At 50.7% G+C, this 92,688-nt stretch carries 74 protein-coding genes (1 of these 74 cut by a window edge); 42 read left to right on the top strand and 32 right to left on the bottom strand.

The window, feature by feature from the left end:
• The coding region (locus BUB27_RS17290) for a transposase domain-containing protein (RefSeq protein ID WP_200797159.1) at positions 1-258 on the top strand (258 nt) is incomplete at its 5' end.
• 194 nt (positions 259-452) lie between these two features.
• Here the strand turns inward: BUB27_RS17290 and BUB27_RS17285 are convergent.
• Together BUB27_RS17285 and BUB27_RS17280 are read right to left on the bottom strand one after the other, a co-directional pair.
• On the bottom strand, positions 453-908 hold the full coding sequence (locus BUB27_RS17285; RefSeq protein ID WP_143185142.1) for a hypothetical protein: 456 nt from the start codon (positions 906-908) through the stop codon (positions 453-455).
• A gap of 472 nt (positions 909-1,380) precedes the next feature.
• On the bottom strand, positions 1,381-1,911 hold the full coding sequence (locus BUB27_RS17280; RefSeq protein ID WP_143185141.1) for a hypothetical protein: 531 nt from the start codon (positions 1,909-1,911) through the stop codon (positions 1,381-1,383).
• Between the two features lie 479 nt (positions 1,912-2,390).
• On the opposite strand from BUB27_RS17280, the gene BUB27_RS17275 reads away from it, so the two are divergent.
• Entirely contained in the window at positions 2,391-2,777 is a 387-nt protein-coding gene (locus BUB27_RS17275) for a hypothetical protein (RefSeq protein ID WP_143185140.1), read from the top strand.
• A 364-nt stretch (positions 2,778-3,141) separates the two neighbouring features.
• Here BUB27_RS17275 and BUB27_RS18980 read toward each other — a convergent pair whose 3' ends face one another.
• On the bottom strand, positions 3,142-3,501 hold the full coding sequence (locus tag BUB27_RS18980) for a hypothetical protein (RefSeq protein ID WP_159435053.1): 360 nt from the start codon (positions 3,499-3,501) through the stop codon (positions 3,142-3,144).
• On the opposite strand from BUB27_RS18980, the gene BUB27_RS19310 reads away from it, so the two are divergent.
• From BUB27_RS19310 to BUB27_RS17260, 3 genes are all read left to right on the top strand, one after another.
• Positions 3,481-3,837 (top strand): RES family NAD+ phosphorylase, encoded by a 357-nt coding sequence (locus BUB27_RS19310; RefSeq protein ID WP_159435052.1) that lies wholly within the window; start codon positions 3,481-3,483, stop codon positions 3,835-3,837. The genes BUB27_RS18980 and BUB27_RS19310 overlap by 21 nt on opposite strands.
• Positions 3,838-3,843: 6 nt before the next feature.
• Positions 3,844-4,128, top strand: coding sequence for a hypothetical protein (locus BUB27_RS17265; protein WP_143185139.1), 285 nt, complete (start codon positions 3,844-3,846; stop codon positions 4,126-4,128).
• A gap of 222 nt (positions 4,129-4,350) precedes the next feature.
• Positions 4,351-4,845 carry a hypothetical protein gene (locus BUB27_RS17260; protein WP_143185138.1) on the top strand — a complete coding sequence of 165 codons (495 nt, stop codon included), beginning with the start codon at positions 4,351-4,353 and terminating at the stop codon, positions 4,843-4,845.
• Between the two features lie 565 nt (positions 4,846-5,410).
• On the opposite strand, the gene BUB27_RS17255 is transcribed toward BUB27_RS17260, so the two are convergent.
• Complete coding sequence (locus BUB27_RS17255) at positions 5,411-6,370, bottom strand: Fic family protein (RefSeq protein ID WP_143185137.1); 960 nt, start codon at positions 6,368-6,370, stop codon at positions 5,411-5,413.
• A 156-nt stretch (positions 6,371-6,526) separates the two neighbouring features.
• Here BUB27_RS17255 and BUB27_RS17250 point away from each other — a divergent pair, with 156 nt between their 5' ends.
• The 3 genes from BUB27_RS17250 to BUB27_RS17240 all read left to right on the top strand — a co-directional run bounded on the left by BUB27_RS17250 (position 6,527) and on the right by BUB27_RS17240 (position 8,243).
• Complete coding sequence (locus BUB27_RS17250) at positions 6,527-6,781, top strand: antitoxin (RefSeq protein WP_143185136.1); 255 nt, start codon at positions 6,527-6,529, stop codon at positions 6,779-6,781.
• Positions 6,782-7,099, top strand: coding sequence for a type II toxin-antitoxin system RelE/ParE family toxin (locus BUB27_RS17245; protein ID WP_143185135.1), 318 nt, complete (start codon positions 6,782-6,784; stop codon positions 7,097-7,099).
• 178 nt (positions 7,100-7,277) lie between these two features.
• Positions 7,278-8,243 carry a bile acid:sodium symporter family protein gene (locus BUB27_RS17240; RefSeq protein WP_143185134.1) on the top strand — a complete coding sequence of 322 codons (966 nt, stop codon included), beginning with the start codon at positions 7,278-7,280 and terminating at the stop codon, positions 8,241-8,243.
• On the opposite strand, the gene BUB27_RS17235 is transcribed toward BUB27_RS17240, so the two are convergent.
• Positions 8,240-8,593: a rhodanese-like domain-containing protein gene (locus BUB27_RS17235; protein WP_143185133.1), complete on the bottom strand. Its 354-nt coding sequence runs from the start codon at positions 8,591-8,593 to the stop codon at positions 8,240-8,242. The two genes, BUB27_RS17240 and BUB27_RS17235, sit on opposite strands and share 4 nt — an antisense overlap.
• A 3-nt stretch (positions 8,594-8,596) precedes the next feature.
• Complete coding sequence (locus tag BUB27_RS17230) at positions 8,597-9,220, bottom strand: L,D-transpeptidase family protein (RefSeq protein WP_200797158.1); 624 nt, start codon at positions 9,218-9,220, stop codon at positions 8,597-8,599.
• 400 nt (positions 9,221-9,620) lie between these two features.
• Between BUB27_RS17230 and BUB27_RS17225 the strand changes: the two genes are divergently transcribed.
• From BUB27_RS17225 to thpR, 5 genes are all read left to right on the top strand, one after another.
• Complete coding sequence (locus BUB27_RS17225) at positions 9,621-10,451, top strand: polysaccharide deacetylase family protein (RefSeq protein ID WP_143185132.1); 831 nt, start codon at positions 9,621-9,623, stop codon at positions 10,449-10,451.
• A gap of 13 nt (positions 10,452-10,464) precedes the next feature.
• Entirely contained in the window at positions 10,465-12,171 is a 1,707-nt protein-coding gene (locus tag BUB27_RS17220) for a P-loop NTPase family protein (RefSeq protein ID WP_143185131.1), read from the top strand.
• Positions 12,172-12,329: 158 nt separating this feature from the next.
• Positions 12,330-12,995, top strand: coding sequence for a response regulator transcription factor (locus BUB27_RS17215; RefSeq protein ID WP_143185130.1), 666 nt, complete (start codon positions 12,330-12,332; stop codon positions 12,993-12,995).
• A 6-nt stretch (positions 12,996-13,001) separates the two neighbouring features.
• Positions 13,002-14,819 carry a sensor histidine kinase gene (locus tag BUB27_RS17210; protein ID WP_143185129.1) on the top strand — a complete coding sequence of 606 codons (1,818 nt, stop codon included), beginning with the start codon at positions 13,002-13,004 and terminating at the stop codon, positions 14,817-14,819.
• 39 nt (positions 14,820-14,858) lie between these two features.
• Positions 14,859-15,413, top strand: a complete 555-nt coding sequence (gene thpR / locus BUB27_RS17205; RefSeq protein ID WP_143185128.1) for an RNA 2',3'-cyclic phosphodiesterase — start codon at positions 14,859-14,861, stop codon at positions 15,411-15,413.
• 11 nt (positions 15,414-15,424) lie between these two features.
• On the opposite strand, the gene BUB27_RS17200 is transcribed toward thpR, so the two are convergent.
• Entirely contained in the window at positions 15,425-17,149 is a 1,725-nt protein-coding gene (locus tag BUB27_RS17200) for an MbnP family protein (protein ID WP_143185127.1), read from the bottom strand.
• Positions 17,150-17,379: 230 nt separating this feature from the next.
• Positions 17,380-22,371, bottom strand: a complete 4,992-nt coding sequence (locus tag BUB27_RS17195) for a YHYH protein (protein ID WP_143185126.1) — start codon at positions 22,369-22,371, stop codon at positions 17,380-17,382.
• 275 nt (positions 22,372-22,646) lie between these two features.
• On the opposite strand from BUB27_RS17195, the gene BUB27_RS17190 reads away from it, so the two are divergent.
• Positions 22,647-23,276, top strand: a complete 630-nt coding sequence (locus BUB27_RS17190) for a hypothetical protein (RefSeq protein ID WP_143185125.1) — start codon at positions 22,647-22,649, stop codon at positions 23,274-23,276.
• Between the two features lie 16 nt (positions 23,277-23,292).
• Here the strand turns inward: BUB27_RS17190 and BUB27_RS17185 are convergent, their stop codons facing one another.
• Positions 23,293-26,946: a sulfatase-like hydrolase/transferase gene (locus tag BUB27_RS17185; RefSeq protein WP_143185124.1), complete on the bottom strand. Its 3,654-nt coding sequence runs from the start codon at positions 26,944-26,946 to the stop codon at positions 23,293-23,295.
• A 220-nt stretch (positions 26,947-27,166) separates the two neighbouring features.
• On the opposite strand from BUB27_RS17185, the gene BUB27_RS17180 reads away from it, so the two are divergent.
• Positions 27,167-28,162 (top strand): YHYH protein, encoded by a 996-nt coding sequence (locus BUB27_RS17180; RefSeq protein WP_143185123.1) that lies wholly within the window; start codon positions 27,167-27,169, stop codon positions 28,160-28,162.
• A 121-nt stretch (positions 28,163-28,283) separates the two neighbouring features.
• Entirely contained in the window at positions 28,284-30,476 is a 2,193-nt protein-coding gene (locus BUB27_RS17175) for a sulfatase/phosphatase domain-containing protein (protein WP_143185122.1), read from the top strand.
• Positions 30,477-30,554: 78 nt separating this feature from the next.
• Here the strand turns inward: BUB27_RS17175 and BUB27_RS17170 are convergent, their stop codons facing one another.
• Complete coding sequence (locus tag BUB27_RS17170; protein WP_234991782.1) at positions 30,555-31,856, bottom strand: bifunctional UDP-3-O-[3-hydroxymyristoyl] N-acetylglucosamine deacetylase/3-hydroxyacyl-ACP dehydratase; 1,302 nt, start codon at positions 31,854-31,856, stop codon at positions 30,555-30,557.
• Positions 31,857-31,953: 97 nt separating this feature from the next.
• On the opposite strand from BUB27_RS17170, the gene nadC reads away from it, so the two are divergent.
• From nadC to BUB27_RS17140, 6 genes are all read left to right on the top strand, one after another.
• Positions 31,954-32,802, top strand: coding sequence for a carboxylating nicotinate-nucleotide diphosphorylase (nadC, locus tag BUB27_RS17165; RefSeq protein WP_143185120.1), 849 nt, complete (start codon positions 31,954-31,956; stop codon positions 32,800-32,802).
• Between the two features lie 96 nt (positions 32,803-32,898).
• Complete coding sequence (locus tag BUB27_RS17160; protein ID WP_143185119.1) at positions 32,899-33,594, top strand: MotA/TolQ/ExbB proton channel family protein; 696 nt, start codon at positions 32,899-32,901, stop codon at positions 33,592-33,594.
• A complete protein-coding gene (locus BUB27_RS17155; protein ID WP_143185118.1) occupies positions 33,591-34,013 on the top strand; it encodes an ExbD/TolR family protein in 423 nt (140 codons plus the stop codon). Before BUB27_RS17160 ends, BUB27_RS17155 begins: the two co-directional genes overlap by 4 nt.
• Before the next feature lie 5 nt (positions 34,014-34,018).
• Complete coding sequence (locus tag BUB27_RS17150; RefSeq protein ID WP_143185117.1) at positions 34,019-34,795, top strand: hypothetical protein; 777 nt, start codon at positions 34,019-34,021, stop codon at positions 34,793-34,795.
• Positions 34,796-35,082: 287 nt separating this feature from the next.
• Positions 35,083-36,330, top strand: a complete 1,248-nt coding sequence (fabF, locus tag BUB27_RS17145; RefSeq protein ID WP_143185116.1) for a beta-ketoacyl-ACP synthase II — start codon at positions 35,083-35,085, stop codon at positions 36,328-36,330.
• A 97-nt stretch (positions 36,331-36,427) separates the two neighbouring features.
• Entirely contained in the window at positions 36,428-36,853 is a 426-nt protein-coding gene (locus BUB27_RS17140) for an acyl-CoA thioesterase (RefSeq protein WP_143185115.1), read from the top strand.
• Positions 36,854-37,004: 151 nt separating this feature from the next.
• On the opposite strand, the gene BUB27_RS17135 is transcribed toward BUB27_RS17140, so the two are convergent.
• Positions 37,005-39,257 carry an FdhF/YdeP family oxidoreductase gene (locus BUB27_RS17135; protein ID WP_234991781.1) on the bottom strand — a complete coding sequence of 751 codons (2,253 nt, stop codon included), beginning with the start codon at positions 39,255-39,257 and terminating at the stop codon, positions 37,005-37,007.
• Positions 39,258-39,431: 174 nt separating this feature from the next.
• Here BUB27_RS17135 and BUB27_RS17130 point away from each other — a divergent pair, with 174 nt between their 5' ends.
• The 3 genes from BUB27_RS17130 to BUB27_RS17120 all read left to right on the top strand — a co-directional run bounded on the left by BUB27_RS17130 (position 39,432) and on the right by BUB27_RS17120 (position 45,767).
• Positions 39,432-41,102, top strand: coding sequence for a formate--tetrahydrofolate ligase (locus BUB27_RS17130; protein ID WP_143185113.1), 1,671 nt, complete (start codon positions 39,432-39,434; stop codon positions 41,100-41,102).
• Between the two features lie 51 nt (positions 41,103-41,153).
• Positions 41,154-42,005: a fumarylacetoacetate hydrolase family protein gene (locus BUB27_RS17125; protein ID WP_143185112.1), complete on the top strand. Its 852-nt coding sequence runs from the start codon at positions 41,154-41,156 to the stop codon at positions 42,003-42,005.
• Between the two features lie 264 nt (positions 42,006-42,269).
• Complete coding sequence (locus BUB27_RS17120; RefSeq protein WP_143185145.1) at positions 42,270-45,767, top strand: DEAD/DEAH box helicase; 3,498 nt, start codon at positions 42,270-42,272, stop codon at positions 45,765-45,767.
• A gap of 202 nt (positions 45,768-45,969) precedes the next feature.
• On the opposite strand, the gene BUB27_RS17115 is transcribed toward BUB27_RS17120, so the two are convergent.
• The 4 genes from BUB27_RS17115 to BUB27_RS17100 form a co-directional block, all read right to left on the bottom strand.
• The gene (locus BUB27_RS17115) at positions 45,970-46,074 is read right to left on the bottom strand and encodes an AURKAIP1/COX24 domain-containing protein (RefSeq protein ID WP_018969326.1); all 105 of its coding nucleotides are present in this window, start codon (positions 46,072-46,074) and stop codon (positions 45,970-45,972) included.
• Between the two features lie 29 nt (positions 46,075-46,103).
• Positions 46,104-46,979: an ATP phosphoribosyltransferase gene (gene hisG / locus BUB27_RS17110; RefSeq protein ID WP_143185111.1), complete on the bottom strand. Its 876-nt coding sequence runs from the start codon at positions 46,977-46,979 to the stop codon at positions 46,104-46,106.
• Between the two features lie 164 nt (positions 46,980-47,143).
• Complete coding sequence (locus BUB27_RS17105) at positions 47,144-48,607, bottom strand: PDZ domain-containing protein (RefSeq protein WP_143185110.1); 1,464 nt, start codon at positions 48,605-48,607, stop codon at positions 47,144-47,146.
• Between the two features lie 42 nt (positions 48,608-48,649).
• The gene (locus BUB27_RS17100) at positions 48,650-50,155 is read right to left on the bottom strand and encodes a S1C family serine protease (protein ID WP_143185109.1); all 1,506 of its coding nucleotides are present in this window, start codon (positions 50,153-50,155) and stop codon (positions 48,650-48,652) included.
• A 111-nt stretch (positions 50,156-50,266) separates the two neighbouring features.
• On the opposite strand from BUB27_RS17100, the gene BUB27_RS17095 reads away from it, so the two are divergent.
• On the top strand, positions 50,267-52,252 hold the full coding sequence (locus BUB27_RS17095) for a DUF455 family protein (RefSeq protein ID WP_159435051.1): 1,986 nt from the start codon (positions 50,267-50,269) through the stop codon (positions 52,250-52,252).
• Here the strand turns inward: BUB27_RS17095 and BUB27_RS17090 are convergent.
• The 3 genes from BUB27_RS17090 to hemW all read right to left on the bottom strand — a co-directional run bounded on the left by BUB27_RS17090 (position 52,249) and on the right by hemW (position 55,019).
• Complete coding sequence (locus BUB27_RS17090; RefSeq protein ID WP_143185107.1) at positions 52,249-52,797, bottom strand: hypothetical protein; 549 nt, start codon at positions 52,795-52,797, stop codon at positions 52,249-52,251. The two genes, BUB27_RS17095 and BUB27_RS17090, sit on opposite strands and share 4 nt — an antisense overlap.
• Positions 52,798-52,900: 103 nt before the next feature.
• Positions 52,901-53,797: an ornithine carbamoyltransferase gene (gene argF, locus BUB27_RS17085; RefSeq protein WP_143185106.1), complete on the bottom strand. Its 897-nt coding sequence runs from the start codon at positions 53,795-53,797 to the stop codon at positions 52,901-52,903.
• A gap of 121 nt (positions 53,798-53,918) precedes the next feature.
• Positions 53,919-55,019 carry a radical SAM family heme chaperone HemW gene (gene hemW / locus BUB27_RS17080; RefSeq protein WP_234991780.1) on the bottom strand — a complete coding sequence of 367 codons (1,101 nt, stop codon included), beginning with the start codon at positions 55,017-55,019 and terminating at the stop codon, positions 53,919-53,921.
• 46 nt (positions 55,020-55,065) lie between these two features.
• On the opposite strand from hemW, the gene BUB27_RS17075 reads away from it, so the two are divergent.
• A complete protein-coding gene (locus BUB27_RS17075) occupies positions 55,066-55,983 on the top strand; it encodes a squalene/phytoene synthase family protein (RefSeq protein WP_143185104.1) in 918 nt (305 codons plus the stop codon).
• Positions 55,984-56,562: 579 nt separating this feature from the next.
• Here BUB27_RS17075 and BUB27_RS17070 read toward each other — a convergent pair.
• Positions 56,563-57,636, bottom strand: coding sequence for an alpha/beta hydrolase (locus BUB27_RS17070; RefSeq protein ID WP_143185103.1), 1,074 nt, complete (start codon positions 57,634-57,636; stop codon positions 56,563-56,565).
• Positions 57,637-57,797: 161 nt separating this feature from the next.
• Here BUB27_RS17070 and trpB point away from each other — a divergent pair, with 161 nt between their 5' ends.
• Positions 57,798-58,994, top strand: a complete 1,197-nt coding sequence (gene trpB, locus BUB27_RS17065; protein WP_143185102.1) for a tryptophan synthase subunit beta — start codon at positions 57,798-57,800, stop codon at positions 58,992-58,994.
• A 92-nt stretch (positions 58,995-59,086) separates the two neighbouring features.
• Here the strand turns inward: trpB and BUB27_RS17060 are convergent, their stop codons facing one another.
• The 4 genes from BUB27_RS17060 to ruvB form a co-directional block, all read right to left on the bottom strand.
• Positions 59,087-60,688, bottom strand: a complete 1,602-nt coding sequence (locus BUB27_RS17060; protein WP_143185101.1) for a sialidase family protein — start codon at positions 60,686-60,688, stop codon at positions 59,087-59,089.
• A gap of 150 nt (positions 60,689-60,838) precedes the next feature.
• Complete coding sequence (locus BUB27_RS17055) at positions 60,839-64,294, bottom strand: mechanosensitive ion channel domain-containing protein (protein ID WP_143185100.1); 3,456 nt, start codon at positions 64,292-64,294, stop codon at positions 60,839-60,841.
• Between the two features lie 131 nt (positions 64,295-64,425).
• Entirely contained in the window at positions 64,426-64,689 is a 264-nt protein-coding gene (gene rpmB / locus BUB27_RS17050; RefSeq protein WP_143185099.1) for a 50S ribosomal protein L28, read from the bottom strand.
• Between the two features lie 177 nt (positions 64,690-64,866).
• The gene (gene ruvB / locus BUB27_RS17045; protein ID WP_143185098.1) at positions 64,867-65,883 is read right to left on the bottom strand and encodes a Holliday junction branch migration DNA helicase RuvB; all 1,017 of its coding nucleotides are present in this window, start codon (positions 65,881-65,883) and stop codon (positions 64,867-64,869) included.
• 106 nt (positions 65,884-65,989) lie between these two features.
• On the opposite strand from ruvB, the gene BUB27_RS17040 reads away from it, so the two are divergent.
• The 8 genes from BUB27_RS17040 to BUB27_RS17005 all read left to right on the top strand — a co-directional run bounded on the left by BUB27_RS17040 (position 65,990) and on the right by BUB27_RS17005 (position 76,413).
• Positions 65,990-66,502: a UvrB/UvrC motif-containing protein gene (locus tag BUB27_RS17040; RefSeq protein WP_143185097.1), complete on the top strand. Its 513-nt coding sequence runs from the start codon at positions 65,990-65,992 to the stop codon at positions 66,500-66,502.
• Positions 66,503-66,527: 25 nt separating this feature from the next.
• Positions 66,528-67,634 carry a protein arginine kinase gene (locus BUB27_RS17035; RefSeq protein WP_234991779.1) on the top strand — a complete coding sequence of 369 codons (1,107 nt, stop codon included), beginning with the start codon at positions 66,528-66,530 and terminating at the stop codon, positions 67,632-67,634.
• Positions 67,631-70,153, top strand: coding sequence for an ATP-dependent Clp protease ATP-binding subunit (locus BUB27_RS17030; RefSeq protein ID WP_143185095.1), 2,523 nt, complete (start codon positions 67,631-67,633; stop codon positions 70,151-70,153). The genes BUB27_RS17035 and BUB27_RS17030 overlap by 4 nt, the downstream gene beginning before the upstream one ends.
• Before the next feature lie 560 nt (positions 70,154-70,713).
• Entirely contained in the window at positions 70,714-71,604 is an 891-nt protein-coding gene (locus BUB27_RS17025) for a hypothetical protein (RefSeq protein ID WP_143185094.1), read from the top strand.
• Between the two features lie 75 nt (positions 71,605-71,679).
• Positions 71,680-72,156 (top strand): hypothetical protein, encoded by a 477-nt coding sequence (locus BUB27_RS17020; protein WP_143185093.1) that lies wholly within the window; start codon positions 71,680-71,682, stop codon positions 72,154-72,156.
• A gap of 15 nt (positions 72,157-72,171) precedes the next feature.
• On the top strand, positions 72,172-73,515 hold the full coding sequence (locus BUB27_RS17015; RefSeq protein WP_143185092.1) for a hypothetical protein: 1,344 nt from the start codon (positions 72,172-72,174) through the stop codon (positions 73,513-73,515).
• Between the two features lie 346 nt (positions 73,516-73,861).
• Positions 73,862-74,713 (top strand): hypothetical protein, encoded by an 852-nt coding sequence (locus BUB27_RS17010; protein WP_143185091.1) that lies wholly within the window; start codon positions 73,862-73,864, stop codon positions 74,711-74,713.
• A 356-nt stretch (positions 74,714-75,069) separates the two neighbouring features.
• Positions 75,070-76,413, top strand: a complete 1,344-nt coding sequence (locus tag BUB27_RS17005) for a hypothetical protein (RefSeq protein ID WP_143185090.1) — start codon at positions 75,070-75,072, stop codon at positions 76,411-76,413.
• A gap of 98 nt (positions 76,414-76,511) precedes the next feature.
• On the opposite strand, the gene BUB27_RS17000 is transcribed toward BUB27_RS17005, so the two are convergent.
• The 3 genes from BUB27_RS17000 to BUB27_RS16990 are packed head-to-tail and all read right to left on the bottom strand — an operon-like array spanning position 76,512 to position 79,770.
• Complete coding sequence (locus BUB27_RS17000; protein ID WP_143185144.1) at positions 76,512-77,423, bottom strand: sugar phosphate isomerase/epimerase family protein; 912 nt, start codon at positions 77,421-77,423, stop codon at positions 76,512-76,514.
• Between the two features lie 54 nt (positions 77,424-77,477).
• Positions 77,478-78,962: a carboxypeptidase M32 gene (locus tag BUB27_RS16995; RefSeq protein WP_143185089.1), complete on the bottom strand. Its 1,485-nt coding sequence runs from the start codon at positions 78,960-78,962 to the stop codon at positions 77,478-77,480.
• A gap of 13 nt (positions 78,963-78,975) precedes the next feature.
• Positions 78,976-79,770, bottom strand: a complete 795-nt coding sequence (locus BUB27_RS16990; protein WP_143185088.1) for a hypothetical protein — start codon at positions 79,768-79,770, stop codon at positions 78,976-78,978.
• A 94-nt stretch (positions 79,771-79,864) separates the two neighbouring features.
• On the opposite strand from BUB27_RS16990, the gene BUB27_RS16985 reads away from it, so the two are divergent.
• From BUB27_RS16985 to BUB27_RS16965, 5 genes are all read left to right on the top strand, one after another.
• A complete protein-coding gene (locus BUB27_RS16985; protein ID WP_143185087.1) occupies positions 79,865-81,211 on the top strand; it encodes a mechanosensitive ion channel family protein in 1,347 nt (448 codons plus the stop codon).
• A gap of 61 nt (positions 81,212-81,272) precedes the next feature.
• Positions 81,273-82,682 carry a cysteine--tRNA ligase gene (cysS, locus tag BUB27_RS16980; protein ID WP_143185086.1) on the top strand — a complete coding sequence of 470 codons (1,410 nt, stop codon included), beginning with the start codon at positions 81,273-81,275 and terminating at the stop codon, positions 82,680-82,682.
• Between the two features lie 23 nt (positions 82,683-82,705).
• Positions 82,706-83,671, top strand: a complete 966-nt coding sequence (gene hemB, locus BUB27_RS16975) for a porphobilinogen synthase (RefSeq protein ID WP_143185085.1) — start codon at positions 82,706-82,708, stop codon at positions 83,669-83,671.
• A 105-nt stretch (positions 83,672-83,776) separates the two neighbouring features.
• Entirely contained in the window at positions 83,777-84,685 is a 909-nt protein-coding gene (locus tag BUB27_RS16970; RefSeq protein WP_159435050.1) for a phosphatidate cytidylyltransferase, read from the top strand.
• A 9-nt stretch (positions 84,686-84,694) separates the two neighbouring features.
• Positions 84,695-85,849, top strand: a complete 1,155-nt coding sequence (locus BUB27_RS16965) for a 1-deoxy-D-xylulose-5-phosphate reductoisomerase (protein WP_143185083.1) — start codon at positions 84,695-84,697, stop codon at positions 85,847-85,849.
• Between the two features lie 82 nt (positions 85,850-85,931).
• On the opposite strand, the gene BUB27_RS16960 is transcribed toward BUB27_RS16965, so the two are convergent.
• From BUB27_RS16960 to aroC, 6 genes are all read right to left on the bottom strand, one after another.
• A complete protein-coding gene (locus BUB27_RS16960; RefSeq protein ID WP_143185082.1) occupies positions 85,932-86,933 on the bottom strand; it encodes a hypothetical protein in 1,002 nt (333 codons plus the stop codon).
• Positions 86,934-87,208: 275 nt separating this feature from the next.
• On the bottom strand, positions 87,209-88,672 hold the full coding sequence (gene gatB, locus BUB27_RS16955; RefSeq protein WP_143185081.1) for an Asp-tRNA(Asn)/Glu-tRNA(Gln) amidotransferase subunit GatB: 1,464 nt from the start codon (positions 88,670-88,672) through the stop codon (positions 87,209-87,211).
• Between the two features lie 36 nt (positions 88,673-88,708).
• Complete coding sequence (locus BUB27_RS16950) at positions 88,709-89,524, bottom strand: hypothetical protein (RefSeq protein WP_143185080.1); 816 nt, start codon at positions 89,522-89,524, stop codon at positions 88,709-88,711.
• Complete coding sequence (locus BUB27_RS16945) at positions 89,524-90,066, bottom strand: hypothetical protein (protein ID WP_143185079.1); 543 nt, start codon at positions 90,064-90,066, stop codon at positions 89,524-89,526. Before BUB27_RS16945 ends, BUB27_RS16950 begins: the two co-directional genes overlap by 1 nt.
• Positions 90,066-90,647, bottom strand: a complete 582-nt coding sequence (locus BUB27_RS16940; RefSeq protein WP_143185078.1) for a DUF2207 domain-containing protein — start codon at positions 90,645-90,647, stop codon at positions 90,066-90,068. Before BUB27_RS16940 ends, BUB27_RS16945 begins: the two co-directional genes overlap by 1 nt.
• A 15-nt stretch (positions 90,648-90,662) precedes the next feature.
• Positions 90,663-91,748 (bottom strand): chorismate synthase, encoded by a 1,086-nt coding sequence (gene aroC, locus BUB27_RS16935; protein WP_143185077.1) that lies wholly within the window; start codon positions 91,746-91,748, stop codon positions 90,663-90,665.
• Between the two features lie 354 nt (positions 91,749-92,102).
• On the opposite strand from aroC, the gene BUB27_RS16930 reads away from it, so the two are divergent.
• Positions 92,103-92,688, top strand: the 5' portion of a protein-coding gene (locus BUB27_RS16930; protein WP_159435049.1) for a vWA domain-containing protein. Its footprint extends 380 nt past the window's final position; only the first 586 of its 966 coding nucleotides appear in the window; it begins with the start codon at positions 92,103-92,105; its stop codon lies beyond the right edge, outside the window.

Raw genomic sequence — 92,688 nt, 5'->3', positions numbered from 1 at the left:
GTGCGCCCGCTCAAACTCGGAGCCAAAAACTGGTTGTTCGTAGGCAACGAAGACACGGGCTGGCGCAGTGCGGTCATCTTCACGCTGATCGAAAACATCCGCCGCGCAGGCCACGATGCCTACGCCTACCTCAAATGGGTCTTCGAAAAAATTCCCCACATGACCAATCAGGACAACCTGCGTGAGCTGCTACCCAAAGTCTGGATCAGACTCCAGCAAGACAAACAGCAGACGAGCAGACAAGAGACCGCCGCCTGATCATAGACGTCATATACGACGCTCTATGACGTCTACGAAATCGATGTTGCAACGTCAGCCGCAAGTGAAATCCAAGGGCCGATGATTTAGCGCTTACCCCTCAGAACTCCTCATGATCTAACCGTGGGGAGTCTGACTGCCCGATGTGGTGGAGGAGCGGGGGATGGGGGAGTAGGTAACGAAGATAGGGGGGACTATCCTAGTAGATCCTTCGCGGCTACGGTACAGATTCGGTAGGGATAATCTGGGTGGGTATACAGATCGAAGGGGAGTAATGCTCTGATGCCTTCGTAGTCCAGTTCCTCAAGAAGATCGATGATCTTGGGGACAAGCTTCACAAGTTGTTCTGCTTCGTTGGCAGCTACGATGATTTTGACTTCGGTGGATCTGTGTTTCTTGGTGACACCCCATTCCTTCTGAATTGTCTTCGGTAGACTTTGCTCATGGTCTACGTTGAAGTAGAAGACGACAGCCTCTGGTGATTTGTGGCTGTATCGATCTACGGAAATACTATGGAACGAAGACCTATCGCAGCACAGAATGTGTGGGTTAGTACGCTGGGTGAAGTGAACGATTCTACCAGCTGTCAGTAGCTCTTCGGCTGCGAGAGTTTCAAGCTTGTGGTAGAAGGTTTTGGTGACCGTTGGCATTTGGGTTGAATCTAGAATGTTCGTTGAGGGAGGGGAAGGGGAAAATAGATTCGTAGCTATATCCTCATGGGGGTCATCTATGCCGACCTCATCAGCTTCTCTATGTGTTTAGAAATACCTCTGTTGTTTTCCAGCGAAGAGAGATTATTGAACATACTATTGAGCTGAGAGCACGATTAAACCTGTCATCGAAAAATTGAACAAGAGGATCGACTAGCGGACTCTTGAGTGCTCGGAGGTTGTCAATCTGTGCTTCGAAAATCGCAGACAGGATGAGGTAGAACACCAATGCAAGAACGAGTGTGGTGATAAGGTACTTTGGTGTACAAAATACCAAGATTCGGAGTTTCAACTTATCAAATGTACTGAGCATGAACTTATCGTCTTGTTGCTTGAGTTTTATCCAACGTATTACCCTTAGAAGCTGTAATGCTTGTCCTCATCGACAGTATCCAGCTAGTCATTCAGATGCTTATAGAAAAAGTTGCTCGGAAGCTCTATAGCCCGCACGAGTAATCTTGTAGGTGTTCCTGCCTGAATTAGTTATCCAGTTGTACGAGAGAAGGAGCTTAATGTCATCTTCTAAAAAGCGAGGTTCAGGGCTATTTAAAAAACCTGAAAACCATGGGGCAATGGCTAACTGTTCTCCGTTCAGGAAGAGAATACCATTTTCGCGATCTTTAACTTCTTTTAAAATGTAAAGAGCTTGTTCAGTCAGGCCACTCTCTTCAGTTACGATCTGACTAAAGCCGTCTAACTTGGAAGTAACGGATGTCAAAGTATCGGTTATGACCTTAAGCTGGTCTTGAATTTGTGTAAATTCCGATTTTAACAGCAACTCTATTCCTTTTTGTGCTTGTTCGTTGTTCTCAAGAAATTCAATCACTTCACAGAAGTTTTTTTCAATCAAGTAGTCCTTCAGTCCTTGTAAGGATCGATCCTTGGTTGATTGTCTTTCTTGTAAGAATGTGACAATCATCATTATGAGTGTTGCGTATTCCATTTCAGTTAGATATTCTAATGATCTTTTGAAGCCTGTAAACGAGCAAAAGTTTAACTTTGAATTTAGAGTCCATACTTGGTTCCTATAGCTTTTTTCTTCCTTGCCCCTCTGAGAGACTCTCCGTATCTTGCCCGTGCATCGGCAATAGTCGGTGTGGGGCGTGAGAACCTCATTGCAGAGCGGCTTCAGTGACATGAGGATACCTCAACCTTTAATGACGACTTCTGTTCAGGCACTCGGTATAGCTCTTCATACTGATGCCTTGCTGATCGTGAACGGTGTTGTCATGTGGTGATAGTATCATATGATACTATCATGGAAAGTATCGCGATATGGATAGATCTTTAAGGATTTATAAAGAAGTGGCTGGGCAGAGAGGTGTGAAAGCTCAAGCTTACTTTAGCAGTGATACCCCTGATGTTGTAATTTACAGGGCAATTAGTATTCTTGGAGCAGATAATGTATTCACTTTTTAAGTTATGGAGACACAAATAGTTAAAATAGAAACGGGTTCTACAACTTTAAGGTTTGTTATCTCGTGGCTGGAGAGTATTGGGTGTGCTCTTAAAAATCCTACTAGTAAAGAAATTTCTGGTTACCTATCGGGCAAAGGAAAAATCGTATATACGGAAGAGGAATTTAATCTTTGTATGCAGGAGCAAAATACAGGGACAGTTCAGCTATGGTATGCTGAGAGTAGTGATATATTTTTGAGTTGGGATAAAAATGAAGTGGTTTTATACTTTGATGGAGTTGAATTTGAGATGAGGAGAAAGGTGCTCATGTGCCTAGTGGATAAATTTACAATCCCATATGAAAGCGGATCCATGTTAGATTGGAAAATGACAACGGAGTATTATCAATAGTAAATGAACCCACGCGCCAACCAATAGCGTTGGTCGTGCCAACCTATTTCAAAGAACGAAGTCCAGATAGCTTTTATCCTCTCTCCGCTCGGGTCATGCGGTAAGTAGATTGCCTCCTCCGGTAATCTAAGGGAGAATGGCATTCGGCGATGAACCTAGTGATTTTCTAGCCGCCGCCCCAGTGAGACATTCCAGACAACCAACCCGCGAACGTGACTTCACGCTACCTGTCTCCTTTGCCGCCTGTTGCTTCGCACATGCCTGATATCTCTCTGCACTGGAAAGTTCGCCTACTTCTGACTGAACACCGAAACAGCTAGCCCTCCTCGTGCTGCTTGTCCCCGTCAACCAAATGAATAATGAACTAGGTATCGATGCGACTAGTCCGAACGATGTGGCTACCAAGCCTAGTTTGGATGTTAGAAGGGATCAACTGATATGAGTTGATCACGTCTTCGACAAACTCTACCGCCTCAAGCAGGAGAGTATCGCTGGCTCGCTGGACGGGCGTAATGGCTCCATCGACTACGTGCTGGATACAGTGGGTAACCGTACCACCCGTACGGCATCCACCACCAGCCTGCTGGAGCTTCGGCCTGACCAGAGCTTCAGCTACACGAACAACGACCTGCTGAGCCACCACAGCTATGATGCGAACGGCTCCACCACCTCCTCTCCACAGGCGGACTACCCAGGTAGAGAGGTGACAACATGGCAAAAGCATGATGGGAATGTTGCGGCTGATCACCGATACAGCGGTCCTGGAACAGGTTCTGTTTATGCGGGCACATCTCAACAAACTGCTTTAGCCGAGATTTCTCATTATCCAGGAGCTCTTGAAGGTCGTGTAGTTGTAACGGCTAGAATAAGATTGAATAATGCCTTAGACCTTACAAACCCTTCAGTACGTAGTCGGTTAGGTGTTAGTAACTCTGATATAACAGGTGATTCCTATATAAAGACACAGGAAATTGGAAACTGGGCAAGAGCGAGTGGATATGATGGAATCAGAGCACCTTCAGCAAGAGATCAAGGCGGAACAAATGTTATCGTATTTTAATATAAAATGGAAAATGGTTTAGAGCGATACTATGGTGGCGATGAAAACTGGCTTCGATATGTAGAAGCTGTCTCAGTAAACTGGTCTGCTTATGGGCAGAAGACTGAGCTTTTGGATGCCTTAAATGGACAAGAGGATATAGCTAAAGTATGTGTGGAAAAATTTCCATATAATATTTTCAAGGTAATTACTGAACAGACAAACTCGTTAGGCGGGCTGTGTATTTCCCAGTGCTGTAGTGATGAGAAGCTCATTAAAAGAGTTCGGACAATGTTGATGCGAATGCCGTAGTATCATAGATTAACTGTGTGTTACAGAACCCAGCTTCAGGTAAGCTGTATAATAAATAGATAGAGATATAATATGACAGTACGTTATGTAGTTAAAGAACGGCTGTGTGATAACACATATGCCGAGATACAGGTGACGTTATCAAGGCTGGAAAACATTTCGTCCTCAAAATGGATTATATGGATATTTGACTAGTTTATTTGTTAAGTAGAGACTTTAAAGATGTTAAAGGGGCTTGGGTATTGGAGTGGGTATGGTGCACCAGCTGGTTATATCAATCCTAAGTATTTGCGAGGTGAGTACACTCAAAATGAAAAAGAACAGATTGCTAAATATTTACTAAAAGGCAATAAGGTGAATTTTCAATTAGGCTATGCGATTAACAGGATTAATCCCGCACAAGGTGGAGCTTTTATGGGGTGTGCTGAAATCACGGATGGTACATACATCTGGCCCGAAGGGTTGTGGATTTATGTATACTATTATGATGTAAGATTACCTGCTTATTTTCTGAATCATATCAACGAATCAAATGCTCTAGATAAAACAACCTGTGGTGATCTGAGTACGGTTAATTGGGATTATTCTCAATGGATAGGATGGTGTAAGAAAAATAGGCCGAACTTGTTAGGAGTGATTTGTTGTAGCTTCTCTAAGGACTCTCAGATTTTAAATGAGAAAGAAGTGTTGGAGGTTAGGTTAAAGTTGCTAAACTAGAAATGAACCCACGCGCCAACCAATAGCGTTGGGCGTGCCAACCTATTTCAGACAACGAAGTTCAGGTAGCTTTTATCCTCGCTCCGCTTGGGTCATGCGGTTAGCACGACTCAACCATAGCGAGCCTAACAAGAAGCATGCCAAGTTTGTGAATGATGCAGGAAGACCTTCTTGTTCGATGGATGCATACGTTTAAGCTGGGGGCTTGCATGGTGAGTCAGGATCCTTTCTCCGTCTTTGATCGTGCACCCTGATCCTGATCTGCCCATGAACTCCCCGAGCTTCTTAGCGCTTGGCGATATTTCCCATGCTGACTATCTCCCGACCAGGCAACACAAGGCCACCACCTCATTCACCATGTGCTGTCCCGGCACAACCAGATCCTCTATCCCAAGCATCTTTCAGCCAAGCGGACCTCAAAGACCAGTAAGCCTAGCGAGTCATCCGAGCTATGTGGAAGCTATCAGTGCTCTATGACTGAAGCCATTGTCTCTAACTCAAGTGTGCCGACTCAGTCACCATTCTATGTTGGTCACCGGGTGGGTGCAGGGAGCAGGCTAAAACATTAGGAATTGAACTGATAGAGCGTGAGAGCCTTGTCACCGCTCTTAGCCAGCAATTCCATGTCCACACCCGCCTTCAAGTCTCTGCTCGCTGTAGCGGGGGATATGGTCTTGTGAAGAGTCATGTAGTCTTTTCTCGAAAACGATGCTTCACCGAAGTGTTTTCTGGCAGTTTCCAGTCTGTCTTCTGGGGTGGCATGCTTCGGTCTGAATACCTCCATGAAATCCTCCAGTGACTCCATGATCATCTCCAGTGCGAACTCGATGAAGAGGGTGGATTCCCCAGCGTGGTCGCATTGCTCCAGAACCTTGTAGTAACGCTTCTGGTGTTTCTTGATGATGGATTCCAGCGGAATGTATTCGAAGACCTCGTGGTAGTGATACAGAAGTAGTGTGTGCCAGAATCTACCCAGTCTCCCGTTACCGTCTTGGAAGGGGTGGATAAACTCGAACTCGTAGTGGAACACACAGCCCTTGATGAGCGGGTGGGTATCCGACTTCAAGAACTTGAACAGATCCTCTATCAGGTGGGGAACCCTGTCGGCTGGAGGAGCCATATGGGAGACTACGTTGCCTTTCATCACTCCCACGTTACCCGTCCTCCATTTGCCAGCTTCAGGGATGAGACCTTTCATCATGATCCCGTGGGATTTTAGGAGATGTCTCTGGTTAGTCGGACTGTAGCTGGTCAGGTTCTCATAGTCCGTATTGGCATTGAGAACCTCTCGGATGTCGTTCTTGGGAGCGATGACCCGCTTTCCGTCGAGGATGGCGGTGACCTGCTCCAGATCCAATGAATTGCCTTCGATAGCCAGAGTTCCTTGGAGTGTGCGTACCCTGTTTGACTTGCGTAACTGGGGCTGTGGTCTGGGATGATCGAGGCTTTCCACACGACCAATCAATCTCTCGATACTGGAAACGAGACCGAGGATTTTACTGGTGATCGTGAACGGTGGTGTCATGTGGTGATAGTATCACATGATACTATCCTGGCAAGGATCACGATGAGTCTAGATGAGGGTGTAAACTTCCCCGTCAAGGGTTCAGATTTCTCAAGGAATTTTGGGAATTGAACAAATGTGGGTTTGTGGTAATGTGCCGCAAGAAATGGAGAGATAATGAGCCGTATTTCAATCGATGTATCACCACAGGAGCACAAGAAACTCAAAGCCATGGCGGCGTTGCGTGGCATGACGATGAAAGACTTCTTGCTGGGCGACTTGTTGACTGATGCCAAGAGTGATGAAATGGCTGCTTTGGCTGAACTGGAAGAGCTTTTGGAAAAGCGTATTGAACATCATGGTAAATCGGGTCTCAAAGGGCGCTCCTCAGCGAAGGAAATCTTCCAATCAGCATTAAAAAAGCGAGACTAGATGTCTTCTTTTGAACTCACCTACCTTGCAGATCAGGATCTGGAGGGCATTGCTCTCTACACACTGGAAAGATGGGACGAGGATCAGGCTGACAAGTATCTTTCCGCTTTTGATACACACTTTGAAGAAATTGCGGAAGGTTATCTCCATACGCGTTCATTCTTCAAACACAGGGATGATGTTAGATTTTCCAAATGCCAGAAGCATGTGGTGTTTCATTTGGTGCGTGAGGACGAGCCTCCCTTGATCCTGGCTGTATTCCACGAGAGCATGGAGCTGATGTCCCGGTTGAAGAACAGGCTGGAAGAACTTGATTGAACTCGCCAGATACGGTCATTGGGTTCTGCTAGTGAGGTGGGCGTGCTCCAGTTGAAACCAATTGTGGGCATGTTGATTTTTCAGGTCAGGCATTGAGGTTCCAGTCGCCTGAAGAGACAATCAGGCTTGGCGTGGGGGGAAGGGGGCGTATGCTAGGGGTTAGAAAGCTTTAGCAAGGATGCAGCGGCTGAGACAGATCATTGGGAATTTTACTTTCGTCATGCTTGTCGTGGTGTTGGTGGCGAGTGTGTTGCCGGCGCGAGGCGTGTGGGTGGGGTATTTTGATGCTCTGACCAAGGGGGCGATTGCCTTGCTGTTCTTCATGCATGGGGCCAAGCTTTCGCGGAAGGCGATTGTGGCGGGGGCGGGCCATTGGCGGCTGCATCTGGCGATCTTTGGCTGCACCTTTGTGATGTTTCCCTTGTTAGGGCTGGCATTCAGGCCACTATGGATCGCTTTGCTGGGGGATGCGCTGACGCTGGGGATGCTCTATCTCTGCACGCTGCCGGCGACGGTGCAGTCGGCGATTGCCTTTACCTCGATCGCGCGGGGGAATATCCCAGCGGCGGTATGCAGTGCCTCGGCTTCCAGCTTGTTAGGAATCTTTGTGACCCCGGTGCTTGTGCAGTGGACGATGGGGAAGGGTGAGGGACAGCTGGCGCTGCTGGATGCAGTGCTCAAGATAAGCCTGCAGCTTTTGTTGCCCTTTCTACTGGGGCATTTTTTCAGGCCTTGGCTGGGAAGCTGGGTGGATAGGAACCGTTCCTGGCTGAAGTCCGTGGACCAGGGATCGATACTGCTGGTCGTCTATACCGCCTTTAGTGCCGCGGTGGTGGGTGGCATGTGGGAGATGGTCTCCGGGCAGGAACTGCTTTTGCTGGTGCTGGCCTGCTGTGTGATGCTCGGGCTGGCGATCGTGCTGACTACTCTCCTTGGGAGGGTGATCAGGTTTTCGCTGGAGGACCGGATCGCGCTGCTGTTCTGCGGGTCGAAGAAGAGTCTGGCGACCGGGGTGCCGATGGCGCAGGTGCTTTTCGCCGGTGGCGCGCTGGTGGGACCGCTGCTGCTGCCGGTGATGGTCTTTCACCAGATCCAGCTGATGGTGTGTGCCGTACTAGCCCAGCGCTGGGGCAAAAGAGCTTAATAACGAGGGACATCAGGGTCGATTTCTACCGACCAGGCATCGATGCCTCCCTGCATGGAGAAGACGTGGCTGTAGCCTTGGTCGCGCAGGTAGAAGGTGGCGTGCAGCGAGCGGACGCCGTGGTGACAGTAGATGATTACCGGGGTGTCGCTGGCTGGGATCTCAGCCTCGGCATTCCCCTGAAACAGGGAGAGGGGGACGAGGACTGCCTGATCAAGCCGGCAGAATTCGTATTCATGGATTTCCCGGCAGTCGATCAGTAGGGGAGCCTTCGGGGAAGCTAAAAGCTCCCTGCACCTTTGCACAGAGAGCTCGTTGGTATACTGGGGATCAGGAATGGTTGATGCCATGGGCTATTCAACGATGACTGGAGTTCCCATAGGGGCATTGTGGAAGTAGATCCGGGCCATTTCCTCAGGCAGACGAACGCAGCCGTGGGAGGCTGGATAGCCGGGGAGAAAACCGGCATGCATGCCGATAGCTCCGTTGAAACGGAGGAAGTAAGCCATTGGGGCGCGCTCGAAGACTTCACCCGGGCCGGCCTTGTGCTTTCTGGTGTCGGCGTCCTTGTTGACGACCTGTCCAGTGGTGGTGTTCTTGATCACCCCGTAGAGAGAGGATACGTGATCGATATCCTTTTCAGTGACTCTGAAGCTGCCGCGCGGGGTACTGTGGCCGTCCGTACCTGTGGAGATAGGGGTTACACCGGCGAGCTGGCCGCCCTTGTAGAAATAGGCGCGCTGATCGGCGAGACGGATGACGATTTTCGGGGAGCCTGTGAGGCTGTCGCCATCCCAGTAGCCTCGCGGAGCTGGCTTTCCATGGTGAGTAAGGCCACGGTTGACTCTGGGGTCATTGAAGCCTGAAAGGTAGTCGCTGCCGCCGTAGATGGAGCTGGACCCGTAATAGTCATAATGCATGCAGCTGGAGAGCAGGGCGGCACACAACGAGAGTAAGAGAATGGTAATTTTTTTCATGAGTCAGACGACGGGGAGTTTTGGAAATATAAGTTAGAGTTGGTTATGGTCAAGGAAAGCCGCATTTTGAGTGGTGGATACTGTGTGCATCCGGCGGGAGTGAGCCTCGTTTCTTGGTGTTGGAATACAGTGGGAAGTGTGTTGTTTGGGGCTGGGAGTTGCTTAACATGTGGGGTTTGTGATGGCTGGATGATGGCGCCCGCAAGATGTCATGGTTCTTTATAAGGGCTGGGAGATATGACGTATTTCTTTTGTGAATGAGTGGTCTGCTGAGGGGCCGTCTCTATGGCCAGCCAAGTGTCTGATGCATCGGCCTGAAGTATTCTGGCAGGAAATCCTACAGGCAGTCGGGGTAATTGCGTGACAGAGGAGGGATAATCTCTTAGTTTGAAGCATAATCATGATGAAACTGAGATTTCTGCAATTTGCTAAAATTCTTGCGGTCCTTACGCTTGCCGTAGGGCTCTCCTCTTGTGCGTCCAAGGACAAAGAGGGGGCCGATGCGACCAGCGGGGTCAAATTAACCCCGAATGGAAGCTACCGCACCGCTAGCACTTCCGGACCTTATCTTCGCAACAAGGACTCAGGACTTCCTTATGACTTTTCCGGCAACCAGTCCGTTTCCATTTCCTCTGGTCCACGAAGCCAGAAATACATCGCCTTGACTTTTGATGATGGGCCGAATCCCCAGCACACCCCACGTCTGCTGGACATGCTCAAACGCCGCAATGTGAAGGCTACTTTCTATGTGGTGGGCCGCAATGTGGCTGCCCATCCGAATATCGTGCGCCGTACCGTGGCGGAGGGTCATGAAATCGGCAACCACACCTGGACTCACCGTAATTTGAAAACTCTGAGTGATGAGATGGTGAGCTGGGAGCTGGACAAGACTCGCGATGCGATCATTTCCGCTACAGGCGTTCAGCCTCGTACCATGAGACCTCCTTATGGAGCGATGTATCAGAACCAGCGCGAGTGGGTCTACCGCAAGTATGGCTATCCGACAGTGCTCTGGGATGTGGATCCGCTTGACTGGAAGAAGCCGGCTCCAAGCGTAGTGGCCCAGAGGCTGATCAGCGGGACCAAGAATGGATCCATCCTGCTGGTACATGATCTGCACGGTCAGTCCGTGGACGCGATTCCACAGACTATCGATACATTACTTCGCCAGGGATACCAGTTTGTCACAGTATCCCAGCTGGTCGCCCTGAGGGCTGCACAAGGTATGTAGTCGACGGACGCTGATGTTAGGTGAGCAGTATTTGGAGACGCGGGAGAGTCTCGCGGGAGTCATTGCGGGTATCCGTGCTCTGGCGAAACGTTCTCGTGCCTCGACTGAGGGGATTGATGAGAAAAAGCTGAGTCACGCCCTGCGCCGGCCTTTCCGGATTGTTGTCTGTGGTGAGCACCAGGCGGGGAAGACTTCCTTTCTGGAGGTGCTGGTCGGCAAGGAGCTGGTCGAGCTGGAGCAAGCCTCGGAAGCCAAGGTCACGATTTTCAGAGATGCGGGATATCGCGTCCGTGATGAGCGTGAGGATGGCTGCGAACTCAAGTATCTGGATCTGCTGGGAGACATTGAACTCGTCGACTCCAGCGGTCTTTCCAAATTGGGTCCAGAGCAGCTGGAGGCGCTCAAGTATCTGATCCAGGGGGCTGACTACGTCTACTGGGTGTTCCCATCGGAGAATCCCTGGGCTGCTACGACTTGGGATTTCGTGACCGAAATGCGTGAGGTGGCGGGTAGCAAGAGTGCGGTAGTCCTGCAGCAGATTGACCGCCGGCATGAGACCGACGTGCCCGTGCTGCTGGGCCACCTGAAAGATTTGTGCCTGCAGCGGGTGGGGCATCCGCTGCCTATTTTCCCCGTATCTGCCAGAGATGGCTATAAGGCTTGGTCGAGCGGGAACCATGACAAGCGGGTCTGGGTGCAGTCAGGCTTTGGCGAATGCCTCAGCAAACTGGATTTCCAGCTCAACAGCTCCCAATCTCGCCGCAGAGAGCTGAGGCAGGCCTACGAGATGGCGAGTGTCCTGCTGTCCAAGACTGAGGAACACGTGGACAACCGCTCGCGTACACTGGCCAGTGACCAAGAGTATCTACAATCGATCGAGGCGGAAATTGACCGCATGCGCGAGATGGAGCTCAGGTCGATGCTCAGCCAGATTGGTTGGCTGGGGGATATCCTGGAGTCCCAGATCAATCCAGTGATGCGGATGGCCAAGTGGCGCTTGGGGCTGGTGATGTCTGTGGCCTCACTCTTCGGGCGAGGGGATGGAGCCTTCAAGGTAGAGCGCTTCATGCTGGAGCGTGTCTCCAAAGAGGCAGAGCTCAAGTCCAGGGAGCAAGCCCGCAGGATGCTCGGCTTGTGTAAAGCCAAGTGGGAGAAAATGCGGCCGGCCATGGAAGAGCGCCTGGTCGCCGATGTGGGGGATTTCCAAGATGATGCGTTCCAAGAGCAGGTGGATCTCTTCTCTGAAGGGCTGGAAAAGTCCGTACGTCACGCCATGGTCCTGATGAAGCTCAGGGGGCTACTAGACAAGATGATGATGGTGCGCTGGCGTGCGATGAAGAAGATGCTGATGGTGTCACTGTCTTCTGCTGCGCTGGGGGGACTGGTGGGCTTGGTTGGTATTGATCCGCATCCCTATGTAGCTCTGGGACTACTAGGTGTCTCTGTAGCAGTCTTTCTCTGGATGCTCCTCTACGGAGCCAAGACGAGGCGGAATATCCTGAAGTCTTTTGCCGAGTCACTCTATGATGCCCGGCCGGCTCTCATTGATGCAGTGCAGGAGGATTACATCGATATCATACGCGCCTTTTTCAATGGCTACACGCCGATGTTTGAGAGTATCCGCAGACGCATCGCCCATGCCAAACTGGATCTTCAGCCTCAGATGAAGGCTGCTGGCGAGCTGTTTATATCCCTCAAGGCGGTGGAGCAGGACATTTAAGCTGGGGATTAATACTAGCTTAATGTTGCTTGTGGTAAAGATGCCGCATGGATAGGACTTTCATACACGGTAAGAGCGTAACGCAGATGTGCGGATTAACGCCAAAAGGCGATATTTTCGCTGGTGTAGAGGCAAGCAAGAGTTCTAGGTTTAAAAGCATGAAAATTCTGGTTGTAGAGGATAACGATTTCCTGCGCGAGACTCTGGTGGAAGCCCTGACTGAGGAAGGGTATGTGGTAGACTCCTCTGCCGATGGTGAAGATGGCCTTTTCCAAGCGACGGAGTGCAACTATGACCTGATCATCCTGGATGTCATGCTGCCGGAGAAAGACGGCTGGGAAGTGCTCAAGGGAATCCGTAGTCATCCCTCCTGCAACAACGTCGCCGTCATCATGCTCACCGCTCGTGACGGCACTGAGGATCGTGTGAAAGGCCTTGATGGAGGGGCTGATGACTACCTGACCAAACCATTCAAGCTGATGGAACTCTTTGCGCGTATCCGCTCTATCATGAGACGCTCCGCAGGGCCTGAGCGAGCCTCTGAGTTGATGGTCGGCGATGTGACGGTGAATACCAATACCCGCAGCATCTTCAAGAATGGCGTGGATGTGGCCGCCACTACTCTGGAATATAATCTGGTGGAAGCCTTGCTTGCCAAGCGCGGAGAAGTAGTCAGCAGGAACGATCTCTACATGAAGCTTTTCTCCGAGGAGAAAGAGGTCACTTCCAATATCCTGGATGTCTACATCTGTAACGTCCGCAACAAGCTTGGTAAGGAATTCATCATGACCAAGCGTGGCTACGGCTACTACATCAGCGCCTAAACATTCATGCTCGTACGTTCTCTTAAATGGCAGATCCAGGCCTGGCATACTCTGCTTCTGATTGTGATTGTCGGCGGTCTGCTCACTGCCTTCTATTTTTATGAGAAACGTGTACAGGTAGAAATGTTAGATGAGAGGCTGAGGGCGCCAATCCATCAGTTGCTTCCCATGTTTGATTTGCCCAGAGGGATCGAGCAAATGCGTGAGCAAATGGCAGCTCAGGAGAATACTCATGCTGAGCAGGAGGGCGATCATGAGCGTCCGGTCAGAGCATTTGATGACTCAGCTCGCGGACCGAGGCCTGATGGTGCTGGGGGCAATTTCCGAGGCCCTAGAGGTGAGCGTGGCCCCAGAGGCGGTGGATTGAATTCTCAAAGAAGGCCTAGACCTTCAGGCTATGGACCAAGGGGCGGAGGACAAGGATTTGGCGGACCTAGAGATGGTGGACCGAGAGACGGCGGACCGATCGAGGAAAGGCCACATGCCGATCCGTTCTTGGATAGGCCAGCTCGCGGTGATTTGTTAGGTGATGGTCAGAATCGTGCCAGCGAGCCAAGGCGAGGTCAACCAGACGGCGCGGGGAGACCCTCTGGGAGTAATGCTATGGACAGATTGCAAGTCGAAGGGAACGACAGGCTTGCTAGGCATGAAGCGAATGGCTTGTATGTTATTTATTGGCGACGGGGTGAAATTTTTTACAAGACCAAGGGCAGCCCTGAATCCGTGGCTCCCTCTGATCGAGGAGTGGAACCTAGAAGACCTGAGGATGAAACGAATTTGCAGGGACCAGAGAGGGACAACCAGTTTGAGGGGGTCTTTTACCGCTGGAATGGCAAGCACCGTGAGTTCCTGCAGCACACCCCGAGGGGGTGGTTACTTACCGGTATTTCCACCGATGTGATCGATGAGCATATGGCCGTGTTCAAGTGGCAGCTCATCGGGCTCGGTGTGATCGTGATCGCTTTCGGTGTTGCAGTGGGCTGGATCATGGCCACAAGAGCTATGAAGCCGATTGTGGCGATGTCCTCGACTGCGACGAAAATCGCAGCCGGTGACCTTTCTCAGCGTATCGACGAGACGAATACGAAGAATGAACTGGGCCAGTTGGCGCATGTTTTGAATGATACCTTTGGGCGCTTGGATTCTTCCTTTGAGCAGCAGGTGAGATTTACTGCGGATGCTTCTCATGAGATGCGCACACCTCTGGCCGTGATTCTCGCCAAGAGTGAGTTGGCCTTGGTCAGGGAGAGGACGCCGGAGAAGTATCAGGAAACCATCAAGACCTGTTACGATTCAGCCCAACACATGAGCAGCTTGATCGAGTCATTGTTAGAGCTGGCTAGAGTTGACTCAGGGGAGTTCAAGGTACAGCGAGAACAGGGCAATGTCGGCCTGGAAGTCAGTACATGTGTGGATATGCTGCGTCCGCTTGCCGAGAAGAGAGGTATTACCGTGGAGTCCGATATCCAAGGCATCGAGATGGAATTTGATGCCCAGCGTATCAGGCAGGTGGTGATCAATCTCTTGAGCAATGCGGTGAAGTACAATCATGAACAGGGCAAGATTTTCGTCCATGTCCGTAAGGAGAATAATGAAGCGGTGATCAGCGTCCAGGATACGGGGCCAGGTATTAAGCCGGATGATCTGAAGAATATCTTCAATCGCTTCTACCGCGTGGACAAATCCAGAAACTCCAAGCAGGGAAGTACTGGCCTAGGCTTGGCAATCAGTCAGGCGATTGTCCAGGCTCACCAAGGCCGCCTAGAGGCTGAGAGCGAATTTGGTGCGGGGACTACCTTCAGAATGCGCTTGCCACTGAAATAATCATCAGTCAGAGAGCCCATTTGTGCTACGATAGCCTCTATGGGAGGTGATAGAGAGCGTTTGTTTCTGGCCATTCAGCTGCCTGAATCGATAAGGCATGATCTCTCGCGTTTGAGAGAAGAGATATCTGGATGTCGCTGGGTCCCAGCGAAGAATCTGCACCTGACTCTGCGCTTCCTCGGAGACTGTGATCATAACAAGCGAGCTAGGCTCAGCGATGCGTTGCAAAGTGTGCGAGCTAGGGAGCTGAAGCTGGGGTTAAACAAGCTGGGGGTGTTTAGCAAGAGAGGGGCGCTCAGTGTGCTGTGGTTAGGTGCTGAGCAGGTGGATGAGAGTTTGGTCGATCTGAAGGTCGCAATCGATGAGGCATTGTTCCAAGTGGGATTTGATAAGGATCACTGGCCCTACAAGGCCCATGTTACTCTGGCCCGCCTGCGCAATGTGAAGCGTGGGGATATTGAGGCTTACATTCGGAGTAATAGCGGGGCTGTGAAGGAGAGTTTCCCAGTTAGATTCTTCAGCTTGATGAGGAGCCTGTTCTCGGAGGGGGCGGTGCGCTATGAGGAAGTGTGTCGCTACCCCTTGGATGGATGATTTTTAACAGGCTATCGAGGTGTGGTGTACTTCGGGTCGCTGAGTGTTTTCAAAAAGGCCACTAGAGCGGCTTTGTCTTCGTCACTCAGCTGCAGGCCTTCGCCGGGATGTTTTGCAAGGTTGGGGTCCAGATTTTCACTGCGGTGCATGGGGCCGCTGTAGTGATCAATGACCTCTTCCAAGGTCGAGAAACGCCCGTCGTGCATGTAGGGGGCTGTGAGAGCGACATTGCGCAAGCTGGGTGTGGAGAAGCTGTTCTTGTCGCGGTCCAGCTGCGTGATGGCATAGCGTCCGAGGTCAGCAGTCGGCTTGAGTCCGTTGTTATGGAACTGGTGATCGGAGAAATTGGCTCCGCCATGGCAGTGAAAGCAATCAGCACCATATTGGCCACTACGCGGCTCGTACTCGGTGAAGAATAGCTTCATGCCGCGTTGTTCTTGCTCAGTGAGCTGTTCCTTGCCCGCCATAGCTCGGTCAAATTTGCTATCATAGCTGGTGAGGGTGAGTAGAAAGCATTCCAGGGCGAGACTGATTTTTTCCGAGTTGATTTCCTCCCCGCTGAAGGCCTGCTGGAATGCTTCCTGATAGGAGGCATCCTGACCTAACTTTGCGACGATATTTTCCAGAGATTCATCCATTTCCAGATGGTCTTGGATCGGCATGAGGGCCTGCATGCGCAGGGAGTCGGCTCTTCCATCCCAGAAGAAAGAGGATTTCCAGGCGAGGTTGAAGAGTGGCATGGAATTACGTTTTCCCTTCCTTTGTTCCACCCCCAGTGAGAGGGGGACTCCATCGGTAAAGGCTCGCTCTTGGTGGTGGCAAGAGGCGCAGGAAATGGCATTCGTGCGTGAGAGGCGGGTGTCATGGAACAGTTTTTTGCCCAGCGCAACACGCTCTTCTAACAAGGGGTTGTCCCGTGGCAGTGCTGGCCGTGGGAAACGTCTGCTCATGGCAAAGCGGTAAGGGGTATATTTCTCCGGCAGGTAAAGCGGGGTGACTGCCTGGGTTGGCATTTCATCTTTGGGGTAGGTGACACTCAGAAGACTGAAGCTGCTCTGGAGGTTGGCTATAAGTGAGCTGGCAATGGGGTCACCTGCATGAGAGTGGGTGGAGGAGCCGTCTTTGATGAAGGACAGAGCTCGCGGTTGGCCAAGGAGCTTGGCGATATCCATACCGAGGATGAGCCCCGTGTTTTGCTTGAGCACGAATTGGCCGGGTAGCTGGATCGTGCTGAAGTTGTTGTCATTGGCAAGATGGTAGACGAAGCCTTGCAGGGATTGATCTTCAGCTCGGTAACGACCCTCAAGCGCCAGGAAGATGTATCCGCCAGACCAGTTCCAGTGGAGCTGGTTGAGGTTAGGGTTCAATGGGTGGTCGGCAGAATACTGGGCAGGGTCTGCGTGATTAGTTGCTTTTGGTACGCCCAGGGCAAAGCGGATGCTCTTGTAGGAGCCTTCCGGGACATCCTTAAGAAAGAAGCGTGTGCGGCGTTTCCCTTCATCGATGTAGGCATACTGGTTCTTCAGTTCGACCCATTCTCCTGTATCTCTCTGAATGGAGAAATTACTCAGCAGATAGCTCAGCCGGGTAACGGAATAAACTTCCTTCTGCTTATACCTGAGCGAGTGCAGTCTCAGCGACTGATCCTCGTGATTGTGGACCATGTCAATGCGCAGCTGGCCTGCTTGTAAGAGGCTGATCATGCACAGAATCATGAGGCACAGAGACGCTTTCATAGGATGATAGAGATGGGTTGGCCTTACTGGAGGTCTACTTTGAACGGTGTGGAGTGAGGGCATGAATGATGCTTTGACCTCTCTATACAACAAGGCACATTAAGATAGGATTAATCTCTCGTATCATGAGAGAGAAGCTATCCCTGTCTGAGTGACTTGAGATCCTGCTTATGAAAAACCCCGGCCAGAGCGATGTCTGACCGGGGTCTAACCATGAACCTATTCACCCATTAAGGGGAGTAGGTGTTTGTTGACGTCAAAGTAACCGTATTGCCAGCCTGTGGGCCGCCCGAGGCGACGAACTGAAGCTGGGCCGATGATGGACCGGAGAGCGATGAAGGATCGAAGCTCAGGGTGACGTTGCCAGTGCCTGAATCGTAACTTACGATGGTTGCGGTTACGCCTCCAACGGTAGCTGAGTTGATCTCCTGCTCTTGTGGAAGAGGTGGGGTCGTGCCAAAGGTGAAGGCGAAATCCACCGTGCTGCCGCTACCGCCACCGCCTCCACCACTACCGTCTCCAAATGGAGTGTCATCATAGGTCGGATCTGTGAGGCGGGTGATTCGGAAGAACTTCTGATCCTCCATTACTGCTGGACTGTCTACCAGGGTGACTTTGTCTTTGCTAACACTAGGGTCAGAGTCGTGAGGAGTCCAGTTGCTCATGTCTGTGGAGACTTCAGCCAGATAAGTACCGCCTTCCACTCCACTCCAGACAAGTACAGTGCCATCGCTAATTTCCATCTCTGAGATGGTCTCTTGCTTATTGATACCACCCTGGAAGGTCACCACGTTGTCTCCGTCGTTTGTTGGGATGGAGTTGATAGAGCCGCCATTGTCTGGATTGCCGTAGTACTGCTGGGCTACGTTGTATGGGAACTGAGGGACGCCATCGCTATCCACGTTGGTGAAGTACGCCCAGGTGCCATCAGGAAACTCAGGGGTCACGCAGTAGCGGACGTTTTGTTCGTTGAGGTCATAGTGGATGCTTTCATCGAAGGTGACAGAGCCATCATAGATGGAGAAGCCAGCCAAGTCCCCTTTGTAGGCATAGTCTTCCATGAAGTAGCCGATAGGGTAGTCGCTGCTCACATTCGGGCCTTGCTGATTCACAGTGAGGTTAAACTGATCCACACCTGCTTCCGTGCCAATGCCGAGGATACGGGCATTCCAGGCAGCTAGTGCTGTACGGCCATTGCTAGTTAAGTTGTAGGTGCCATTACTGCCGTCACGCTTTATGAAGCCACGTATCATACGGCGAACACTACTGGTGGAATCGTATGGGTCGCTGTAGCCGTAAGGTCCATAGATTGGCAGGCCATCATTCATCCAGCCTATGATCGGGCTATGGGTGTTGTTGAACTCAAGATCTTCTTCCGTAACTGGAGTATAAGTGTTGGTGGATTCATCATAGTCCATGTTATCGCCTAAGAGGTAGCGAAGGCCAGTTGGTGAAGCGTGGTAGTGGAGGACATCTCCGGCGCCGTGGGAGTTGGATTTATCGAAGGTGTTGCCCTCAGTGACCGCAGCCTCGTGCGTCCAGATGCCATCGCCTTGACCGCCGCCTTGGACTCCCGGACCTGTATCGGAACCACTGCCTGAGCCGTTTTCATCATTATCCCATGAGAAGGTGTCAGAGGTGCTGAAGAGTACAGTGCCGTCCACCATGATGCCAATGGAGTTGGCTGCAAAGGCGGTTTTACTCGCTGGGATGGTGGCCAAGCGTGGGATCTTGTAGATCATGGCCTGGTTGGATGGCCAGTTGTTGAAGACTACTTCACTGCCTCCCGGACCGTTATCATTGTACCAAGGCCCCATGATGTGGGTGGTGAGGTTTGGTGTCTTCACATAGACATAGTTGTCAGTGTAGCTGATTTCCTGAGGGCCGGCGAAGACAGGGGTGTTCTGGCTGTAGGTGCCATTGTCCCAAGTCGTGACGCTGGTGCCATTGCTTTCATCAGTGTAGGTTTCAAAGATGCGGGCAAAGCGGCTTGAGCGGTCCGTGTACCAACTGGACATGCTCTGTGCCAATGCATCGGATGGGGCGACAGGCGCTGGGATGACCGTGACAGTGAAGGTAAACTGGGTGGTGTTTCCGTCTTCATCCGTGACCTGGATGGTGACTGTTGCGGAATCGCCGGCTTCAGCGCCTTCATTAGCATAGGCAGAGAACTCAGAACCACCGCTGTACTCGTGATAGATCACATTGGAAGGAGTGACGGATACCAAACTGTAGGTGAGGTCTGTGCGGCCAAAGATGGTGTTAAAGTTCAGCGAGTAGTTGAATTCGCCATCGCCTTCTTGAACGCTAAGCGTAACGGATTCGGTGCTGACAGGGCTAGGGCCATTGTATTCATAAGCGCCGATGTCGTTGGTGTTGATCACACGGTTGTTGCCTTGAAGGTCGAGCGGGATGAGTTCGCTGGTATTGCCGTCGTCATCTAGGTCTGTGATGTCGTCCGGGTTGCCGACATCACTTCCCGAATCGACTGCCGGGGAATAGCCGGGCAGACGGTAGTCTCCTGAGCTGTTAGGGGCAGAGCTAGCTGCCACTGTTGTCAGGAAAAGTGGGTCATTGTCGGCTTTGGTGCCATCTAGGTTATCTCCGCCAGGGTTGAGGCCTTCAATGAGGGAGGTGTAGTAGTTGCTTGGGGTGCTGAGGCTTACATTTGAGCTACTGCCATTCTTTTCATTACCCCAGACGATGGTGTTATTGAAAGTGTTTAGACAGATGTCTTCGTCACTGATGCCGCCAGCTTCGACCCCCGTGTTTTCGGAGCTACGAGCTAGGTTGTTGGCAATGGTGCAGTTGGCTAGATCGAGTACGCCACCATTACGGTTCATGATGCCGCCACAGTGGTAACCTGAGTTTCCGGCTATGAGACAGTTGGTGATGTAGTAGGTGGCGGAGGCTACTTCGATACCACCCACAGACGGGTATGTAGTCGAGGTGGCCTTATTGCCAATAATACGACAGGAGGTGATGTAGGCACCATACTGTGAGCAGGAATTGAGTGCTCCATAGTTACCACCTTCATTGTTTATCAGGTCACAATAGACCATTTGGAACAGCTCGCCCTCACCGTAGTGAGCTCCAGCATACCGCCCAATGTTCCCGCGGATCGTACAGTTGCGGTAGCTACCACCACCGGCAGTTGGAGCATCTCCTCCAGAGGAGGCCGTAATAGTGAAGCCGTCGATTCCATAGTTGGTACCGGAGGGGGAGGCTACGATTATGCGAGAATTCGTGCCTTGGATGTTAGACGAAGGTGAGTCAAGGATCACGCCAGCTGTATTCGTGTCGTTCTGGTCGATGTCACCAGAGAGGATGGTGAGGTTGTTCTGAACGTCTCGTTGGGCGCGGATGGTTTCAGTTCCATTGAAGCCACCGTAGATAGTGACACCCGCGATCAAGTTAAATTGGGCATAGTTGTCATCATTGGTGACTGTGGCTACGCCTGCTTCAGCTTCATCCGGATAGTAAATGCCTGCTGCTACCCAGATCTCATCACCGCTCTCAGCAGAAGCAAGAGCGTCCTGAAGATCGGCAAAGGCTGTAGCCCAGCTGAGACCGTCTTGGTTGCCTTGGCCGGTACGTGAGGCATTGACATAAATGACAGGAACGGTTGGTCCAGGAGTGGAGTACTCCATGGTGTCTTCCTGAGTGGAAGATGGTGCGGAGGTGAAGACATCATCATAGGTGGCAAGCGCGGTGCGGGTGACTTTCATGAAGCCATATCCGTCAGCATCTTCGTAGGAAGTTTCCATGGTGTCACCGGTCCCTGAGAGGTTGCTAGCTTCTACTGAGTAGCCAGAGGCTTCGGTGTTAGAGGATTCCACTTGGTAGGTGCCACCTTCCACAGAATTCCAGGTGAGATGGACGGTGCCCTCATTGATACCATTCTCACCGATTTCCAAATTCGTATGTGGACCGCCGATGTATTCGTCTGTGACTGATTCAGTGATGTTTGTTACTGAGCCACCAGTGGCATCCCCATAGAATTCAAAGCCCAGAACGTAAGGGTAGGTGGATTCTCCGGTATCATCGATGGCACAGAAATAAGCGTAGGTTCCCTCTGGGAATTCCGGTGTGCGGCAGAAGCGGCCATTGTAGCGATCTAGGTCGAAGTGGCTGGTAGAATTGAAACTACCCGTGCCATCGTATTGGCTCCAACCTGAAAGTTCCCCGAGGTACTCGTGGTCTTGGGCGAAGGTGCCTCTTGGATAGGTTTGTCCAAGACTTGGGCGAGAGTCGGCAATAGTCCGCTCAGCGGTACTGTAGCTGCCATAGTTCTCGCCGAAGTGATCCTCACGGTACTTTGCATACCATATCGGGATGACGTTGAGGTTGGCGTTCAGCCTGTCTGTGCCATTGGATCCGTTTCTCTCTACAAAACCGGATACCATGCGTCTGATTGTTGAGTCGGTGCTCTCTGTATCTGGATTGTCATAACCGTAAGGACCATAAATTGGATAGCCATCATGCGCCCATCCGATAATTGGGGAGTGGGCTGAAGGTGTCGTGGTTTTCTCCTGATAAAAGTCCCAGCTGTCGGAATCGTTGGTGAACGAGGGGTTTTCCTCAACGTGGTCACCAAGCTGGTAGCGTAGGGCAATAGGGTTCTGGTGAGAGTGGTAGATGCCAGTAGGAGGCTGGTGGGAGTTGCCGGTGTCAAAATTGAAGGCTTCTGCTACGGGAGCATTACGGTGCCAGTAGTAAGAGTTTTGAGTGTGACTCCCTTGGGATTGGATTTGGCTGCCGTCCCATGCCTGGCCATCAAGCGAGTTAAAGACGGCTACCCCATTGACGAAGAGACCTGAGTATCCGCCTCCTGTGGCATCTTTTGTGCCTGCTTGTACCTGTGCAGTACGTGGAAAGCGATGGATGCCTGCCTGATTGACGGGCCAGAAGAGAAACTGCGAACCATCAGGCTTTAGCCACGGTCCCATCGTGTGACTGGAGAGACCGCTGTAGCGGACGTAGACCCAGCTTGAAGAAGAGTAGATGGCCTGAATGTCAGCGTATACGGGATTAGTCTGGTCTGTCCAGCTGGTCACTGTCGTTGCATTGTTACGATCAGTTTCCGTTTCATAGACACGGGCATACTTGGTGGAATTACTGGTATACCAGGAATCGATCAGACTCTCGGCATGTAGGGTACTCGTCATCACGAGTGTGTACGCGCTTAGGCTCAGTATATTGGGCACAGTTGAGGTTTTCATATAGAGTTATGAATGGGGTAGTCGTGGTTTCAAACGGTGCTTGATTTAGCAAATCGAACATTAATGAGACATGAATGAGCTCGTTCAGACCTGATAAAATCCCTCTAAATAAGGGGGGAGAAGGGCGCATTTTTTAATCAAGAGTTTAGGAGGAGCGATGACCCATTCGGCTTGTGACTCATCTAGAAGGGGGAACATCTGACTTTACAAGAAGCAGGTCGGGTGTACTAAGTTTATGAGTTAACTCTATAAATCCAACCCTTACACTACCTCACATGAAAACCTTTGCCTTAGTTTCTACAGGAGCACTTTGCTTCTGGATGACCTCCTGTGACCAGACCAAGACTGAAACCGTGTCTGCTCCAGACACACCTGAGAACGTTTCTCAGCCATCCAAATCGGTCACGACAACAACTCCTGAAAGCGTTTCTACTCCGGCCCCACCTGAACCGATAGAAAATGCGAAGACCTTGATTTCAGTCGATGAGTGGAAGAAGAAGGCTGCGAATGCCTCAGAGATGGAGGAAATCAAAACCATGAAGACTCTGGTGAAAACTGGAGTAGACCAGCCTGAGGCTGCGATCGATTTTCTGGTCAATGCACCACATAGTCCACGTAGGCTGGCTACACTACGTGCAGTCACAGCGGAATGGGTCAAGAAAGATAAAGATGCTGTGACCGCTAAAGCTGATAGCTTAGCGGATGAAGCTCTGCGGGATGTGATGAGAATGTCCGTTGTCCATAATACCTCACTTGAGGATATCCCCACTACCAAAGCTTGGATCAATGGATGGACTGATGCTTCGGATAAGACTAAATCAGTTGCACTAGGTATTCTGGATCGTAAAGAGAATCCAGAAACTCCACATGTTTGTGGCCCTGGCTGCGTAGAGCACGCTGAGTAAGTCGAATTGGCCAGCTTTACTGATTACCTATATTGAGGCGGTAGAAATGTAGCGTGGGGGATCCTGAATCCAGTGTGATTCTCATTTTCCCCAGGCTCATGCCTGGAATTTGAGGGTGAGTCTCGATGTCCAGGATTCCCTCCAGATTGTTCCAGCTGTCTGGCTGTAGGTTGTTAGAGTGCTCGATCTGGTAATTGATTTCTCCCAGCACATTGAGGTTCATGTTGAAGATAATCTCCGCACTTGAAGTGTCCAAGGGGATGAGTTGTGGTAGCAAGTGGTAGTCTGGTAAGTCGACTCTGCCACCGAGAGCGAGTTCTAAATAGCGGCTGAGTCCATCGTTGTCCTCATCCATTTGCCAGTCGGCCTGAGTGGGGGATGCATTTCCTGTGTGCTGGAAATGCCAGGCGTCGGTGCCAGGTGTGCGGCCGGCCAACTCGTTGATTTGTGAAGCATTCAATGCGGTAGGGTAGATGCGGACATCGTCTATACCACCTGCATAGTTGTATTTATCACTGTGTGGCGAACCTGCGATCATCATCGTAGTGCTGCTGCCCGTGTTGAGGTCCGGTGTGCCGCCACCATCTTCACTGATGGAATCCAGGACTCCATCCACATAGAATTTGACTTCGGTGAGCTTGATCGATCCATTGCTATCCAGGTCTTCCACAACCATGGCGACATGATGCCATTGCCCATCATCAAGTTTGGTGGAACCAATGCGGTAGTCGTTCTGAATTTCCAAGCGGAGTACAATATCTCCGTTTTTCAGTTCCGTGCGTGCCGAGAATCTTTCCCCACTGTTATTGGGACCATAACTTAGCCACGTAGCGATCTCTGGTTGGTTGCTGTTTGGTTTGAGCCAGGCTGTGACCGTGCGTTCAGATTTGCCAAGAGGTGGTTGATAGGTTTGAGAGGTGATCTCTACTTGCTCAGCATCTCCATTGAAGTTTAAGCTGAAGTCATATTTTCCAGGAGTCCAACTTCCGGAGGCAGTATTACTGAGGAGGTATCCACTGACATCAGAAATGGAGTTCCCTTCACCTTCATTCATTGGAACCCAGAGGAAGTCAGGAACTGCTGAGATTTGTACTCTTACTTGGCCAGTGCTACTCTTTGCTCCATCGCTGACTTGGTATGTAAACTCATCTGAGCCGGTGTAGTTGTTAGATGGAGTGTAGAGAATGACTCCATTGGAAATGGTGGCAGAACCATGAAGGGGAGTGCCCACTGATTCCAGAGCTATGGGGTTTGGTCCGTCAGAGTCGTTGTCGTTTGCGAGGACATCAATGGATTTACTCGTATTTGAACGCAGTAAGAGAAAGTCAGCTGTGGCTACGGGCGCATGGTTGTCTTGGATCGATAGGGTGACGGTGGCGCTGTCAGTACTCTCTCCATCTGTAATCGTATAGGTGAAACTGTCAGAACCAGCATAATCAGTGGATGGCGTATAGCGTATCTGACTGGATTCAATGACAGCGGTGCCATGACTAGGCTGGGTGATACTCTGAATGCTTAAAGCCTGCGGTAAACCATCAAGGTCTTGGTCATTATTCAAAACATCAATGAGTATACTGGTATTCGTGGGAATAGCTACATTGAGGTCATCATTGGCCTCGGGTGGGGAGGGAGCAGGGTTGCCATCTCTGTAGTATTGGCTTGCAGGTATGGCTTGCTTGGAGATAGAGGGGCCTTCCCAGAGCAGGTTCAAGCTGTGACTGGTCGTGTCTGAGTGAATGTAGCGAATGGAGATCGGGTGCTTGCCTGCCTGCAGAGGGATATTGCCTGAATTGACTTCGCTACCGGAGCTGTAGTTGAAGTCCGCGTCGATTAAAAGTGCGTCGTGAAGTCGGACAATGGCTTTGCCATCCGTGTTGAGATAGAATTTGTAAGTGCCAGAGCTGGGGACATCCAAATAACCGGTGAACTCGATACCGATGTCATCGTCTCTGGTCCGTTTTGTGAGATCCAGAGTAAGCGTGTCGCCAGAGTTACTGGCTGAGTTTGTCTCAAACTGAGGAACCCATGGGTAGGACTCTTCGTAGCTCCTGTATACCAGTCCATTGGTGACAGGTGATGGGGTCAGTGGTGGAATCTGAGCTGAGTCATAGGGGCGACCATAGCCGCTACCTGCTCTTCTGACGCGAAGTACGGCATTTTTAAAATCCTGTTGGCTGGGTACTCCTGACTGACCATTCAGGTCGGTGGTTTCCTTGGAGTCATTGACAACATCGTAGATGAGAAAGTCGTCGCTGTGTGAGCCGATATTGTAGCGTACACCCTTGTAATCACCAATATGGATGAATTGCATCTGGTTTCGAGATTTTCCTCTCTTGAAAGATTCAAACTCGGCATAGTTTGGAGTAGAGCCGCCTACTGAGTACTCACAATAAACCACTCCATTTTTCTGAGATCCAGATCCTGTTAGGGTAGGTGCGAGTGAGATTCCATCGGAGAGTGCTGGAGATGGCACCCCGGCAAGATCACAGAAGGTCGCCATCCAGTCATGGAACTGAGATGGGTGGGCGCTTGCCGTGTCTGGGCTGGTGATGCCTGAGGGCCAGCGTACCAGAGTAGGCATGCGTACGCCTCCTTCCCACAAGTCACGCTTGATGCCGTCATAGGGGCCAAAGCTGTCGAAGTAAGTAGGGTTGTAGGCTCCTACGTTATCCGCACCGCCTTCGTTATGAGCCCCATTGTCTGAGGTGAAGACGATGAGTGTATTTTCGTCTAGATTGAGATCCTTCAGGGTTTGGATAATGTCCTGCACACCATCATCGATACGGCGAACCATGGTGGCGTGGCGTTTGGCGTTGTCTGGCCATGCACTACCTGTGTCATTGGTGGCAGTCGTATAGTCTGGATGTATGCCTGTGTCGTAGGTTCCTGCTGCCGTATTGATCATGTTGCCCGGTGTGCCGATCCATTGGACTCCCCCTGTCAGGCCACCACCGCTTGGATAGTTACTAGTTGAGGTAAGATGGGAGTTAGTAGGTACCCGAAGACCTGCATGAGGTGCGGAGTAAGTGACGACTGTGAAGAAAGGTTGGTTGGGATTTGATCCCTGGTGATCGATGATCCATTTCTTAGTACGAGCGGTGATCAGATCCGTAGAATAACATTTCTGAAGGTTGGCTTGGATATTGGTATAGCCATCATAGAAAGGTTTACCGCCTTCATTGGGGTAGTGGTAATGCGCGTCAAGGTGAGCCAGATAACCGAAGAAATAGTCAAACCCTCTGTTCTGGGGATGACCTGGAAAACCAGACCCACCTTGGAGTCCCCACTTACCGATAAGTGATGTGGCATAGCCAGCCTGCTTCATGACTGAACCAAGGGTGTGGTTGTTATCTAGCTCCTTATCAAACGAGTTGTTCCTCACATTTGCATGGCCTTGGTGGCGGCCCAGATAGAGAGATGCTCTAGATGGGGCACAGACGGGGGCGGGGCAGTAGTGACGCGAGAGAATCATACCCTCATGGGCAAACTGATCTAGATGGGGCGTGGGAAATTTTTGATTCGTGCTGCGAGCATTTTGCCAAAGGATACCTAAATCACCTGGGCCAAGATCATCGCATAGGATGAAAATGATATTGGGTCTAGGTGCAGCAGCTTTACTCGTGCCAAATAGGCATAAGGTCGCAAAGACAAGAGAGAGAAGACGCGTCATCGTTGGTGGATAGATAAGGTGCTAATTGTGATGTGTTTGTAGTGTTTTTCAGGGGCGTTTAATCATTATGAGAAGAAGATTCTCAGGCTAGAATTGTTTAATCGCCAAAATCAGGGCTAGAGAGGGGGTTAAATTGTACAAAATGTTCATGCTTGAGGGCCCGAAAAATTCTCCTGTGCAATAATGTTCTATTAAGTCAGTCAGTGTTATAGTCCTCGTGATGAAGAAATTGATAACAGTGGTAGTGAGCTCCGGATGTATTTGCGGGTTGCTGCATGCTCATGAGGGAGTGCATGAGAAAACCTCAAGAAAAGCCTCCGTGGGGGAGGCTAAGAATGAAGTCCAAATCAAAGTGGAAGGTGATAAGCGGGTGATCACAGCCAATGGGATTCCTGTACACAGTACTGGCAGTTTTCCAAATCGACACAACCCTAATGAAATCAGGGTTCAGAACTATCGATTCGAGGTGCCTGTGACACCAAAGAAGCTGGATAGGCCAAGGAATGCTCTGGGACAGGTATTTGGAGTAGCCGTCAATGGTGTCGTATTTGATCCAGGAACAGCAGAGACGTGGAATAATGATAGGCGTTGGTCTTATGAGGCGCTTACCAGCAAACTGAATTTGGGATTAGATGAAAATCATGCCCATGTTCAGCCCACTGGAGCGTATCATTACCATGGCATGCCCAATGGCTTGCTGATAGAGTTAAAGGCGAACAAACAAGAGATGACGCTGATTGGCTGGGCTGCTGATGGCTATCCCATCTACGCTCTTTATGGGCATAAAGAGGCATCCGATTCCAAAAGCTCTCTGATAAAGCTAAAGTCCAGCTACAAGCTCAAGACGGGAAAGCGTGATGGTGGGCCAGGCGGTAAACCTGACGGGAGTTTTGCTCAGGATTTTGAGTACGTGCAAGGGGCTGGAGATCTGGATGAATGCAACGGGCGTGAGGGGGTGACTCCAGAATTTCCTGATGGTACCTATTATTATGTTTTGACTGAGGATTTTCCGTTCATACCTCGACTTTTCCGCGGCGAACCTGATCCAAGCTTTGAGCATCGTGGTGGTCCTCGTGGGGGGAGAGAGCGAGGCCCGCACCATGAGAGGGGAAGACCAGACCGGCGTGAAGATCATCGTCGGCCAGATCATCGCGGCGACCATCGTCGGCCGGATGGAGACGGACATCCGCCTCATCCTCCACACCCGCCGCGCTAGTCATCGATAAACAGGCAATGTTGGGGCGGCTGTGTATGATGCCGAGAAATTCTCTTCAAATTGATAGTTTATTCTTCATAGAGTCGTTCTTTCACTCTCACTATCGAACGATAAATCACTCATGAAGTTACGAACTCGCCTATGTACACTACTGTTGGGCTCTGTGATGGCTACTGCAGCCGAGCGGCCAAACATCCTGTTTATTTTCTCCGATGACCATGCAACTGAGGCGATCTCAGCTTATGGAGGTCGTCTCAAAGATATTGCTCCTACTCCTAATATTGATCGGCTCGCCAAGGAGGGGGCACTGATCGAGAATTCATTCTGCTGTAACTCTATCTGTGGACCATCGCGTGCAGCCATCCTTACTGGCATGCATTCTCACCGCAATGGATTCATGGATAACAATAACTCGGTGTTTGATGGCACGCAGACCACCTTTCCGGGATTGATGCAAAAGGCGGGATATCAGACTGCGATGATCGGTAAGTGGCACTTGCATTCCCTGCCTCAAGGCTTTGATTTCTGGGAGATCCTGCCCGGTCAGGGGATGTACTACAACCCTGACATGATGCAAATGCCTGATGGAAAGCGTAAGAGATACCAAGGTCATTGTAATGATGTGGTGACCGAGCAGGCTCTGAAATGGCTGAGAGAGGGGAGAGATAAGGACAAGCCATTCGTGCTGATGTGCCAGCACAAGGCACCTCACCGCTCCTGGAGTCCAGCTCCCCGACACTTCAAGCTGTTTGATGGAGTTACTATTCCCGAGCCAGACACCTTGTTTGATGACTACAAGAACAGGTCAAAGACTCTGGCTGAGAATGAGATGAGTATCGCTAACCACTTTAGTTGGGGACACGATATGAAGTTTCACGGTGAAAATCTGTTTCCGAAGCATTTCACAGCTGGTTATGGCTTTGGTGACTATAAGCGCATGACCGAAGATCAGCGTGAGGCGTGGGATGCCCATTACGAGCCGCTGAACCAGAAATTTATCGCCGATATGAAAGCGGGTAAGCTGACCGATCAGGATGTGACCCGATGGAAATATCAGCGCTACATGAAGAATTATCTCCGCTGTGTAAAGGGGGTGGATGAAGGTATTGGCAAACTTCTTGATTATCTAGACGAGGCTGGTCTGGCTGAGAATACCATCGTGATTTATTCATCCGATCAGGGATTCTATCTGGGTGAGCACGGTTGGTACGATAAACGCTGGATGTTTGAGGAGTCTCTGGAAATGCCGTTCCTGATTCGCTGGCCAGGAGTGATCAAGCCGGGTAGCAGACCAAAGGCGATGATTCAGAACATTGATTATGGACCTACCTTTTTGGATGTTGCTGGCGTAGAGGCTCCCGCACACATGCAGGGCAAGAGTATCGTGCCTGTGCTGAAATCTGAGCTGAGCAAGCCTGAGGATTTCCGTGAGGCTATCTATTACCAATACACAGGTGAGAGGACTCACCATGTGGCCAAGCATGATGGTGTACGTACCCAGCGCTACAAAATCATGCGCTTCCCTAACACCAACGAGTGGAACTTGTTTGATCTGGAGAAGGATCCTAAGGAGATGCAATCATTCCACGACGATGCAGAGTACGCTGATGTCTTTGCTAGAATGAAGAAGCTCTACTTTGAGGTGCGTGCTGAGTATGAGGTCTATGATGCCACGGTTCCTGCTTCTCGTATGAACCAGAAGTGGTGGAAAGACCGTCACAATAAGGCAAAGAAAACAGCGAAAGCTGGTGGTCATGAAGTGCTCATGATTGGGGACTCGATCACCCAGGGGTGGGAAGGTGCAGGCAAAGCTGCATGGGCAAAGTATCTCGCCCCGCGGAAGGCAATCAATCTGGGGTTCAGTGGAGACCGCACACAGCATGTATTGTGGCGACTTCTGATGGAGGAAATGCCAACAGATGATGCGCCAAAGGCGGCTGTGATTATGATTGGCACGAACAATGCCAAGTCAAATGTCGATAAGCCTCACGAGACTGCTGTGGGTATTCAGCATATCGTCAAGCTTCTGCGGGACCGTAAGCCTGAAATGGATGTCGTTCTCTTCGGGATATTTCCTCGTGGTGCCACAGCTGAGGACAAGTTGAGACAGCACAACATTGCTGTGAACAAGGAGATCAAGGAATTTGCCTCTACTGATGGCAAAGTGCATTTCGTCGATATCTCTGAGCAGTTTCTGGATGAGAAGGGAACCTTGAGCAAAAAGGTGATGCCTGATATGCTTCACCTCAATGCTGGCTCTTACGAGATCTGGGGGAAAGCGCTCGACGCTGAACTTAAGAAACTCGATCTCTAGACAGTATAGATCTCTCAAAAGAAAAGCCGCAACAGTCAAACTGTTGCGGCTTTTTTAAAAGAGGGATAAAGCGACGGCTTAGTTGTCGATCAGGGAGAACTTAAGATCACCTGAGGAAACAACATCTCCGTTCACGATGCAGCGGCAAGTTGCGTAGCCGATAGAGCGGCGCATCTTGAGAATCTCAGCTTCGATGAAGAGTGTGTCGCCAGGAAGTACTGGGCGGCGCCACTTGACGTTGTCTGCAGACATAAAGTAGCCGATCTTGCCTTGGTTCTCTGGAAGACGAAGCATAAGAACGGAAGCTACCTGAGCCATGGCTTCTACCTGAAGAACACCTGGCATGATAGGGTGACCTGGGAAGTGACCTGGGAAGAATGGCTCGTTCATGGTGACGTTCTTCACACCAGTGCACTTGTTGTCGCCTTCGAAGTCGACGATGCGGTCGACCAGCAGGAACGGGTAACGGTGAGGAAGGATTTTGAGGATATCGTTGATATCGAGCACTGCCTCGCCCTTTGGAATCGCCAATGGTGGAACCATGGAGCGCATGCGGGTGTATTCGCGCTTGAGAGTAGAAGCCATCTTGGTGTTAGGGCCGTGACCAGGCTTGATGCAGATGACGTGGCCAGTGATGCGCTTGCCAGAGAGCATGAGGTCACCAATGACATCAAGTGCCTTGTGGCGGGCAAACTCGTTGTTGAAGCGCATTGGCTCCTTGCTCATGATTTCCTCACCGCGGATAACGACAGCGTTCTCGATGGAGCCGCCTTTGATGAGACCTTTGTCGAGAAGTGGCTTCACATCCTCGTAATAGACGAATGTACGAGCAGGAGCGATTTCCTTTTCATAAGTCTCAGGAGTGACGACGGTAGAAAAAAACTGTGTGAAGCGGCCGTCAGGACCAACATTGGTCACGGAGACGCGGAACTCCTTGTCAGGAACGACGGTGAGTGTGGAACCGTTACCAGTTTCAAGGTGGATAGGCTCGCGGATTTCCCAGACTTTGCGTGGTGCATCCTGCTGCTCTAGGCCTGCTTGCTTGATGAGTTCGACGTATGGAGCGGAGGAACCGTCACCGATAGGGGGTTCATTAGCGTCCATTTCGATCAGAGCATTGTCTACGCCCATACCAGTGAGAGCGGAGAGAACGTGCTCGACGGTATGCACTTTCACGGAACCTTCAGCCAAGGTGGTAGCACGCTCAACAGTTTGAACCTTATCGACATCGGCATCGATGAATGGCTGGTCTGGAAGGTCGATGCGGCGGAATTGAAAGCCGGAGTCAACCGGAGCTGGTTTGATGGTGAGAGTCACTTTCTCGCCAGTGTGCAGGGATGAGCCCTCCAGCGTAGCTGGCTTGGCGAGTGTATGTTGCATGTCAGTCGGCATGGCTTGGAGTGAAAACTTGGCGGGGACAACATGCAAGTTTCAAGTTTTGTGTTTTCTCCCGTAAATTGCCCGTTATGTTTCCTGCATGAATCCACATGTGGAACAGCTGATTGACATGGCGCTGGCTGAGGATATCGGGGACGGCGACGTGACTTCCGAGTATTTTGTGCCTGCTAACAAGATGGCCCGGGCTTTCATGCTCGTGAAAGAGGATGGTGTGGTAGCCGGTTTGGACGTTGTGGAAGCGGTCTTTAAGAAAGTGGACTCAGATATCGTGGTGAAGCGTCTACTCCCTGAGGGGAGCCGTGTGACCGTAGGAGCCAGGCCGATGGAGATCTCCGGGTCAGCGAGATCCTTACTCACCGCAGAGCGTACAGCCCTGAATTTCATGCAGCGCCTTTCAGGGATAGCCACGAAGACGGCACAATTTGTCGCTGAGACCAAAGATGCCAAAGCAGAGATTCTTGATACTAGGAAGACTACGCCGGGATGGCGGTTGCTTGAAAAAATGGCCGTAGTAGCCGGTGGCGGGACCAATCACCGTATGGGATTGTATGACCGGGCTATGGTAAAAGATAACCACTTGGTGGCAGAAGGTGGTCTTGAACTCCTACAAAAATCCATCAAACAGCTCAAACAAGACAAGCCAGGTGTGGAAGTCGAATTGGAGGCTGACCGCTTGGAGCAAGTAGAGGCATTCCTTCAGATGGAAGGCGTGGATTACATCCTGCTCGACAACATGACGAATGAGCAGATGGCCGAGGCGGTGTCGATGAGAGGTTCTCACGATAAGCCCAAGCTGGAAGCCAGCGGTGGGGTAGTGCTCGACAGGGTTTCTTCCATTGCGAGTACAGGCGTGGATTTCATCTCCGTAGGGGCGATTACTCACTCGGCGGTGGCTCTGGATATTTCACTTGAGTTTGTGGAACTCTAGTCGAGGGTTGGCGGGAGTTATCTTAAGAATAGTTAATGAGTCTTATTTATCAAATCAGGCTTTCCTATAAGTCCTGAATTCAGTAGTCTTCGCGAAATGATTGAGCTGATTAAAGAAGGTGGCGCCTTTGTATGGGTCCTGTTGGCACTGGCTTTTGTAGCTACGGTGGTTACATTAGAGCGCATTCTCTTTTTTCAGCGTACTCGGATTCATGTGGGTGATCTTATTTTAGGCTTATCCAATCATGTTCGCAAAAAGGCCTATGGTGAAGCCATGCACGAGGCAGCCCGCGCTCCGGGTCCCGTCGCTCGCGTGGCCCATGCTACTTTGATGAGGCATCATTTGTCCCGTGCTGATCTCAGGGACATTGCTCGTGAAGCAGGGCAGCTCGAGGTTCCTCGTATCGAGAAGAATCTGCGTGGCCTCTACACGGTGGCTTTGGTGGCTCCGCTCGTCGGAATGATGGGGACGGTGACTGGTCTGATCTATACTTTCCAAGCCATGAGTGATGCCTCAACGGTCGATTCTACCCAGAAAATGACTCAGGGCGTCTATGAAAGCCTGGTGACAACGGCTTTTGGACTGATGGTAGCTGTTCCAGCTTACCTAATGTATCTATACTTCCTCGGTAGAGCCAAGCGTTTGATCCATCGTATCGAGCGCGCAGCCATTGAGTTGGTGAATGTAATTTGCGATGCTCGCGAGCAAAAGAGCGAGATTGTGGCTTTCAGTGAGCAAGCCCGTCAGAGTGAGAAAGTGGACAAGGAAGCCGCTAAAGGATCTAAGAAATGAAGCTTCAGATGTCATTGCCTGAGAGGCCTGGGATGCTGCACGCCCTTCCTCTCTTGGATCTCATCGCTCTGGTTCTTATATTTCCGTTACTTGGGCCGAGCTTTGTGCCACTTGCTGGTGTTGAGGTGAAGTTGCCGGAAAACGATTTCCGGATGCAGCGTTTTCTTAACCCTATTGTGGTGACCGTCACAGCTGGCCAAGAACCTCAGATTTGGGTAGGCAAAACCAAAGTGAGACGAGACATGCTCTTGGATTATGTGGCCAAGGAGGCTGAGTCTTGGAAATCTGGTGGGGCTCCTGTTGTCCACATGAAAGTGGACAGGGCTGTGCCTGATAGCTTTGGTGAAGATCTCAGCTACGAGCTGCTCAGGGCTGGATATCGATGCTGGTGGGTGGCGAAAATGCGCGGAGGTGATTAACGGGCATGTTTTTATCGAGGCGCAAAAAGCTGACTCGTGACCGGGAGGCAGGAATGGTCTTCCGCTGGCGCGGTGGTCTGGCCGGAAACCGAGGCGGGATGACCCTCGCTATTTTTCTGACCGGAGGGATTTTTACCCTAGCTTTCATTGGGCTGAATATCAACGTGCGTAAGAGTAAACCGCTTCAGAGGCGGGTGGCCAAAATTATGCTGGTGCCGGAAAATGATGAACGACTTAGCCTGTGGGTTGATCAGAAATCTCCATTTCCAGCCCGCTGGGACCCGGCTGATGATCAGGAACATTTGCAGCGAGTCGAGGATGAGCTGACTTTGGCACTGGCGACATCCTCGATTCGTGAAACTGAGTGGCGCGAGATGCCTGCTAGCCAGCAACGTCTCACTTCTCCAAGTATTTTCAAGGTGGCTGAGCAGGTCTTGCCGGAGCTCTCCAAAGGGGAGAGGGAGTTAGTGCCTGAAGCGCCGATCAAGCTTCAGTTGGATACTGAAATGCTAGGGGATTTGTCGAAGCGTAGGCCTCCGCAGATTGAGGTTTTTGAGCAAGATATACCAGCGGAGGAGTTTGGGAAGCAGTTTAGATGGTTCATTAGTTTGGATCGTGCAGGAAATGTGGTCTACCTGGCCCCCGTCGAGCCAGGCAATGGAGAGTTTTCCAAGTTACTGGAGAATTGGCTCAGAGGGCTGAAGTTTAAAGCCGCCGACATAGAGATGCAGGCCGGTGAAATGGTGGTTCGCGTAGGTAGAAAGAGGAACGGTAATGATTGAAATGACCATAGAAGAGCTGGGCTTGTGGATCATGGCAGTGACTCTATTGCTCCTTTTTTTCATGATTCTGGGCTCTCGTGCGCGAGACAGGCGCTATCTCAAGAATCGGAACAAGGAGATCATCAGTTGCCCGGTATGCGGCTGTTTGTTTGAGGATCGTGGAAGTTCTAAAATCGTGCCATGTCCCAACTGCGGGCGTGATACTCAGCGCGGAAGAGACCGAAGCTTAGGATGATGCTTGCACAATCCCAGATCGCATTGATAATCCCGCCGAAGACAATTTTTCTATGAACGAACGCAGAGTAGTAATCACCGGCATCGGAGTAGTCAGCCCTCTAGGTAATGACCTGAAGAGTACCTGGGAGGGTATGAAAGCTGGCAAGAGCGGCATCGGCCAGATCACCCAGCTTGATACCACCGACTATCCGGTGAAAATTGGCGGTGAGGTCAAAGATTTCGACGCTAAGCCATTTTTCAAAGATCCTAAGGACGCACGCCGTGCGGACCGCTACACCCAGCTTGCCATGGCTGCCTCCAAGATGGCTATGGAAGATTCTGGTATGGACCCTGAAGCTGTGGACAAGACACGCGTTGGTGTGATGGTCGGTTCCGGTATCGGTGGCTTGGGTACCCTAGAGCGTGAGCACGAGAAGCTGATCCAGAGAGGTCCAGCTCGTGTGTCTCCTTTCGTGATCCCGATGATGATCTCCAATATCGCCAGTGGTATGATTTCCATGGAGTATGGCTTCGGTGGACCAAACATGGTGATCGTGACTGCTTGTGCGACTTCCAACCACAACATTGGTGAGGCTTGGAGAATGATCAAGTTCGGCGATGCCGATGCCTTCATTGCTGGTGGTGCAGAAGCGACCATGCTGCCAATGGGCCTCAGTGGCTTCTCCAACATGAAGGCTCTCAGTACACGCAATGATGATCCAGAAGCCGCCTCCCGTCCGTTCGACGTGGGCCGTGATGGTTTCGTCATGGGTGAAGGTGCTGGTGTCGTGATTCTCGAGGAGCTTGAGCATGCTAAGAAGCGTGGTGCAACCATCTATGCTGAGCTTGTGGGCTACGGTGTGAGTGCAGATGCTCACCACCTCAGTGCTCCATCTCCAGATGGTTCCGGTCCATGCCGCGCCATGCACATGGCTATGAAGCATGCTGGTATGAATGCCGAGGACATCACTTATGTGAATGCTCACGGTACCTCTACTCCACTCGGTGATATATCTGAGACTACTGCAATCAAGCTTGCCTTCGGAGACTATGCGAAGAATGGTCTCGTAGTAAGTTCCACCAAGTCCATGACTGGTCACCTTCTTGGGGCTGCCGGTGGTGTGGAAATTGCTGCCTGCTTGATGGCTATCAAGGAAGGTGTCGTAGCTCCTACGATCAACCTTCAGGATCAAGATCCAGAGTGTGATCTCGACTACTGCGCGAACGAAGCTCGCGAAATGAAAGTCGAGGCTGCTCTCAGCAACTCCTTCGGCTTTGGTGGCCACAACGCTACCGTGCTCGTGAAGAGGTTTTCCTGATTTTCAAGATTCAGATTTACAAGTGGCCGCATCCTTTGGGTGCGGCCACTTTCTTTTCCCCAGTGACTTTCTGTCTGAAGAGTGTTAGGTTGCGGGCATGAAGGAATTTCCTGTCTATGAGCGAAGAGTTCAGTTCTGCGATACAGACATGGCTCGCATCGTGCATTTCAGCAAAGTGCTATGTATGGTGGAAGAGGCGGAACATGCCCTGTTGCATGATATCGGTGTGCCGGCAGTAGATAGGGATGGGGGGTTCCCCAAAGTCCATGTGGAGATTGATTACCGTAGCCCTCTGCGTTACAGGGATATTGCCGCGATTCAATTCAGATTGTTAGAGGTTGGATCAAAGTCTCTTAGCTATGGCTTCAGGATCTATGTGGGAGAACGCTTGGCTGCCGAGGGTAGGATTACGACTGTTCTCATTGATATGGAGGGGAAGTCGCGTGTTATCTCCGATGAGTGGCGTCAGACACTCAGTGAATATGTAGCCGACTGGGAGGATGTTGGCCAGTTGGGAGCCTGATGAAGTCAGGGTTTCGACCAGAGGCGACGGAACATGCGTATAATGATCTGCAGTGTGGCGCCGCCAAGGGATTTAGGCGTCGCAGAGGAGTGAAGCCCGTAGTGATCGTCTACGGGCTTATGAGTTTTGATAGATACTTGTTTGTCTTCTTTCACAGCATGACTTCCAGAGTGATCTCAATCGCTTTGGAAGTAGGGGTGTTAGAAATCTTTGCAGTCGAGGAGGCTGGCACCAAGACGTTGGCCTCGGGGAAATATGCGGCTGCGGCTCCGCGAGGCATTTCGTAGGGGATTGCATAGAACCCTTCGGCATGTCTCTCTCCATCTTTCCAGTGTGAGGTGATGCGGACCTTTTGAGCTGGCTTGATGCCGAGTTCCTGCATGTCCTCAGGATTGAGAAATAGAATCATGCGCTCGTTCCCGATGCCTCGATAGCGGTCGTCCAGACCATAAATGGTGGTATTGTACTGGTCGTGAGAGCGGAGCGTCTGAAGGATAAGGCGTTTGCTATCTTTTACTTGGAAGATGGATAGGGCAGCAGAGTTGAAATTGGCTTTCTGAGTCTCTGTATTCCAAGTGCGCTCTTTTGCGCTATTATGAAGGTAGAAGCCCCCTGGTTCGCGTACACGCTCATTAAAGTTATCGAAGCCGGGAATGACCTCCTCGATGAAGTCGCGAATCAGGTTGTAGTTGGATGCTAGGGCGCTCCAGTTGATGATAGATGTATCACCAACAGTGGCTTCTGCGATCCCTGCGATGATGGCAGGCTCGGACAGAAGGTCTGTAGACGGCGGGGTAAGTCTACCAGTGGACATGTGGACTACCCCCATGGAATTCTCACAAGTCACAAACTGAGGGCCGGAGGATTGCATGTCGAGGTCGGTACGACCCAAACAAGGCAGGATAAGCCCTGTCTTGCCAGTGACGAGGTGTGAGCGGTTGAGCTTAGTCGCCACATGGCAGGTCAGCCTGCATTTTCTCAATGCTTCCGCCGTATAGTTTGTGTCTGGGGCGGCTTGTAGGAAGTTTCCTCCCATGGCAAAGAAGACGTGAGCTTTTTCCTCGTGCATCGCGTGGATGGCTTCAACTACATCGAAACCATGTGGGCGTGGAGACTCGAATTTGAAAACCTTTTCCAGCGATTGGTGGAACCATTCTGGGAGCTTTTCAAAGATTCCCATGGTGCGGTCACCTTGTACGTTGGAGTGACCTCGTACCGGGCAAAGGCCTGCGCCTTCTCGGCCAATGGCGCCAATAAGGAGATGAAGATTGGTGACTTCGCGAATGGTGTCTACCGCATTCTCATGCTGAGTGAGACCCATGGCCCAGCAGGTAACTAGCTTCTTATCCCGGTGCAGGATGCTGTCTGCGAGCGTCTCCATTTCGGCACGGCTGATGCCAGAGTAATCTTCGATTTGTTCCCATGAGGTAGCGTCGCACGATTCCTTGTACTCAAAGAATCCAGCGGTGTGTTGCTCAATGAAGGTATGGTCCAAGATGTGGCCAGGATTTTTTTCTTCGCGCTCGAAGAAGATCTTGGCGAGTCCACGGAAGATCGCCATGTCTCCATTGATTTTCACCTGCAAGTACTGAGTAGCAAGCTTGGTGGCATGGTTGAACATACCAGAAACTTTCTGCGGATGCGCAAAGCCCATCAATCCAGCTTCTCTGAGCGGGTTGATGGCGACCACTTCGCCTCCGTTCTTCACACATGCCTCTAGGGTGGAAAGCATGCGGGGGTGGTTAGTGCCTGGGTTTTGGCCTACGCAAATAATGACATCTGCTTGTTCGAGGTCATGGAGACTTACTGTGCCTTTGCCTATTCCGATAGCAGCCCCCAGGGCTGAACCGGATGATTCATGACACATGTTAGAACAGTCAGGGAGGTTGTTTGTTCCATAGTGGCGGACAAATAGCTGATAGAGAAAAGCAGCCTCGTTGGAGGTGCGGCCGGATGTGTAAAAGACAGCCTGATTGGGATCGGGGAGCGCTTTGAGTTCTTTCGCGATGAGCTGAAAGGCGTCCTCCCAGCTGATGGCTTTGTAGTGAGTTGCTCCTTCCTCTAAGATCATTGGGTGGGTAAGGCGGCCCTGTTGGTCATGCCAGTAGTCTGAATGACCGAGAAGTTGTTCGATGGAATGCTCTCGGAAGAATCTCTCATCGATAATTTTTGAGGTCGCCTCAGAGGCGATAGCCTTTGCGCCGTTTTCACAAAATTCGGTAATAGCTCTGTGGTCATCGGGATCAGGCCAGGCGCAGGAAGGGCAATCAAAGCCATCCATCTGGTTCAGTTCGAGGAGCGCTTTTGTACCTCTTACAGGGCCTGCGGTAGACATCACGTGCTTCATAGATGAGATGACTGCCGGGCGGCCTGCAGCCCATGTCTTTGGGGCTTTGCGTTTCATTGGAGCGTCTTCCGATTGCATAAAATGATGTTAACCCTGATCGGCGTGAAATGAAGAGCAGATTTTGCAAATTTCGTCAGTACGATTTCGGGTGTCATACACGCTCAATCAATTTAAAACCTAGGTAAGTTAGTTATGGTTGGACAGGCAGTGTGAACTTGTTTGAATGCGCGCATGACTGATATCGAGATTGCTCAGCAAGCGACTATGGAACGAATACTCCCATTGGCCCATGAAAAACTTGGGATTCCAGAGGAGAGCCTCATCCCACATGGCCACTATAAAGCCAAAGTTTCGCTGGATTATCTAGAAACTCTAAAAGACAAGCCAGATGGTAAGTTGATCTTGGTGACTGCTATTAGTCCCACACCTGCAGGTGAGGGAAAGACTACCACTAGTGTAGGTCTAACTGATGGTCTTAACAAAATAGGTAAGAAGGCTACAGTATGTCTCCGTGAGCCATCCTTGGGGCCTTGTTTTGGTATGAAAGGAGGAGCAGCAGGTGGTGGCTATGCTCAAGTCGTTCCTATGGAGGATATTAACCTGCACTTTACTGGTGATTTTCATGCGATTGGATTGGCTAACAATCTTTTGGCTGCCCTGGTGGATAATCACATCCATCATGGGAATGCCTTGGGGATTGACCAGCGCAAGGTGAGCTGGCGGCGTGTCGTGGATATGAATGATCGGGCTCTACGTGAGATCACCGTATGTCTAGGTGGGGCGGCAAACGGTTTCCCGCGTACGGATGGTTTTGATATTGTTGTAGCGAGTGAGGTCATGGCGATTTTCTGTCTCTCTACTAGTCTTGATGAGCTGAAAGAGAGGCTAGGGAATATCATTGTGGGGCACACCCGTGATAATCAGCCGGTTCGCGCTCGAGCCCTGAATGCCCATGGGGCCATGACGGTTCTTCTGAAGGATGCTTTCCAACCAAATATCGTACAAACCTTGGAGGGTAACATGGCTTTCATTCACGGAGGCCCGTTTGCAAATATTGCTCATGGCTGTAATTCCGTTGTGGCAACGAAAGCCGCTCTGAAATTGTCCGACTATGTCGTGACGGAGGCTGGCTTTGGTGCTGACTTGGGAGCTGAGAAGTTTATTGATATTAAGTGCCGTAAGTCTGGTCTCAAGCCAGATGCTGCTGTGGTAGTGGCAACTATCAAGGCTCTGAAATATCACGGCGGTGCTGAACTGCCGACTCTCAAGGAGGAAAATCTGGAAGCTCTTGAAAAGGGGCTGGTGAATCTGGAGAAGCACGTCAGCAATGTCAGGGAAAAATTCGGGCTGCCATGTGTGGTGGCTATCAACCATTTCGCTTTCGATACTGATGCTGAGATCGAGCTGGTGAAGCGTAAGATGGCTCATCTGGATGTCAAAATCGTACTCGCTGAGCATTGGGCCAAAGGTGGAGAGGGGGCCGAGGATTTGGCGCGTGCTGTGGTCCAGACTATTGAGGAAGTACCGGCTGATTTCCGATTCATTTACGATGATGAGACACCGCTTTGGGATAAAATGAAGCAGGTGGCCCGTGAAGTTTATGGGGCCAGTGATATTGTAGCCGATACCAAGGTGCGCTCTAAGATTAAGAAGCTACAAGCAGATTATGGGAATTATCCGATTTGTGTGGCTAAAACACAGTATAGCTTCTCCACCGATGCTAAGCTGTTAGGTGCGCCAAAGGATCATGTGGTGAAGATCAGAGAGGTGCGTTTATCTGCAGGGGCTGAATTTGTTGTCATGATTTGTGGAGACATTATGACCATGCCTGGACTGCCGAAGGTACCAGCAGCTGACCGGATAGACATCGGGTCTGACGGCAAGGTTGTTGGTCTGTTTTGATCTTTGTTCTAACTTGCTGCCCACTGACTCATAGTGTAGCTTGAGCTACCTATGAAATTAGTGCGCTACGGCGAGGACGGATATGAAGAGCCAGCAGTTATGCTGGAGGATGGCCGGATTATAGATGCGGGCGAGGAATTCCATGATTACGACGAGGGGTTCTTCGCTTGCGGAGGTCTAGATTCTCTGAGGGAGTGGGTAGCTGGCGGGTGTGAAGGTGGACGAGAGGTGGCGCCTGAAATGCGACTAGGCCCTCCTATAGCCCGGCCTTCGAAGATCATTTGTGTCGGTAAGAATTACGCTGAGCACGCAAAGGAATTTGGTGGGGAGGTACCGGATGAGCCAGTTCTCTTCATGAAATCCACCAGTGCCTATTGCGGGCCTAACGATGATGTCGTTATCCCCCAGAGATCCAATAAGTTGGATTATGAGGTGGAGCTGGCCGTAATCATCGGTAGAACCACCAGTTATGTGGATAGGCAGCATGCTCTGGATTATGTCGCTGGATATTCACTGATGTGTGATTATTCGGAGAGAGCCTTTCAGAAGGAGCGCAGTGGTCAGTGGGTCAAAGGAAAGAGCGCTGATACTTTTGCTCCTATGGGACCAGTCATGGTCACAAGGGATGAAATAGCTGATCCTCAGGGGATTCGCCTATGGAGCCGTGTGAATGGGGAGCTTAGGCAGAATGGCTGGACTGGCGATATGATATTCCCAGTAGACTATATCGTTAGCTATATCTCGCAATTTATGACCCTGTTTCCCGGGGATATTATAGCTACGGGTACTCCGGCAGGGGTAGGAATGGGCTTCGAGCCTCCAAAGTTCCTACAAGCTGGGGACTGTGTGGAGTTGGGGGCAGAGGGGATAGGCCAGACAATTCAACGAGTTGTACATTTGTAGGTGCTTCAGGGGGCGATCTAGGGCTCTAGCCTAAAGTGCTCGTTCAGGCGATGTGTATACATGGCAACTGCTTAGTTGTGCAAAGCAAGGAAATTTAAACACTTGTCCAAGAAATTTGATTCTTTCTTTTTCTTGCGCGAAACCCATTTCGGCTTATAACATCGCCTTCCCATGATCGACCAACCGTCGTTCTTTATGAGCGGCGGTTGGTCGGTCTTTTGCGCCCTTGGGAAGGCGCACTGAATGCAATCGCAACAGATCGAAATGAATCCTGATAGAGCAACACTTAACTTCCTAAATAGTTTCCCGGAGGAAGCTCGCAACAGAGGCGAGACTCTCCAGCAGGAGGGAGCGGTTACCCAGATTTTTGGTAACCACCTTTTCATCCAGGGAAGAGTGGAGGACCGTGGCGGTGTTTTCCGTACGAGTCTCCGTCTGCAGGGCAACCGTTGGTTCGGTAGCTGTACTGCTGAAGATGAGATCACTGCAGGTGCTTGTCTATACGCTACCATGATGGAGCGTATGCACCGTGGTGAGGACTTGCCTGAAAGTCCTAATGAATTTGATGATACCCCGATCATCGATTTGATCGAAGATAAACTCGACCGTGAGGTCGATGATAAAGAGGCTGACTTTGTTAGCAAGGTGGAGAAGCGCTACCGCCGATATGTGATCGAGGGTGAAATCCATGATCACGACATGGTACGTTTGAACCCTCGTTGGGAGATTGTCAGTTATGATCCGCTAGAACTCTGGCCGATGCCTCCAGGGGACATCATTGAGTTCTGGAACTATATTGCCTACGCCTTTTACAAGAAGAAGCTCCCTTATCCGGACTTCATGAACTGCATCACTGACCTGGAAGCAGTTCAGAAGAAAATGCAGGACTGGGAGAAGGAGCGTGAGATCGCTGAGTGGTACGACCGTATCGAAAGCGTCAATGAGCGCCCTCCTCAGGAAAAGCCTCTCAAGACTGATTTCCGAGTTGTTTCCACGATCAACGAAGCACGCGTTGAGGTCAGGGAAGAGGATGGTGAGTGGATGCCAATCCGTGAGAAGAACGATATCGAGCGTCTCGTCGGCTTGTTTGAAGAAGCCGCTCTCCGCATGGATGCTCAAAGCCAGGTAATCTGGGAGCATTATCTTGCATTCTACCATGGTGAAAATGCCACTACGATGGATTTGGACACTGAAGAGGCTTGCCGCTTCATGAATCGTCTGTTCCGTCAGTCGGCACTCAAGGGGCACATCGTCAACTTGGACGACAAGCACTATAAAGTGACCAAGGACGCACTTCGTTGGGTCTGTGAAGATGATCCATACTATCCGGATAGTTTCGCGCTCCAGTTGGTTACGAAGTCAGGGGAGAATGTTTCCCACAGCGTTCGTATTCTACCTGGACGTGAAGAACTCTATCAATCTGATGAAACTGTCTTCCCTGGGCCTCCACGCTGGTTGGATGATACCGAGGTAATGCCTCGTTACATGATTCCTAAGCAGGTGGTTGACTCCCTGGAAGGTGTGGAATTCCTCCGCAAGATTGGTGCCAAGCTTCCTGAGTCCCTCAAGAAGCGTGTGCTTGATCTGGATCTCTACCCACGCTTCGAGATGCGCATTGAGCAGGGTCTCACTGCTGCTGAGACCGAGCACCTAGTGATCAATGTGAATGCTCTGGAGAAGAAAGAGCGCCGCACAGAGAAGCTAGTCAAAGAAGGCTGGGAGCTCGTCGAACAGAAGCCCGTCAAAGGCAAGCAGCTGCTTCGCTTTGCTCGTGAAGATCTTTATCCGGTTCCTTCACTCCTTCAGGAGATGGGGCTTACTTATGATGAGAAGCTTGGCGAGTTCAAGACCAGGGTCACCAAGCAATTCCCTGAAAAGTTTGCTGAGTGGGCCAACAAGATGCCTGAGTCCGTGGATGTGGAAATGGACTTCAAGCTCAAGACTCTCCTTGCCGACCCAGTAACCGCAGCGATCCGTTTCGAAGTTGTGAACCAGGATATCGACTGGTTCGACCTGAAGATCGTGATCGATGTGGAAGGTGTCAATCTCACCAAAGCTCAGATCCGCCAGCTAGTGGCTGCCCGCGGTGGCTATGTCCGTATGGAAGACGGTGGTTGGATGCGTCTTGAAATCAAGCTCGATGACGACCAGCGTGAGGCAGTAACCCGCCTCGGTCTGGATCCATTCGATCTCTCAGGCGAGACTCACCGCATGCACGCCCTTCAGCTTGCTGATCCGAAAGCTGCTGAGGTGTTCGATCCCAAGGCATGGAAGCGAATCAAGGATTCCGCACAGGATATTCAGGTGGATGTGGATGCGGATGTTCCAGAGGGACTCAATGCAACACTTCGACCATACCAGGTGGAAGGTTTCCGATTCCTCGCTTATCTCTCCACAAACCGCTTCGGTGGTATTCTTGCTGACGACATGGGTCTGGGTAAGACGATTCAGTCCATTACCTATGTGCTCTGGCTGCGTGAGCAGAACATGAAGGAGAAGAACGCCATTAAGAAGCCAGCATTGGTTGTCTGTCCTAAGTCCGTTCTTGATGTTTGGGCCACTGAGGCAGAGAAATTTGCTCCAGAGCTCAAAGTCAAGGTGCTCCGTACACGTGATGACCTCATTATAGATGAGGCTCAAAATGACTTGGATCTCGTTGTTCTTAACTACGCTCAACTTCGTGTATGCGGCGAGGACTTGAATACCATCAAGTGGCTCACTGTCATTCTGGACGAAGGTCAGCAGATCAAGAACCCAGATTCCAAGGCTGCCAAGTCTGCCCGTGAACTCAATGCGGCAAACCGACTTGTCCTCACAGGTACACCGATTGAGAACCGTCTCATGGACATGTGGTCACTGATGGCCTTCGCCATGCCAGGTGTTCTTGGTTCACGTGCCTACTTCAAGAAGCGCTTCGACAAGCGCAAGGATCCGTCCTCCCAGACACGCCTTGCTGCGAGACTTCGTCCGTTCCTTCTCCGCCGTACCAAGCTACAGGTGGCCAAGGATCTTCCGCCGAGAACGGAAGAGGAGGTATTCGCTAGCATGGAAGGCTTGCAGGCAGAGATGTACAAGGCCGAGCTCAAGCGAATCCAGAAGGCTCTCTTGGGTCTCGATTCCGACGAAGCAGTGAAGAAGAACTCATTCGCCATCCTTCAGGGGTTGATGCGTCTCAGACAGATCTGCTGTCACCCGGGCTTAATCGATCCGAAGTATCTCAAGGAAGAGAGTGCCAAGATGACAGCTCTGTTCTACCTGCTCGACCAGCTGCGTGATGAAGGTCACAAGGTGCTCGTGTTCTCCCAGTTCGTATCCATGCTGGATATCATCAAGGCCCGCCTTGAAACTGAGAGCCGTCCATATCACTACCTCACCGGCCAGACTAAAGACCGAAAGGGAGTGATCGAGAGCTTCCAGACAACCAAGGATCCATCCGTATTCATGCTTTCCCTTAAAGCTGGTGGTGCTGGTCTGAACCTGACTTCTGCATCCTACGTTATCCTGTACGATCCATGGTGGAACCCGGCGGTGGAAAACCAGGCGATTGACCGTACGCACCGTATTGGTCAGAAGAACAAGGTGATTGCCTACCGTCTTCTTACCAGAGACACGGTAGAAGAGAAGATCCGTGTTCTCCAGCACCAGAAGACCGCGCTTGTGACCAACGTTCTTGGTGACGAAGGTTTTGCAAGCAACCTTGGTGTAGAAGATCTCCAGTTCATCCTCAACCACGGTGGAGAAATGCTGGGTGATGAGGAATAATCCCTACTAAAATTTTAATTCCAAGCCCGCCAGAGTCTTCTCTGGCGGGCTTTTTTTATCTATGAGGGAGAGGTGGGAAGAGGTCTATGGAGGCAGGGAAGTGAAGACTTATGAAACCAAAAAACCCGTGAGGTAAATCCTCACGGGCTTTTTACGGGGAAGGTCTTCTTATGGGAAGGTCACTTCCAGTGCTACAAATCAATTATGACTTGTAACGAAGGCGCTTCTTGTGACGATTCGCCTTGGAGCGCTTGGAGCGCTTGTGCTTGTTGATTTTGGCCTTACGGCGCTTCTTTAGGCTACCCATAATTTGTATTTGGTTTCAGTTGAGAATGGTTATTTGACGATCTTGTTCAGAGGGTACTCGATGATACCTTCTGCACCCAGCTCCTTGAGCGTAGGGATGATCTTGCGGGAAACTGTCTCTTCGATCACGGTTTCCACGGCAACCCAACCGTCTTCAGCGAGCTGAGCGATAGTAGGTCGGCGGAGGGAAGGTAGTGTATCGAGGACCTGTTGCAAGGATTTTTCTGGAAGGTTCATCTTGAGTCCCACCTTGTCGCGGGCTTCGAGGGCTGCCTTGAGCATCAGAACGAGGCGCTCCATCTTGCCGCGCTTCCAGTCGTCTTCGTAAGCTTGCTTGCTGGAATAGAAGTGTGGGAATGAGGTGAGAAGTGTGTCCACGATGCGCAGTTTGTTCGCACGGATGGAGTTTCCAGTCTCGGTAACGTCTACGATAGCGTCTACGAGATCAGGAACTTTAACTTCCGTGGCTCCCCACGAGAATTCGATGTCGGCCTTAACGCCTTTTTCTTCCAGGTAGCGCTCGGTGATGCCAACGCCTTCTGTGGCGATGCGCTTGCCTTCGAGGTCGTGAACGGACTGAATTGGGGAATTTTCTGGTACTACGAGGACCCACTTGGTCGGGCGTGTCGTCGCGCGGGAGTAGGGAAGTTCAGCCATGTCGACAAGGTCGGCACGGTTTTCGTAGGCCCAGTCGAGTCCAGTGATGCCACAGTCGAGGAAGCCGGAATCAATGTAACCGCCGATTTCCTGAGCACGGATCATGTAGATATCCAGATCATCATCGTCTGAAGACGGGCGAAGACCACGGCTAGACGTGTAGATGTTGTAGCCTGCCTTTTCGAGGAGATCGAGTGTTGGATCCTGCAGGGAACCTTTTGGGAGTGCTATTTTTAGTTTGTTAGCCATGGTGGAAAATTTACTCTGGGAAGCGGCTTATGAACCCCTTATGCGCAGTAATCAAGGCATTTTTGGGTAAGTTTTAAGCCTGTAGCGATAGTGGGCCCATAATAGAAATGCCTCAGACGTATTTGTCTGAGGCATAATGAACTGTTTACTCTGTTTGTTGGGGCTTACTCCGTTTCGCGGGAAAGGGATGGAAGACCTCTCAAGAGGAGCTGACGATCTACGGTATCTGAGGTTTTAGAATCCAAGTAGATCTTGTTTGGGCTTTCATCGATTTCGATCGTATGAATGCCTTGCTCGTTTGGTTTGGAGAGCGCTTGGATCAGGGACGGGATATCGGCAATGTCTTGTCCATTGACTTTGGTGACAATCGCGCTGTTCACCTTCTCGTAGCCGAGAGTGGCTGGGGTGGGGATGGTGGCAGAGATGAAAACAATGCGGTTGCGGCCTTCTTCGTAGTCTTCAGGGTGGTTCAGGGCATCGAGAAGGTTGATCGGTGCGCGGTTTTCCCAATCCTTGCCGAAGGCTTGCAGGTAAGAGCTGGAAAGCTCCTGGAAGATAAGTCCACCTTTTACCAAGAAACGTGGTGCTCTATCATAGGTGTGGGAAGGGATGATTCCTTCAGGTGTGCGGGTGAGAACGGCACTGTGCTGGGATTTCTTTCCGTCACGCAGTACGGTCATTGTCACGGTGTCTCCAGTGGACTTTACACCACGGATGAGGTGAGTCCAGTAGAGCTGTCCGTAGCCATTGGCGCGGTAGAATCCTTTGCGGTCGATCTCGTTCCCATCGATGGCGAGAAGGACATCGCCTTTTTCAATGCCAGCCTTGGAAGCCGGGCTGTCTGGCTGCACTCTGGTGATGTAGAGCCCGCCTTGTTCGTCAGATAGCTTGAGCCAGTCACGGAAGTTAGGATCTGTAGTGGCAGTGGATGCAATGCCGAGAGACGGGAAGCCCACGTAGTCACCGTCAGCCGCGTCTTTAAGGAAGGCTGCTACGATTTCCGGGGCAATCACGTCGAGGAGCTGGTCCTTGGATGAATAGCTGGTGAGAAGTCCAAGTAACTTGCCTTTGTGCAATACGGGGATTGTGTAAGAATTAGCTGCGCTTTGGAGCGATGCCTTGATCTCATAAGTGAGGAAATAATGACCGTCTACAAAGCTGGAGACGATGTCAGCTCCCTGGAGGCGGCCCTCGGTGACGATGGTCATGCCGTTGTCCTCGAGCTGCACGATCTCCACTTCATCTTTCAGCTCCACGGGTGAGGAAAGTTCAAATGGTTTGGCCTTGGACAAAGCTTCCTTTCCTTTGTCTGTGGTGGGGACAACCAGAGCAAGATTGGCTTCATAGTCCACGGCGTTGACTTTGGCGGGGAAGGTGTGCAAGCCATCAGCGGTCTCCAGCTCAATAAAGTTGGAGTTAGCTACCATCTCAGCGGTGGTCAGTACTTTCTGACCGTTGAGAACAGCTCCGAGACCGCGGCGCTTGGATGGTGCCGTTTTTTCCCAAGGTTGAGAGGCATTGTAGCTTTGCAGGGTGGTAGACACCTTGATGATGGACTTGGAGAGGTCATTAGCCATGGCGGTGACCATTCCCATCAGGAAAATTGCGGTAATTTGAATCAGTTTCATGAGGATGAAATTGGTGGAAATTATATGGTGGGTGATAAAGGTTTAGTTCTCCAGATTGTGAGATTTGGAGACACCGTAGTTGCGCTGGACGCGCTCATTGGCCTGCTTGAGCTGCTTGCCCGGAAGAATCAAGGGACGATCAATTCCGTCAAACTCGAGCACGAAGAATTCAGGCATTTTCTCAGGGTTGAGCAACTGATGAGCCTGCTCCAGCGTGGTGACTTTGGTGCCGTTGATGGAGGCAAGTGCGTTGCCCTCAAAGCTCGTCACGAAGGAGTTGATGGGATCCTCGAGCACGTTGGTTAGGATGATGATGTCCTGTCGGTCTTGGAAGATACCGTCCTTGAGGTAGCCGGCAAAGAGCCTGCGTACTCGTGGGTTCTTAAACTTGTGTGCGGAATAGAGATTCAGGTTTAGCGGCTGGAATACCAGGCCGCCCTGAATGGTGTAGCGCGGCTTCTGACCGTACTGAATGGCATACATGCGTGCAGCTGGAAGGGTCTTGAGAGTGACATCGGCTGTCTGCTCTTTGCCTTCCCTGGTAAAGTTGAGTTTGACGGTGTCGCCCACAAATTTGCGTTCAACGATTTCGTTCATGTTCACCCGCTCACCGGCAAAGACTACGTTGCCAGATGAGTCGACCGTATTGCCATCGATTGCAGTGAGGATATCTCCAGGTTGCAGGATCCCGTCTGCGGAGCTGCCCGGAGTGACCTTGGTGATAAGTACACCTGGAGAATCTGGACCCAAGCCATAGACCTTGCGCATGGCAGGGTTAAATAGCTCGAACTCGTAAGTGCCGATCTCCACGTAGTGATCATACTTGCCGTCCTCGATATCCTTGAGGAAGCGTTTTACGACAGGTGTCGGAATCATGTAGCCGGTGTTGTCTGCAGAGGTTAGGCCTTGGAAGGCGACACCAGCCACTTTGCCGTTCTGGAGAACTGGGCCGCCAGAGTTGCCCGGGTTGATGGCGGCATCGATCTGGACCACTAAGTGGGAGTCTGCGCGGGTGTGGGAATAGGGGCGGAAATCAATTCGGGAGACGACACCGCGAGTCACGGAAATGCGCTCGCCACCCACAGGGTAGCCAATCACGCGGACTTGGGACTCAAGTGCTGGCACATCGCCAATTTCCAGATGAGGGAGATCTTCAAAAGGAGTGAAATCCTCGACTTCCAGCAAGGCCAGATCGCAGTCATGAGCCACATGCAGGACGCGGGCAGCGTGCTTGCGGGATGAGCCATGCATGGTGATGAGGACGCGGCGAGCATCGGAAACCACATGAGCATTGGTCATAAATTTATTCTTACCGATCAAGAAGCCTGTCCCTGTGCCACCACTGAAGCGACCAGCATTCCAAGGAGTTCTGTAGTCCGGGACTTGCGTAGCTACCTCGATACGAACCACTGATTTGTAAATATCAGCGAGTTGTAGCGCCTTGGCGACAGTCTCTGGAGATTCGGGTTTGGTGGCTGTTTCTTGGGCTTGGGTGGCTGCTTGGGTAAGCAGCAGAGCCGAGCAAGTGACTGATGTCAGTAATTTCATAGATATGGACGTTAGTCGGTTGGTTTGATTTTGAAAGATAGATTTCAGAATGAGAGGGCGATGTCAGGTGAAAGGGAGTTGCGGATTGTCTGGGTTCGGCTATGGAGGGGTATGGAACTACGTGAATTCGCAGAGCGGGTTTTGTATAGCGAGAGCCTTGAAGAAAAGCTTTTGCTGAACCCGCGTGAAATCACGGATTTGTCTCCAGATGCTGGATTCTCCATGCCTTCAGGTCCCGGTCGGCCAAGTGAGTTGCGAATCTCTGAAAAGGGAGTAAAAGCGGACTTTCCTGGGCTCAACCGTCTCGATGACGATGTAGAGCGTGGGAAGATGCTTCATTTCTTGGCCAACCATGAACTACTAGCGACAGAGCTCATGGCTCTTGTCTTATTAAAATTCCCCAATGCTCCTAAGGAGTTCCGTATGGGGGTGTTTGAGACCTTAAAGGAAGAACAGGCTCATACCCTCATGTATATGCGCAGAATGAGGGAATGCGGGGTGGAGTTTGGTGAGTTGCCTGTGAATGACTACTTCTGGCGTGTCGTGGCACCGATGGAGTCCCCGATGGACTTTGTGAGCCGGCTGAGTCTGGTCTTTGAACAGGCGAATCTGGACTATTCTGTCTTCTACGCGAAATTGTTCCGTGAGGTTGGCGACAATGGGACGGCAAGGGTCTTAGAGAAAATCTACGAAGATGAGATCGGACATGTGGGGCATGGTCTGAAGTGGTTCCGCAAATGGAAGCAAGAAGGAGATACCGATTGGGAAAGTTTCAAGAAGCAGCTCTATTTCCCATTGTCATTGGTGAGAGCTAAAGGAGTGGCGCCTTACAATGCCGAGGGAAGACTGCGGGCGGGCTTGGATCCAGAGTGGGTCGAAAAACTGGAGGTTGAAGAGCAGTCTCGTGGTCGTACTCCCGTGATTCATTGGTTCAATCCGAACGTAGAGGGGGAAGTTCTTGCGCAGAAGCTGGGTAAGCCGTTTCAGCCAAAGCGTAATGTGGTTCTTCTTGAAGAAGATTTGGACGTTCTGCCGATTGCTTGGGCTCGCCGGGATGATGTGGTGCTGGTGAACAAAATGCCCAGCCGCGATCACCTGAAAAACTTACGCAAGTGGGGTTTTGCGATGCCTGAGTTTGTCGTGATTGGTGAGGATGAAGATCTGAAGCAGAGACGGATAGGTGGCTTGAGACCCTGGGCTTGGGGTGGAAGAGCTTCCCAAGTGATGAAGGAGTTTTCTCATGACATGTCTTCTCAGGTTCAGTGGAAGTGGAGAGAGAACTTCGAGGACCGCTTTTTCTCCAAGCAACTTGGGGTAAAGATGGAAGAATTACTGGGTGGAGCTTGCGGCCAGTGGTTGGAGGATGAGAACGAGGTGTTTGAAGCAGTTCAGGCTTACGCGGGTAATGCTCTTATGAAAGCTCCTTTCAGTGCAGCTGGTCGAGGGCATTGCCGTGTTATCGACGGGGAGTGGACCGATAGCATGCGTGGTTGGTTGAAGAGAGTTTTGTCCGAGCAAGGAGGCGTGGTGGTTGAGCCATGGTTAGACAGGGTGATGGATTTCTCTTCTCAGTATGAAGTGAAACCCAGTGGTGAGATTAAGCACATAGGAATGGCTCTGGTGCTCAATGATGATCTGGGGCGTTTCCGAGGTATCGAAGCCAGACCCCGTTGGTCACATCACTTGGACGAGGATTTGAAAACTTTCCTTTTCCGGGATGCTGACGTTACCAGTCTCTATAAAGAGAAAATTCCTGAAGCTTTGGCTAAGTTGTTAGACGGATCAGGTTTTGTGGGGCCCATTGGAATCGATGCCATGGTCTATTGTGACAAGTCGGGTAATTATGTTCTACGTCCAGTGGTGGAGGTGAACTCCCGGATTACGATGGGCAGAGTAGCTTTGGAGCTACTTCGCAAGACGGCATCAGGGCTAGGTGGAAGATATGAGATTCTCAGGAAGTCTCAGATTGAAGACTTTGACGCATGGCTCGATACTTTGAATCCAGGCGAACCAAAGAAAGGCTTTGGTGCCGGTGATTACATCATCAATGATTCCTCGCAAGCAGAGGAGTTTTTAGCACTCTGGAGAGTTAGTTAGCCCGCTTGGCTGGGTTGCGGTGGCCACGGTTTCTCAACATTGAAGGCGAGGCGACGCTCTTCGTCGGCCATGACCGATTCACTGGTCACGAGCAGGTGGCTCAGTTTGCCTTCATAAAACTCTGCCTGGATCTCGATCATACCGGGCAGGGGCTCATAGAAGAGAATCGTATTCTCATCTTCCGAGCTATTGAAATAGGGCTCTCCGAAATCTACCAGAAATTCCTCCAGCGTAATCTCCGTGCTCAAGGTGTGTTGTGCACCCTGATAGATGATTGGCTGAGAGTATTTCTCGATAGTTAGAAAAACAAACTCCAGAGTGTTGTCTTGGATACCTAGCTCGATCCCTTCGTCAGGATTCTTGATCCAAAATATGGGCTCGTTGGTGTAGAAGGAATCGGCTGGGTTTGGAGATTGGCCTATCTTGCTGTGTCCTAGTGAAAAGGTATCCAGATTCAAGGTTTCTGGAACTGGGAGGGGGAGTCCATCCTCGTGGTCGTGATGATGAGAGAGCTTGGAAAGTAGCTTCTTGAGGATACGTAACATGTCCTCTTCTTAGCACAAATAGAGGATAACGCACGGTGAATCGGGCAATAAAAAAGCGTGGCCTCTTGAGAGAGTGCCACGCTGTGAGAATGACTTTTTGGTCTTATCTAGCAATCGTTGCCAAGACAGCCTTCTGGGCATGCAGCCTGTTCTCCGCCTGCTGGAAGATCGTGTCCGCGTGGAGTTCAAGAATTTGCTCAGTGATTTCTTTTTCACGGTAAGCTGGGAGGCAGTGGAGAACGATGTGGCCTTCAGCAGCATTCTTGAGGATCTCTTCATTCACCTGATAGGGGCCGAAGAGAGCTTCCTTTTCCTTCTGGCCTTCTTGGCCCATGGAGAGCCAGACGTCCGTGTTGATGACGTCAGCGCCCTTGATGGCTTCTACAGGATCGGTTGTCAGCGAGACGTTAGGAGCATTTACTTTCTCCATGAAATCACTTGGAGGAAGGCATGTCTCAGGAGAGGCGATCACCAACTCGAAGCCGAGATACTTGGCTGCCCAGATCCAAGAACGAGACATGTTGTTATCGCCGTCACCAATGAACACGCACTTCTTGCCTTCCCAGGTGCCGAGTTTTTCCTTCACGGTTAGGAGGTCAGCCAGGATCTGGCATGGGTGCTCGGCGTCGGTAAGAGCATTGATGGTAGGAATGTTTCCGTAGTTTGAGAAATCGATGACGTCCTGCTGGTCAAAGGTGCGGATGATGCAGCCGTGAACCATGCGCCCCAGTACGCGGGCTGTGTCTTTGATCGGTTCGCCGCGACCAAGCTGAATGTCATTGGAGGAAAGGAACATGATGGAGCCACCGAGTTCACGGACGCCAACCTCGAAAGAGACTCGGGTACGGGTGGAGGACTTGGTGAAGATCATCGCCCATGTCTGGCCAGAAAGTGGAAGCTCAGGATGGTTGCCTCGAGTCGCCTTGAGATCGACAGCCAGGTCGATGAGTGCATTGAGCTTCTCGGCATTGAGTTCTTCGATGGATAGTAGATGTTGCATGGGATTCTTGCTATTTGAGTTCCTCTTTGTGCGGGAAAGTGGGGAGATAAGCATGTTTTGGCGGAGCCGTGAATGCTAAATTTGCGTCCTTTTGAATACAAAAAAGGGTTTGTAATCGTCTTTAGAGTAGATGTTCGGTCACGGAGTCCACGAGTAGAGGGCCGCGTCCTGAGAGCCTGAGCGTACGCTCACTTGTGATTTCTGCAAGTTGCTCCTCGGCTAAAATGTTAGCTCGCTGCAGTTCATCAGGTTTGAGGAGGTCGAGAGGGAGCCCATCTGAGGTGCGTAAGAGCATGGCCACGCGCTCGATACGCAGATCTTCTTCACTGAGGTGCTCGATCTCTGTCTTGGCGTGACCTACGTGCTCGATTTGAGAAATGTATTTGTCCGTGTCCGGGGTGTTTTTCCAGCGCAGTCCACCAATGGTAGATACAGCAGAGGGTCCGAGTCCGAGATAATCTGCTCCTGTCCAGTAGGAATGGTTGTGGGTGGAGCGTTTTCCTAGCTGGGCATAGTTTGAGGTTTCGTAATGCTCGAAACCAGCCTCAGTCAGCAGCTCGTGCGCCAAGGTAAAGTACTGGGCATTGATGTCTGGATCATCGTGGTATTCCCCGGCAGTTAGTTTGTCGATGAACGCGGTGTCCTCTTCATAGGTCAGGTTGTAAGCCGAAATGTGATCTGGCTTCAGCGAGATAGCCGTGGCCAGAGTATCTCTCCAGGATTCCAGGCTTTGGCCGGGGATGGAGAACATCAGATCGATATTTATCTCGGGAATGCCAGCTTCCCTGAGAATGGGAACAGAAGCGGCAGCTTCCTCACGGTTATGCTCGCGTCCCAGTGTTTTCAACACCACGTCATCGAAGGACTGGATGCCTAGTGAGACGCGGGTGATACCGAGTGATTTGAAGAGTTGCGCCTTCTTGAGATCAAAGGTCGCAGGGTTGGCTTCAAAAGTGAGTTCTTTCAGCTGTGTTAGATCAAAAACATTATTGAGATGATCGAAGAGCAGGCGGAGGTGCGTGGGGGAGAGCATGGAGGGAGTACCGCCGCCCAGATAGAGGGTGGTAGGTTTCCTGTCGCCAATTTCGGCTACCTGATAGCGGGCATCATGGATGATGGCGTCGATAAAGGCACGCATGTCCGTATCGCCCGGCGTGTGCTTGTAGAATGAGCAGTAGGGGCAGATGCGGTGGCAAAATGGAATGTGAAGATAGAGGATCACGAAGATTTCGTTTCTAAAGTTGGATCAGATCTGTTTTATGTAGCGCGTGCAGCAGGAATCAGAACTAGGTCAGAGTGTGTTGAAGGGGGTATCCAGGTCCTTTTACCTGACCATTCGTCTCTTGCCCCGCTTGATGCGCGAACCTGTGAGTCTAGGCTATTTGCTCGCCCGGGCAAGCGATACCATCGCGGATACGGCAGAAGTTCCTGCACAACTCAGGCATGAGTGTCTGAATTTGTTTCTCACTGCAATGCGTGATCCTGAGGCGAGGAAGAAGCTGCTGGATAAGATGAACCAAGAGTTTTTGGAGTATCAGACCAATGAAAAAGAGCGTCTCTTGCTGGAAAGGCTGGGCGAGGTGTTCTCCTGGTATGACAGCGTATGGGAATGGTCCTGGAATGAAATAGCTGCGGTGATGGAGCATATTGTGGCTGGACAGATGAGCGATATCCAGCGCTTCGGGATTGATGGAGAAGACCGATTGGCTACTGCGGATGAGCTGGAGACATACTGCTTCCAAGTGGCAGGATCAGTGGGGGAGTTCTGGACCCGAGTAGGTTTCCAGACAGATCATCGCTTTTCGGGGATTGAGAAAGAAGATCTCATCAAATTGGGGATCTCCTATGGTAAGGGGCTGCAGTTGGTCAATATTCTCAGGGATATCCCGGAAGACTATGCCAATGGACGCAGTTATTTGCCAGTCGAAGGGGCGCTGAGCCACGACCAGCTTCTTGAGGAAGCTGCCATTTGGAGAGCGAAAGCCCGGAAGTCTATCAAAGACGGCCTCAAGTACGCAAAGTCACTCAGAGGCAAGCGGGCGAGAATGGCAACGGTTCTGCCCGCCTTAATCGCCCTAAAAACCCTAGATCTCCTGGATGAAGCCGACTGGGACCAACTCTATGACGGAGTCAAGGTAACCCGTAAAGAGGTACGCAAGTGCATCTGGCAGGCTTTGTTGTTTTAAAGGAGGGGATCAAGTTCAGCTTTGGTTCTGGGGGCTGTGTCGAGGCTCCATTCAATAACGCTGCGTACTATGGAAGGTGTAATGACTCCATCTGGACACCAGTCAGGACAGAGAAATCGTCTCCAACATCCAGTCTCAAGTGAATCCCCAAACTCTGCGCCAATAACTGTGAGGTGCCGTTGTTCCGAAATGCCTTGGTGCAGATGGAAACGGACAATGAACTTCTTGTCCTGCGAGATGATATTTAGTGCATGAAGGTTACCATCGACCGTTGTTGGGAAATCATCCAAGTCTTCGGTGACATGCCATAGAAATTTGCGACCTCCGACTGTGATTTTCCTACGATATTTTTTAGCTACTCCCATGTTGGTTGTGACTTTTGAGAGCCACATTTATTCACTTACCAATTCTAGACCTTCTGAATTAAATCGAATCCAATTTCTATCTAACGATAGGATAGGCTCTATTAACACTCTTATTTTCCCACTACATGACGGGCAAGATAGTTCCCATTTTTATTCTATGAAGATGAAAAATGTTGGAGTTTGTTGCATCTGTGTCTTTCGAGTGTGAAAACTATCACTTCTCCTCAGGAATCAGGAACCACTTGATGGCCTCGGTGACGTGCTCTTTGTGTAGGCCGTGCCCACCCTCGTAGAGTTCCAGGCGGGTGTCCTTACAATCAGCCTCCTTAGCGGCACTTGCTACGGAGTTGCGGTGCGACTCATTGACAAGGTTGTCTTTCTTTCCTGCGCTCATGAAGCATTTGATCTTTCGGTAGGTGCGTTTGTTGACGCGCAGACCGTCTACCGCGTACTCAAAGAAGCAGCCATTGCAGCCACCGAGGAAAAGTCCCCGAACGTCATAGCCATCTTCAGAGAGGAGGGCAGACATCCATTGGGAGTACTTCGCTCCTCCGGAAAAGCCGCCAACCATGACTGGCCAGGTCTTCGCACCGGGCCAGGTTTTTTCCAGAGTTTGCAGACATTCCTTGGTCATAGCCATCATGTTCGGAGTATTGAATCCCGCCAAGGTGTCGGGGATGGAATCCACCGAAAGCAGGATGGTGTTGTTGGTTTTGCAGCTATTCCAGTACGCCTTGGAATACTGGTTGTGTGTTTTTACATCGGCACTTACGTAAACAATGAAAATGGGGGTGGGCTTGCTTGGATCGAAGCCGTCGGGAAGGCCGATCTGCATGGTGCATTCCGTGATGGCTTTGCCGTCATGCATCTTGGCCAGCCATGGGTTTGGGTTTTCCTCCGCGACTTTCTTTCTCCAGCGCTTGTTGCCTTTTTCAGCGAACTCGGCGTTTTCAGGAGAGAGTTTTAAGGTGACTTGACTGATCTTGCCAGTGGAGATGGCAGTCTCATTGATTTTCCATTCGCCTGGATTGCTTGGCTCAGAAGACGGGGCCTCAGCACTGTCTTTCTCGGTATCTTTTGCTGCATTGCGGGCAAATTCTTGATCTTCTTCGGAGAGAGAACTCAGAGGTACCCGGTATTGCTTACCCTTCATCTCAAGGACGACCACGTCTCCGTCCAGGGATTTAAATTCGGCTTCGATTGTCTTGCCGCTTGAATTGGTCCAGGGGCGAGCCAGCAAGGGAAGGGAAGCTAGACACACAGTAAAGATAAGAGCTTTTCTAATCATTAGCCGATAATTGTTAGTTTAAGGGACATAGGTCAACCTAAAACTCAGTGCTCTACGGGGCTTGGAATGGGGTATTGAGAGGGCCGCTGTAAATTTGTGCCCAATGGTGAACTTATGTGGCTTGAACATTCCGTCTTGCTGGCTTAGGTAGGGCAAACGCTATGAGTAACACCCAATTACCAGATTCCAGCGGTCACTTCGGGACATACGGTGGTATGTTCGTGCCAGAGACTTTGATGGCTCCACTTCAAGACCTTGCCAAGTCCTATGAAGAAGCCAAGGCTGATCCAGAATTCCAGAAGGAGCTGGACTACCTGCTGCGCCAGTACTGCGGGCGCCCAACGCCTCTCTACTTTGCGGAGCGATGGACCGAGAAGCTGGGTGGTGCAAAGATTTACCTGAAGCGTGAAGACCTTCTTCACACCGGTGCTCACAAGATCAATAACGCCATTGGCCAGATCCTTCTCGCCAAGAAAATCGGCAAGAAGCGCATTATCGCCGAGACGGGTGCTGGCCAGCACGGTGTGGCGACTGCTACCGTTTGTGCCCGCTTCGGTCTCGAGTGCATCGTCTACATGGGCGCTGTCGATATGGAGCGCCAGGCTCTCAACGTGGCTCGCATGCGTCTCCTGGGAGCAGAAGTCCGCCCTGTGACTACGGGTCAGGCAACTCTCAAGGATGCAGTAAATGAGGCTATGCGTGACTGGGTAGCAACTGTGGATAATACCCACTACATTCTGGGCTCTGCACTTGGATCCCACCCGTTCCCGATGATGGTACGTGACTTCCACCGCGTGATTGGCCTCGAAGCTCGTGAGCAGATTCTTGAGACGGAAGGTCGTCTTCCAGATCTACTGGTTGCCTGTGTAGGTGGCGGTTCCAATGCGATCGGTCTATTCCACCCATTCATCGGCGACGAAAGCGTCAAGATGATGGGTGTGGAAGCTGGTGGTGATGGTATCGTCAAAGAGCGCCATGCAGCTCGCTTCCAGGGCGGCAAGCTTGGCGTGCTGCAGGGTACCAAGACCTGGTTGCTCGCTGATGAGGACGGCCAGATCGAGCTGACTCACTCTGTGAGTGCGGGTCTCGACTACGCAGCCGTCGGTCCAGAGCACGCATATCTCAAGGATATCGGTCGTGCAGACTACGACTATGCGACAGACGATGAAGCGCTCGCAGCCTTCAAGGAACTCTCCTCCACAGAAGGCATTCTCCCTGCGCTGGAAAGCTCCCATGCGATGGCATACGTGAGCAAGATTGCAGGCTCCATGCCGAAAGATTCTATCATCATCGCTAACCTCTCAGGGCGCGGTGACAAGGACGTAGAGCAGGCGGCCAAGTATCTTCTCAAGGACTGATCCTAGAGCAACAAGATCTATTAAAAGCAAAAGCTCAACCCGCGAATGCAGGTTGAGCTTTTCTTTATGAGTAAAAGGCGAGGTGGACCCTGTTATTTGATTTCGTAGGGCTTGCTCAGCTTGTCCTTGCCGTCAGTGAGTTCTTCGAGAGTGAAGCGTACGAACTTGAGGGACTTGTAGCCTGGCTCGTAGAAGACGCCGATGGAGCCGTCTTCGAGGATGGTGATCTCGGAGTAGGCGGACGGGCCTGAGTCGATGACTTTGCCCTCGCTCCAGGTCTTGCCTTCATCGTAGCTGATGCGGACAGTGAGATTCTTACGGCCTTTCTGGGAGCCCGCATTGCAGAAAAGAAGGCGGTCTTTGGCATAGCCATCTTTCTTGGCGGTGTAGCGGATGATGGCGCCGTTGCATCGAGGGTCGATGAGCTGGTGCTCTTTCTTGGAGGACCAGGTCTTACCTTTGTCCTCTGATACATGCACCCAGCGGTAGCCGCCGCCAACACGCGAATTCACCATCAGTCGACCGTCAGTGAGTTCAAGGACACGGGATTCGTCAGCCGGCTTGATCTCAGCATCCTCTAGTTTCCAGGTCTTGCCGTGGTCATCGCTGGAGAAGATTTTTACACCTTTGCCGAGGATTACGTAGTTGTGGATGAGCTTGCCTTCAGCCGTCTGGCTGGCACGACCGGAGGAAATGAATTTGAAGGAGTTCTTCCACTCAGGCTTGGAAATATCTTCCGTAATGTCACGAGGTTCGGACCAGGTTTTACCGTGGTCCTTGCTGCTGCAAACCATGAAACGGAATTCCTTTGAGGGTGGTTTCGCCATGTAAGAGAAGAAGATGAAGATCTCACCAGTTTCCCTGTCAAGTACCATGGAAGGATCCGTACCACCGTGCTTGGCCGGGAAGTCGGCGACAATTTCCATAGGGCCCCAGGTCTTGCCGTTGTCGGTACTGCGCTTGATGACGATATCGATGTCTCGTGAACCAAAGTGAATCAGGTCTCCTGCATTGTTCCTACGTGCATCACAGGCTGCGATAAGGTCACCGTTCTTTGCTGTGATGATGGAGGGAATTCGGTAGGTGTTGGTCTTGTCTTCTCCGCCTTTGAAGACGGTAGCTGAAGAAAGGAGCTTCAGTGGTTCAGTAGGAGGAGGGAGGAGTCGTGGGATTTCTGTAGGATTTGCTGGTGCCTCCGAGAGAAGCTCAATGTCATCGAGCAAGAGACCAGTCTTATCAGCGGAAACGACCTCAAAGGTGATGTCGCTAATTTTGCCACCCTCTGGCAATGGCAGCTGGATGTGTGATTTGAAACGTGCACCTGTCACGATGACCAAGTCCAGTTGGGATACCTTTACCTTTTTGCCGTCCACTGTAGCGCTCAGCGTGCATTCGAATGGAGCTTTGCCCGACCAGCGCTCGGCCCAGAAACTGATACCTTTTGCTGATTGGGCATCAGAAGGGACATGAAGACGTACAGCCTGCTTGCCTCCGTGAACATGAAGTGAGTGCTTGCCGGACTTGGCGAAGCGGTTGGTGACGGATGCTTCGGTTACCTGCCAGGTTGAATTTTGGCTCTTGAGTTCCTTGTTGTCGATATCTTCAAAGGATTCCTGGTAAAGGGGCTTAGCAGCGAATGCCAAGCTCGTGGAGCAGGCTAGTGCGAGACAGGTGGCTAGGGTGCAATGTTTCATAGTCAGAGTGGTATCTGTTGTATCTGTGTATTCTACCCTGATGGCAGAGTAGATACATGCACCATTTCACCCGGAAGTTGTTGTTCGCTAGGGAGAATGACTGGTCTGCTTCTAAATCCAGCTATGCAGGATGCACTGGTTGGTTTCTCTCTATTCCTTGTCCTGCTGATTCAGAGCCTCTGACAGATTGGTGACCGAGCGGATGTGGATATCGCGCTGTGGGAAGGCGATCTCGATGTCGTGTTCGCGGAAAGCCTTGTCGATCGCGAAGCGCAGTTCTGACTGCACGGGAATAAAGTCCTCAATACCATTCACATGGCAGCGAAGCGTAAAGTTGAGTGTGGAATCTGCGAAATCCTGGAAGATTACGTCGGGCTTCTGGCTTTTGACCACGCGAGAATTCTCTTCAGCTACTTTAAGCAGCTCTTTTCTGGCAAGTTCTGTGTCTGAGCCGTAGGCGATGCCGACAGTCACTTCGGCTCGAAGCAGGGCGTCCTTGAGCGTCCAGTTGACCACTTGTCCTGTGATGAACTCTTTGTTGGGAACAACCAGCTCACGGTTGTTGAGCTGCTGGATAGTGGTGGCGCGGATACGAATCTGGGTGACCCGGCCGGAAACGTCTCCGACCGTGATGTAGTCACCCAAGCGAATCGGGCGCTCGAACAGGAGGATGAGGCCAGCCACGAAGTTCGCGAACACCTCTTGGAGACCAAAACCGATGCCCAGGGTGACGGCTGCCGCAATCCACTGAACCTTGGACCAGGTGATGCCGATGCGGGCAAAGGCGATGATGATACCGACCACCACGATGGTGTAGGTGATCGCTGTGGTGACGGCAAAGCTGCCACCAGGCTTCAGGTTGAGTTTGCTGAGCAAGGTGAGTTCTAACAGGCTCGGGATGTTCCGGGCTGCTGTGAAGGTCAGGAATAGGGCTATGAAGAAGATGAGAAGGTCCTGGAGGCTGACCCGATTCTTCTCGGCATCCAATATATCCGGTAACGGGGTGCTGGATTCATTGTTCGAAGTTGAACTATCGGCGCTGTTATCTTGCGAGGAATCAGGGGATCCAGGTGTGACATTTTTCAGCATGTCAGTTGGGGTATTCACTGCTGTGCCCTCTGTCTTAGCTGTAGGGTGATCTCCCCAGAGGGTGACATCATCTAAGAAGGACAGGGCTGGAAGTGAGGTAGACCAGACAGCCCACAGGCTGAATGCTAATGCGCAGGCAGCACCGATCTTGATGAGGCGAGTCGTTTTCTCCTCCACTTCGGCCACATCCACAGCCTTTGCTTTGACTTCTTCGAGGGTTGGGATGTCGCTTGAGGATTCAGAGGATTCCCCGTCCTCCTGCTCTTTCTTCTTGCGTTCCGCTAGCGCTATTTCACGGCGTTTCAGTGCCTGGCGGATCGCCAGATTACGGCGGGAAACCAAGCCCCACCGTAATAGCAAAGCCACCACTAGAAGTGTGGAAAGTATGATGACTAGGGAGGAGAGCAGTTGATTGTGGATGGTCAGTACTGAGGACAGATAGCCAAGGTAGGAGCCGATGATTAGAGCTGCCGGTATGGCTACAGAGAGGACGCAGGCGATCTTGGCCAGCTTGCTCGGATGGTTGCCGGAGTAGAGAACTTTGTTAGAAGGTTTGGTGATCAGGAAAAGTGCTACGCTGCTAACTGCGACCGTGATAATGAACATGATGCGTCCACTGTCATTTGTCTGATTTAGGTTAAGTAGCAGGTAGGTGACAAAGACCAAGGGAATACCAGCTGGAAGATACCATCTGAGGTGTTTGTAAATGGTAGATGTCCTTTCTTTCCCCAAATGGATGTGGGCTTCCAAGATACTGTATGGACGGCTGAGGCGGCGTAAAACTCCAACAGCCAAGCTAAAAGCAGCCAAAGCCAAGAGAGCGTTGAAATACGGAGAGGTGACTTCTGTACGCCAAGCCAAGAAAGTAGACAGTAGGGGGATGGGAATGGTGAGAGCCAGAACATTCAGCAGGGCCTTGACGGTCGGCATAAAGGACGAGCAGTTTCTCTTGGTGGCTCGCTTACCCTCGTCTGTGAGATTCTTAATGATTTTGGCCTTTTTCAGTATCAGGATAAGAACGAGCAAGAGGACTGGCGCCCAGAGGTACCAGCGATCTTTTAAGTCTGTCCACATGTCCAGTAGCCACTCTCCACCTTCCGTAGGGGAGAATGCATGTACGATAGCATTGATCTCATCGGTGAAATCACTGCCATTGATTTTCTCGGCACTGGGAATCCAGAGGAGTTTCTTGTCTAGAAATAGGGCGTAGCTGGAGCATACATTGATAGCTTCTTTGGTAGTGCCAATCGTTTTGGTCAGATCCTGGTAGTAGCTTCTGTAGTCGAGAACGAGTCTGCCCATGAGCTCTCTCTTCTGAGCCATGAGTTCCTTAATCGTTTCCTTATCAACTCCATTATCTTTGTACTGATCATGGAGTGCCTCAATTTGAGAGTCGAGGTCGATGAGTTCGGTGGCAGAGCGGTTTTCCAGTTTAAGGAGTTCCAGCTGGGCGATGGCTGACTCCGAGAGTTGATTTTTTAAATCATCTCTGAGCCTGTCGGCATCTGGGATATTTGAGCGCTGGATGCGTAATAAGCGTCCAGTCTCGCTATCGATCTCTAGCTTGGCATCCTCTAGGAGTTGAATGCGGTTCTTAGCTGTTGCTCTCTGCTTGGTTATACGGTCAATCTGTTCTTCCAGATTGTTCCTGTAATTATTGATGCTGGCGATCTTTGCGCTGAGCCCGTTACTGCCGGATCTCATTTCCGCCATCTTCGCGTTGTCTTGAGCGATTTCGGCTAGTTCGGGGAAATTGGAGAGGGTGGCTGCAAGGATGCGGGCTTTTTTCAGTGCTTCTTCGCTTTCCTTGATACTGAGCTGTTGCTGAGCTTTTTGCCAATTGGCCTGAATCTCAGTGAGCGCTTTGATGTTGTTAGCAGCAACTTGAAGCTTGGTGCGTAGTAAGTCTGCTTCTGCGAGATACAGGTCCTGGGTGGTCTTGAGCAGATTCAGGTGGGACTCGAGCTGTTGTTTACGCTGAAGCTGGTATTCCTGCTCGGCTCTCTCTTGCGGGCTGCCATTGGAGCTAATATCGCTGCGGAGTTTAAGATCATTGAGCTCATTGCGCGTTTTGCTGATCTCATTTGGAATCCGGTTGGTTTGAGTGGCCCTGTAGCTTTGCTCGCTCTGGAGGTCTTTGTGCTTTTGACGCTGGTTCTCTAACTCGGAATGAATTTCATCGAGCTTTGTTTCCAGTTTTCCTCGTTCGATGTCTTCTGGAGGATTGGCCGGGAAGCTCGGTTTAGGTGGGTTTGAGCGCAGCTTGGAGAGTTCCTCCGGTGCTTTGGTGATCCGAGTTTTATATTCTTGGATGGTATTGAGATTGGACTCATGTCCTTCGGCTTTCAAGCGAGCCTTTTTCAATAAATCCAGAACCTGCTTGTTTTCGGCGGGGGATTTCTCAAGTTGAGTAATCTGGCTATTGAGCTCACTGAGGCTTTTTTGGGCATGCAGAGGCGCAGCCAAAAAGAGAGAAAGCGTAAGTAGAAGGGATGTAGGCGCTAGAGTGAATCTCATGTCGTAGTGCCCTAAACTACATGTTAGTTTAGCTTCTGTCTATCATTCCTCGTGATTGAGGGGAATAGGCACAAAAAAATACACCACCCGAGGACGGATGGTGTATTGGTAAAATCTTTTGGAAAGTGGGCTTAGATGATGCCTGCTTTCTTAAGAGTGACGTAAGCGCCGTTCTTGTTGATGGTTTTGATCGCCTTAGCGGTCAGCTTAACCTTTACGTAGCGGTCAAGCTCAGGAACGTAGATACGCTTAGTCTGAAGGTTTGGAGCCACGGTGCGCTTCACGGTCTTAGTCACGTGACGACCGATACCACCCTTTTTCTTAGCGAGACCGGAACGGTGGATTCTACGTCCTACGCGAACCTTGGAGCCTCTGATGCTGCATACTCTTGCCATAACTTTTGAAAACTGTTGTTGCTGGGGCGCGGATGTATACAGCGGATCAGGAATAGGTCAAGGAATTTTATCCCTTTAATTGTAGGAAAAGTGGATTTCTCTGGGAATGTTTTGTGCTGGTAACAAGCTAGTTCCGGGTGAGGCCTTGATAGTTAAGATGTTTAAACTATTAAGTGGTCAGAACAATTCGTTCTGCTTGTTTTGGGGTGTTGCGCCTATTTTGGTGTAGGCAGCAGGCAGTGCAACGCGGCCTCGCGGAGTACGCTTAAGGAAGCCTTGCATGATGAGAAATGGCTCGTGGACTTCCTCCAGGGTGGAGGCGTCTTCACCGACGGCTACGGCGATCGAAGACAATCCTACTGGTCCGCCGTTGAACTTGTAGATGACAGCTTCGAGAATGCGGATGTCCATTTCATCCAGGCCATCCTCATCGATTTCAATCATGGCAAGGGCGGCATTGGCTGTATCACCATCAATGGTGCCATTGCCTCGTACTTGAGCGAAATCGCGTACCCAACGAAGCAGGTTATTGGCGATACGAGGGGTGCCACGGGAGCGGGAGGCCACTTCTGTAGCTCCGTCTGGACGGATATCGATGTCAAGGAGTCCTGCGGAGCGCTGAATGATGACGGCGAGTTCTTCGCGGGAGTAATAGTCTAGTCTGTTGACCAGACCGAAGCGAGAGCGAAGCGGGGAAGTGAGCATGCCCGCACGAGTCGTGGCGCCGACTAGGGTGAACTTAGGCAGGTTGAGCTGGATAGAGCGTGCGGATGGGCCGGAGTCGATGATAATATCCAGACGGAAGTCCTCCATGGCTGGGTAGAGGTATTCCTCGATGGCGGGATGAAGACGGTGGATTTCATCAATAAAGAGGATGTCTCCCTTCTGTACATTGGTCAGGACACCGGCGAGATCGCCCGCTTTTTCGATTTGTGGGCCGGAAGTTGTATGAAGATTGGTACCGGCTGCTGCGGCAATAATATTGGCTAGGGTTGTTTTCCCCAGTCCAGGAGGGCCTGAGAGGAGGATGTGCTCGAGGACGTCTCCGCGGCCTTGGGCGGCTTCTACCATGAGCATAAGCCGCTCTTTGACTTTGTCTTGTCCGTGGAACTCACTAAATGCTGGTGGACGTAGCGAGAGATCGAATAGGGTGTCAGGAGCTTTGGATGATTGCTCGTAGAATGACTCGGACATGTTGTGAGTTTTGTGGGGTGGGTGTGAAGTTTCAAGCTGGGATTGGATTTGAGGCGAAAAAAATACTTCGCAAACCTGCTGGGGCGTGACTAGGCTGAGGGCAGAGATGAAGTGCGAACTTTGTGATGCAAAAGCGACGGTTTACTACACGCAGCTGATAGATGGTCAGATGAAGAAGATCTGTCTTTGTGAAAGCTGTGCCGAGAATAAGGGCATCATGGATCCCAGTGCTTTCTCGATGGTGGATGTGATTCTTGACAAGGAGCCTCAGCAGGCGGCCGTGGCGAATATACCGATGTCTTTAGATAGTTGTGACCACTGTGGCTTTACTATAGCGGATTTTAAAAAAGTGGGCCGTCTAGGATGCAGTCATTGCTACACGGTATTTCGCGGTGAAGTAGAAGGCATGCTCTCCAAGATGCATCGCGGGACCACCCATGTTGGCAAGGTGCCCGAGGGTATGATGGATGCTTTGGAGAAAAAGCAGCGTCTGGAGCGACTCAAGCAGAAACTCGACGAGGCAATTCAGTCAGAAAAGTATGAGGAGGCTGCTACGCTGAGGGACGAGATCAAGGAGTTGGAGGAAGAGGCAAAACCAAGTTCAACGAAGGAGGGCTAGTACCTTGATGAGATTTTCAACATTAATGAAGCATCCAGCTGACTGGATGATTGGCAAAAACGCGGATAATGCGGTTGTGATTACTAGCCGCATCCGGCTGGCCCGTAACTTGAGGGATGTCTCATTCCCCGGCTGGGCTAAAAAGACGGAACGCGTTGAGGTGATGAATCAGATTCGTCCAGTGGTAGAGGATCTTCGCTGGATGAAAAAGGCATTCTCGCAGGAATTGAGCGAACTTGATTCCATGCAAAAACAGGTTTTGGTCGAGCGCCATTTGATCAGTCGTGAGCAAGCTGCCCGCGCGGCAGGTAGTGCCGCCGTGATCGACAGGGGGCAGAGGCTCTCACTCATGATCAATGAAGAGGATCACTTGCGCATGCAGTCCATTCGTGCAGGTCTTCACCTACGTGAGGCGCATGATCTGCTCAATGAGGTGGATGAGAGTCTCGAACAGGAGCTGGAATTTGCTTTCGACAGGCAGCTGGGTTATCTCACAGCATGTCCTACGAATCTGGGGACTGGAATGCGTGCCTCTGCCATGCTGCACCTGCCGGCCTTGGTTCTCTCTGATCAGATCGGTCAAGTTCTGCAGGCTGTGAGCAAGATCGGTCTGGCTGTACGCGGATTGTTTGGTGAAGGCACAGAGTCCCTGGGGCATTTGTTCCAAATCTCCAATCAATCAACTTTGGGCGAAAGTGAAGACGCGATTATCAACCGTCTTGAGCGTGTGATCAACCAAGTGGCGAATCATGAACGCAATGCGCGCCTGAAAATGATGGAGGAAGAGAAGGGGATGATTTCTGATAAAATAGGCCGTGCCTATGGCATTCTCAGTTATGCTCAACTCTTCGACTCCATAGAGGCATTTGCTCATATCTCATTGATACGACTGGGGGCAGACCTGGGCTTCTTCCCGGAAGAGACCATGCACATGTGTGATTCTCTGATGATGGAGATTCAGCCGGCACACCTTCAGATGATTGCAGGTACCGAATTAGAACCCGAGAAGCGTGATATTATTCGTGCAGAAATATTACGCGATCGGTTGCAATCTTTGGATGCGCCTGTTAATAATAATACGAATAACCAAGCTGAAGGGGATGGCCCCGACGGCGACCACCCGAACGAATGAATAATTTCACTCCCAGAGCACAGCAAGTCCTGGCATTAGCACGCAAGGAGGCAGAGAGATTCAACCACAATTACGTGGGTACGGAGCACCTTTTGCTCGGGCTCATTAAGCTCGGCCAAGGGGTAGCAGTGAACGTACTTGAGCGAATGGGGCTGGAACTCGAAACAGTCCGCATTGAAGTGGAGAAACAAGTGGGTTCAGGTCCAGAGCAAAAAATTTCCGGCCAGATCCCTTATACTCCACGCGTTAAGAAGGTGCTAAACCTCGCGAACAAGGAAGCCAAGCAACTCAATCACTCCTATGTGGGGACTGAGCATTTGCTGTTAGGCCTGCTGCGTGAAGGAGAAGGTGTCGCAGCTCGTGTGCTTCAGAGTTTGGATATCGATATCCAGCGTACGCGCCAAGAGGTGCTTGCTGAGATTGATCCTAATTTTAATCCGGAAGACGACGAAGATGTGTTCGAAGTTTTCGAAGAAGAGGAAGAAGCGCCGGGTTCTGAAGGTGATGATTCTCCCGAAGGCAAGACCAAGACTCCAGCCCTCAAAGCGTTCGGCCGTGATCTCACCAAGATGGCTATCGATGGTGAACTTGATCCAGTCATTGGACGTGAGTCTGAAATTGAGCGCGTGATCCAAATTCTCTGCCGTAGAACCAAGAACAACCCGGTTCTCGTAGGTGAAGCAGGTGTTGGTAAAACTGCGATTGTTGAAGGGCTTGCCCAAGAAATCGTATCGGGCAATGTGCCTGAGATCTTGAGAGACAAGAAAGTGGTTACACTTGACCTGGCTCTCATGGTTGCTGGTACCAAATACCGTGGTCAGTTTGAGGAGCGCATCAAAGCCGTGATGGATGAGATCCGCAAGGTGAAGAATGTGATTCTCTTCATCGATGAGCTTCACACCATCGTCGGTGCTGGCTCAGCTGAAGGTGCGATGGATGCTTCTAATATCATCAAACCAGCTCTCAGCCGTTCCGAACTTCAGTGCGTCGGTGCGACGACTCTGAATGAATATCGCAAGTTTATCGAAAAGGACTCCGCTCTTGAGCGCCGCTTCCAGCAAGTGAAAGTGGAAGAGCCAAGTGAAGAGGATGCCATCGAGATTCTCAAAGGCCTTCAAGAAAAGTACGAGACTCACCACAAGGCAACATACACGCCTGAGGCGATTGAGGCAGCTGTAAAACTTTCTTCCCGCTACCTTACTGGGCGTTATCTGCCGGACAAGGCGATTGACGTACTGGATGAAGCTGGAGCGAAAGCCCGTATCGGCCAGATGACTCGACCACCAGAAGTGAAAAGTCTTGAGGTCGAGATTGCTGAGATCAACAAGAACAAGGTTGCTGCGATCAACGAGCAAGATTTCGAAAAAGCCGCTGCGCTCCGGGATGAAGAGAAGAAGACCAAGCAGAAACTTGAAGATATTCTCGAAAACTGGAAGGCGGAGAGCGAAGAGAAGACAGTGCCTGTGGGGGATGATGAGATCATGTCTGTCATCTCCAAGTGGACTGGTGTCCCATTGCAGCGCATGGAGCAGAAGGAAGCAGACAAGCTCCTGAAGATGGAAGACGAGCTGAAGTCCAAGGTCATTGGCCAGGACGAGGCTGTTGTCGCCATTAGTAAGGCTCTGCGCCGTTCCCGTGCTGACCTAAAGGATCCACGCAGACCAATCGGCTCCTTCCTTTTCCTCGGGCCTACAGGTGTGGGTAAGACATATCTTGCCCGTAACTTGGCTGAGTTCATGTTCGGTGATGCGGATTCCCTGATTCAGATCGACATGTCCGAGTACATGGAGAAGTTCTCCACTAGCCGTCTGATCGGCTCGCCTCCAGGATACGTGGGTTATGAAGAGGGTGGTCAGCTTTCCGAAGCTGTTCGTCGCAGACCATATTCCGTCATTCTTTTCGACGAAGTGGAAAAGGCTCACCCTGACGTGATGAATCTTCTTCTCCAGATTCTTGAGGAAGGTGTGGTTACGGATAGCTTTGGTCGCAAGATCGACTTCCGTAATACGATCATCATTCTTACTTCTAATGCGGGGGCGTCTACAGTGAAGCGTCAGACATCCCTCGGTTTCGGAGCCATGAATGAAGACGAGGCTGATTTCGAAGGTATGAAGAAGAAGATCATGGAAGAGTCCAAGAAGGCCTTCCGTCCTGAGTTCCTCAACCGTCTCGATGACCTGGTCGTCTTCCACATGCTCGAGAAGAAAGATCTCGATGTGATTGTCGATCTCGAGAGCGAGAAGCTCTTCAAGCGTCTCAGCGAGAAAGGCATCACCCTCAAACTCGAAAAATCAGCCAGAGAGCTACTTATCGAGAAGGGCTACGATCCGAACTATGGTGCACGCCCAATGCGTCGTGCTGTCGAGCGCTACATGGAAGATCCACTTGCTGAAGCTCTCCTCAAGGGAGATGTCAAAGAAGGGGACACGGTCAAGGTGTCTCGCAAGAAGGACGCCGAAGAGCTTGTCTTCAAGGCTGTGAAGAACAAGCCGAAGAATGGTGAGACAGCGACTACCTAGTAGCGACTATCCAGACTGAATGATTTCAACCGCTCGGTTCCCATGAGATCCGAGCGGTTTTTTGTTGGCTTGTGGTATAGTGTGAATCTCTATTCATTTTTCGGGTTGGGTTCAAATTGTGTAAATATCGTCAAATATTAAAGAGTGAGGTGGTGGTGATTGCCTGTGTTGAGCAATGCTCGCTTACTCAGATAGGGGGTTTTATGATGTATTTGTGAATTTTTTTTTACTTGGGTTAGTAGGGTGACGAAATACGTCAAGAAGGGTAGATTGAAAATGAATAGAATGACATGTGTTCTGGTGGGGGCTTTAACTATGGGGCTTTCAAGTACTTGTTAGGATTGTCTGGGATGACATAGAGTTTCCCAAAAGCGGCAACAGCGACTTATCTGCTGTATTTAGACGAGGCAAAGGGCTTTCCCGATCAATCAATTTACTTGCAATCTGTTTAATTCTAAGTACATAATGCAGACGTTATTCAATAGTGGTCATTTTTAATCGCGCCTCCCCCTATTTACGCGATGGCCAGATGAAGATTAACGCCAACCACATACAAAACCATGAAAACCGTCATTACTACCCTTGGAACAGCAGGTCTACTTACAGTAGCAGCCCATGCCGACCTCACCCTGGCTGCGCCAGGTATGGAAACCGCTGAAAGCTATCAGGGACTTAACATTCAGGAATCCATCGATCTTGGTCAGTTTTACGAATACAAAGTAACAGGCTATTCTTGGCTTCTTATCGCTGGCAAGCCATACGATGGTAAAATTCACCCTTCCTCAGGCCAGTTGGTAAAAGCTACTGGAAACGAGCAGTATGTTGGACAATCTATCGCTCAGTCTTCCATCGCAGGTAGCAAGAGTGGCACCAAGTGGGTAGTTGAAAATGCGAGACTCACTGCCTACAACATCGAAGATGATGCTTCTGACAGCGTGCTCTTCGACTCCCCAATCATCTTTAAGAACGAAAACGTGACCGTTGGTTGCCGTGAGGTGACCAACATGGAAAATGACGTTGAAAGCTACATCATTGTCCACGGTGTCTCCATGAAAGAGCCGCCAGTACCGTCAGGCGATCTTCAGGTGAATGGTCTTGTCCGTGAGGGCTATCACACCAGTCTAAACTGGATTCTGAAGCGTGAAGGCATCGAAGGAACCGAGCCATCCGTAAATACTGGTGTGTGGACGGATGAATCCACACCAGGTGAGACTTCGGCCAAGCCTCCGGGTGAAAAAGAAGAGGAATCTGATCCTACCGCTACTGATGCATGTAATAGTGGTAAAGATAAAACCAAAAACAACAATGGTCACGGTAACAATGTTGATGGTGTAGATTCCTCTAACCCTGCCCAGAAGAGTAAGAACAAGTGGGATGACACAGATCCTGACGTTGATGATGAAGCATCAGGTGGAGATCGTGTAAATACTCCTGGCTCAATGAAAAATTAGAGTTACTTCCTAAGTTTCAAGTCAGACCCAGTAATATGCTGGGTCTGATTCGTCTACTAGTTTCATTTAAGTTTTATGTCTCTGCATAAAAGTTTTACTCTGTCTCTTCAGCTTGTATCTCTGCTAGTCATTGGAGTATCAAGTTTAACCAATGCCGAGCCGGCTCAGCCGACTCAACGTAAAAAGCCTAAGATTGCTGAAAAAGTTAACATCTACAAGGTGTCAGCCATTTTAGTCAGCAGCTCCAAGCATACGGTCGTTCCAGAGAAAGCCATTCTCTATACGCCTGACGCACTCAAATCCAAAGTCGCGAAGAAGCCGGAAGGTGAGTTCGTGAAATGGTCTTCTTTTTACAAGAGTAACTACAGCTGGCTTCACCTTATGGAGGTGAGCCTTGAGCAGGCACGAGGACTGAAGCCAATAGATAAGACCAAGATCGAAAATCTCCAGCGTCAGGGCAAAATGATCATCGCGGTATACAAGAAGAACCCGATCACCGTCACCCCCTACAAGGAGAAGGAATCCGAGGAGACGAAAGAAGCTAACCAATAGAGAGGAATCAATACCATGTACAAAAAAGGGATCAAATTTCTGGCTGCATGTCAGTTAGCCGCCATCTCACTATTTTCTCAAGTCAGTACGGTGAACGCCGCGACAGACTTTATTCTGCAGATCACGCCGGCGCAGGCCACCTATGACTCAGACCTGGGCGCATGGATGTGGACTAATCCGGAGACCAACTTGTATGAGCAGGCTACTGTGGTTCAGATTGATGTGGCTGGACCAGAGGGTGTTGGTGTTGAGACTGGTGATGTTATTTCATCTCTGCCGATCGATAAATATGGCTCGCGCTTTATCCTCTTTGGTTCTGGCATTGCACCGGACACCAACTTGTACAATCTGAAGGAAAAGCTGGTGCACCCCTACCGCCCACAGGTGGAGATCGTAACAAGTTCCGAGGATCAGTATGAGGGAGTGACCCGTACTCGTGCCGATGAGAAATATCAGGGAAAGATCTATATCACGAACTTGATCGGTGACACAACAGCGCCGGAATCAAGCCGTAAGGTGCTCTTGGAAGTGCTAACCTCAGAGTATGAGGCTGGCCGTGATCGAGTTTCTGAGTATGGCGACCTCAAGAGGGTGGTTGAGCAGATCTACATTGTACGCGAAGGTGATACTTGGTACTTTGAAGATGTGGATAGTGAAGAGCGTGTGTCTTTCTCACCTAAGACTGAGTACAAGGACGGAGTAAGCTACTACACACTTACCTGTAACACATTGTCTTCTCTTCTTAGCGAGTTTGAGTACAAACAGAAAGGGGAAGAATACATCCGTGTTCTAGGGCTTCCTAACGAATTCGAGTATGTGGTAGATGAACACGGCAACGTAGAGCAAGCCGACTGGCAGATTATCGATGAGGAGAAAATCCAGGTATGGCCGATTGCTGATGCGTCACTACTCGCAAAATTGGCGGATGAGCCATTCACCTTGAGTGGACGTACACTGAATAAGTTCCCATCACTGATTGTCGATCTAGTAGATCTCTATCCAACGAGTAAGACATATGTTCGTATCTACAAGGGACCTGCCGTCGAGAACTACACAGGAGAGCAAATCATTCTTCAGGAAGTGGTGGCCAATGACTATGACCCGACCAACTTCAACACGGTAACGCCTCAGCGTGAAACCCAGATCATTTCCTCTGAAAGCTGGAACCACAGCGAGCTTGAGGATGGTGAGTATACAGTCGAAATCATCACTGAAACGCCATTCACAGAGCAAGTGGTGGACGCAGACGGTAATCCTGTGGGGATTAATACAAAGAAGCTTAGACTGGTTTATTCGACCTTTAGCTTGAAGCGTACTGTCCAGTTCTTTGGTAACGCGACAGACTCAGAGAATAAGTAGTCGCTTATTAGTACCGACATATTTAATGAAAGCACCAAGCGATTGCTTGGTGCTTTTTTTATTTCTAAGTTTAGGCCGTGAGGGTTATGTCCTTGAGGTTCTTTGCTATACTATTTGGTTGCCTGATGGCTGCAGTATTATGAGCAATGGGTATGTCTGAGCTCTAACATAATTTGATGTGTAATGTCTGATCTGGGCTCACGCCAATCATCGAGATTGTGGGGGATTGGTATTTAATGGTTGAAATTTAGGGGGTTATCCTTTAAGAAGGTCACTGATTGCTCGTGTTTGTCGATTTTTTATCAATCAGTCAGCTTGGGCGTCTTAACCAAATCCCCCCGAAAAAATGAAAACAGTGATTACTACCCTGGGAGCTGCAGGTTTGCTGACAGCAGCTTCACATGCTGATCTAACGCTGGCCGCTCCAGGCATGGAGACCGCAGAAAGTTATCAAGGAGCCAGCATCCAAGAGAGTATAGCTCTTGGCAACTTTTATGAATATAAGGTAACAGGCTATTCTTGGCTTCTAGTCGCAGGTAAGCCGTACGATGGTAAAATTCACCCGTCCTCTGGACAGCTGGTAACCTCTACTGGTAACGATCAGTATACAGGCCAGTCCACAGCCCAGGCTTCTATCTTAGGAACGAAGAGTGGCAGCAAGTGGGTTGTTTCGAGTGCCAGTCTGACTGCTTACAATATCGAAGACGATGCTTCTGAGAGTGTACTTTTTGATTCTCCAATTATCTTCAAAAACGAGGATGTATCTGTGAGCTGTAGCGAGACGACAAACATGGAAAGTGATGTCGAGAGCTACATCATCGTACACGGAGTTTCCATGAAGGAGCCACCTGTGCCTACAGGTGACCTTCAAGTCAATGGTTTGGTTCGTGAAGGCTATCACACTAGCATTAACTGGATTCTCAAGCGCGAAGGCATAGAAGGAACAGAGCCTTCCGTAAATACAGGTGTCTGGACGGATGATTCCACCCCTGGCGAGACTTCCGCCAAGCCTCCTGGACAGGAGAAAAAAGAAACGGACCCCACCTCAACTGATTCTTCCAATACTGGTGAAGATTCGACCAAGAACAACAACGGTCACGGTAACAATATTGATGGTGTAGATTCCTCTAACCCTGCCCAGCAGAGTAAGAACAAGTGGGATGATTCTGATCCTAATGTTGATGATGAGAAAAAGTAGTCTAATCGTCATTGTTGGAATTCAGGCCCAGTAATGATCTGGGTCTGATTCTACAGGCTTAATCTAAACTTTATGTCCTCTATGAATTTCTTGCTCTGACGCTTATGAAGGGCATCTCTGGTGTTACTTCGGGAGCCAGTCTTTACGGCATAACGAACTACTCCTGTCATTTGAGAGGTGAAATCCAGAGATGGTTTGGCAGTAGGCAGAGACTAGATATAGGCAGTCTTGGTCGGTAGCTCCAGGCGCACATACGTGGCTGAGAAACCCATTCTCAAGACAGATACGCTCAAGACTATAGTATCCATGAAGCTTTGGGTGACGAAAGAGCTAAGCAATAGATAGGAATCAATACTATGTATAAAAAAGGGATCAAATTACTGGCAGCATGCCAGCTAGCGGTTATCTCGCTATTTTCTCAAGTCAGTACGGTGAGTGCCGCTACAGACTTTATTCTGCAAATCACGCCAGCACAGGCCACTTATGACTCAGACCTAGGCGCATGGATGTGGACCAATCCGGAGACTAACTTGTATGAGCAGGCTACCGTGGTTCAGATCGATGTGGCTGGTCCAGACGGAGTGGGTGTCGAATCAGGAGATGTCATTTCTTCTATGCCAATCGATAAATACGGATCACGCTTTATCCTCTTTGGCTCCGGGATGACACCGGATACCAACTTGTACAACCTGAAGGAAAAACTGGTACACCCCTACCGACCGCAGGTGGAGATCGTAACAAGTTCCGAGGACCAGTACGAGGGAGTTACTCGTACCCGAGCCGATGAGAAATATCAGGGAAAGATCTATATCACGAACTTGATCGGTGACACCACAGCGCCAGAGTCCAGTCGTAAGGTGCTCTTGGAGGTTCTAACCTCAGAGTACGAGGAAGGGCGTGATCGAATCTCTGAGTATGGAGATCTCAAGAGAGTGGTAGAGCAGATATACATAGTGAGAGAGGGGGACACTTGGTATTTCGAAGATGTGGATACTGAAGAGCGCGTATCATTCTCGCCTAAGTCTGAGATTAAAGATGGAATCCAATATTATACCCTGCAGTGTAGTACTCTGACATCGCTTTACAGTGATTTAGAGTTCAAGCAGAAGGGGGAAGAGTATATCCGGGTGCTGGGGCTTCCTAACGAATTCGAATTTGTGGTGGATGAGCACGGTAACCTAAAACAGGCGGATTGGCAGATTATCGATGAAGAAAAAGTCCAGGTATGGCCGATTGCTGATGCTTCGCTTCTTGCCAAACTGGCGGATGAACCATTCACACTGAGTGGACGTACGCTAAACAAATTCCCAACTCTCATTGTCGATCTGGTGGATTTATATCCGACAAGTAAGACCTATGTGAGAATCTATCAGGGTCAAGCTGTAGAGAACTACACTGGAGAACAAATCATTCTTCAGGAGGTGGTAGCAAATGACTATGACCCGACAAACTTCAATACGGTAACGCCGCAGCGTGAAACTCAGATTATTGCCGCTGAAAGCTGGGATCATAGTGAGCTTGTCGACGGTGATTACACGGTGGAAATTATCACTGAAACTCCGTTTACAGAGGAGGTGCTAGATGGGTCTGGTAATCCTGTAGGAATTACGACTAAGAAGCTTCGCTTGGTCTACTCGACTTTTACTTTGAAGCGCACCGTAGAGTTTTTCGGAAATGCTACTGATTCAGAGAATAAGTAGTCTTTGCTGCTAAATTCTAAACATAAAAAAGCACCAAGCTTAGCTTGGTGCTTTTTTATGTTTAGAATTTGAGTTGAGCCTGCTGAGGAGGCTGGGGTTTAGCCTTCAATGCCGAGGAGATTCTTGCGCATGCGGGCGAGGATGCCTGCGCAGTAATCCTTGTCTCCTCCTCTTACTTCGGCAGTAGCCCAGCCAGAGTAGTTGATTTCGGTGAGGGCGCGGCGTACGTCGAGCCAGTCGACATCGCCTTCGCCGATTTTGGTGAAGCCGCCTTTGACTCCCCAATCCTTGACGTCGAGTTTGACGATGCGGCTACCGAGGGCTCGGATCCAGTCGGCTGGCTTGCCGAACTTCTGGATATTGCCGATATCGAAGTAGCTGCCAACCCATGGGCTGTTGATTTCATCGAGGTACTTGACGAGTTTTTCAGCTGTTTGATTGTTGCCGCCTTTGGGGTCGTAGAGGAAGTTGTTCCAGACATTCTCGATGAGGATGCGCTGACCATTGATGGCCGCATGAGGGATGGCCTTGTGCAGCACCTCAATGGAACGTTCCCAGGCTTGTTGGTGGGTAGTCTTGTTGTTGACGACTGCTGGTACAACGAGAACCGCATTACCGCCTACTAGGGCAGAGTCATCAATTGCGGTGATGAGGTCTTTGAGGGCCTTTTCACGGGTTTCCTCCGATTCAGAGGAAAGCTGGACGCGCCAGTGGGTGGAATCGACTACGCCGTGGATTGGGAAGTTATACTTCTGGGAGGCAGCAAGGCAGGCCTTCTTGTCCAATCCGCCAGGTGAGTTGAGCTCCATGCCGTCATAGCCGAGTTCTTGAATCCCTTTGAATTTTTCATCCGGGTTCTTGCCGAAGCCGATCATGCCAATTTTCAGGGATAGTTTGATGCGTTCTGGAGATAATTGAACATTTTCTGCTTTGTCTTGGGCAAAGGTGCGTGTGGCGAGAGCAGCCGTGGCCAGTGATGTAGTAGTGAGGAAATTACGTCGAGTGGTCATAATACAGTCGGTGTTACGTGAGTTCTTACGTCTAGTTATCAGGGAACTGAGACATTATGCACGGTCGATGAAGCGTTTTTTGAGGTGAGCTAAATGGTATTCAGGGTTCGTGGTTTCGCCGCTCGCTGATTTCATGAGCTCCTGAGGTAGCAGGGTGCTGCCTTTGGAGTGGATTTCTCGACGCATCCAATCAAGGAGAGGCTTGAAGTCTGCTGCTTCATAAGCTGTTTTGATGGAAGAATCCTTGATAGCTGCGTTGAAGAGTTGTGACGCGTTCAGGTTACCCATTGTATAGGTTGGGAAATAGCCTAGTCCACCCATGGACCAGTGAATGTCTTGGAGGCATCCTTTTGTGTCAGATGGTGGGGTGAGGCCGAACATTTCTTGGAAGAGTGCATTCCAGGCGTCTGGAACTTCTTCTACAGTAATGTCTCCATTAAGAAGTCGGCGTTCTAGGTTGAAGCGGAGTAGGATGTGTAAATCATAAGTGGCTTCATCGGCATCGACACGAATGAAGGAGTACTTGGCTTGATTGATGGAGTAGAGAAATTCTTCCAAGCTCCAGTCCTTCAGGTCGTCAAAAAGTTCTTGGGCTCGTGGGAACCAGCGGTTCCAGAAGCTTCGAGAGCGTCCTACATGGGCTTCCCAGAGCAGTGATTGAGATTCATGGATGCCAAGGGAGACGGAATTCCCCGAGGGGAGGCCGAACTCGCTGGCGGGAAGTCCTTGCTCATAGAGACCATGGCCGGTTTCATGCATCACGCCGAAGAGTGAGGCTGTGAAGTCATTTGGATAGTAGCGGGTGGTGAGGCGTACATCCTGTGGGCCTAGTGTAGTACAGAATGGGTGCGTAGTGGTATCGATTCTGCCATTATTGAAATCGAAACCGATGGACTCAGCGACTTCGCGATTGAGGATTTGTTGTTGCTCGACTGGGAAATTGCCGTCGATGGTGCGTGCAGGATTCGCCTGGCACTTCTCGACAGCTTCTTTGGCTAGTTGCGTGATGCCGGGCTGGAATTGATCAAAAATGGCGGCGATGTCCGAGGTTTTGGCACCTCGCTCGTAACCAGAAAGAAGAGCGTCGTACTTTTCGTCCTCGTATCCCCAGAGTTCGGCTTTCTCGCGAGCAAGATCGAGTAGCTTGTGGAGGTGTGGAGCAAATTCAGCAAAATTATTGTCCTTACGTGCTTTCGCCCAAGCGGGCTTGGCTAGCGAGGTTGTCTCGGAGTTGCGCTCGACGAGCTCTTTAGGAAGCTTGGTGGCTCTGTCGAAGTGGTGTCTCCACTCACGAATGTTGGCGGCGATAGTTGGGTTGAGATGAGTTTCATCTTCACAGCTTTCCAGTAGCGATCTGTATTGGTCAGATGTTCTGAGTTCGTGGGCTTTACCTGACAGGTAGGCTAGCTGCTTGGAACGGTGTGCAATGGCGCCTTCCGGCATGTAGGTTTCCTGGTCCCAACCGAGAGTGGATGCTGTGGTGCCGATTAGCGTGATTTCTTGATTGAGTGCAACGAGAGAGTTGTAGGCATCTGACATAGAGGTAGACCTATCATTGTGGGGAATCAGGACAAGGCAGATCGGCTGCTGTTGTGTCCTTTTTCTGTCTGATTCGCCTTATCAGCCAGATGAAGCCAAGCAGGATGATAAAGAGTATGGCTACGAGTGATGCTGGAATCCACCAAGGTAGAGGGATGGAACTCTGCATGATGATGGGCTGATTGACGTAGTTTTTGAGCTTGATAGACCATTGGAGGCTTTTCTTGTCTTCGGAAATGAGGGTGGCGTTGCTATCGCTGACAGCTTTGGGCAGGTGTAGGATGTAGCGGAATTCTGATTCCCCGAGAATCTCCGGGTTCTTGATCTTCCCCTCAAACAATGGCTTGAGATTCACTTCCCGTTTGATGTCGATATCCAGACCACGAACAGACACTTCAAACTTCCCCATAAGGGCGCAGGCTTTATCTAGCAGAGCTTGCATCTCCGGGTTGAGTTTCGGGGCTTCTGGACCGCATAATTCGTTTTCGTAGATTTCTGCGACTTCTATGATGGAGGTGAATTCAAGTCTGGCTTCAATGCGCTGCATGCCAAAACCAGAAGCAGATTTGGAAAAATGAGTAAGCTTAAGACTGTCGTGCTTATCGGCTATCTTATTCAGATAAACCTCCAGACTCGTGGCATCATCTTCGTTTAGCGCGCGTGTAGGAATGTTATAGGAGATCTGTGCTGACCCGGACCCATCCTCAAGAACCGTAATCTCCTCCTGTCCATCAAGGCAGGAAGACGACAGGCAGCACAGTGTGCATAGGGCAATAGCGTAGACGAGCCGCAGCAAGGAAAGTCTCATGGATGAGAACATAGTGGTGAGAAGGAGAGGGTAAAGGTTTATTGAGACAGGGATATCACTTGAATCTATCGAGATCCATTTGTACTTCAATTCCATGGAAAATAAATGGCATCACCAGCTTCGTGAGCTCTTCTTCGGAGAAGTCCAGAAGGTCGAATACACGAATGAACAAGGTGTGGAATATATAGCGAATGAGACGATTTCTCTGCCAGCTCAGTTGGCGGTGGACGGTGTTTTGTTTTTGGGCCTACTCTTGGTCTCTTTTGTTATCTATTTGGTGGTTAAGCGTGTCGTTTTCCGAGTCGTTGAGAAGCTGGTACACGCCACAAACACTGATTGGGATGACGAGTTTCTGAGAAGTCGCATATTCCGATGGATCGCGTTGGTGGTACCGACAGTGATTATCTGGAAATATGTGGGTGATGTGTTTAATCCGATTGCCTTTGGATTGGAGAGCAAAACCAATAGCATCATCTATGTTCGCGACGGGATTGTCGTCGTGGCTAAAATCCTGACGGTGGTCTTTTCCATGCTGTGTTTCAACTCGATCTTGAACACGGGGGAAAGGATCTACATGCGTTTTGAAGTTTCCAAGAAGCTGCCGATGAAGAGCTTTCTTCAGGTTCTCAAAATTATTTTGGTGCTGATAGGTATTATCTTAATTGTCGCCAGTATCATGGGGGAATCACCCATGTTGATTTTCTCAGGCTTGGGTGCTGCCACAGCGATTCTCATGTTGATTTTTAAGGATGCGATCCTAGGGTTGGTAGCTGGCGTTCAGCTCAGTGCGAATCAGATGGTGACGCCGGGGGACTGGATTGAGATGCCCAAGTTCGGAGCCGACGGCGAGGTGATGGAAGTGGCATTGACCACGGTGAAAGTGCGAAACTGGGATATGACGATCAGTACTGTGCCCACCTACGCACTCATTTCCGATAGCTTCAAGAACTGGCGTGGAATGAGTGAGAGTGGGGTGCGCCGAATCAAACGTTCTCTCAATTTTGATATGCAGAGTGTCACATTTCTTAACAAGGATATGATGGCCAAGATGCGCGAGATTAGCCTGCTTAAAGGCTATCTTGAGAAGAAGGAGAAGGAGATTGCAGCCTGGAATGCTGAGAAGAAGGCGCACGAGGATGATCTGATTAATGCCCGCGCAATGACCAATATTGGAACCTTCCGCGCTTATGTCTGGGAGTATCTGACCAATCACCCGGGAATTGATGAGAAGCACACGATTCTGGTGCGCCAGCTTCAGCCTGGTGAGAATGGCCTTCCGATTGAGGTCTACGCCTTTACCAACAACAATGCTTGGGTGGCCTATGAGGGAATCCAAAGTGATATCTTTGATCACCTGATTTCAGTCTCGAAATTCTTTGGTCTTCGTATCTTCCAGCGCCCGAGTGGCATGGACTTTGACCGATTCAAGCACACGCTGTAACAGTCCCATTTAAGGCTGAATAGGCTTTTCAAGAGAGGAGATGCGGGGTATGGGGACGCATATGCGTTTGTACGATACACTGAAGCGTGAGGTCAGCGAGCTGAAGCCATTGGACGGAGATACTTTTGGTTTCTATGCCTGTGGACCCACCGTGTATGGGCCTGCCCACATCGGTAACTTCCGCACCTTCGTGGTTCAGGATGTATTTCGTCGCACTCTGGAGCTCGGTGGCACCAAGACCAAGCACGTGAGAAATCTCACGGATGTGGACGACAAGACCATACGTGACTCACAGGCAGCCGGCCAGACGCTCAAGGATTTTACTACTGGCTGGACCGAGAAATTCCATGCCGACTGCGCTGCGCTGAACTGTCTGGAGCCACACATTGAGCCAGGTGCTGTGGATCATATCCCTCAGCAGATCACCATGATCGAAGAGCTGATCGAAAAAGGTCACGCCTACGCGGCGGAGGACGGCAGCGTGTATTTCAAGATTTCCTCCTACCCTGAGTATGGCAAGCTCTCTCACCTAGACGAACGTGAGTTAGATCTTGGCCACACGCAGAACCAGCGCGCCAATGACAGCGATGAGTACGAGAAAGACAGCGTGGCTGATTTTGTGCTCTGGAAGGCGCGTCGTGATGAAGACGGTGCAAATTTCTGGCAAAGCCCTTGGGGTGAAGGCCGCCCTGGCTGGCACCTCGAGTGCTCTGCGATGATTCGCGAGTATCTAGGTGAAAGCTTTGACTTGCACTCCGGTGGTGAAGACCTCGTCTTCCCACATCACGAGAACGAAATCGCCCAGAGCAAGTGCTCCTGCGGTGGTGATTTTGCAGCCCACTGGTTCCACATTACCCACCTTCTTGTCGAAGGGAAGAAGATGTCCAAGAGTCTGGGGAATTTCTATCGTCTCGATGATCTTCTAGAAAAAGGCGCGACTCCGGCGGAAGTCCGTTTTACCCTCATCGGTGCTCATTACCGCAAGCAGCTGAACTTCACTCTCGATAGTATCCACGCGGCTCGCGAGGCACTTGGTAAGCTGGTAAAGGCCGAACGTGCGTTGGCAGAGGCTGCTGGCGTGGATGAGGCTCCATCCTACGAAGAGCTGATTGGGTTGGAGGATAAAGGTTTATTCGACAATGCCTGGTTGGGTCTCAATGAGGATCTTAATACTCAGCGTGCTATCGGTGCCATGTTCGGTGCTCTCCGTCGTGCCCAGAACGAGCCGGATCCGCTGGTACAGTGGAAGGGGCTTCACTTCATTCTCGCAGCTTTAGGTATCCAGTTGCCTGTGGTAGAAGAAGAGGAAGCGCTTGAAGTGCCGGAGGAGGTGAAGGTTCTCGCCGAAGAGCGCTGGGCTGCCAAGCAGAGCAAGGACTGGGCGAAGTCCGATGAGCTCCGCGACAGACTTCGTGACCTGGGCTGGATGGCTAAGGATGGAAGCGATGGCTATTCACTGGAAAAAATCTAAGCTCACATTACGTTTAAATCATCATGTTGATCAGACCACGCCGTAACCGCAAAAGCGCCGCTATCAGGGACCTCGTTAGAGAGACGACTCTATCTGCGGGGGATTTCATCTATCCACTTTTCGTCCATGATTCCGATGAGAATGTGGATATAGCCGCGATGCCGGGTTGCAAGCGATGGAGTATCGAAGGTTTGGTCAAGGAGGCTGGTGAAGCTTACGATCTGGGTGTGCCGGCAGTGGTGATCTTCCCAGCGATCAAGGAGGAACTGAAAACGAGCCAAGCCGAGGAGTGTTTCAATCCTGACGGTTTAGTGCCTCGCGCTATCAAGGCGCTCAAGGCCGCTTATCCTGATCTCTGTGTGATGACTGACATCGCGCTCGATCCCTACAATGCAGACGGTCACGACGGTATTGTGCAGGATGGTGAAATTCTCAATGACGAAACTGTCGAGGTGCTATGCAAGCAGGCTCTTTGCCATGCTGAGGCGGGTGCGGATATCGTATCCCCAAGTGACATGATGGATGGCCGTGTGCAGGCGATCCGTGAGGAGCTTGATGGTGCAGGATATCACGGTGTATCCATTGTGGCATACTCCGCGAAGTACGCCTCAGCCTACTATGGGCCTTTCCGTGGTGCACTTGATTCCGCTCCTAAAGCCGGTGACAAAAAGACCTATCAGATGGATTACGCGAACGTACGTGAAGCCATCCGCGAGGTCATGCTGGACGAGGAGGAAGGCGCCGATATGGTGATGGTGAAACCGGCAGGTGCTTATCTCGACATTATCGCCAAGGTGAAGGAGGCGACTACTCTTCCTGTGGCCGCATACCAAGTCAGCGGAGAATATCTTATGATCAAGAGCGCTTCTGCTGCTGGCTGGGTGAATGAGGACGCCGTGGTAATGGAGAGCCTGATGGCGATCAAGCGTGCAGGAGCTGATGTGATTTTGACCTACTTTGCCAAAGATGTTGCGAAAAGGTTGAAGTAGTTGGTTTTCTTGAGTCTACGCTGATACGTGAGGCCCTCTAGGACAGGTCTGCTGTGAAAAATGTTGGCAGATCGGTCTGAGGAGTGTTGGATACACGGCGCAAGCATGAGTGAAGCTAAGAAAAGTAAGGCACAGGTATTTGGTGCGAGGTTGTTCAGTACCGTACTTCTGGCTGTCATCGTTTCCGCTACTTTTTTTAGCGGCAATGCTTGGGCATTTATGGGGCTGATCGCTTTTCTCTCGATAGCCTCCAGTCTTGAATATTTTCGCATGACCAAGCTGGGAGAGATTCCCAGTATGCAAAAGTGGGGCGTGACGCTCAGTGCGCTTTATGCGATTTCCGTGAGCATCGTTTTTGCCAGAGAGGGAGTTTTTGGCTACGCGACGGTTCATTATCTCGACACGGTATTCATCAGTATCCTGGTGTTAGGTGCGTTTATCTGGCAATTGCGCAAGGCTGTTGATGGCATGAAGCCGCTCATCGAGGTGGCTACAACCGTGCTGGGTTTCATTTATATACCGATACTGTTTGGTTTTGTGGCCAAGCTTTGCTTTCTGCCCGGACTGGTGCAGTTTAAAGCTAATATGCCTGAAGTGCCAGGAGCGTGGTTGGTGCTCTGGGTGGTGGCCGTGACAAAGTGTACAGATATTGGCGCCTACTGCACGGGAACTTTGATCGGGAAGAACAAGATGATTCCTCACATTAGCCCAGGTAAGACTTGGGAAGGTTTCTATGGCTCGATTGTAATCTCGCTTGGAGTTGGCTGTGCTCTCTATGCATGGAAAGCTCAGGAATTAGCAATCTTCGGGGGCTGGACGCATGTCATTATTCTCGGAGTTCTTCTGCCACTCCTAACTGTTGTTGGTGATCTGGCGGAGAGTGTCATCAAGCGCAGTTTGAGTGTGAAGGACAGTGGTAACACACTGCCTGGCATTGGCGGGGCCTTGGATTTGATTGATAGTATTTGTTTCACGGCTCCGGTCGCGTTCTTGTATCTGATGTGGTTTGTATAGGTGATTGTGATGAAGAGAAAGAAAGTGGTCATTCTGGGGTCGACTGGCTCGATCGGTACCAGTGCTCTGAAAGTGGCTCAGGAGATTCCTGAGAGAATGGAGGTCGTAGGGCTAGCTGCCGCGAACAGCGTGTCTTCATTGGCTCAGCAGGTGAGGGAGACAGGGGTGAAGCATGTTGCCATTTACAATGAATCCAAGGAATCGGAGTTGCGCGCGGCCATTCCAAACGATGTAAAAATCTACACAGGTCTTGAAGGATTAGTGGAGCTCTCTCGTTTAGAGGGGGCTGACATGGTGCTCGTTTCCATCGTCGGTACTGCAGGACTGTATCCGGCTCTGGCGGCGATCGAAGAAGGTAAGGAACTTGCTGTGGCGAGTAAGGAAATCCTTGTGATGGCTGGTGAGCTAGTCATGGGGGCGGCTGCGAAGAAGGGGGTGAAAGTGCTCCCTGTGGATAGTGAGCACAATGCGATTTTTCAGTGTCTAGACGGACATCGTGGAGGTGAGAAAGAGATTTCACGTCTTATACTAACAGCCTCAGGTGGGCCTTTCCGTACCTGGGAGGCTAACAGGTTGGAAGGTGTGCAGTTAGAGCAGGCGCTCAAACATCCGACCTGGGAGATGGGGCGCAAGATCACGATAGATTCTGCAACTCTGTTCAACAAAGGTCTCGAAATGATTGAGGCGCGTTGGTTGTTTGATGTGGAGATGGATCGGGTGGATGTGATTGTCCATCCTCAAAGTATCGTGCACTCCATGGTGGAGTTTATTGACGGCAGTGTCTTGGCTCAACTTAGTACGACAGACATGTGCTTCCCAATCCAGTATGCGGTGACATGGCCTGAGCGGGTCAGTAATGGGCTGAAGCCTTTGAACTTTGCTGAGCTCGGAAAGTTGGAATTTGAGGCTGCCAGAAGGGATGTATTCCCGGCGATTGATCTGGCCGTCAGGGCTGGGAGTGTCGGGGGGACTTTGCCCGCGGTGCTCAATGCAGCTAATGAAGTGGCTGTGGATGCCTTCGTGGATCGTAAGATAGGCTTCACTGATATCTGGAGGCTTGTTGGGCAAACCATGGATGCTCACACGGTGGGCAGAGGTATAACTCTAGATGAGCTGATCAAGGCTGATGCTGACGCCAGAGAGTATGCGGCCAGCTTGGTGTAACAGCCTTTGATTTGATTCCTGCTCAGAATAGAAATAGGTTCATGCTGAGCAAGAATCTTAAGCCGGTGTGCGATAGCTGTCTCTATTCGACAGGAAGCTCAATGTAGCCAGACTTGCTCTTTGACTCGTCAGGAGCGACTTCGGTTGAGGCTGCTTTTTGGGGAGCAATCATGGACTGTAGTTCTTCAGCCCATTTAGTTGCATCGTTGTGACTGATAAACTTTGAGATGTGAGTGAGCATGCGGGTAGCGGCTCCGGCCTCATCGCCAGCCAGGAAAACCTCTTTCTCCATTTTCCAGACTAGTTTGGGTTTTTTCTCGGCCATGTATTTTTCATAGGCCGGAGGAAGCATATCCTTCTTCATGCCGATGGATTTATCTTTAGGCACATGTGCCCACTCAAGTAGAGCTTGTTCCTCATAGTTGAGGCGCTCTAGCCATGCAGAGCGTAGTAAGCTGGCTTTTCCGGCGTCGCGTAGTGGTGGGAAAATGAGTTTTTCGTAGATCTCGCTGATGGCGAGAGGGGAGCTAGGCCAATTTTCTACCTTCATGGCGCCAAATCCATAGGCTCTGGCAAAGACGGATGAGCTGGCACCTTGTCTGAGGATGTTTTCTTGGCCTTTAAGTTTACTGGCATCCTTGAAGATGTTCTGAAGTGCCTGTCTGGCTTTTGGTCCCAGCTTGTTGATGTCTTCTTCTGATCGTGCAGCCTCGATCGTGAGCACGAGCCAATTCAGTTGGTGGCGCAAGGCGCACTTGAAAGATGGATCAGAATAGCGGTCTTTTTGATTCCTTTTCCAATCACGGAAATCACTGCTTTTCTTCCCCTGGTTTTCGAAATCAGCGAGTTCCACGCAATTGAGGTAAAGTTCCATAGCAGCAGTCTCAGATTGGATGGCTTGCTTGTAGGCTTTATAGGCGGTGGCCTGTCTCTGAGTGAGGGTCTCCTGACTTTTGTGGAGGAGTTCCTCCAGACGCTTGGAGAGTTTTTCTCGTTCGGCATTGGTGAGTTCGTCTGCATTGGCTTGTGGCAACATGCAGAAGAGGAGAGCTGGAACTAAGGTTTTGGTGAGATTGGGTCTCATAGGTATGTATGCGTTGGTGTTTTTTGAAGAGAGGTTACCAATAACATTCATCTTGGTAGCTCATTTGCTGGCTTAGTTGCCTATCTGTTGCTGGGAGGACACAATGTGAAAGACATAGCAACCGGTACCACTCAAGTAAACGATAAGACCACCGGTTCTATTAGCCTACATGACTGAAAAAAGGGAATTACTGGATTTTAAGTCTCAAGCTGGAACGCAAAAAGGGCGGATTCGATGAATCCGCCCCTCAATGAAGATGATGCAGTCTCAGAAATCTAGAGACCAAGTTTGTTCTGGATGATTTCCGTGACGATTTTCGGGTTGGCCTTCCCTTTGGAGGCCTTCATGACCTGTCCGGTAAGCCAGTTGGCCATCTTAGGGTTCCCTCCTTGAATCTCGGCCACTTTATCGGGGTTGGCTGCAATGACTTCGTCGACGATTCCCTCGATTTCCGAGCTATCTGCAGGCTCGAAGCCAAGCTCCTTGGCGATCGCGGCAGGTTCTTTGTCTGGGTTTTCCCAAAGAACGTCGAAAATTTCCTTGGCCTGGTTGTTGGCAACTTGGCCTGATTCGACCAGGGCGACGAGTTGGCCAATCGATTCAGGTTTGAGAGGGTTGTCAGCGAGTGTGAGGCTGGTGTCGTTGAGTTTGCCGAGAAGAGTGTTAATGATCCAGTTGGCGATCTTCTTGCCTGTCTTCTTGTCGGTGGCAGCCGCTTCGAAGTAGTCGGCGAGGGCGAACTCTGAGGTGAGAACACCGGCGTCGTATGTGCTTACCCCGTAATCAGCGACGAAGCGGTCGCGTTTTTCATGTGGAAGTTCAGGAACGTGGGAGCGCATTTTTTCTACGAGCTCACTGGTGCGGACGGGGAGAAGGTCAGGCTCTGGAAAGTAGCGGTAGTCGTGGGAGTCTTCCTTGATACGCATGACGGAGGTCTGACCGGTATTCGGATCCCAGCGCAGGGTGGCCTGCTGTTGCTCGATGCCCATGTCGAGTTCTTCGATCTGGCGATCAATCTCGTAGTAGATTGCTAGACGGACGGCGGAAATGGAGTTGAGGTTCTTGATTTCAAGCTTGGTGCCGAGTTCGTCTGTGCCTTTCTTGCGGACTGAGATGTTTACGTCACAGCGCATCTGGCCTTTCTCCATGTCGGCGTCTGAGATCTTGCCGTACTGGAGGATCTGCTGGAGGGACTTGAGGTAGGCGTAGGCTTCCTCAGCGGAATCGATGTCCGGCTCGGTCACGATCTCCATGAGAGGTGTGCCGGCACGGTTGTAGTCGATAGTGGAAGCGTTGGCGAGGTGGGTGGATTTGGCCACATCTTCTTCGAGGTGGATGCGGTTCATCTTCACGGCCTTGCCTGGATTGACGATGTGCTTCTGGGCGTCCTTGTGGTAGGCGAGGTCGTAGAGTGGTACTTCACCGCCCATGCACAGAGGTAGATCGAACTGTGTGAGCTGGTAGTTCTTCGGCATGTCCGGGTAGAAGTAGTTCTTACGGTCCCACTTGGAGACTTCCGGGGTGGTGCAGCCGAGTAGCATGCCTGCGAGGATGGTTTGCTCGATAGCGTGCTTGTTGAGCACGGGAAGAGCTCCAGGGAGGCCAAGGCAGACAGGGCAGACATTGGTGTTAGGGTCGTGACCATATCCTGCGCGGCAGGAGCAGAACATCTTGGATTCAGAATTGATCTGGCAGTGGACTTCGAGGCCGATAGTTGGGATGTAGTCTTCGCGAGGCATGGGCTGGTTTGTCTAAAAATCGTTGTCTGCGGCTTTCTAGCGGAGGTTCAGGGTCTGTTCAATGTCGATTTCTGCAATGGCAGACTTAAGCTCTGGATCGCTGATGAGATTCGAGAGTTCCGGGTAGGATAGCAGGGACTTCAGGTCATTCTCGTCGATGGCTTTAACGACTTCCTGATTCATCATGAAGACGGTTACTTTTTCCTGCAGCAGGGTCTCCTTGAGGGTCGGCGTAGTGGCCAGCTTGGTGTAATTCTCAGTGGATGTGATGCGCATTGCGGCGATCTTGACGAGGGTGTGATCGACTGGATCGTGAATGGGGTGGAAGTCCGCAATATGCTTGCCGACGGTGGAGTGGGCGAAGGCTTGCTTGATTTTGGAGACGAGCGGGAGATCCGTTGGTGGGTTTTCGCTGTCCTGAGCGAGCCAGTATTCGATCTCTTGCTTTGAGCCGACCTCAATGAGCTGGTTCATACCGAACCAGAGTGAGCCGAGTGCAAGTACGGTGCCGAGGATCATGCCAAATGCGCCCGAGCCTTTCTTCTCGTTTGCTGAGAGGTTGTCGAAGGGATTGAGGAGGAAACGCAGTACGGTACGAACCAAAAGGAAGGTGCAGAGCCCGGCGACGAGTGAAATGAATAGAGGAACCCATTCAGGGAGAGAGGGGAACTGATTCTTTGATATGTCAGTTGTCCCCAAGAAGGTGAAGTAGGTTGTTGCCGCCCCTGATCCCAGGGTGATGAAGGTGAGTACAAGCTTGAGTGTGCCCTTGATGAAACCCAGTAAAGCAAAAGCGACGGCAATAGCTGTAAGTAGGCTAGATGCTGTTAGGTTGCTGGGGTCAATATTCATCAGTTGCTCGGAAGTGTTGAACCTGGGTGCTCAGGCAGTGAGCTAACGAAGTCAGGATGTAGTTTGTAAATCCGATAGTAATCGTTTTGCTCTTTCTTAGCGAAGATTCTGTTGATTGCGAATAAGCGTCTTTTCAAGTAATGAAATCCGACCAAATAAGGAGCAAGGAGTAGGGTGGGGATGATGGTAAATTCGATATTGTAACAAAGAATGAAAACTGCACCCAGAGGCAGAATGGACAGGATGATCATATTCGCCTTCTGGCGGCGAGACTTCTCTATCTGTTTCTGGTCTATGTGACCGTTGAACGTAACGAGTTGTGCGAAAGGATTGAAGCGGCCACTACGTATGGGGATATGAATGCTTTCGGTCTTGGCGCTGCCAGGGAGAAGCTTTCCAGTAATGACGCACCTTTTTCCGTTTGAAGAGCGCAAACTAACCTTGGTGATAACCTCCGAGCCTGCGGAATACGGACCGTCTGAGATGATCTCAGGTGAGGTCTGTGGCGTGGTATAAGGATTGGCAGCGTTCGCCTCCATCATTATTTAACTGGGAATATGTCTGGCGGCATTGGTGGGAAGAGTGCCAGAAAGTCAGGGTGTGCGCCCTTGACGAAGAAGATCTTATTCTTGGCACGCTTCACTTTGATGACTGGCAAGAACGCGCTCATGATGGCCAGTATGATCCAGCAGATCAATAAGGCCAGCGCAGTAAAACCGAGTAGTGCGGATTCAGTAGTGCCAGCTGCAATGAAGAGTGCTAAGCTAACTAGAAAGCACGTGATACCCACAGTGGCTATGAGGTTTTTTTTACGTCTTAGCTTATTCTCGTAATAGATTTTTGTGTTTAGCTTTTGCTGGACGATTAGAATGATGATTATTGCAGGCAATAAGCCTAGCAGTAAAAGTAGCAGATATGCGGGGTGGGCATACGTTAGCTGCTTCTTATGGGTTTTTTGTCCATCAGGAATCGGAGCTCCGCTGACGATGTAGCAAGGAGGGCTCTCGAAATCTCTTGTAAGGACCAGCAGTTTATTGTCCTGGTATGCACCTGTGTTGGAGGGTACAAAGCTCTGCAGATTTGACTCAGAAGGGGGAGCGTAAGGGTTTTGAGTGTCGCTCATTGTTTGCTTGAGGGATTATAGACCACACTGCGCGCGCTGGCGAAGTAGGTGATCTACGAGGATCAGGTTAGCCATGGCCTCTACCATCGGGACTGCACGCGGGAGAACGCAGGCATCGTGGCGGCCTCTGCCCTTCAGCTCTGTGTCTTCGTGGCTAGTGGAGACTGTAGGCTGTTCGGTCATGATAGTCGCAGTCGGTTTGAAGGCGACGCGGAAGATGATATTTTCCCCGTTGGAGATGCCGCCTTGTACACCGCCGGAGCGGTTGGTTTTGGTGCGGACTTTATCGCCTTCCATGAAGAAGTGGTCGTTGTGCTCGCGGCCGGTAAGGAGTGTGCCGCCGAATCCAGAGCCGATTTCAAAGCCTTTGGTGGCAGGGAGAGACATCATGGCTTTGGCTAGGTCTGCCTCGAGCTTGTCGAAAACTGGAGCGCCGAGGCCAGCGGGGACGTTGCGGATCACGCACTCTACCACTCCGCCGACAGAGTTACCCTCCGAACGGACTTCCTTGATCAGGTTGATCATCGGATCCACCATGGCTGGATCGCCGGTGCGGACGATGTTGGATTCTACCTGGTCGAATGTTACGGTGTCAGGGTCGACATTTGCCTCGAGGTCCTTGATGGACTTGACGTAGGCAATGGTTTCAATGCCCGGGCAGAGTGAATCGGTGACTTTCTTGGCAACTGCAGCAGCGGCTACACGGCCGATAGTCTCACGTGCAGAAGCACGTCCGCCACCGTGCCAGGCTCGGATGCCGTACTTAGCGTCATAGGTGTAGTCCGCGTGAGAAGGGCGGTATTTGTCCTTCATTTCATCATAGGAAGAAGGTCGCTGGTCCTTGTTGCGGACGAGGATGCCGATCGGTGAGCCGAGAGTCTTGCCTTCAAATACGCCAGAGAGGATTTCGCACACATCTCCTTCCTTGCGAGGGGTGACGATGTCGGACTGGCCTGGGCGGCGGCGGTCGAGTTCTTTCTGGATGTCTTCTTGAGAGATTTCGAGCATTGGAGGGCAGCCGTCGATATTGACGCCTACGCCTACGCCATGGGATTCACCCCAAGTGGAAATACGAAATAGTTGGCCAAGTGTGCTGGACATGCTGTCGTGATAGGCTGTGAGCGCTGGATGTGCAATGCTTTAGCTGGGTAAATTAGTCATTTTGCTGGCGAGTCTTCTATGGGCGTGTTTGCGCATTTGAGTTGCAGGTTTTGATTATGCGAAAATGTGTTAAATTATGTTAACGAAATATATTTTTTGCACATCTATCTAATAAACACTTTAAGGTAGACGTTCAGATTTCAGTCTGTTTAAAAAACTGCCAGCATTATTGTACATATGAGTTATCACGCTACTAATCCAGAATTGGAAAGAGTCCTAGAGGCGCAAAAAAGAAACGCCACGATCACGAGTGTAATTATTGCACTTTTGGTTGCAGCTCTCTTGGGAGTCATAATGGCCTTTATTTTGATCGCCACGGTGACCAAGTCGACGCCTGAAATTATTACCTTTCAAGCTCCATCTTCTACAAATGAGGTGGTAGATAGGCCGGAAATCACCAATCAGGTGGAAAGAAAACCATCTTCTCCATCTTCATCCATGGCATCAGTGATTGTTTCAAACGCAGCCTCACCAGTGTCTGTTCCCAAAGTTGATGTAGACACTCCTGAGCCTTCCTTGGATTTTGGTGATGGTGATGACTTTGGTGCAGGTTGGGGTAGTGGTGGATCTGGTACTGGTGCTGCCGGAGGTAGTGGTGCTACCTTCTTTGAGCAATCAGTGAAGGCTGAAAAGATCTGCTTCGTAATTGACTACTCACAATCCATGACTGGTCGACGTATTCAGCTGCTTAAAGAGGAGCTGAAGAAGTCTGTTGAGAATCTTCCAGAGAGTGTTCAGTATCAGCTGATCTTCTTTGCTGGTCCAGCATGGGTCGCAGGGGACAGGGTGGAGATGGCCAAGGACAGAAAGTCTGCAGTGGTTCTCCATCAGGATAGTGAACTTGATTGGAAGTCAAGCGGTGGTGCTCACAACTGGGATA

Origin of the sequence: Rubritalea squalenifaciens DSM 18772 (assembly GCF_900141815.1) — a bacterium.
In the GTDB taxonomy this organism is placed as follows: domain Bacteria; phylum Verrucomicrobiota; class Verrucomicrobiia; order Verrucomicrobiales; family Akkermansiaceae; genus Rubritalea; species Rubritalea squalenifaciens.
This window is presented reverse-complemented; position numbering and strand designations above follow the sequence as displayed.

Excerpts from the sequence above, each read along its gene's own strand:
- BUB27_RS17020 (WP_143185093.1), top strand. The coding sequence starts at position 71,680 with ATGTCTCTGCATAAAAGTTTTACTCTGTCTCTTCAGCTTGTATCTCTG.
- thpR (WP_143185128.1), top strand. The coding sequence starts at position 14,859 with ATGGGAGGTGATAGAGAGCGTTTGTTTCTGGCCATTCAGCTGCCTGAA.
- fabF (WP_143185116.1), top strand. The coding sequence starts at position 35,083 with ATGAACGAACGCAGAGTAGTAATCACCGGCATCGGAGTAGTCAGCCCT.
- BUB27_RS16940 (WP_143185078.1), bottom strand. The coding sequence starts at position 90,647 with ATGAGCGACACTCAAAACCCTTACGCTCCCCCTTCTGAGTCAAATCTG.
- BUB27_RS17070 (WP_143185103.1), bottom strand. The coding sequence starts at position 57,636 with ATGATTAGAAAAGCTCTTATCTTTACTGTGTGTCTAGCTTCCCTTCCC.
- hemB (WP_143185085.1), top strand. The coding sequence starts at position 82,706 with ATGTTGATCAGACCACGCCGTAACCGCAAAAGCGCCGCTATCAGGGAC.
- BUB27_RS17195 (WP_143185126.1), bottom strand. The coding sequence starts at position 22,371 with ATGAAAACCTCAACTGTGCCCAATATACTGAGCCTAAGCGCGTACACA.
- hisG (WP_143185111.1), bottom strand. The coding sequence starts at position 46,979 with ATGGCTAACAAACTAAAAATAGCACTCCCAAAAGGTTCCCTGCAGGAT.
- BUB27_RS17225 (WP_143185132.1), top strand. The coding sequence starts at position 9,621 with ATGATGAAACTGAGATTTCTGCAATTTGCTAAAATTCTTGCGGTCCTT.
- aroC (WP_143185077.1), bottom strand. The coding sequence starts at position 91,748 with ATGTCCAGCACACTTGGCCAACTATTTCGTATTTCCACTTGGGGTGAA.
- BUB27_RS17155 (WP_143185118.1), top strand. The coding sequence starts at position 33,591 with ATGAAGCTTCAGATGTCATTGCCTGAGAGGCCTGGGATGCTGCACGCC.
- BUB27_RS16990 (WP_143185088.1), bottom strand. The coding sequence starts at position 79,770 with ATGAGACTTTCCTTGCTGCGGCTCGTCTACGCTATTGCCCTATGCACA.
- BUB27_RS17175 (WP_143185122.1), top strand. The coding sequence starts at position 28,284 with ATGAAGTTACGAACTCGCCTATGTACACTACTGTTGGGCTCTGTGATG.
- BUB27_RS17240 (WP_143185134.1), top strand. The coding sequence starts at position 7,278 with ATGCAGCGGCTGAGACAGATCATTGGGAATTTTACTTTCGTCATGCTT.
- BUB27_RS17160 (WP_143185119.1), top strand. The coding sequence starts at position 32,899 with ATGATTGAGCTGATTAAAGAAGGTGGCGCCTTTGTATGGGTCCTGTTG.
- BUB27_RS17125 (WP_143185112.1), top strand. The coding sequence starts at position 41,154 with ATGAAATTAGTGCGCTACGGCGAGGACGGATATGAAGAGCCAGCAGTT.
- rpmB (WP_143185099.1), bottom strand. The coding sequence starts at position 64,689 with ATGGCAAGAGTATGCAGCATCAGAGGCTCCAAGGTTCGCGTAGGACGT.
- BUB27_RS17215 (WP_143185130.1), top strand. The coding sequence starts at position 12,330 with ATGAAAATTCTGGTTGTAGAGGATAACGATTTCCTGCGCGAGACTCTG.
- BUB27_RS17010 (WP_143185091.1), top strand. The coding sequence starts at position 73,862 with ATGAAAACAGTGATTACTACCCTGGGAGCTGCAGGTTTGCTGACAGCA.
- trpB (WP_143185102.1), top strand. The coding sequence starts at position 57,798 with ATGAGTAACACCCAATTACCAGATTCCAGCGGTCACTTCGGGACATAC.
- BUB27_RS17260 (WP_143185138.1), top strand. The coding sequence starts at position 4,351 with ATGTTAAAGGGGCTTGGGTATTGGAGTGGGTATGGTGCACCAGCTGGT.
- BUB27_RS16945 (WP_143185079.1), bottom strand. The coding sequence starts at position 90,066 with ATGATGGAGGCGAACGCTGCCAATCCTTATACCACGCCACAGACCTCA.
- argF (WP_143185106.1), bottom strand. The coding sequence starts at position 53,797 with ATGCAACATCTACTATCCATCGAAGAACTCAATGCCGAGAAGCTCAAT.
- BUB27_RS17220 (WP_143185131.1), top strand. The coding sequence starts at position 10,465 with ATGTTAGGTGAGCAGTATTTGGAGACGCGGGAGAGTCTCGCGGGAGTC.
- BUB27_RS17035 (WP_234991779.1), top strand. The coding sequence starts at position 66,528 with ATGAAGCATCCAGCTGACTGGATGATTGGCAAAAACGCGGATAATGCG.
- BUB27_RS17245 (WP_143185135.1), top strand. The coding sequence starts at position 6,782 with ATGTCTTCTTTTGAACTCACCTACCTTGCAGATCAGGATCTGGAGGGC.
- BUB27_RS17190 (WP_143185125.1), top strand. The coding sequence starts at position 22,647 with ATGAAAACCTTTGCCTTAGTTTCTACAGGAGCACTTTGCTTCTGGATG.
- BUB27_RS17000 (WP_143185144.1), bottom strand. The coding sequence starts at position 77,423 with ATGACCACTCGACGTAATTTCCTCACTACTACATCACTGGCCACGGCT.
- BUB27_RS17250 (WP_143185136.1), top strand. The coding sequence starts at position 6,527 with ATGAGCCGTATTTCAATCGATGTATCACCACAGGAGCACAAGAAACTC.
- BUB27_RS17115 (WP_018969326.1), bottom strand. The coding sequence starts at position 46,074 with ATGGGTAGCCTAAAGAAGCGCCGTAAGGCCAAAATCAACAAGCACAAG.
- BUB27_RS17265 (WP_143185139.1), top strand. The coding sequence starts at position 3,844 with ATGGAAAATGGTTTAGAGCGATACTATGGTGGCGATGAAAACTGGCTT.
- BUB27_RS17005 (WP_143185090.1), top strand. The coding sequence starts at position 75,070 with ATGTATAAAAAAGGGATCAAATTACTGGCAGCATGCCAGCTAGCGGTT.
- BUB27_RS17140 (WP_143185115.1), top strand. The coding sequence starts at position 36,428 with ATGAAGGAATTTCCTGTCTATGAGCGAAGAGTTCAGTTCTGCGATACA.
- BUB27_RS17090 (WP_143185107.1), bottom strand. The coding sequence starts at position 52,797 with ATGTTACGTATCCTCAAGAAGCTACTTTCCAAGCTCTCTCATCATCAC.
- BUB27_RS17200 (WP_143185127.1), bottom strand. The coding sequence starts at position 17,149 with ATGAAAGCGTCTCTGTGCCTCATGATTCTGTGCATGATCAGCCTCTTA.
- BUB27_RS16960 (WP_143185082.1), bottom strand. The coding sequence starts at position 86,933 with ATGAGACCCAATCTCACCAAAACCTTAGTTCCAGCTCTCCTCTTCTGC.
- BUB27_RS16965 (WP_143185083.1), top strand. The coding sequence starts at position 84,695 with ATGAAGAGAAAGAAAGTGGTCATTCTGGGGTCGACTGGCTCGATCGGT.
- BUB27_RS17135 (WP_234991781.1), bottom strand. The coding sequence starts at position 39,257 with ATGAAACGCAAAGCCCCAAAGACATGGGCTGCAGGCCGCCCGGCAGTC.
- BUB27_RS17275 (WP_143185140.1), top strand. The coding sequence starts at position 2,391 with ATGGAGACACAAATAGTTAAAATAGAAACGGGTTCTACAACTTTAAGG.
- BUB27_RS17235 (WP_143185133.1), bottom strand. The coding sequence starts at position 8,593 with ATGGCATCAACCATTCCTGATCCCCAGTATACCAACGAGCTCTCTGTG.
- BUB27_RS17100 (WP_143185109.1), bottom strand. The coding sequence starts at position 50,155 with ATGAAATTACTGACATCAGTCACTTGCTCGGCTCTGCTGCTTACCCAA.
- BUB27_RS17150 (WP_143185117.1), top strand. The coding sequence starts at position 34,019 with ATGTTTTTATCGAGGCGCAAAAAGCTGACTCGTGACCGGGAGGCAGGA.
- BUB27_RS16950 (WP_143185080.1), bottom strand. The coding sequence starts at position 89,524 with ATGAATATTGACCCCAGCAACCTAACAGCATCTAGCCTACTTACAGCT.
- cysS (WP_143185086.1), top strand. The coding sequence starts at position 81,273 with ATGCGTTTGTACGATACACTGAAGCGTGAGGTCAGCGAGCTGAAGCCA.
- BUB27_RS17095 (WP_159435051.1), top strand. The coding sequence starts at position 50,267 with ATGGAACTACGTGAATTCGCAGAGCGGGTTTTGTATAGCGAGAGCCTT.
- BUB27_RS17255 (WP_143185137.1), bottom strand. The coding sequence starts at position 6,370 with ATGACACCACCGTTCACGATCACCAGTAAAATCCTCGGTCTCGTTTCC.
- BUB27_RS17025 (WP_143185094.1), top strand. The coding sequence starts at position 70,714 with ATGAAAACCGTCATTACTACCCTTGGAACAGCAGGTCTACTTACAGTA.
- ruvB (WP_143185098.1), bottom strand. The coding sequence starts at position 65,883 with ATGTCCGAGTCATTCTACGAGCAATCATCCAAAGCTCCTGACACCCTA.
- BUB27_RS16995 (WP_143185089.1), bottom strand. The coding sequence starts at position 78,962 with ATGTCAGATGCCTACAACTCTCTCGTTGCACTCAATCAAGAAATCACG.
- BUB27_RS17060 (WP_143185101.1), bottom strand. The coding sequence starts at position 60,688 with ATGAAACATTGCACCCTAGCCACCTGTCTCGCACTAGCCTGCTCCACG.
- BUB27_RS17230 (WP_200797158.1), bottom strand. The coding sequence starts at position 9,220 with ATGAAAAAAATTACCATTCTCTTACTCTCGTTGTGTGCCGCCCTGCTC.
- nadC (WP_143185120.1), top strand. The coding sequence starts at position 31,954 with ATGAATCCACATGTGGAACAGCTGATTGACATGGCGCTGGCTGAGGAT.
- BUB27_RS17105 (WP_143185110.1), bottom strand. The coding sequence starts at position 48,607 with ATGAAACTGATTCAAATTACCGCAATTTTCCTGATGGGAATGGTCACC.
- gatB (WP_143185081.1), bottom strand. The coding sequence starts at position 88,672 with ATGCCTCGCGAAGACTACATCCCAACTATCGGCCTCGAAGTCCACTGC.
- BUB27_RS17170 (WP_234991782.1), bottom strand. The coding sequence starts at position 31,856 with ATGCAACATACACTCGCCAAGCCAGCTACGCTGGAGGGCTCATCCCTG.
- BUB27_RS16985 (WP_143185087.1), top strand. The coding sequence starts at position 79,865 with ATGGAAAATAAATGGCATCACCAGCTTCGTGAGCTCTTCTTCGGAGAA.
- BUB27_RS17120 (WP_143185145.1), top strand. The coding sequence starts at position 42,270 with ATGAATCCTGATAGAGCAACACTTAACTTCCTAAATAGTTTCCCGGAG.
- BUB27_RS17030 (WP_143185095.1), top strand. The coding sequence starts at position 67,631 with ATGAATAATTTCACTCCCAGAGCACAGCAAGTCCTGGCATTAGCACGC.
- BUB27_RS16970 (WP_159435050.1), top strand. The coding sequence starts at position 83,777 with ATGAGTGAAGCTAAGAAAAGTAAGGCACAGGTATTTGGTGCGAGGTTG.
- BUB27_RS17185 (WP_143185124.1), bottom strand. The coding sequence starts at position 26,946 with ATGACGCGTCTTCTCTCTCTTGTCTTTGCGACCTTATGCCTATTTGGC.
- BUB27_RS18980 (WP_159435053.1), bottom strand. The coding sequence starts at position 3,501 with ATGCTTTTGCCATGTTGTCACCTCTCTACCTGGGTAGTCCGCCTGTGG.
- BUB27_RS17040 (WP_143185097.1), top strand. The coding sequence starts at position 65,990 with ATGAAGTGCGAACTTTGTGATGCAAAAGCGACGGTTTACTACACGCAG.
- BUB27_RS17015 (WP_143185092.1), top strand. The coding sequence starts at position 72,172 with ATGTACAAAAAAGGGATCAAATTTCTGGCTGCATGTCAGTTAGCCGCC.
- BUB27_RS17180 (WP_143185123.1), top strand. The coding sequence starts at position 27,167 with ATGAAGAAATTGATAACAGTGGTAGTGAGCTCCGGATGTATTTGCGGG.
- BUB27_RS17055 (WP_143185100.1), bottom strand. The coding sequence starts at position 64,294 with ATGAGATTCACTCTAGCGCCTACATCCCTTCTACTTACGCTTTCTCTC.
- BUB27_RS17130 (WP_143185113.1), top strand. The coding sequence starts at position 39,432 with ATGACTGATATCGAGATTGCTCAGCAAGCGACTATGGAACGAATACTC.
- BUB27_RS17280 (WP_143185141.1), bottom strand. The coding sequence starts at position 1,911 with ATGGAATACGCAACACTCATAATGATGATTGTCACATTCTTACAAGAA.
- BUB27_RS17210 (WP_143185129.1), top strand. The coding sequence starts at position 13,002 with ATGCTCGTACGTTCTCTTAAATGGCAGATCCAGGCCTGGCATACTCTG.
- BUB27_RS17285 (WP_143185142.1), bottom strand. The coding sequence starts at position 908 with ATGCCAACGGTCACCAAAACCTTCTACCACAAGCTTGAAACTCTCGCA.